At 70.6% G+C, this 101,373-nt stretch carries 89 protein-coding genes and 1 tRNA gene (1 of these 90 only partly in view); 55 read left to right on the top strand and 35 right to left on the bottom strand.

The window, feature by feature from the left end; translation table 11 throughout:
• Together ACGFIK_RS07540 and ACGFIK_RS07535 are read right to left on the bottom strand one after the other, a co-directional pair.
• On the bottom strand, nucleotides 1–870 hold an 870-nt coding region (locus ACGFIK_RS07540; RefSeq protein ID WP_393338278.1), incomplete at its 3' end, for a hypothetical protein.
• Nucleotides 871–902: 32 nt separating this feature from the next.
• A tRNA-Leu gene (locus ACGFIK_RS07535) sits at nucleotides 903–979 on the bottom strand.
• 105 nt (nucleotides 980–1,084) lie between these two features.
• On the opposite strand from ACGFIK_RS07535, the gene ACGFIK_RS07530 reads away from it, so the two are divergent.
• The 11 genes from ACGFIK_RS07530 (at nucleotide 1,085) to polA (ending at nucleotide 13,656) form a co-directional block, all read left to right on the top strand.
• A complete protein-coding gene (locus ACGFIK_RS07530; RefSeq protein ID WP_327024931.1) occupies nucleotides 1,085–1,705 on the top strand; it encodes a response regulator in 621 nt (206 codons plus the stop codon).
• Between the two features lie 53 nt (nucleotides 1,706–1,758).
• Nucleotides 1,759–2,910, top strand: coding sequence for a hypothetical protein (locus tag ACGFIK_RS07525; protein ID WP_327024932.1), 1,152 nt, complete (start codon nucleotides 1,759–1,761; stop codon nucleotides 2,908–2,910).
• A gap of 273 nt (nucleotides 2,911–3,183) precedes the next feature.
• Complete coding sequence (locus ACGFIK_RS07520; protein ID WP_327024933.1) at nucleotides 3,184–4,347, top strand: branched-chain amino acid ABC transporter substrate-binding protein; 1,164 nt, start codon at nucleotides 3,184–3,186, stop codon at nucleotides 4,345–4,347.
• Nucleotides 4,348–4,449: 102 nt separating this feature from the next.
• A complete protein-coding gene (locus ACGFIK_RS07515) occupies nucleotides 4,450–5,403 on the top strand; it encodes a branched-chain amino acid ABC transporter permease (protein ID WP_327024934.1) in 954 nt (317 codons plus the stop codon).
• On the top strand, nucleotides 5,400–6,509 hold the full coding sequence (locus tag ACGFIK_RS07510) for a branched-chain amino acid ABC transporter permease (RefSeq protein ID WP_327024935.1): 1,110 nt from the start codon (nucleotides 5,400–5,402) through the stop codon (nucleotides 6,507–6,509). Before ACGFIK_RS07515 ends, ACGFIK_RS07510 begins: the two co-directional genes overlap by 4 nt.
• Nucleotides 6,502–7,350, top strand: a complete 849-nt coding sequence (locus ACGFIK_RS07505; RefSeq protein ID WP_393338275.1) for an ABC transporter ATP-binding protein — start codon at nucleotides 6,502–6,504, stop codon at nucleotides 7,348–7,350. Before ACGFIK_RS07510 ends, ACGFIK_RS07505 begins: the two co-directional genes overlap by 8 nt.
• On the top strand, nucleotides 7,334–8,050 hold the full coding sequence (locus ACGFIK_RS07500; RefSeq protein ID WP_327024936.1) for an ABC transporter ATP-binding protein: 717 nt from the start codon (nucleotides 7,334–7,336) through the stop codon (nucleotides 8,048–8,050). Before ACGFIK_RS07505 ends, ACGFIK_RS07500 begins: the two co-directional genes overlap by 17 nt.
• 33 nt (nucleotides 8,051–8,083) lie before the next feature.
• Complete coding sequence (locus ACGFIK_RS07495; protein ID WP_357529799.1) at nucleotides 8,084–8,995, top strand: ABC transporter substrate-binding protein; 912 nt, start codon at nucleotides 8,084–8,086, stop codon at nucleotides 8,993–8,995.
• Nucleotide 8,996: 1 nt separating this feature from the next.
• A complete protein-coding gene (locus ACGFIK_RS07490) occupies nucleotides 8,997–9,977 on the top strand; it encodes an amino acid ABC transporter permease (protein WP_327024938.1) in 981 nt (326 codons plus the stop codon).
• 53 nt (nucleotides 9,978–10,030) lie between these two features.
• On the top strand, nucleotides 10,031–10,783 hold the full coding sequence (locus ACGFIK_RS07485) for an amino acid ABC transporter ATP-binding protein (protein WP_393338554.1): 753 nt from the start codon (nucleotides 10,031–10,033) through the stop codon (nucleotides 10,781–10,783).
• Between the two features lie 173 nt (nucleotides 10,784–10,956).
• A complete protein-coding gene (gene polA / locus ACGFIK_RS07480; RefSeq protein ID WP_327024940.1) occupies nucleotides 10,957–13,656 on the top strand; it encodes a DNA polymerase I in 2,700 nt (899 codons plus the stop codon).
• A gap of 140 nt (nucleotides 13,657–13,796) precedes the next feature.
• On the opposite strand, the gene ACGFIK_RS07475 is transcribed toward polA, so the two are convergent.
• A complete protein-coding gene (locus ACGFIK_RS07475; RefSeq protein WP_327024941.1) occupies nucleotides 13,797–14,144 on the bottom strand; it encodes a MerR family transcriptional regulator in 348 nt (115 codons plus the stop codon).
• A 267-nt stretch (nucleotides 14,145–14,411) separates the two neighbouring features.
• On the opposite strand from ACGFIK_RS07475, the gene ACGFIK_RS07470 reads away from it, so the two are divergent.
• Entirely contained in the window at nucleotides 14,412–15,002 is a 591-nt protein-coding gene (locus ACGFIK_RS07470) for a hypothetical protein (protein ID WP_327024942.1), read from the top strand.
• Nucleotides 15,003–15,026: 24 nt separating this feature from the next.
• Here the strand turns inward: ACGFIK_RS07470 and ACGFIK_RS07465 are convergent, their stop codons facing one another.
• The 5 genes from ACGFIK_RS07465 to ACGFIK_RS07445 form a co-directional block, all read right to left on the bottom strand.
• A complete protein-coding gene (locus ACGFIK_RS07465; protein WP_327024943.1) occupies nucleotides 15,027–15,776 on the bottom strand; it encodes an SDR family oxidoreductase in 750 nt (249 codons plus the stop codon).
• 124 nt (nucleotides 15,777–15,900) lie between these two features.
• Complete coding sequence (locus tag ACGFIK_RS07460; RefSeq protein ID WP_327024944.1) at nucleotides 15,901–16,323, bottom strand: DUF3140 domain-containing protein; 423 nt, start codon at nucleotides 16,321–16,323, stop codon at nucleotides 15,901–15,903.
• The gene (locus ACGFIK_RS07455) at nucleotides 16,310–16,528 is read right to left on the bottom strand and encodes a DUF2945 domain-containing protein (protein WP_327024945.1); all 219 of its coding nucleotides are present in this window, start codon (nucleotides 16,526–16,528) and stop codon (nucleotides 16,310–16,312) included. The genes ACGFIK_RS07460 and ACGFIK_RS07455 overlap by 14 nt, the downstream gene beginning before the upstream one ends.
• Nucleotides 16,529–16,578: 50 nt before the next feature.
• Nucleotides 16,579–17,181, bottom strand: a complete 603-nt coding sequence (locus ACGFIK_RS07450; protein ID WP_327024946.1) for a Uma2 family endonuclease — start codon at nucleotides 17,179–17,181, stop codon at nucleotides 16,579–16,581.
• Between the two features lie 61 nt (nucleotides 17,182–17,242).
• The gene (locus ACGFIK_RS07445) at nucleotides 17,243–18,049 is read right to left on the bottom strand and encodes a class I SAM-dependent methyltransferase (RefSeq protein WP_327024947.1); all 807 of its coding nucleotides are present in this window, start codon (nucleotides 18,047–18,049) and stop codon (nucleotides 17,243–17,245) included.
• A gap of 324 nt (nucleotides 18,050–18,373) precedes the next feature.
• Between ACGFIK_RS07445 and rpsA the strand changes: the two genes are divergently transcribed.
• Together rpsA and coaE are read left to right on the top strand one after the other, a co-directional pair.
• Entirely contained in the window at nucleotides 18,374–19,861 is a 1,488-nt protein-coding gene (rpsA, locus tag ACGFIK_RS07440) for a 30S ribosomal protein S1 (protein ID WP_327024948.1), read from the top strand.
• Between the two features lie 126 nt (nucleotides 19,862–19,987).
• Nucleotides 19,988–21,166, top strand: a complete 1,179-nt coding sequence (coaE, locus tag ACGFIK_RS07435; RefSeq protein WP_393338551.1) for a dephospho-CoA kinase — start codon at nucleotides 19,988–19,990, stop codon at nucleotides 21,164–21,166.
• Between the two features lie 16 nt (nucleotides 21,167–21,182).
• Here coaE and ACGFIK_RS07430 read toward each other — a convergent pair whose 3' ends face one another.
• Nucleotides 21,183–22,781 (bottom strand): hypothetical protein, encoded by a 1,599-nt coding sequence (locus ACGFIK_RS07430; protein WP_393338266.1) that lies wholly within the window; start codon nucleotides 22,779–22,781, stop codon nucleotides 21,183–21,185.
• Between the two features lie 302 nt (nucleotides 22,782–23,083).
• Between ACGFIK_RS07430 and uvrB the strand changes: the two genes are divergently transcribed.
• A complete protein-coding gene (gene uvrB / locus ACGFIK_RS07425; protein ID WP_393338264.1) occupies nucleotides 23,084–25,192 on the top strand; it encodes an excinuclease ABC subunit UvrB in 2,109 nt (702 codons plus the stop codon).
• Nucleotides 25,193–25,306: 114 nt separating this feature from the next.
• Nucleotides 25,307–26,161, top strand: coding sequence for a helix-turn-helix domain-containing protein (locus tag ACGFIK_RS07420; protein WP_393338261.1), 855 nt, complete (start codon nucleotides 25,307–25,309; stop codon nucleotides 26,159–26,161).
• A gap of 185 nt (nucleotides 26,162–26,346) precedes the next feature.
• Here the strand turns inward: ACGFIK_RS07420 and ACGFIK_RS07415 are convergent, their stop codons facing one another.
• Entirely contained in the window at nucleotides 26,347–26,640 is a 294-nt protein-coding gene (locus ACGFIK_RS07415) for an antibiotic biosynthesis monooxygenase family protein (RefSeq protein WP_327024952.1), read from the bottom strand.
• Nucleotides 26,641–26,880: 240 nt separating this feature from the next.
• Between ACGFIK_RS07415 and ACGFIK_RS07410 the strand changes: the two genes are divergently transcribed.
• The gene (locus ACGFIK_RS07410) at nucleotides 26,881–27,879 is read left to right on the top strand and encodes a TerC family protein (protein WP_327024953.1); all 999 of its coding nucleotides are present in this window, start codon (nucleotides 26,881–26,883) and stop codon (nucleotides 27,877–27,879) included.
• A 4-nt stretch (nucleotides 27,880–27,883) separates the two neighbouring features.
• Here the strand turns inward: ACGFIK_RS07410 and ACGFIK_RS07405 are convergent, their stop codons facing one another.
• Nucleotides 27,884–28,759 (bottom strand): serine hydrolase, encoded by an 876-nt coding sequence (locus tag ACGFIK_RS07405; RefSeq protein ID WP_327024954.1) that lies wholly within the window; start codon nucleotides 28,757–28,759, stop codon nucleotides 27,884–27,886.
• Between the two features lie 77 nt (nucleotides 28,760–28,836).
• Complete coding sequence (typA, locus tag ACGFIK_RS07400) at nucleotides 28,837–30,705, bottom strand: translational GTPase TypA (RefSeq protein WP_327024955.1); 1,869 nt, start codon at nucleotides 30,703–30,705, stop codon at nucleotides 28,837–28,839.
• Nucleotides 30,706–30,835: 130 nt separating this feature from the next.
• Between typA and ACGFIK_RS07395 the strand changes: the two genes are divergently transcribed.
• Nucleotides 30,836–32,230 (top strand): VTT domain-containing protein, encoded by a 1,395-nt coding sequence (locus ACGFIK_RS07395; protein ID WP_327024956.1) that lies wholly within the window; start codon nucleotides 30,836–30,838, stop codon nucleotides 32,228–32,230.
• Nucleotides 32,231–32,268: 38 nt separating this feature from the next.
• Complete coding sequence (locus ACGFIK_RS07390) at nucleotides 32,269–33,165, top strand: transglycosylase SLT domain-containing protein (protein WP_327024957.1); 897 nt, start codon at nucleotides 32,269–32,271, stop codon at nucleotides 33,163–33,165.
• Here the strand turns inward: ACGFIK_RS07390 and ACGFIK_RS07385 are convergent.
• On the bottom strand, nucleotides 33,159–35,246 hold the full coding sequence (locus ACGFIK_RS07385) for an MMPL family transporter (protein WP_327024958.1): 2,088 nt from the start codon (nucleotides 35,244–35,246) through the stop codon (nucleotides 33,159–33,161). The two genes, ACGFIK_RS07390 and ACGFIK_RS07385, sit on opposite strands and share 7 nt — an antisense overlap.
• Before the next feature lie 205 nt (nucleotides 35,247–35,451).
• Here ACGFIK_RS07385 and ACGFIK_RS07380 point away from each other — a divergent pair, with 205 nt between their 5' ends.
• Both ACGFIK_RS07380 and ACGFIK_RS07375 read left to right on the top strand, forming a co-directional pair.
• On the top strand, nucleotides 35,452–35,970 hold the full coding sequence (locus ACGFIK_RS07380) for a MarR family transcriptional regulator (protein WP_327024959.1): 519 nt from the start codon (nucleotides 35,452–35,454) through the stop codon (nucleotides 35,968–35,970).
• Between the two features lie 6 nt (nucleotides 35,971–35,976).
• The gene (locus tag ACGFIK_RS07375) at nucleotides 35,977–37,659 is read left to right on the top strand and encodes a CocE/NonD family hydrolase (RefSeq protein ID WP_393338255.1); all 1,683 of its coding nucleotides are present in this window, start codon (nucleotides 35,977–35,979) and stop codon (nucleotides 37,657–37,659) included.
• A gap of 73 nt (nucleotides 37,660–37,732) precedes the next feature.
• On the opposite strand, the gene ACGFIK_RS07370 is transcribed toward ACGFIK_RS07375, so the two are convergent.
• The gene (locus ACGFIK_RS07370; protein ID WP_327024961.1) at nucleotides 37,733–37,936 is read right to left on the bottom strand and encodes a cold-shock protein; all 204 of its coding nucleotides are present in this window, start codon (nucleotides 37,934–37,936) and stop codon (nucleotides 37,733–37,735) included.
• Nucleotides 37,937–38,175: 239 nt separating this feature from the next.
• Here ACGFIK_RS07370 and ACGFIK_RS07365 point away from each other — a divergent pair, with 239 nt between their 5' ends.
• The gene (locus ACGFIK_RS07365; RefSeq protein WP_393338253.1) at nucleotides 38,176–38,784 is read left to right on the top strand and encodes a DedA family protein; all 609 of its coding nucleotides are present in this window, start codon (nucleotides 38,176–38,178) and stop codon (nucleotides 38,782–38,784) included.
• Nucleotides 38,785–38,803: 19 nt separating this feature from the next.
• On the opposite strand, the gene ACGFIK_RS07360 is transcribed toward ACGFIK_RS07365, so the two are convergent.
• Nucleotides 38,804–39,457: an MBL fold metallo-hydrolase gene (locus ACGFIK_RS07360; protein ID WP_393338250.1), complete on the bottom strand. Its 654-nt coding sequence runs from the start codon at nucleotides 39,455–39,457 to the stop codon at nucleotides 38,804–38,806.
• 6 nt (nucleotides 39,458–39,463) lie between these two features.
• A complete protein-coding gene (locus tag ACGFIK_RS07355) occupies nucleotides 39,464–40,180 on the bottom strand; it encodes a maleylpyruvate isomerase family mycothiol-dependent enzyme (RefSeq protein ID WP_357529784.1) in 717 nt (238 codons plus the stop codon).
• Nucleotides 40,181–40,347: 167 nt separating this feature from the next.
• Here ACGFIK_RS07355 and rsgA point away from each other — a divergent pair, with 167 nt between their 5' ends.
• From rsgA to ACGFIK_RS07340, 3 genes are all read left to right on the top strand, one after another.
• On the top strand, nucleotides 40,348–41,361 hold the full coding sequence (gene rsgA, locus ACGFIK_RS07350; protein ID WP_357529783.1) for a ribosome small subunit-dependent GTPase A: 1,014 nt from the start codon (nucleotides 40,348–40,350) through the stop codon (nucleotides 41,359–41,361).
• Between the two features lie 376 nt (nucleotides 41,362–41,737).
• On the top strand, nucleotides 41,738–44,752 hold the full coding sequence (gene uvrA / locus ACGFIK_RS07345; RefSeq protein ID WP_393338247.1) for an excinuclease ABC subunit UvrA: 3,015 nt from the start codon (nucleotides 41,738–41,740) through the stop codon (nucleotides 44,750–44,752).
• A gap of 119 nt (nucleotides 44,753–44,871) precedes the next feature.
• Nucleotides 44,872–45,348: a Rieske (2Fe-2S) protein gene (locus tag ACGFIK_RS07340; protein WP_327024967.1), complete on the top strand. Its 477-nt coding sequence runs from the start codon at nucleotides 44,872–44,874 to the stop codon at nucleotides 45,346–45,348.
• A gap of 100 nt (nucleotides 45,349–45,448) precedes the next feature.
• Here the strand turns inward: ACGFIK_RS07340 and ACGFIK_RS07335 are convergent, their stop codons facing one another.
• A complete protein-coding gene (locus tag ACGFIK_RS07335) occupies nucleotides 45,449–48,712 on the bottom strand; it encodes a penicillin acylase family protein (protein ID WP_393338244.1) in 3,264 nt (1,087 codons plus the stop codon).
• Nucleotides 48,713–48,904: 192 nt separating this feature from the next.
• On the opposite strand from ACGFIK_RS07335, the gene uvrC reads away from it, so the two are divergent.
• Nucleotides 48,905–50,950 carry an excinuclease ABC subunit UvrC gene (gene uvrC, locus ACGFIK_RS07330; protein WP_393338241.1) on the top strand — a complete coding sequence of 682 codons (2,046 nt, stop codon included), beginning with the start codon at nucleotides 48,905–48,907 and terminating at the stop codon, nucleotides 50,948–50,950.
• 17 nt (nucleotides 50,951–50,967) lie between these two features.
• On the opposite strand, the gene recQ is transcribed toward uvrC, so the two are convergent.
• Nucleotides 50,968–52,869, bottom strand: a complete 1,902-nt coding sequence (gene recQ, locus ACGFIK_RS07325; RefSeq protein WP_393338240.1) for a DNA helicase RecQ — start codon at nucleotides 52,867–52,869, stop codon at nucleotides 50,968–50,970.
• 34 nt (nucleotides 52,870–52,903) lie between these two features.
• Nucleotides 52,904–53,398, bottom strand: a complete 495-nt coding sequence (locus ACGFIK_RS07320; RefSeq protein WP_393338237.1) for a GyrI-like domain-containing protein — start codon at nucleotides 53,396–53,398, stop codon at nucleotides 52,904–52,906.
• A 180-nt stretch (nucleotides 53,399–53,578) separates the two neighbouring features.
• Between ACGFIK_RS07320 and ACGFIK_RS07315 the strand changes: the two genes are divergently transcribed.
• Both ACGFIK_RS07315 and ACGFIK_RS07310 read left to right on the top strand, forming a co-directional pair.
• Nucleotides 53,579–54,391 carry a phytanoyl-CoA dioxygenase family protein gene (locus ACGFIK_RS07315; protein WP_327024973.1) on the top strand — a complete coding sequence of 271 codons (813 nt, stop codon included), beginning with the start codon at nucleotides 53,579–53,581 and terminating at the stop codon, nucleotides 54,389–54,391.
• Between the two features lie 54 nt (nucleotides 54,392–54,445).
• A complete protein-coding gene (locus ACGFIK_RS07310) occupies nucleotides 54,446–55,264 on the top strand; it encodes a TrmH family RNA methyltransferase (protein WP_327027042.1) in 819 nt (272 codons plus the stop codon).
• 51 nt (nucleotides 55,265–55,315) lie between these two features.
• Here the strand turns inward: ACGFIK_RS07310 and ACGFIK_RS07305 are convergent, their stop codons facing one another.
• Complete coding sequence (locus ACGFIK_RS07305; protein WP_393338235.1) at nucleotides 55,316–55,960, bottom strand: hypothetical protein; 645 nt, start codon at nucleotides 55,958–55,960, stop codon at nucleotides 55,316–55,318.
• A 262-nt stretch (nucleotides 55,961–56,222) separates the two neighbouring features.
• Here ACGFIK_RS07305 and rapZ point away from each other — a divergent pair, with 262 nt between their 5' ends.
• From rapZ to ACGFIK_RS07265, 8 genes are all read left to right on the top strand, one after another.
• Nucleotides 56,223–57,137 carry an RNase adapter RapZ gene (gene rapZ / locus ACGFIK_RS07300; protein ID WP_393338233.1) on the top strand — a complete coding sequence of 305 codons (915 nt, stop codon included), beginning with the start codon at nucleotides 56,223–56,225 and terminating at the stop codon, nucleotides 57,135–57,137.
• Nucleotides 57,134–58,108 (top strand): uridine diphosphate-N-acetylglucosamine-binding protein YvcK, encoded by a 975-nt coding sequence (yvcK, locus tag ACGFIK_RS07295; RefSeq protein WP_327024976.1) that lies wholly within the window; start codon nucleotides 57,134–57,136, stop codon nucleotides 58,106–58,108. The genes rapZ and yvcK overlap by 4 nt, the downstream gene beginning before the upstream one ends.
• A gap of 54 nt (nucleotides 58,109–58,162) precedes the next feature.
• Nucleotides 58,163–59,143 carry a DNA-binding protein WhiA gene (whiA, locus tag ACGFIK_RS07290; protein ID WP_357529762.1) on the top strand — a complete coding sequence of 327 codons (981 nt, stop codon included), beginning with the start codon at nucleotides 58,163–58,165 and terminating at the stop codon, nucleotides 59,141–59,143.
• A gap of 322 nt (nucleotides 59,144–59,465) precedes the next feature.
• Nucleotides 59,466–60,470, top strand: coding sequence for a type I glyceraldehyde-3-phosphate dehydrogenase (gene gap / locus ACGFIK_RS07285; protein WP_327024978.1), 1,005 nt, complete (start codon nucleotides 59,466–59,468; stop codon nucleotides 60,468–60,470).
• Between the two features lie 52 nt (nucleotides 60,471–60,522).
• Complete coding sequence (locus ACGFIK_RS07280) at nucleotides 60,523–61,746, top strand: phosphoglycerate kinase (protein WP_393338229.1); 1,224 nt, start codon at nucleotides 60,523–60,525, stop codon at nucleotides 61,744–61,746.
• On the top strand, nucleotides 61,746–62,537 hold the full coding sequence (gene tpiA, locus ACGFIK_RS07275; protein ID WP_327024980.1) for a triose-phosphate isomerase: 792 nt from the start codon (nucleotides 61,746–61,748) through the stop codon (nucleotides 62,535–62,537). Before ACGFIK_RS07280 ends, tpiA begins: the two co-directional genes overlap by 1 nt.
• Nucleotides 62,538–62,632: 95 nt before the next feature.
• On the top strand, nucleotides 62,633–62,887 hold the full coding sequence (gene secG, locus ACGFIK_RS07270; RefSeq protein WP_327024981.1) for a preprotein translocase subunit SecG: 255 nt from the start codon (nucleotides 62,633–62,635) through the stop codon (nucleotides 62,885–62,887).
• Between the two features lie 137 nt (nucleotides 62,888–63,024).
• The gene (locus ACGFIK_RS07265; protein WP_357529761.1) at nucleotides 63,025–63,369 is read left to right on the top strand and encodes an RNA polymerase-binding protein RbpA; all 345 of its coding nucleotides are present in this window, start codon (nucleotides 63,025–63,027) and stop codon (nucleotides 63,367–63,369) included.
• A 90-nt stretch (nucleotides 63,370–63,459) separates the two neighbouring features.
• Here ACGFIK_RS07265 and pgl read toward each other — a convergent pair whose 3' ends face one another.
• From pgl to tkt, 5 genes are all read right to left on the bottom strand, one after another.
• The gene (gene pgl, locus ACGFIK_RS07260) at nucleotides 63,460–64,224 is read right to left on the bottom strand and encodes a 6-phosphogluconolactonase (RefSeq protein ID WP_327024983.1); all 765 of its coding nucleotides are present in this window, start codon (nucleotides 64,222–64,224) and stop codon (nucleotides 63,460–63,462) included.
• Between the two features lie 58 nt (nucleotides 64,225–64,282).
• Nucleotides 64,283–65,299 carry a glucose-6-phosphate dehydrogenase assembly protein OpcA gene (locus ACGFIK_RS07255; RefSeq protein ID WP_327024984.1) on the bottom strand — a complete coding sequence of 339 codons (1,017 nt, stop codon included), beginning with the start codon at nucleotides 65,297–65,299 and terminating at the stop codon, nucleotides 64,283–64,285.
• Nucleotides 65,300–65,330: 31 nt separating this feature from the next.
• The gene (gene zwf / locus ACGFIK_RS07250) at nucleotides 65,331–66,845 is read right to left on the bottom strand and encodes a glucose-6-phosphate dehydrogenase (RefSeq protein WP_327024985.1); all 1,515 of its coding nucleotides are present in this window, start codon (nucleotides 66,843–66,845) and stop codon (nucleotides 65,331–65,333) included.
• A 224-nt stretch (nucleotides 66,846–67,069) separates the two neighbouring features.
• On the bottom strand, nucleotides 67,070–68,215 hold the full coding sequence (gene tal, locus ACGFIK_RS07245) for a transaldolase (protein ID WP_327024986.1): 1,146 nt from the start codon (nucleotides 68,213–68,215) through the stop codon (nucleotides 67,070–67,072).
• Nucleotides 68,216–68,232: 17 nt separating this feature from the next.
• A complete protein-coding gene (gene tkt / locus ACGFIK_RS07240; RefSeq protein ID WP_327024987.1) occupies nucleotides 68,233–70,371 on the bottom strand; it encodes a transketolase in 2,139 nt (712 codons plus the stop codon).
• Between the two features lie 280 nt (nucleotides 70,372–70,651).
• Here tkt and ACGFIK_RS07235 point away from each other — a divergent pair, with 280 nt between their 5' ends.
• The 3 genes from ACGFIK_RS07235 to ACGFIK_RS07225 all read left to right on the top strand — a co-directional run bounded on the left by ACGFIK_RS07235 (nucleotide 70,652) and on the right by ACGFIK_RS07225 (nucleotide 73,134).
• Nucleotides 70,652–71,608 carry a heme o synthase gene (locus ACGFIK_RS07235; RefSeq protein ID WP_327024988.1) on the top strand — a complete coding sequence of 319 codons (957 nt, stop codon included), beginning with the start codon at nucleotides 70,652–70,654 and terminating at the stop codon, nucleotides 71,606–71,608.
• 263 nt (nucleotides 71,609–71,871) lie between these two features.
• Complete coding sequence (locus ACGFIK_RS07230) at nucleotides 71,872–72,207, top strand: hypothetical protein (RefSeq protein ID WP_327024989.1); 336 nt, start codon at nucleotides 71,872–71,874, stop codon at nucleotides 72,205–72,207.
• A 6-nt stretch (nucleotides 72,208–72,213) separates the two neighbouring features.
• On the top strand, nucleotides 72,214–73,134 hold the full coding sequence (locus tag ACGFIK_RS07225; RefSeq protein WP_357529758.1) for a hypothetical protein: 921 nt from the start codon (nucleotides 72,214–72,216) through the stop codon (nucleotides 73,132–73,134).
• Nucleotides 73,135–73,271: 137 nt separating this feature from the next.
• Here ACGFIK_RS07225 and ACGFIK_RS07220 read toward each other — a convergent pair whose 3' ends face one another.
• Entirely contained in the window at nucleotides 73,272–74,252 is a 981-nt protein-coding gene (locus tag ACGFIK_RS07220) for a heme A synthase (RefSeq protein ID WP_393338221.1), read from the bottom strand.
• Between the two features lie 97 nt (nucleotides 74,253–74,349).
• On the opposite strand from ACGFIK_RS07220, the gene ACGFIK_RS07215 reads away from it, so the two are divergent.
• The 8 genes from ACGFIK_RS07215 to ACGFIK_RS07180 all read left to right on the top strand — a co-directional run bounded on the left by ACGFIK_RS07215 (nucleotide 74,350) and on the right by ACGFIK_RS07180 (nucleotide 81,131).
• Nucleotides 74,350–75,141, top strand: coding sequence for a helix-turn-helix transcriptional regulator (locus ACGFIK_RS07215; protein ID WP_393338218.1), 792 nt, complete (start codon nucleotides 74,350–74,352; stop codon nucleotides 75,139–75,141).
• Complete coding sequence (gene sufB / locus ACGFIK_RS07210) at nucleotides 75,138–76,568, top strand: Fe-S cluster assembly protein SufB (RefSeq protein WP_357529756.1); 1,431 nt, start codon at nucleotides 75,138–75,140, stop codon at nucleotides 76,566–76,568. The genes ACGFIK_RS07215 and sufB overlap by 4 nt, the downstream gene beginning before the upstream one ends.
• A 77-nt stretch (nucleotides 76,569–76,645) precedes the next feature.
• Nucleotides 76,646–77,788: a Fe-S cluster assembly protein SufD gene (sufD, locus tag ACGFIK_RS07205; protein WP_327024993.1), complete on the top strand. Its 1,143-nt coding sequence runs from the start codon at nucleotides 76,646–76,648 to the stop codon at nucleotides 77,786–77,788.
• On the top strand, nucleotides 77,788–78,132 hold the full coding sequence (locus ACGFIK_RS07200; RefSeq protein ID WP_393338215.1) for a non-heme iron oxygenase ferredoxin subunit: 345 nt from the start codon (nucleotides 77,788–77,790) through the stop codon (nucleotides 78,130–78,132). The genes sufD and ACGFIK_RS07200 overlap by 1 nt, the downstream gene beginning before the upstream one ends.
• Nucleotides 78,132–78,905 carry a Fe-S cluster assembly ATPase SufC gene (gene sufC, locus ACGFIK_RS07195; protein WP_327024995.1) on the top strand — a complete coding sequence of 258 codons (774 nt, stop codon included), beginning with the start codon at nucleotides 78,132–78,134 and terminating at the stop codon, nucleotides 78,903–78,905. The genes ACGFIK_RS07200 and sufC overlap by 1 nt, the downstream gene beginning before the upstream one ends.
• A gap of 26 nt (nucleotides 78,906–78,931) precedes the next feature.
• Nucleotides 78,932–80,236 carry a cysteine desulfurase gene (locus tag ACGFIK_RS07190; RefSeq protein ID WP_327024996.1) on the top strand — a complete coding sequence of 435 codons (1,305 nt, stop codon included), beginning with the start codon at nucleotides 78,932–78,934 and terminating at the stop codon, nucleotides 80,234–80,236.
• Nucleotides 80,236–80,712 (top strand): Fe-S cluster assembly sulfur transfer protein SufU, encoded by a 477-nt coding sequence (gene sufU / locus ACGFIK_RS07185; RefSeq protein ID WP_327024997.1) that lies wholly within the window; start codon nucleotides 80,236–80,238, stop codon nucleotides 80,710–80,712. Before ACGFIK_RS07190 ends, sufU begins: the two co-directional genes overlap by 1 nt.
• Complete coding sequence (locus ACGFIK_RS07180) at nucleotides 80,709–81,131, top strand: metal-sulfur cluster assembly factor (protein ID WP_393338212.1); 423 nt, start codon at nucleotides 80,709–80,711, stop codon at nucleotides 81,129–81,131. Before sufU ends, ACGFIK_RS07180 begins: the two co-directional genes overlap by 4 nt.
• A gap of 95 nt (nucleotides 81,132–81,226) precedes the next feature.
• Here ACGFIK_RS07180 and ACGFIK_RS07175 read toward each other — a convergent pair whose 3' ends face one another.
• Nucleotides 81,227–83,095, bottom strand: a complete 1,869-nt coding sequence (locus tag ACGFIK_RS07175) for a S8 family peptidase (RefSeq protein WP_327024999.1) — start codon at nucleotides 83,093–83,095, stop codon at nucleotides 81,227–81,229.
• Nucleotides 83,096–83,657: 562 nt separating this feature from the next.
• On the opposite strand from ACGFIK_RS07175, the gene ACGFIK_RS07170 reads away from it, so the two are divergent.
• Nucleotides 83,658–87,275, top strand: coding sequence for a M12 family metallo-peptidase (locus tag ACGFIK_RS07170; RefSeq protein WP_393338209.1), 3,618 nt, complete (start codon nucleotides 83,658–83,660; stop codon nucleotides 87,273–87,275).
• A gap of 194 nt (nucleotides 87,276–87,469) precedes the next feature.
• Nucleotides 87,470–88,117, top strand: a complete 648-nt coding sequence (locus tag ACGFIK_RS07165; RefSeq protein WP_327025001.1) for an acVLRF1 family peptidyl-tRNA hydrolase — start codon at nucleotides 87,470–87,472, stop codon at nucleotides 88,115–88,117.
• Nucleotides 88,118–88,664: 547 nt separating this feature from the next.
• Here the strand turns inward: ACGFIK_RS07165 and ACGFIK_RS07160 are convergent.
• The gene (locus ACGFIK_RS07160; RefSeq protein ID WP_327025002.1) at nucleotides 88,665–89,570 is read right to left on the bottom strand and encodes a neutral zinc metallopeptidase; all 906 of its coding nucleotides are present in this window, start codon (nucleotides 89,568–89,570) and stop codon (nucleotides 88,665–88,667) included.
• A 245-nt stretch (nucleotides 89,571–89,815) separates the two neighbouring features.
• On the opposite strand from ACGFIK_RS07160, the gene ACGFIK_RS07155 reads away from it, so the two are divergent.
• From ACGFIK_RS07155 to ACGFIK_RS07140, 4 genes are all read left to right on the top strand, one after another.
• Complete coding sequence (locus ACGFIK_RS07155; RefSeq protein WP_327025003.1) at nucleotides 89,816–91,420, top strand: ABC-F family ATP-binding cassette domain-containing protein; 1,605 nt, start codon at nucleotides 89,816–89,818, stop codon at nucleotides 91,418–91,420.
• Between the two features lie 212 nt (nucleotides 91,421–91,632).
• Nucleotides 91,633–91,860 carry a helix-turn-helix domain-containing protein gene (locus ACGFIK_RS07150; protein ID WP_007072022.1) on the top strand — a complete coding sequence of 76 codons (228 nt, stop codon included), beginning with the start codon at nucleotides 91,633–91,635 and terminating at the stop codon, nucleotides 91,858–91,860.
• A gap of 46 nt (nucleotides 91,861–91,906) precedes the next feature.
• Entirely contained in the window at nucleotides 91,907–92,674 is a 768-nt protein-coding gene (locus ACGFIK_RS07145; RefSeq protein ID WP_327025005.1) for an enoyl-CoA hydratase/isomerase family protein, read from the top strand.
• A gap of 142 nt (nucleotides 92,675–92,816) precedes the next feature.
• On the top strand, nucleotides 92,817–94,784 hold the full coding sequence (locus ACGFIK_RS07140) for an ABC transporter ATP-binding protein (protein ID WP_327027044.1): 1,968 nt from the start codon (nucleotides 92,817–92,819) through the stop codon (nucleotides 94,782–94,784).
• Nucleotides 94,785–94,888: 104 nt separating this feature from the next.
• Here ACGFIK_RS07140 and mug read toward each other — a convergent pair whose 3' ends face one another.
• The 6 genes from mug to ACGFIK_RS07110 form a co-directional block, all read right to left on the bottom strand.
• Complete coding sequence (gene mug, locus ACGFIK_RS07135) at nucleotides 94,889–95,497, bottom strand: G/U mismatch-specific DNA glycosylase (RefSeq protein WP_393338204.1); 609 nt, start codon at nucleotides 95,495–95,497, stop codon at nucleotides 94,889–94,891.
• Entirely contained in the window at nucleotides 95,494–96,255 is a 762-nt protein-coding gene (locus tag ACGFIK_RS07130; RefSeq protein WP_357529746.1) for an SDR family oxidoreductase, read from the bottom strand. Before ACGFIK_RS07130 ends, mug begins: the two co-directional genes overlap by 4 nt.
• 72 nt (nucleotides 96,256–96,327) lie before the next feature.
• Nucleotides 96,328–96,825: a hypothetical protein gene (locus ACGFIK_RS07125; protein ID WP_327025007.1), complete on the bottom strand. Its 498-nt coding sequence runs from the start codon at nucleotides 96,823–96,825 to the stop codon at nucleotides 96,328–96,330.
• On the bottom strand, nucleotides 96,822–97,640 hold the full coding sequence (locus tag ACGFIK_RS07120) for a DUF692 domain-containing protein (RefSeq protein WP_327025008.1): 819 nt from the start codon (nucleotides 97,638–97,640) through the stop codon (nucleotides 96,822–96,824). Before ACGFIK_RS07120 ends, ACGFIK_RS07125 begins: the two co-directional genes overlap by 4 nt.
• Complete coding sequence (locus ACGFIK_RS07115) at nucleotides 97,637–98,557, bottom strand: TIGR04222 domain-containing membrane protein (protein WP_327025009.1); 921 nt, start codon at nucleotides 98,555–98,557, stop codon at nucleotides 97,637–97,639. Before ACGFIK_RS07115 ends, ACGFIK_RS07120 begins: the two co-directional genes overlap by 4 nt.
• Before the next feature lie 91 nt (nucleotides 98,558–98,648).
• On the bottom strand, nucleotides 98,649–99,221 hold the full coding sequence (locus ACGFIK_RS07110; protein ID WP_327025010.1) for a TetR/AcrR family transcriptional regulator: 573 nt from the start codon (nucleotides 99,219–99,221) through the stop codon (nucleotides 98,649–98,651).
• Nucleotides 99,222–99,368: 147 nt separating this feature from the next.
• Between ACGFIK_RS07110 and ACGFIK_RS07105 the strand changes: the two genes are divergently transcribed.
• Both ACGFIK_RS07105 and ACGFIK_RS07100 read left to right on the top strand, forming a co-directional pair.
• Complete coding sequence (locus ACGFIK_RS07105; protein ID WP_327025011.1) at nucleotides 99,369–100,013, top strand: HAD-IA family hydrolase; 645 nt, start codon at nucleotides 99,369–99,371, stop codon at nucleotides 100,011–100,013.
• Between the two features lie 168 nt (nucleotides 100,014–100,181).
• Complete coding sequence (locus ACGFIK_RS07100; protein WP_327025012.1) at nucleotides 100,182–101,120, top strand: RIO1 family regulatory kinase/ATPase; 939 nt, start codon at nucleotides 100,182–100,184, stop codon at nucleotides 101,118–101,120.
• 79 nt (nucleotides 101,121–101,199) lie between these two features.
• Here ACGFIK_RS07100 and ACGFIK_RS07095 read toward each other — a convergent pair whose 3' ends face one another.
• A protein-coding gene (locus tag ACGFIK_RS07095) for a DUF2630 family protein (protein WP_327025013.1) crosses the window boundary here: on the bottom strand, nucleotides 101,200–101,373 show its 3' portion. The gene runs 75 nt beyond the window's last position; 174 of the gene's 249 nt are visible here — the last part of the coding sequence; the start codon falls outside the window, past its right edge; its stop codon occupies nucleotides 101,200–101,202.

The raw sequence follows: 101,373 nt of genomic DNA, 5'->3' as shown, positions 1-101,373 counted from the left end.
CCGGCCGGGGCCCCCGCGGGGGCCCCCCCGCCCCCCCCCCCGCCCCCCGGCCCCCCGGCCCCCCCCCCCCCCCCCCCGCGCGGGGCCCCCCCCCGCCCCCGCCCCGCCGCCCCCCCCCCCCCGGGCCCCCCACGACTTGGGGCCGACATGGCGGTCCAGGGCGGCGACCGCCTCCCGTCGGGCCACCGAGAGGCTGTTGCGGCGGTTCATCCTCCAGGCGATGCCGAGCAGGTCCAGCGCCCACTGGCACAGGCCCATGATGTCGGCGGACTCATTGACGAACATGTAGCGGGGATAGGCGTACCGCCGCCCTCTGACGGTGACCCGGTTCGAGACCCGGCAGCCGTCGGAGTGGAAGAGTCCTCGCAGAAAGTCGCCCGGCATCAGGGTGACGAGGTGCTCCTGCCAGCCGTCGAGAGCGATCATTCGTTCGTGTTTCTTACCGGGGCCGTGCTGCGGCAGCAGACAGGGCCAGTGTGTGCCGTAGCTCTGCACCCTGACGCAGCCCGGCTGCGGCACCCGCTGCACCCTGCTGGCCAGCACCTGGAGCATGGCCGTCTCGCAGGCCTCGATCAGCCCCGGCCAGGCGTTGCTGCACGCGATCCGCAGCACCGGCACGCGTACGGAGGTGGCTAGGTGGCCGTCGCCGAGGTAGAGACCGAGCAGATAGGCGTACGCGGTCGGTATCTCGACCCCGGCCCGGCACCGGAAGCAACGAAAGGCGCTGACCAGTGTCTTTGGTACGGCCTGACTCCGGCACCATTGGCGCACGGTGGCGTAGGGCAGACCGAGCCGGCGGGCGACCTCGGCGACGGTGGCGCCGGCCTGATGCATCGCCCGCGCCTTGGTCTGCAGGTCAGGAGGGTGCACGCCGCCATCATCGGAGGTCCGTGCGACATTTCTGGTGTCCCCGGTGGGATTCGAACCCACACTGTCGGAGGTTTGAGCTCCGTTTCTCTACCGATTGGAATACGGGGACAATCTGCTCAACGCCTGTCGCGTCGACCAACAGGGTACCCACTACGCTAGGGACGGCGACACCCGGTACCGCGGGTGTCAGGGCTCAGACTGGTGGGAGTGGCTCGTGGCCGAGACGCAGACGGATGCCGCGCGCAGGCGGGTACTGATCGCCGAGGACGAGGCACTGATCCGGCTGGACCTGGCCGAGATGCTGGCCGAGGAAGGCTACGAGGTGGTCGGGGAGGCCGGTGACGGCGAGACCGCCGTCCGGCTGGCCGAGGAGCTCAAGCCCGATCTGGTGATCCTCGACATCAAGATGCCGATCATGGATGGGCTGGCCGCCGCCGAGCGGATCGCCGGGGCCCGCATCGCTCCGGTGATCATTCTGACCGCCTTCAGCCAGCGGGATCTGGTCGAGCGGGCGCGGGCCGCCGGTGCGATGGCCTACCTGGTCAAGCCCTTCCAGAAGAGTGACCTGGTGCCCGCGGTGGAGATCGCCCTGTCCCGCTACTCGGAGATCGCCGCCCTGGAGTCCGAGGTCGCCGGGCTGACGGACCGGTTGGAGGTCCGCAAGACCGTCGAGCGGGCCAAGGGCGCGCTGATGACCACCTACAACATGACCGAGCCCCAGGCCTTCAAGTGGATTCAGCGTACGGCGATGGATCACCGGATGACCATGAAGGAGGTCTCCGAGCGGATCCTCGCCGAGACCGCCGGTGGTGAGGTGACCCAGCCGGCTCCCTGAGTCGGTTGCTCGACGGGCACGGCTAGCGGTCGGCGTCGATATAGCATCGGGCCGTGGCGATCCGGCGGTGCAGTGCGGTCGTCGCCGCCGTCGTGGTGGCGGTGGCCGGCTGCTCGCCCTCGGATGCCCCGCCCGCGCCGCCGGAGCCGCTGCGCCCGGCCTGGCAGGCGGTCGTCCTGCCGACGAGTTCCGAAGCCGGCCGGGTGCTGGTGCGGGACGCGACCGTCTGCGGCGGGCGCTGGTACGCCGTCGGTGCGGTCGTCGATGCGGCGGGGCGGAGGGTCCCGGCCGCCTGGACCACGATGGACACCTCGGTCTGGTCACCGGTCCGGCTGGTGTCCTCAAGTGTGTACGGTGCCCGGCACCTGCTCTACGCGGTGGCCTGCCGGGAGGCCCGGTTGGTGGCCCTGGGCGCGGCCAGCGGGGGCGCGCACGGCAATCCGCGGGTGGCCAGTTGGCTCTTGCATCCCGACGGGGTGTTGCGCGAGACGGCGGCGGGGTTCGAGTTGTTCGGCGGGCCTCGGGCGGTGAGTGTCTCCCGGGTGGCGGTCGGGCCGCTGGGTTGGTTGCTGGTGGGAGCCCGGGTGACCGGGGCGGCGGTGTGGAGTTCGCCGGACGGGGAGCGCTTCGCGGTGCACGAGGGGTTGCCGGAGCTGGCCAGTGACGACCGGGGCCGGACGGTGGCGTACGACGCGGTGGCGGTGCCCTCGGGTTGGCTGGCGGTGGGTGCGGTGCTGGTGCCCGGTGCGGTGCCGGTGGCCTGGAGTTCGCCGGACGGGCGGGTGTGGCGGCGGGTGCGACTGCCCGGTGTGGAGGGTCCGGGCCAGGCCCAGCGAGTGGTCACTGTGGGCGGTGCGGCGTTGGCGGTCGGCCCGGTTCGTGATGGCTTCGGGGCATGGGAGTGGGGTTCGGCGGGTTGGCGGTGGGTTGGCGGCTTCGGTGCGGGTGGTCGGGGGGCGGGATCGGTGCGTGCGTTGGTGGCCTCGGCCGACGGGGTGGTGGCGGTGACCATCGACGCTGATGGTCACCGTCTGTGGTGGTCGGACGATGGTGGTGGGTCGTGGGGTCCGGTCGCCCTGCCGATTGCGGTGCCGTCGGGGGAGACGGCGCTGGTGGTGGCGCTGGAACCAGGTCGGCTTATGGTGTTTGCGGACGCGGGAGGCGGGTCACGCGCCTGGTGGGCACACCTTTCGGCGGGCCGCTGAAGGAAGATCACCAAGCAGTGGGTCTTGCCGATAAAACGAAGGTGAAACAGCCTCGGAGCTGATCAATCAACGGTGCCCTCTTACAGCGATCGCACCCTATCCGCCACGGCGTGTAACGGTTCGGTCAACGGCCCCTTCCGGGTCTTACGTCACGCCTGCACGGTGGGATAACGTCCGGCCCCAGACCGGCGACGACGGTCTGGTTCGTCCGCCCCCGCAATGGCCAATTGGTAGCGGGTGGTTCGGGCCATGGGACTGAGGAGGGTTCGGGCCTTGAGGCAGAAGCTCGCACGTTTGGTCGGTGGGGTGGCGATCGCCGCGCTCGCCCTTGGCGGTACGGCCGCCTGCAAGTCTGACAGTGGAACCGACGAGGCCAGCGCCGACGGCTGCGGCAGCAAGATCGCCTTCTTCGGCGCGCTGACCGGCCCGAACGCGGCGCTGGGCATCAACATGAACGGTGGCGTCAAGCTCGCCGTCGACAAGTACAACAAGGAGAACGCGGACTGCCAGGTGACCCTGGTGCCGCTGGACTCTCAGGGTAACCCGGAGCAGGCGCCGGGTCTGGCCCAGCAGGCGATCGACGACACCAAGATCCTCGGTATCGTCGGTCCGGCGTTCTCGGGTGAGTCCGAGGCCGCGAACCCGCTGTTCTCCGAGGCCGAGCTGGTCCACATCACCCCGTCGGCGACCCGGCCGAGCCTGGCCGACCAGGGCTGGAAGACCTTCTTCCGGGCGGTCGGTAGCGACTTCAGCCAGGGCCCGGCCGCCGGTCGGTACATCAAGGACGTGCTGAAGGCCGAGAAGGTCTTCGTCATCGACGACCAGTCCGCGTACGGCGCCGGTCTGGCCGACGAGGTCAAGAAGGTCCTCGGCGCCGCGGTCGTCGACAGCGACAAGGTCCAGGGCGACGGCAAGCAGAACGACTTCTCGGCGACCGTCACCAAGGTCCGGTCCTCGGGCGCGACCGCGATCTTCTACGGCGGCTACTACCAGGAGGCCGGCCTGATCCGCAAGCAGCTCACCGCTGCCGGCGTCAACGCCGTCCTGGTCGCCGGTGACGGCGTCAACGACGCCGCCTACATCGAGGGCGCCGGTGCGGCGGCGGCTGAGGGCACCATCCTCACCTGCCCCTGCCAGCCGGCCACCGAGGCGCGCGGCAGCTTCGTCGAGGACTTCAAGGCCCTCAACGGCAGCGACCCGGGCACCTACAGCGACACCGCCTTCGACGCGGCGAACATCCTGCTCGCCGGTATCAAGGCCGGTAACACCACCCGCACCAAGATGCTGGAGTTCGTGAAGGGCTACAGCGGCGAGGGTGTCGCGGCGAGCTACAAGTTCACCGAGACCGGTGAGCTCGACCCGGCTCAGGTGAAGGTCTGGGCGTACAAGGTCGTGGGCGGCAAGGTTGTTCCGGACCAGGAGGTCCCGAAGGCCTGACCGGTCCCGTAACGGTTCCGCTGTGATCGTGGGGTGCGGCCGGGGAGCACCTTTCCCGGCCGCACCTTCACTGTCTCCCCTTCCTGTACGGAGTGCCCTTCCTTGAACTTCAACGCCCTATTCTCCGATTTCGGGGGATATACGATAACCGGGCTGACGGTGGGCGCCATCTATGCCCTCGTCGCGCTGGGTTACACGCTGGTCTACGGCGTGCTGAGACTCATCAACTTCGCTCACTCCGAGGTCTTCATCGCCGGCGCCTTCGCCGCCATCTGGGGTTGGGCCGCACTCGGTCTGGGTCGTGACTCGGTAGCCACCGGCTTCGGCTCGATCCTGCTTTATCTTCTGGTCGGTGCACTGATAGCGGCGGCGGCGTCCGCTGCTACCGCGACGGTGGTCGAACGGGTGGCGTACCGGCCGTTGCGTAAGCGCAACGCCCCACCGCTGGCCTTCCTGATCACCGCGATCGGCGCCTCGATCGCGATCGCCGAGGCGTTCGGTATCTACACCCGGCGGCTTCCGGTCGGTGCGCCCACGATCGTGCGGCCCGACCTCGTGCTGTTCGAGGTCGCCGGTACGGAAGTGACCATGGTGCAGGTGCTGGTCATCGTCTCGGCGCTGGCGATGATGGTGGCGCTGGACCTGTTCATCAACCGCAGCCGTATCGGTCGGGGCATCCGCGCGGTCGCGCAGGACCAGAACACCGCGGCGCTGATGGGCATCAACAAGGACCGGATCATCCTGGTGGTCTTCATCATCGGTGGTGTGATGGCCGGTGTCGCCGGGATGCTCTACGACATTCGGATCGGCACCCTGACCTACAGCGTCGGCTTCCTGCTCGGGCTGAAGGCGTTCACCGCGGCGGTCCTGGGCGGCATCGGCAACCTGCGCGGTGCGCTGGTCGGCGGACTGCTGCTCGGCCTGGTCGAGAACTACGCGTCGGCCCTGTTCGGCGCGAACTGGAAGGACCTGGTCGCCTTCGTCGTCCTGGTCGTGCTGCTGATGTTCCGGCCGACCGGTCTGCTGGGCGAGTCGTTGGGGAGGGCCCGCGCATGACAAGCGTGAGGGAATGGATCTACTCAGGTCGCCAGGCGGTGGGTGAGCGCTGGCACAACGCGCCCCGCTGGATGCGGTGGGCTGTCATCGCGGCAGTGATCGTCTTCTTCTACGCTCTGCCGAACCGGGAGTTCTACCAGTGGCTCGGGCCGATCCCGACCACCGGGTCGAACTTCGGGCAGGTGCTCTTCACCATCTCCATCTACGTGCTGCTCGCGGTCGGGTTGAACATCGTGGTCGGTTTCGCCGGCCTGCTCGACCTCGGCTACTTCGGCTTCTTCGCCGTCGGCGCGTACACGGTGGCGGTGCTGACCTCGCCGAGCAGTGATCTCAAGAGCCTCTGGCCGTGGCTGTTGGCCCTGCCGGTGGCGCTCGTGCTCACCATGATCTCCGGCGTGATGCTGGGTACCCCGACCCTGCGGCTGCGGGGCGACTACCTGGCCATCGTGACCCTCGGCTTCGCCGAGATGATCCGGGTGGCGGCGACCAGTTCCGAGTTCCTCAAGGGACAGCGGGGCTTCAACCAGATCCCGCACCCGCCGGGCAGCTACTCCGACGGCAAGCCGATCTTCGGTGTGCTGGACCCTCGGCCGTACTACTGGCTGGTGCTCACCCTGATCATCCTGGTGGTCCTCGGGGTGCGGAACCTCAACCGCAGCCGGGTCGGCCGGGCCTGGATCTCGATCCGGGAGGACGAGGACGCGGCGCAGCTGATGGGTGTGCCGACGTTCAAGTTCAAGCTCTGGGCGTTCGCCTCGGGTGCGTTCATCGGTGGTCTGGCGGGGGCGCTCTTCGCCGGCAAGCAGAACTTCGTCAGCTCGCAGAACCTGGAGCTGCTCAACTCGATCATCATCCTGGCCGCGGTCATTCTCGGCGGCTCGGGCAACATCGTCGGCGCGATCGTCGGTGGTGGCCTGGTGGCGTACATGATCGAGCGGTTCCGCGGCATCGAGTTCTTCGGCATCGAGCTGTACGAGTACCGGTTCATGTTCTTCGGCCTGGTGCTGGTGGTCATGATGATCTTCCGGCCGCAGGGACTGATACCGAACCGACGACGGGCGGCGGAGTTCAAGGATCGTCGCAAGGAGGTGATCGTCGGTGGGTGAGACCGTGCAGAAGCCGACCGTTCCTGAGCAGGCCGGCGCCCCGGCGGTGGAGTCCACCGCCAAGCGGGAGCCGTTGCTGGAGGTCGACCACGTCACGCTGCGTTTCGGCGGCGTGGTGGCCCTCAACGACGTGAACTTCACCCTCTACAAGGGTGAGATTCTCGGGCTGATCGGCCCCAACGGTGCCGGCAAGACCACCTGCTTCAACGCGATGACCGGCATCTACCAGCCCTCCGAGGGTGAGATCCGGTTCCGGGGCGAGCGGATCACCGGCAAGAAGAAGCACCAGATCACCAAGATGGGCATGGCGCGGACGTTCCAGAACATTCGCCTGTTCCCGGAGATGACCGCGCTGGAGAACATCCAGGTCGGCGCGGACGCGCACCACAAGACCAGCGTGCTGTCCGCGCTGTTCCGGTTGCCCCGGCACCGCCGGGAGGAACGCGACGGGCTGGAGAAGGCCGAGCGGCTGCTGGACTTCGTCGGTATCCCGCACCGGATGCACGACGCCGCCCGCAACCTGTCGTACGGCGAGCAGCGTCGGCTGGAGATCGCCCGGGCACTGGCCACCGACCCGGTACTGCTCTGCCTGGATGAGCCGGCTGCCGGCTTCAACCCGGCGGAGAAGGAGGAGCTGCTCCAGCTCATCCGCAAGATCCGGGACCAGGGCGTCACCGTGCTGCTCATCGAGCACGACATGCGTCTGGTCATGGGTGTGACCGACCGGATCGTGGTGCTGGAGTTCGGAAAGAAGATCGCTGATGGGCTCCCCGCCGAGGTGCGTGAGGATCACCGGGTGATCGCGGCCTACCTGGGGGTGCCGGATGACGACGCTGCTTGAGATCGAGGACGTCAGTCTGCTCTATGGGCGGATCAAGGCGCTGCACGGCATCAGCCTGACCGTCAACGAGGGCGAGATCGTGGCCCTGATCGGTGCCAACGGCGCCGGCAAGTCCACCACGATGCGGGCCGTCTCCGGCATCCGGCCGATCGCCTCCGGGCGGATCATGTTCAACGGTGAGGACATCAGCAAGCTCCGGGCCGACCTGCGGGTGCGGCGTGGGCTGTGCCAGGCACCCGAGGGCCGGGGCATCTTCCCCGGCATGACGGTGATGGAGAACCTGGACATGGGTGCCTACACCCGCCGGGACCGCAGCGAGGTGGCCAAGGATCTGGCCAAGGTGCTGGAGCTGTTCCCCCGGCTGGCCGAGCGGCGTAAGCAGGTCGGTGGCACCCTCTCCGGGGGTGAGCAGCAGATGCTGGCGGTGGGCCGGGCCCTGATGAGCCGACCCAAGCTGCTGCTGCTCGACGAGCCGTCGATGGGTCTGGCGCCGATGCTGATCCAGCAGATCTTCAGCATCATCACGGAGATCAACCAGCAGGGCACCACGATCCTGCTGGTGGAGCAGAACGCACAACAGGCTCTGGCTCGGGCGCATCGCGCGTACGTGCTGGAGACCGGCCGGATCGTCAAGGAAGGCACCGGCGCCGACCTGCTGCACGACCCGTCGGTCAAAGAGGCCTACCTCGGCGTGGCCTGAACGGCCGTCACCCCTCTTCGCAAGGAGTACGACATGTTCAACCTCAAGGGTCGTCGCCGGGCTGTCATCGGTGTCGCCGGTGCGGCGCTGCTCACCCTCTCGATGGCGGCCTGCGGCGAGCAGGAGAGCTCCGACGAGCCCGGTTCCGGTCCGTCGGTGAGCGCGGCGCCGGACAACGATCTCGCCGCCAAGGTGCCCGACGCGATCAAGGCCGATGGTGTGATCAAGGTCGGCACCGACGCGACGTACGCCCCGGCGGAGTTCCTGGACACCGACGGTCAGACCGTGATCGGCTTCGACGTGGAGCTGTTCAACGCGGTGGCGCAGAAGCTGGGCCTGAAGGCGGAGTACGAGTCGGCGCCGTTCGACGCGATCCTGCCGGGCGTGCAGTCCGGCAAGTACGAGATCGGGGTCTCCTCGTTCACCATCAACGCCGAGCGGTTGCAGTCGGTGAACATGGTGAGCTACTTCTCCGCCGGCACCCAGTGGGCCACCAAGGCCGGTAACCCGGCCCAGGTGGACCCGGACAACGCCTGCGGCAAGAAGATCGCCGTGCAGGTCGGCACCGTGCAGCTCGACGACATCACCGCCCGGTCGAAGGCGTGCACCGACGCCGGGAAGCCGGAGATCACCATCGATCAGTACCAGGCGCAGAGCGATGCGACGGCCGCCGTGGTCAGCGGCAAGAACGACGCCATGCTGGCCGACTCGCCGGTCGGGGCGTACGCGGTGAAGCAGAGCAACGGCCAGCTGGAGGTGCTCGGCGACATCTACGAGTCGGCGCCGTACGGCTACGCGGTCCCCAAGGACCAGGCCGCCTTCGCCGAGGTGCTGAAGGAGGCCGTGCAGGCGGTCATCGCCGACGGCAGCTACAAGGCGGCCCTGGAGAAGTGGGGCGTCGAGGGTGGGGCCATCACCACGTCGGAACTGAACCCCGCCAGCTGACATGTCAGTCGACACCGATTCACCCGAACGGGCACGGCCGGAACCCATCCAGGCCGTGCCCGTGCGGCATCCCGGGCGGTGGGTAGCCGTCGCCGTGATCGGGGTGCTGGTCGCCATGTTCGTGCACCTGCTGGTGACGAACGAGGCGTTCAACTGGTCGTTCATGGTCGACAACATGTTCCGGCCGCCGATCATGGCTGGTGTCCGTGGCAGCCTCGCGCTGCTGGTGACCTCCATGCTGATCGGCATCGTGCTGGGCGTCGTCCTCGCCATCATGCGACTGTCCGGGAATCCGATCCTGCGCGGCGTGGCCTGGGCGTACACCTGGTTCTTCCGGGCGGTGCCCCGGCTGGTGCTGGCGATCCTCTTCGGCAACCTGGGCATCCTCTGGGCCCGGATCGAGTTCGGGTTGCCCTTCGACCGGCAGATCGGCGCGCTGTTCGGGGTGCAGGACTTCGAGGCGCGACTGTTCGGCTTCTCGGCGACGGATCTGCTCACCGGTTTCGTCGCCGGCATGTTGGCGCTCGGCCTGTCCGAGGCCGCCTACATGGCGGAGATCGTCCGGGCCGGCATCCAGTCGGTCGACGAGGGACAGACCGAGGCCGCCCAGGCGCTGGGCATGACCCAGGGGCAGATCCTGCGCCGGATCGTCCTGCCGCAGGCCATGCGGGTGATCGTCCCGCCGACCGGCAACGAGACCATCGCGATGCTCAAGGACACCTCGCTGGTGGCCTTCGTGCCGGTCTCCACCGAACTGTTCTTCCAGCTGAGAGCCGTCGGTAGCCGGACCTTCCAGGTCTTCCCGATGCTGGTCGCGGCGACCCTGTGGTACCTGCTACTGAGCAGTGTGCTGCTGGTCGGGCAGTACTACCTGGAGCGACACTTCGCCAGGGGCAGTGGTCGCGCCGGTCAGGCCAAGGTCCGGCTGCGGGGCATGGCGGTCGGTGGCGGCGGCGCCACCGGAGGGGCAGGGGGCGTATGACGCAGGCGAGCGTGCCGGCCCAGTCCGGCGTCCCGGCCTCCGAGTCCGGGCCGATGGTACGAGCCGAACAGGTGCACAAGTCGTTCGGCTCGATCGAGGTGCTCAAGGGCATCGACCTTGAGGTACGCGCCGGGGAGGTGTGCTGCCTGCTCGGGCCCTCCGGTTCGGGCAAGTCGACCTTCCTGCGCTGCATCAATCACCTGGAAAAGATCAACGCCGGTCGGATCTGGGTGGACGGCGACCTGATCGGCTACCGGCAGCGCGGCGGCAAGCTGCACGAGATGCGGGAGAAGGAGGTCGCCGCCCAGCGCCGCGCCATCGGCATGGTGTTCCAGCGGTTCAACCTGTTCCCGCACAAGACCGCCCTGGAGAACGTCACCGAGGCACCCCTGCTGGTGCGCAAGGAGAAGCGGGCCGAGGTCCGCGACCGGGCGGTGGCACTGCTGGAGCGGGTCGGCCTCGGTGACAAGCTGGGCAACTACCCGAGCCAACTCTCCGGCGGTCAGCAGCAGCGGGTGGCCATCGCCCGCGCCCTGGCCATGCAGCCCAAGCTGATGCTCTTCGACGAGCCGACCAGCGCCCTGGACCCGGAACTGGTGGGCGAGGTCCTGGACGTGATGAAGGACCTGGCCCGCGACGGCATGACGATGATCGTGGTGACCCACGAGATCGGCTTCGCCCGCGAGGTGGGCGACTCCCTGGTCTTCATGGACGGCGGCGTAGTGGTCGAGCAGGGCAACCCCCGCGAAGTAATCGCCAACCCGAAACACGACCGCACCAAAACCTTCCTAGCCAAGGTCCTCTAACCCACCACCCACCCCCCCACCCCCCACCCACCCTCTTGACCTGCGTTGATCATGAGGTTGGCGGCAGTAGTTGATCTCCAAGCTGCCGCTAACCTCATGATCAACCCGGGTCGGACGGGGTGGGGGTGGTGGGGTGGGTGGGGGTGTCGGGGGTGGGGGTTAGAGTCGCTGGCGTGACAGCTACGACGCCGCGCCTGCTTCTCGTCGACGGACACTCCCTGGCATACCGGGCCTTCTTCGCCCTGCCGGTGGAGAACTTCTCCACCACGACGGGGCAGCCGACCAACGCGGTGTACGGCTTCACCTCGATGCTGATCAACGTGCTGCGGGACGAGCAGCCCACCCACATCGTGGTCGCCTTCGACGTGTCCCGCCGCTCCTTCCGCACGGAGAAGTACGCGGAGTACAAGGCCGGCCGCAGCGAGACCCCGACCGACTTCAAGGGCCAGGTCAGCCTGGTCAAGGAGGTTCTCGCGGCGCTGCGGATCCCGGTGGTGGAGAAGGAGGGCTACGAGGCCGACGACATCATCGCCACCCTGGCCTGCCAGGCCCGCGACCAGGGCATCCCGGTGCTGATCTCCACCGGCGACCGGGACGCCTTCCAACTCGTCGACGAGCAGATCACGGTGCTCTACCCCCGCAAGGGCGTCTCCGACCTGGCCCGGATGGATCCGGCCGCGGTCGAGGCGAAGTACGGTGTCGGCCCCGGCCGCTACCGGGATCTGGCCGCCCTGGTCGGGGAGACCAGTGACAACCTGCCGGGGGTGCCCGGTGTCGGCCCGAAGACCGCCGCCAAGTGGATCAACACCTACGGCGGGGTGGAGGGCATCATCGCCCGCGCCGACGAGATCAAGGGCAAGGCCGGTGAGAGCCTGCGGGAGCGGCTCGCCGACGTGATCCGCAACTACGAGATCAACTGCCTGGTCGCCGACCTGGACCTGCCGATCCGCCCCGAGGACGCCCGCTGGCAGGGGTGGGACCGGGAGGCCGTACACCAGGTCTTCGACACCCTTCAGTTCCGCATCCTGCGGGACCGGCTCTACCAGTACCTCGACGCCGTCGAGCCGGAGGCCGAGGCGGGCTTCGACCTGACCGGTGAGGTGCTCGCCGCGCCCGGTGCGCTGACCGGCTGGCTGGAGACCCACGCGTCGCCGGGCACCCCGGTCGGGTTGGCGGTCAAGCTGGACACCGGCCCGAACCGGCGGCACACCGCCACCATCACCGGCCTGGCCCTGGCCACCGCCGACGGCGCGGCGGCCTGGTGCGACCCGAGCACCCTCGACCCTGCCGACGAGGCGGCCCTGGCCGGGTGGCTGGCCGACGAGACCCGCCCCAAGGTGCTGCACGACAGCAAGCCGGCCGTGCTGGCCTTCACCGCGCGCGGCTGGTCCCTGGCCGGCATCGCCCGGGACACCCAGATCGCGGCCTACCTGGCCCGCCCCGACCAGCGCTCCTACGACCTGACCGACCTGGCTCTGCGCTACCTGCACCGCGAGCTGCGGGTCGACGCCCCGGAGGACGGCCAGCTCACCCTCGACGGGCTGGGCCCGAACGGCCAGGCCGAGCAGAACCTCATGCTGCACGCCCGGGCCACCCTGGACCTGGCCGACGCGATCGACACCGAGCTGTCCCGCGACGGGGAGCAGTCCGCCCGGTTGATGGCCGAGGTGGAGCTGCCGTTGATGCGGGTGCTGGCCGGCATGGAGCGCGTCGGCATCGCCGCGGACACCGACTACCTGTCCGAGCTGGAGGCGCACTTCGCCGCCGAGGTGAAGGCCGCCGCCCAGGGGGCGTACGGGGTGATCGATCGGGAGTTCAACCTGGGCTCGCCCAAGCAGCTCCAGGAGATCCTCTTCGGCGAGCTGAACCTGCCCAAGACCAAGAAGATCAAGACGGGTTACACCACCGACGCCGACGCGCTGCAGTGGCTCTACGCCCAGACCGAGCATCCCCTGCTGCACCACCTGCTGCGCCACCGGGACGTGGCCCGACTCAAGTCGACGGTGGACGGTCTACTCAAGTCGGTCTCCGACGACGGGCGCATCCACACCACCTTCAACCAGACGGTGGCCGCCACCGGTCGGCTCTCCTCCACCGAGCCCAACCTGCAGAACATCCCCATCCGCACCGAGGAGGGACGGCGCATTCGCCGCGCCTTCGTGGTGGGGGAGGGGTACGAGTGCCTGCTCACCGCCGACTACAGCCAGATCGAGATGCGGATCATGGCGCATCTCTCCGGTGACGAGGCGCTGATCGAGGCGTTCAACTCCGGGCACGACTTCCACGCGGCCACCGCCTCCTCGGTCTTCGAGGTGGCGGTCGCCGAGGTCACCCCGGACCAGCGGCGCAAGATCAAAGCCATGAACTACGGCCTGGCGTACGGGCTGAGCGCCTTCGGCCTGTCCCAGCAGCTCGGCATCACCGCCGAGGAGGCGCGCGGGCTGATGGAGGTCTACTTCGCCGGGTTCGGTGGGGTCCGCGACTACCTGCAGGAGGTGGTCGCCCGGGCCCGCCAGGACGGCTACACCTCCACCATCCTGGGCCGCCGCCGCTACCTGCCCGACCTGGTCAGCGACAACCGGCAGCGCCGGGAGATGGCCGAGCGGATGGCCCTCAACGCCCCGATCCAGGGCTCGGCGGCCGACATCATCAAGGTCGCCATGCTGCATGTCGACACCGCCCTGCGCGACGCCGGGCTGCGGTCCCGGATGCTGCTCCAGGTGCACGACGAACTGGTCTTCGAGGTGGCGCCGGGGGAGCGGGAGACCCTGGAAGAGCTGGTCCGCCGCGAGATGGGCGGGGCCTACCCGCTCTCCGTACCCCTGGAGGTCTCCGTCGGCGAGGGCCGCGACTGGAACAGCGCCGACCACTGATCCGCTGCGGGCGGGGTGGGGGTTCCGGGCAGCCCGACCCGCTCCGGGCGGTCTGGCTTGATCCCTGCGCGGGCCGGGCTGCCCCGCAACCCCGACCTGGTCACCGGTGGTGGGTCGGTGACGGGGTCACCCGAGAGGGACTATCCGACGTCTTCGAGGGCAGCGGCGAGGCGGTCGCGGATGGTGTGCTGTTTTGCGAGTCGGGCATCGAGGGCGGCGAGCCGGGCCCGGGCCACCTGGAGGCCGGCGGGTGACGGCGGAGCCGTGGTCACGTCCCCGTCCAGACAGGGCAGGAAGAAGTCGACATCCTGGAGGGTCAGCCCGGCGGCGAGCAGGTGCCGGATGTTCCGGACCCGGGTCACGGTGCTCGCGTCGTACCACCGGTAGCCGTTGGCGGAGCGGCGCGATTCGATCAGACCGTGCTGCTCGTAGTGGCGCAACGCCCTAGGGGTGCTGCCGGTGGCCCTGGCCAGTTCCCCGATCCGCATCCGTCGACGCCTTTCGTGCCATCCCGCCGACCTGCCGGCTGAGTCCGCCCCGCTGGCTGAGTCCGCCCCGCTGGCTGAGTCCGCCCCGCTGGCTGAGCCCGCCCCGCTGGCTGAGCCCGCCCCGCTGGCTGAGCCCGCGACGGGCGAAGCCGGCGGAGAAGAGCGAGCCTATCGGGACTGACGTATATCGTCCTCGGTGCCCGAGGCGGGGGAGCACGGGGCGCAATCGGGCACCGTTGCGGGTCCTGTGCGGGAAGGCGAGCTGGCATGGGCACCGATATCGCAGGTGGGGTGGAGGTTCGCCCGTACGGTCCGGGTTCACCATGGCTGCTGACCGACCTCAGTCTGGAGGACCTACCTCGTCACTACGATGCCTTCGGGCTGCTGTTCGGGGTACGGAACCACGCCGGGTTCGAACCCGTTGCCCCCGATAGGGGCCTGCCGGAGGACGCCGGCCCGGACCTGCTTGCTCTCCGGTACGACGGCACGCACGATCACACGTGGGTGACCTGGACCGAGTTGGCCCGCATCGACTGGAATGCCCTGGCGCCCCGCGTTGACGACCGGATCCACGAGTACGAGCTGACCAGCGAAGGTCCGCGGTTCATCGGCAAGGCCGGCCACCACGGGCATGCCTGGCGGGCGGTGGCCGGCGAACACGCCGACCCCAGGGGCAGCAGTTATCCGGAGGGTACGCAGTGGCGCGCCGACGATCGGATGTGGCGGGTGGAGCGGCTCCGGCCGGCAGACGTGTTGCGTGTCGATCCGCAGTTGCGCGCGCTCTTCGACACCATGCGCGATCTCGCCGAACGGCATGGCGGCGACAACGTACGGCTGGTGGTCTGGTTCGACAGCTGAGCAGCCGCCGACCGGGCGGGCCGGTCAGCCGATGACCGCCCCGCCGTCGACCGGCAGCACCACCCCGGTGAGGAAGCCCGCCGCCGGCTCACAGAGTCGCCCGATGGCCCAGGCCACCTCCTCGGGAGTTCCGAGGCGGCCCAGCGGCGTACGGTCGATCTGCCAGCGCCGCAGCGCCGCGCGCTGTTGCGGGGAGAGCCCCTGATGTTCGCCGATGGGCGTGTCGATCGCGCCGGGCGCAACCGCGACCACCCGGATGCCGCGCGGCGCCAGTTCCACCGCCCAACTGCGGGTCAGCGAGTCCAGGGCGGCCTTGCCGGCGGCGTACATCGAAGCACCCGGCCAGGCTCGCTGACCGACCGCCGTGGTGACGTTGACGATCACGCCTCGGCTCGCGGCTAACGCGCCGAGGGCGGCGTGGGTCAGGCGGGCCGGGGCTAGCAGGTTGGTGGCGAACTGGGCGTGGGTCGCTGCCTCGTCCAGTTCCGCTAGCGGGCCGGCAGCGGCGATCCCCGCGTTGTTGACCAGCACGTCCAACCGGCCGTACCGGTCCAGAGCGGCGTCGATCACCCGGCGGGGTGCGTCGGCCGCGGTCACGTCGACGGCCAACGGGGTGATCAGCGGGTGACCGGTAGCGGTGTCGGCGAGCGGCGCGCTTCGGCGGCCGACCGCCAGCACCTGGGCGCCGTCGGCGCTGAACCCTCGGGCGGTGGCGCGGCCGATGCCGGTGCCGGCACCGGTGACGACGACGACTCTGCGCTGCACATCGTTCATGCCGTCGATCCTGCGACCCTGCCGTCAGCGGCAAGGTCAAGTGCGCGTCGGCGACCGGCTCGGTGAGGTCGAGGGATCAGCGGCCGGTGGCGCCGTCGAGGAGTTCCCGCCTGCCCGTCAGTCGTCAGGCCGGTCGGGGCCGGCGGGCCTTCGGCGGAGCCCCGTGCCGTTGGAGGGCCTTGCGGGAGGGGCCGCCGGGCGGCGGCAGTTTGGCCTTGACCGGGTCGTGGCCCCAGTTCATCAGGGAGTAGCGCCACCGGGTCGCCCGTACGTCGCCGCTGGGCCGTTGGGCCATGTGGCGCCGGACGTACCCGACGACCTTGCGCATGTGTTTGTAGTCCGCCTCGGTGAGCTGGTCGCGTTTGCGTCGCAGCAGGTCGATGATCCTCCGGCCGGACTGGTGGCCGACCGACTCGCCGCCGCCCTTGTGCCAACCGACCTGTTTGGACTCCTCGGTCTCCAACCAGGTGGACAGCTCACCGGGCTTCATGTTCACCGCCTCGGTGAACTCCCGGTAGGTCTGGTCGGGATCGTCACGACCGCTCACGACGCAACACCTCCGGCCGGTGGGCGACATCTCTGCCCGAGTCGTCGTTGGTGATCCGGTACTGCGGGTCCTCCGGGGAGGCGTTCACCGGGTGTCCTCGGACGTGGGTGCGTTCGGTGAGCTTCTCCTTGACGACCCCGTACGCCCGGCCGCTGTGGCTGGCCCAGGAGACATGGTCGCCGGTGCGGAACTCCGTGTCGGCCATGCCGCCGGGTTACCCGAGGTCGCCGGAGGAAAACGACCAGATGGTACGGGCTACGGGACGATCTCGGCGATCGGCAGTTTGATGTCGAAGGGCTCGGTCAGCTCGATCAGGTCGGCGCTGTCCGCGGCGAGTTCGTACTGCCGCTCACCGCCCGGCCCGATCCGGTCACCGAGCCGGTACGCGTACAGATGCACCGGGTCCTGCTCGATGCGCCAGTAGAACGGGATGCCGGCGGCGGCGTACTCGCCCGGCTTGGCGAACCGGGCGACCCGCCGGGTGCCCGGCGAGACGATCTCCACGGCCAGGACCACGTCCGCAGGCCGGAGCCGGGACCGCTCAGCTGGCAGTCCGGCGCGGTACAGCACCACGTCCGGTTGCCGGCTGGTGTTGTGGCTGAGAGCTACCCCGACCGCCTGGGTGGCGCGCAACTGGGCCGGAGCGTGGGAGTGCAGCCACGAGGTCAGTAGGAACGAGATGTTCTGGTGGCCCAGGGTGGGGGAGGGTGTCACGTGGATGACTCCGTCGACGAGTTCGACACGGGGGGCGTCGTCCGGCAGGGCGAGCAGGTCCTCCAGCGTGTAGTCGGCACGCTGCTGCCGCATCGGATCCGGACACCAGGGGCCAGGTGATGTCGGGATGGGCTCGGCGCTCATGAGGGGAGCGTACCGCCGCTGAAGGCCCTCCAGGTCGCACCAGGAGTGCGGTCTGGCCCGTTCAGTCGGCGGGTTTCTCGCTGACGAAGATGGCGGTGCCGGGGAAGAGGCGGCCCCGCAGCGGGCTCCACTGCCCCCAGATCCCCTCGTGTCCCTCCGGCCACTCCGGTTCCACCAGGTCCAGCAGCCGGAACCCGGCCCCGACCAGCTCGCGGACCCGGTCGCCGAGAGTGCGGTGCTGCTCCACGTAGCTGGCCGCGCCCTGCTCGTCCTGTTCCACGTACGGGCGGGTGTCGAAGTACGAGTGCACCGCGGTCAGCCCGCCCTCGCCCGGGTCGTCCAGAAAGATCCAGCGCATCGGGTGGGTGACCGAGAAGACCCAACGACCCCCGGGGCGCAGCACCCGGTGCACCTCGCGCATCAGGGCCGCCGAGTCGGCGACGAAGGGCACCGCGCCGAAGGCGGTGCAGGCGAGGTCGAAGCTGGCGTCGCGGAAGGGCAGCGCCATGGCGTCGACCTGGGCCAGGGGTACGCGTACCCCGGTGCGCTCGGCGGCCTGGACGGCGTGGCGCAACATGCCGGCGGAGAGGTCCACGGCTACCGGCCAGGCGCCCTCGGTGGCCAGCCAGCGGGCGCACGAGGCGGCTCCGCAGCCGACCTCCAGCACCCGGCGTCCGGCCACCTCGCCGAGGAGCCGGGCCTCGGCCTCGCGCAGCCCCTCCGGGCACCAGACGAAGTCCACCTCGCCGAGGAAGTGTCCGTGTTCGGCCTGGTAGGCGTCGGCGTCGGCGTCCCACCAGTGGCGGTTGGCGCGGCGCGCCTCGGTGTCGTCCACCCGGCGCCGGGTCACCCGGTTGTCGTCGTCCACCCGTTCACGCTAGGCCCCTGGGGTACGCGGGCTCGGGGCGGCCCGGTGCCGGCTGGGGCCCTCCGGGCGAAATCTCCGCTTTCGCGGGTGGTGCGGTGATGAGGAGACGGGAGGGCTTGCACGCTGTGGTAATGCAGCGGGTAGGGTATTGGATGCGCTCGCGGATCGTGTGCCTCGGCAGGGAGCAGGTGCGCGGTCGACGGAGCCACATCAAGAACTCGTTACGCGATTTTTGGGTGGGCCCGCCGACGGATCCGTTGGCGCGCACAGGTCACCGCGACAACCGCCTGCTGTGACACACATCCGACCGGAGCAACCGCCCACATGACGAGCAGCATCGAGGCCCCCTCGAGCGCCACCAAGGTCACCGTCGACGACCTCGGCTCCGAGGAAGCTTTCCTCGCCGCGATCGACGAGACCATCAAGTACTTCAACGACGGCGACATTGTCGAAGGCACCGTCGTCAAGGTCGACCGGGACGAGGTCCTGCTCGACATCGGCTACAAGACCGAGGGCGTCATCCCCTCTCGTGAGTTGTCGATCAAGCACGATGTGGACCCGGCAGAGGTCGTCACGGTCGGTGACCACATCGAGGCCCTGGTCCTCCAGAAGGAGGACAAGGAGGGGCGGCTGATCCTCTCCAAGAAGCGGGCGCAGTACGAGCGGGCCTGGGGCACGATCGAGAAGATCAAGGACGAGGACGGTGTCGTCCGCGGCTCGGTCATCGAGGTGGTCAAGGGTGGCCTCATCCTCGACATCGGGCTGCGCGGCTTCCTGCCGGCCTCCCTGGTCGAGATGCGGCGGGTGCGCGACCTCCAGCCGTACGTCGGCCGCGAGCTCGAAGCCAAGATCATTGAGCTGGACAAGAACCGCAACAACGTGGTCCTGTCCCGCCGGGCCTGGCTGGAGCAGACGCAGTCCGAGGTGCGCACGGAGTTCCTCAACAAGCTGCAGAAGGGGCAGGTCCGCAAGGGCGTCGTCTCCTCGATCGTCAACTTCGGCGCCTTCGTCGACCTGGGCGGCGTGGACGGCCTGGTGCACGTCTCCGAGCTGTCCTGGAAGCACATCGACCACCCCTCCGAGGTCGTCGAGGTGGGCCAGGAGGTCGAGGTCGAGGTCCTGGACGTCGACCTGGACCGCGAGCGGGTCTCGCTGTCGCTGAAGGCGACCCAGGAGGACCCGTGGCGGCAGTTCGCCCGCACCCACGCGATCCAGCAGATCGTGCCGGGTAAGGTCACCAAGCTGGTGCCGTTCGGCGCCTTCGTCCGGGTGGACGACGGCATCGAGGGCCTGGTCCACATCTCCGAGCTGGCCGAGCGCCACGTGGAGATCCCGGAGCAGGTCGTGCAGGTCGGCTCCGAGGTCATGGTCAAGGTCATCGACATCGACCTGGAGCGCCGCCGGATCTCGCTGTCGCTCAAGCAGGCCAACGAGGGCTTCGTCGAGGGCGAGGAGCACTTCGACCCGACCCTCTACGGCATGGCCGCGACCTACGACGCCGAGGGCAACTACATCTACCCGGAGGGCTTCGACCCGGAGACGGGCGAGTGGCTCGAGGGGTACGACAAGCAGCGCGAGACCTGGGAGAACCAGTACGCCGAGGCGCGGCAGCGCTGGGAGGCGCACCAGAAGCAGGTGCAGACCTCTCGGGCCGCCGAGGCCGAGGCCGCTGCCAACCCGCAGCCCGCCCCCACCGGCACCACCACCACGACCAGCGCGGCCCCCAGCCGCCAGGCCGAGGAGCCGGCCGGCACCCTGGCCACCGACGAGGCCCTCGCCGCTCTGCGGGAGAAGCTCGCCGGCGGTAAGTGACCCGCCAGCCGACAAGGCAGCAGGGCCCCGTCTCGACCCGGATCTCCGGGTTCGAGGCGGGGCCCTCGCCGTTTCCGGGCGCGGGCCCTGTTTGGCGGTAGGGCGATGATCGGGTTGACTGAGGCCGTGCTGAAGGTGGGATTGACCGGCGGAATCGGTTCGGGCAAGAGCGCGGTGGCGCGGCGACTGGTCGAGCGCGGCGCGGTGCTCATCGATGCCGATCAGCTCTCCCGGGAGGTGGTGGCCCCGGGCACCGAGGGACTGGCCGAGGTGGTGGCCGCCTTCTCCGAACGGGTACTCGACCCCGACGGGGCCCTGGACCGGGCCGCCCTGGCCGACCTGGTCTTCACCGACGAGGCTGCCCGCCGCCGGCTGGAGGCCATCGTCCACTCCCGGGTGCGGGCCCGTACGGCCGAACTGGTGGCCGCCGTCCCACCCGATGCGGTGGTGGTCAACGACGTACCCCTGCTGGTGGAGGTGGGGCTGGCTCCCACGTACCACCTGGTGGTGGTCGTGCAGACGGCGCTGGCCACCCGGGTGCAGCGGTTGACCCGCGACCGGGGGATGAGCCGGGCCGATGTCGAGCGGCGGATCGCCGGTCAGGCCGACGACGCCCGCCGGGCGGCGGTCGCGGACGTGCTGCTCAGCAACGACGGCACCCTGGCGCAGCTGCACGCCGCCGTCGACGCCCTGTGGTACGAGCGGCTGGTGCCCTTCGAGGACAACCTGCGCCATCGACGGGCGGTCCGGGCGCACCAGGTGATCCTCACCGAACCGGATCCGACCTGGCCGCAGCAGTACGCCCGGCTGGCCGCCAGGATCCGACAGGCGATCGCCCCGGAGGAACTGCGGATCGATCACATCGGCTCCACCGCGATGCCGGGTCTGGCCGCCAAGGACGTCATCGACATCCAGCTCGGCGTCTCCTCCCTGGCCCAGGCGGACGCCCTGGCGCAGCCCCTGGCCGAGGCCGGCTTTCCCCGGATGCCCGGAGACTGGTGGGACACCCCTCGGGGGGCGGGTTCCGGCCGGTGGGCCAAGCGCCTGCACGGCAGCGCCGACCCGGCCCGTCCGGTGCATCTGCACCTGCGGGTGACCGGGTCACCCGGCTGGCGGTACGCCCTGCTGATGCGGGACCACCTGCTGTCCGATCCGGACCGGCGGGCCGCCTATCTGATGCTCAAGCGGGAACTGGCGGCCTCGGCACCGGACAGCGGGGCGTACGCGACCGCGAAGGACCCCTGGTTCGACGAGGAGCACCTGCGGGCGGAGGAGTGGGCGGCCCGGACCGGATGGCGCCCCTAGCCGGGCCCGGAGGCGGTCAGCGGGCCTTCGTCGGCTTGGGAAGCGACGGGACCCGGCCGGGTTTCAGGTCCAGCTGGGCCCAGGCGCCGCCCGGGGTCGGCAGTTCCAGCCGGCGCAGCAGACCGGACCGGTCCACCCAGTACCGGGTCCTACCCGATCCGCTGCCGACCTCGATGACGTCGACCACGCTGCCGGTCAGGTTGTCGCCGCGTACCCGGCGGGGGGTGCCGGAGGGGCCGCTGCCGCGGGCCGCCCGCAGGGCCCGGGCCACCAGGGGGTCCAGTGCCTGAGCGCGGTGCGCTCCGCCCCGCCAACCGGTGCCCGGTGGTGGCAGGGGCGGTGGGTCCGCCGGGTCCCCCGGCGCCGCAGTGTCGACCCGGGTGACTTTGCCGCCCTCTCGGCGTACCAGGGTGCGGGTGCCCTCGGCGTCCAGGTCGGTGACCCCCAGGTAGGCCGTGTTGGAGGTCCAGCTCAACCAGCCGCGGCCCCGCAGGTTGGTGTCGGCCGAGGCCGGTACGGTCACCGTGAGGGTGGCGCCACCGGCGGCCCGCAACCGGGCGGGCAGCCCCCGCCAGCGGTCCCGCTCGGCCGAGTTGAGGGCGCGGGGCAGGCCGGGGCGGCCCCCCAGCGCGTCGACCGGCCGCAGGGTCGGCCGGTCCACCCGATTCAGGTGTACGGTGACCGGCCCGACCGGGGCGACCGTGGCCTCCAGCCGGAGCAGCCTCCCGTCGGGGTCCAGGAAGTAGCGGGTGGCCTCGGCCGGTTCGGGGCCCGGCCAAGGGGCCTCCAGGATGTCCAGGTTCTCCCCGTGCTGTCGTTCCCGGCCGACCCACCGGCCCGAAGTCTCGTCTACCGGGTCCGGACGGTCGGCGGTCAGCGCGAAGATCATGGCCAGCAGTGGGGTCAGCCGCTGGTCCGGGGCCACCCGCCAGCCGTCGACCGGTGGGATGAGGGGCGGCATCGCCGGTGCCGGCACCGCGGTGGGATCGGGCCGGGACATCAGTACGGTGGGGGTGGCCTGCGCCAGGCCCCGCAGCACCCCCGCCCCGGGTCCGCCCACGTCGACGTAGACCAACCGGCGGGCCCAGTCGACCCAACCGAGCAGGTCGGTGCGGTCGCCGCCACGGCCGATCGTGACCTGCAAGCCGGCCCGCAGGTCGCGCTGGTTGGTCACCCGCATCACCGCCAGCCGGCCCCGTTCGGCCGAGGTCAACGGACGGCTGGCCGGCTCCTGGGGGACCCAGTTGAGCAGGGTCAGCACCAGCAGGACGGCCGAGAGTCCGGCGGTGAGCGCCAGCCCGGTCAGGGTCAGTCGGCGGCGCCGGGCGAACCTCTGCCGGGCCTCCTCGGCCTCCTCGTCGGCACCGGCGAGGTCCTCCTCGGCCACCGGGTCGAGCAGTCGGTCAGACAGCCCCGCCAGGCCCGGCAGCCCTGGCCCGGGTCGGTCTGGCTGGTCGGCATCCGGGCCGGTCTGTTCCGGCTGGCCGGTGTCCAGGCCGGGGCGGTCCAGACCGAGGACGGCCGGTGGTTCGATGCCGGCACGGTGGCGGCGGGAACCGGCGCGATGTCGGCGGTCGGCTCGGCCGCTGGGCAGTGGTCGTGAGCTGTTCTCCACGGAGGATGAACGCCGTGGACCGGGGTGGGGTGACGACATAGGGGCGCTCGCGGCGGCCGGTCAGCGCGTCGTCCGCGCGACCACGTCGGGTGCGCACGCCACAAATCTGGGTGCTGCTACCCACTGCGCCGGGGGCGGCATGACCTGTGTGGCCCGCCACCGACCCCGGACGGCCGCCGCGAGCGGCCTACGCAAAGAAGGGTAGCCGGGTGAGAAGAACCACACAATGCGAATATTGAGGCCGGTCACCTGCGGGGCGTAGTCACCGCGAACTGTCGGGCCCCCCGCGTACCGTGGACGACATGGCGCTCGACATTCCCCGGCTCGACGGCCGGTTTCAGGTCATCAGCGAGTTCCAGCCGGCCGGCGACCAGCCGGCCGCGATCGACGATCTGGAACGGCGGGTGCGCCGGGGCGACCGACACACCGTGCTGCTCGGCGCGACCGGCACCGGCAAGAGCGCCACCACGGCCTGGTTGATCGAGCGGTTGCAGCGTCCCACCCTGGTGCTGGCACCCAACAAGACCCTCTGTGCGCAGCTGGCCAAGGAGTTCAGCGAGCTGCTGCCGGACAACGCGGTGGAATACTTCGTCTCCTACTACGACTACTACCAGCCCGAGGCGTACATTCCGCAGACCGACACCTACATCGAGAAGGACTCCTCGATCAACGAGGAGGTGGAGCGGCTGCGGCACTCGGCGACCATGTCGCTGCTGACCCGCCGCGACGTGGTGGTGGTGGCCACCGTGTCGGCGATCTACGGGCTGGGCACCCCGGAGGAATACCTGGATCGGGCGGTGCGGGTGGCCGTCGGCCAGGAGCTGGATCGCGACCAGTTGCTGCGCCGCCTGGTCGACATCCAGTACACCCGCAACGACATGGCCTTCCAGCGCGGCACCTTCCGGGTGCGCGGCGACACCCTGGAGATCATCCCGGCGTACGAGGAACTGGCCATACGCATCGAGCTGTTCGGTGACGAGGTGGAGAAGCTCTACTACCTCAACCCCCTGACCGGTGACGTGGTGCGCGAGGTGGACCACCTGCTGATCTTCCCGGCGACCCACTACGCGGCCGGGCCGGAGCGGATGGAACGGGCCATCCGCGACATCGAGACCGAGCTGGCCGAGCGGCTGGCCGAGCTGGATCGCCAGGGCAAGCTGCTGGAGGCGCAGCGGCTGCGGATGCGCACCACGTACGACATCGAGATGATGCGGCAGGTCGGCTTCTGCTCCGGCATCGAGAACTACTCGATGCACATCGACGGCCGGTTGCCGGGCAGCCCACCGCACTGCCTGCTCGACTACTTCCCGGACGACTTCCTCACCGTGATCGACGAGTCGCACGTCACAATTCCGCAGATCGGCGGCATGTACGAGGGCGACGCCTCCCGCAAGCGGATGCTGATCGACCACGGTTTCCGGCTGCCCAGCGCGGCGGACAACCGGCCCCTGCGGTTCGACGAGTTTCTGGAGCGGGTCGGGCAGATGGTCTTCCTGTCGGCCACCCCGGGGACCTGGGAGCTGGAACACTCCCAGGGGGAGTTCGTCGAGCAGGTGATCCGGCCGACCGGCCTGGTGGATCCGGAGGTCGTGGTCAAGCCCACCAAGGGCCAGATCGACGACCTGATGCACGAGATCAAGTTGCGGACCGAGCGCGACGAGCGGGTCCTGGTCACCACCCTGACCAAGAAGATGGCCGAGGACCTGTCGGACTACCTCCTGGAGAACGGCATCCGGGTGCGCTACCTGCACTCCGAGGTGGACACCCTGCGCCGGGTGGAGCTGCTGCGTGAGCTGCGCCGGGGCGACTACGACGTGCTGGTCGGCATCAACCTGCTGCGGGAGGGCCTGGACCTGCCGGAGGTCTCCCTGGTGGCCATCCTGGACGCGGACAAGGAGGGCTTCCTGCGCAGCGGCCGATCGCTGATCCAGACCATCGGCCGGGCCGCGCGTAACGTCTCCGGCCAGGTGCACATGTACGCCGACAAGATCACCCCGTCGATGGCGAACGCGATCGACGAGACGAACCGGCGCAGGGCCAAGCAGATCGCGCACAACGAGGCGCACGGCATCAGCCCCGAACCCCTGCGCAAGAAGATCCACGACATCCTCGATGACATCTACCGGGAGGCGGAGGACACCGAGGCCACCCGGGTCGGCGGGGCGGTGCGGCAGCTGTCCCGAGGCAAAGCGCCGGTCAAGGAGACCCGCAGTCGGGGCCGGGCCGGTGCCGCCACCCCCGCCCGGGAGGGCATGGCGCGGGCCGAGTTGGCGCAGCTCATCCAGGAACTCAACGACCAGATGCTGGCCGCCGCGCGAGAGCTTCAGTTCGAGCTGGCCGCCCGGATCCGCGACGAGGTCTCCGAGCTGAAGAAGGAGTTGCGGGGGATGGACGCAGCCGGGGTGCGGTGATCCGGGTGGAGCTTCTCGCGATGAGCTGTTCCAGCCCGGGAGAATAGCGGAATGCGAGCATCCTATTGCGCTGGGTGATCGTCGTGCGTACTCTCCCTCGGTGGGGAGGCGGGGATGCCGTTGCCAACGAGTCCGGTCATTCGACGAGCGCGGCTCGGAGCGGAGCTGCGACAGCTTCGGCGCCGAGAGACACTGACCCTGGAACAGGTGTGTGACCGGCTGGGTTGGGCCTCCACCTCCAAGCTGTCCCGCATCGAGTTGGGGCAGAGTCGTCCCGATCTGGCCGACGTGCTGGATCTGCTCGACGTCTACCAGGTGCCGCCCTCCCAGCGCGACGCCTTGATCGTCATCGCCCGCGACGCCGCCACCAGCCGAGGCTGGTGGAAGGCGCTGGGCGAGATGGGGGTACGGCAGCGCACCTACGCCGAACTCGAAGCCGGGGCGGCGGGCATCGTGGAATACCAGCCCTGCGTAGTGCCGGGCCTGCTGCAAACCTCGGCGTACGCCCGGCTGCGCATCGCCGCCGGTCAGCTCATCGATCCCGAGGTGGATGTGGAGTCCGACCTGCGGGCCCGGTCCGCCCGGCACGCGGTGCTGCGCCGGATCGAGCCGCCGCACTACACGGCGCTGATCACCAGGGCGGCCTGCGAGCGGGCCGGTGACCCGGTCGAGGTCTGGCGGGAACAGGTACGTCACCTGCTGGATCTGACCGAGCTGCCGCATGTGACGGTCCGGTTGCTGCCGAACGGGTCGGAGGTCGGGCCGCTGCCGCTGACCCCGTACTCCTGCTACTCCTTCCCGGATCCGGCGGATCCGCGGACGGTGATGTTGGAGGCGCTGACCACGGACGTGCGGCTGACCACCGCGACGGACGTCGACCGGTACGAGCGGATGACCCATCGGCTGTTGGAGGCGGCGCTGCCCGAACAGGAGACGGCTCAGGTGCTGGCCGGCTGGCTGGACGGGTAGGGGCCGGCGCGTCGGCGCGGTGAGCGTGGGCGCGTCGGCACCGGCCCGGCGCCCCCGTAGCCGTCGGGAAGCGGTGCCGACGCGAGGCGCAGGCTAGAACAGGGGTACGACAAAAAACGACCCCCGGACAGTCCGGCGCCGGTACGCCTGCGTGTGGGCCCGGCGCCGGAGCCGTTCGTGCCCGGCTAGGCCGGCACGTCCACGAAGTGCTCGACCCGGGGCGGGCTGGCGAAGTACGGCCCGATCAACTCCCGCCACCGGAGGAACCGTTCGCTGGCCCGGAAGTTCTGCTCGTGCGCCTCGACGGAGTCCCACTCGACCAGCAGCACGAAGCGGGAGGGCGACTCGATCCCCCGGGTCATCCGTACCGAGCGGCAGCCCGGGGTGCTCGCCAACACCGGATGCCCCTCGGCGTACGCGGCGGCAAAGGTGTCTTCCTGACCCGGCACCACATCGATCAACGCAACCTCAAGAACCATCCCCGCAGCCTGCCACGCCCCACCCCACCCCCTCCACCCACCCCCTTGACCCCGTTGATCATGAGGTTAGCGGCAGTCAGAGTGATCAACTTCGCCGTCAACCTCATGATCAACGGGGCGATCAGGGGGTGCCGGGTGGGTGCGGGGTGGGTGGCGCCTAGCCTCCTAGGAAACCTAGGGTGGGTGAGCTGGGTGGGTGTGCGGTGGTGTGTTGCTGGGGGGTGGGGTGGGGACGAGACTGTGGAGGTGTCCGGACTCGTGTGGGCCGTCACGCTTGTCGTGTTGGCCGGGGTGCTCCTGGTGGACCTGTTCATCATCGGCCGGCGCCCGCATGAGCCGAGCGTGCGTGAGTCCAGTCTCTGGGTGGCCTGCTACGTGGGGCTGGCCCTGCTTTTCGGCGTCGGGCTCTGGGCCACCGCCGGGGGGAGTGTGGCCGGGCAGTTCTACACCGGCTGGCTGACCGAGTACAGCCTCTCGGTCGACAACCTCTTCGTCTTCATGATCATCATGGCGCGCTTCGCGGTGCCCCGGCAGTACCAGCAGAAGGTGCTGCTGGTGGGGATCGTGCTGGCGCTGGTCATGCGGGGTGGCTTCATCGCGGCCGGGGCCGCGCTGATCTCCCAGTTCAGTTGGGTGCTCTACATCTTCGGCGCCTTCCTGATCTACACCGGGATCAACCTGGCCCGGCAGGGCGAGTCGGCGGAGGAGGAGTTCCAGGAGAATGTGCTGATCCGGTGGAGTCGTCGGGCCCTGCCGATCTCCCGGGAGTACCACGGGGCCCGATTGACCGCCCGGGAGCAGGGCCGGTGGAAGGTCACCCCGATGCTCATCGTGATGATCGCGATCGGGACCACCGACCTGATCTTCGCCCTGGACTCCATCCCGGCGATCTTCGGCATCACCCATGAGCCGTACCTGGTCTTCACCGCCAACGTCTTCGCGCTGATGGGGCTGCGGCAGCTGTACTTCCTGCTCGGTGGCCTGCTGAACCGGCTGATCTACCTGAGCTACGGCCTGGCCGTGGTGCTCGGATTCATCGGGGTCAAGCTGGTCCTGGAGGCGTTGGCGGAGAACCGGCTGTTCTTCCTCAACGGGGGCGAGCCGGTGGGCTGGGCGCCGCACATTCCTACCTGGCTGTCCCTGCTGGTGATCGTGGTGACCCTGGCGGTGGCGACCGTGGTCAGCCTGGCCAAGTCCTCCCGGGACCGACGACGGGAACCGGCGAAAACAAAGAGCTGAGGACTCAGCGCGGGTCGGTGGCGGTCAGGTCGTGGCGGGCCTGCCAGACCCCGGCCGAGATGTCGGCGATCAGGCGGCGCGCCTCGATGTCGGCCTCCGTGCTGCGCTGGTGCTCGCCGAGCGGGGTGGTGGTGCAGACCACCAGCAGGTACGGGGCGGCGTCATCGGGAAAGACCACGGCCGCGCCGTGCCGGACCCCGCGTACCCAGCCGTTCTTGTGGGCCAGGCGGGTGCCGGCGGGAAGTCCCTCGGCGATGTCCTGCCGGATCTGCTGGGCGCAGAGCACCTCCAGCATCGCCGCGCAGCCGGCCGGCGAGGCCAGTGGTCCGGCCCGGGTGGCCCCGGTGGCGATGGCGTCGAGCAGGGCGGCCAGGTCTGCGGCCGTGACCAGGTTGCTGATCCCGGCCTCCCGGGCGGCGAAGTCCTCGATGCCGCGTCCGGTGACACTGTGCCGGGCACCGACACACGCCCAGACCTCCGCCACGGCGGCCAGCCCGACCTGCTCGATGAGCAGGTTCGTGGCGAGATTGCTGGACCGTACGATCATCCGCTCGGCCAGCCACCGGGGTGACACCCGCCGGCCGAGTCGCTCCCAGACCAGGCTGTCGTTGTCGTACTCCCGGGCGCAGGAGAAGCCGGCGGCGTCCGGTGCGGCCGAGGTGAACCGGTCGGTCACCTCGATGGGGGTGTCCAGGTCGGGTCCACCGTTCTCCGCGACCCGGTGCAGTGCGGCGAGCACGGCCAGTTTCATCGTGCTCGCCGCGTAGTGGGTGGCCTCGGGGTGGCGGGTCCAGGCGGGCGGGGCGTCCAGGGCACCGGCGTACACCGAGATGGTCCCCGGCACCGCGTCGAGCCGCGCCGCCCACCCCTCGAAGATCACCCGCCGAGGGTAACGGAAAGGAAGGGCCCCTTCTCCACCTCTGGTGAGGTGAAGGGGCCCTTCCTGAAACGGGCGGGTCAGCCGGCGTGCTTGCGGCGGGCGGTGGCGCGGGCCCGCTGGGTCTGGTCCAGGGTCACCTTGCGGATGCGTACGGCGGCCGGGGTGACCTCGACGCACTCGTCCTCGCGGCAGAACTCCAGGGCCTGCTCCAGCGACAGCTTGCGCGGCGGGATCAGCTTCTCGGTCTCGTCGGCGGTCGACGAGCGCATGTTGGTGAGCTTCTTCTCCTTGGTGATGTTGACGTCCATGTCGTCCGAGCGGGAGTTCTCCCCGACGATCATGCCCTCGTACACCTCGGTGCCGGGCTCGACGAAGAGCTGGCCGCGTTCCTGGAGGTTGGTCATCGCGAACGCGGTGACGCTGCCGGAGCGGTCGGCGACCAGCGAGCCGTTGTTGCGGGTACGCAGCTCGCCGAACCAGGGCTCGTAGGACTCGAAGACGTGGTGCAGGATGCCGGTGCCCCGGGTCTCGGTGAGGAACTCGGTGCGGAAGCCGATCAGGCCGCGCGCCGGGACCAGCCACTCCATCCGGATCCAGCCGGTGCCGTGGTTGACCAGTTGCTCCATCCGGCCCTTGCGGGTGGCCAGCAGCTGGGTGATCGCGCCCAGGTACTCGTCCGGGGCGTCGATGGTCAGCCGCTCCACCGGCTCACAGGTCTTGCCGTCGATCTCCCGGGTCACCACCTGGGGCTTGCCGACGGTCAGTTCGAAGGACTCGCGGCGCATCTGCTCGACCAGGATGGCCAGCGCCAGCTCACCTCGGCCCTGCACCTCCCAGGCGTCCGGGCGTTCGGTGGGCAGCACCCGCAGTGAGACGTTGCCGACGAGTTCCTTGTCCAGGCGGTCCTTGACCATCCGGGCGGTGACCTTGGCGCCCTTGACCCGACCGACCAGCGGCGAGTTGTTGGTGCCGATGGTCATCGAGATGGCCGGCTCGTCGACCGTGATCAGGGGCAGCGGCTGGGGGTTCTCCGCGTCGGCCAGGGTCTCGCCGATCATGATCTCCGGAATGCCGGCGACCGCGATGATGTCGCCCGGCCCGGCCGAGTCGGCGGGCTTGCGCTCCAGGCCCTCGGTCATCAGCAGTTCGGAGATGCGTACCCGCTGGGTGCTGCCGTCGGTGCGGCACCAGGCCACGGTCTGCCCCTTGGCGATGGTGCCCTGCCGGACCCGGCACAGGGCCAGCCGGCCGAGGAAGGGGGAGGCGTCGAGGTTGGTGACGTGGGCCTGAAGGGGCGCCTGCTCGTCGTAGGCGGGCGGCGGGATGGTGTCCAGCAGGGTCCGGAACAGGGGTTCCAGGCTGGTGCTGTCCTGCGGCACGGAGCCGTCGGCGGGCTGGGTCAGGGAGGCGATGCCGTCACGGGCGCAGGCGTAGACGATCGGGAAGTCGATCTGCGACTCGTCGGCGTCCAGGTCGAGGAAGAGTTCGTACGCCTCGTCGACGACCTCCTTGATCCGGGCGTCCGGACGGTCCACCTTGTTGATCACCAAGATGATCGGCATCCGGGCCTTGAGGGCCTTACGGAGCACGAACCGGGTCTGCGGTAGCGGGCCCTCGCTGGCGTCGACCAGCAGCACCACCCCGTCGACCATGGTCAGCCCACGCTCCACCTCGCCGCCGAAGTCGGCGTGGCCCGGGGTGTCGATGATGTTGATGGTGACCGGGTCGGAGCCGTCCGCGGGCAGGTAGCGCACGCCGGTGTTCTTGGCCAGGATGGTGATGCCTTTTTCCCGTTCGAGGTCCATCGAGTCCATCACCCGCTCGGTCACCTCGCCCCGGGCGCCGTAGGCGCCGGACTGCCGCAACATGGCGTCGACCAGGGTGGTCTTGCCGTGGTCGACGTGAGCGATGATGGCGACGTTGCGGAGGTCGGTGCGAAGCTGCATGAGTTCCATCCTCCCGCCTGTGCCGAGCCTATGCCGCGTCGGGGTCGCCGGTGGCGTAGTGCGCTGCGCCACATGTCGGCGCTGTCACACTTACGGGGCAGCCTTGCTGAGGTGACCCCGGGGGGCCGGCGTGCATGAACTGCTGAGTTCGCTGCAACACCTACCATCCTGGTTGATCTACGTGGTGGCGGCGCTGGTGGTGGCCGCGGAGACCGGGGTGATCATCGGCCTGGTCGCGCCGGGGGAGGCCACTCTGCTGCTGGTCGGTTTCCTCACCTACACCGGCACCCTCCGACTCGGACCGGCCCTGCTGGTGATGATTCTGGCGGCCGTCGCGGGAGACGCGGTGGCGTTCCGCGCCGGTCGGCGTTACGGGCCACGGCTGCGGGCCAGTCGGTGGGGCGCCCGGGTGGGGGCGCACCGGTGGGCCCGAGCCGACGCGATGGTCGTACGGATGGGGGGTCGGGGGGTCTTCACCGCCCGCTGGGTGGCCTTCGCCCGTACCCTGGTGCCCCGGCTGGCCGGGGCGGCCGGTATGCCGTACCGGCGGTTCGCGCCGTGGAACCTGGCCGGGGTGATCACCTGGGTGGGTGGCTCGGTCCTGGTGGGACATCTGGCGGGTGAGTCGTACCACACGGTGTCCCGGTTGCTGGGTCGGGCGACCGGGGCGGTGCTGGTCCTGGTGGCCGCGCTGGTGGCGGTGGTGCTGGGCGGCCGGTGGCTGGGCCGCAACCCCGATCCGGTACGGGCGTTGCTGGTGCGGGCCGCCCGACTGCCCCCGGTGCGCTGGTTGTCGGCCCGGTACGGGTTGCTGTTCTTCCTGCTCAGTATGCGTTTCGGGCCGACCTGGGCGTTGCTGGCCAATCTGACCGCCGGGGTGGGACTGCTGTTCGTGGTCGCGTTGGCGATCACCGGGACGATGCGGGCGGCGGTACGGCACAGTGGGTTGGCCCTCATCGACGGTGCGATCGGGAGCTGGTTCGCCGCCCGGCGTACCCCCGGGGCGGTCGAGGTGGCCCAGCTCGGCGTGACCGTGCTGCGGGGGTCGGCGTTGATCGTGCTGGTGGCGGTGGTGGCCGGGGTGCAGGCCTTTCGGCATCGGCCCTGGCGGGGTGACCTGCTCAGTGTGGTCGGCACGGTCGGCGCCTTCGTACCCCTGGTGGTCCTGGCGGTGGTGACCGAGTTGGTGGCCGAGGGCCCGGTGGCGCAGATCTGGACCCAGAACGCCGTGGTGGCGGCCAGTCTGTGCATGTTGGCCTGGCTGCTGTCCCGCCAGGCGAGGTGGCCGGTGGCGGTGGCGCTGTGGACGGCAGCCGTGGCCGGAGTGGTCGGCATCGGTGGCGCCCGCCTGTACCTGGGATTGAGTACGGCCAGCGGCACCCTGGCCGCGGTGTCGCTGGGTGCGGCGTGGACGGCGGTCTTCATGGTCGCCTGGGCCACCCGGGACCGCGCCGTGGCCACCGGTAACCCACCTGAGCAGCGCAGGGGTCCGCACGGGACCACCGCGCCGGTCGATAGTTGTTAGGGTGCGGCGGCGGTTCGTGACTGCCGAAGGGGGCCCGGATGGGGCGCAAGGTCAGCCGGTTGACGGCGGCACTGGTGGTGGGTGCGCTACTGGTCGCCGGGGTCGGATGCGCCAGGGTGGACCCTCCGGCCGGCGAGTTGCCCGCCCCGGTGGCCCTGCCCGAGGAGGAGCCGGAGTCCGTGGTGGAGCCGAGCACTTCGGCCACCCCAGGCGAGCCGAGCCCGACACCGGAGGCGGTGGAGTCGCTGGGTGCCGCGCCGAAGGCCAGCACCCGGCCCAGTGCGAAGGCGACGACGAAGGCGCCGCCGAAGCCCCGGCGTACCAGCACGGCTCCCCGCGCGGTGCCGGAGCCGCCGACGGAGACGAAGGTACCGCCGGCGCCGCCGAAGCCCGCCCCGAGCGGCTGCAAACCCAGCTACAAGGGCGAGGAGGCCAGCCGGGCGCAGGTCAAGGCCGCCTTGACCGAGGCCGCGGGCCGCACCTACTGGCCTACCTCGGCGCCGGACATCCGGATCCCGGCCAATCTGATCAAGGCGACCGCCTGGCAGGAGAGCGGTTGGCAGTCCCACATCGTCGCCTGTGACGGCGGCATCGGCCTGATGCAGGTCATGCCGGACACGGCTACCTGGATGAACCAGCGGTTCGGCCAGAACCACGACGTGTGGGACCACCGGGACAACGCCTACCTGGGGGCCACCTACCTGGCCTGGCTCACCAAGTACATCGGCGACATGTACTTCGACGCCGACTACCGCCTGGACACCGATCTGTGCAGCAGTGAGCTGAACTCCTGCCTGCTCAACGCGATCATCGCCGCCTACAACTACGGTCACCACGCGGTAGCTCGGGAGGGGCGGCCGTTGGCCATCCCCAACCCGAGCTACGTGCGTAACGTGCGCGCCCTGATGACGGAGTGCGTCTGCCTGGGCTACTGAGTCGGCTTGGGGGCGATCCGACCCGGCCACCAGAACCGCTCACCGAGCAGGAAGGCCAGGGCCGGCACGACGACCGTACGGACCAGCAGGGTGTCCAGCAGGACCCCGAGGCAGACGATGATCCCGATCTGGGTCAGGGTGATCAGCGGCAGGACCCCGAGCACGGCGAAGACCGCCGCGAGCAGGATGCCGGCGCTGGTGATCACCCCGCCGGTGACCCGGAGGGCGGAGAGCATGCCCTGGCGGGTGTCGGTGCTGCGGGCGTCCTCCCGGGCCCGGGTGACCAGGAAGATGTTGTAGTCGACCCCGAGGGCTACCAGGAACACGAAGGCCAGCAGCGGCACCCCGGTGTCCATCGCCGGGAAGTCGAACACGTACTCGAAGATCAACCAGGCTCCGCCGAGGCTGGCGAAGTACGAGGCGACGACCGTGGCCACCAGCAGCACCGGGGCCAGCAGGCCGCGCAGCAGCAGGACCAGCACGGCCCCGACCAGCAGCAGGATCAGCGGCAGGATGAGCCGCAGGTCCTTGGCGTCGGCGGCGGCGGAGTCGTACCGGCCCGCGACCGTGCCCCCGACGACCGCTCCGGAGGGCTGCTCGATCCCGGCTACGGCCGGTGGTGCCGAGTTGTCCACGGCGCCGACGGTGTCCCGCAGCCGCTCCAGGGTCTGGTTGGCGGCCTCGGTGCCCGGCTCGGCTTCGAGGACCACATCGACCTGGGCCACCTCGGCACCGGCCGGGCCGGGTCGGGCGGAGGCCACCCCGGGCACCTCGGCGGCGGCTGCGGTGACCGCCGGCACGGCGGCCGGGTTGGTCATCACCGCCAGCGGCTGGGTGGTGCCGGCCGGGAAGGCGCGGGCCAGGGTCTGCGCCCCGGCGACGGCCTCCGGCTTCACCCGGAACTGCTCGGTCTCCGACAGCCCGGTGCGGATGCCGAGGCCACCGAGGGCCAGCCCGGCGAGCAGCAGGGTGGCCAGCACCGCCACCGGGATCGGGCGACGGATCACGGCGGAGCCGAGGGCCCCCCAGATCCGGCCCTCGCGGCCGACACTGCCGGCGGTGGGCACGAAGGGCCAGAACAGCCGGCGTCCCAGCAGGACCAGGGCGGCGGGCAGGACGAACAGGGCCGAGGCCATGGCGAGCAGGATGCCGGTGGCGCAGGCCACGGCCAGGGCACGGTTGGTCTCCTGCTCGCTCAGCAGCAGGGTGAGTACGCCGAGCATGACCGTGCTGCCGCTGGCCAGGATCGGCTCGGCGGTACGCCGCAGGGCGGCCCGCATCGCGGTGAAGCGGTCCTCCTCGCGGCGTAGTTCCTCCCGGTAGCGGGCGATCAGCAGCAGGGCGTAGTTGGTGGCCGCGCCGAAGACCAGCACGCTGGCGATGCCGGTGACGGCGCCGCCGGCGAAGTTGATGCCGACCGCCGGAATGATCGTTTCCAGGGCCCGCAGGGTGATCTGTTCGGTGGCGGCCACGACGGCCAGGGGCACCAGCCACAGCACCGGGCTGCGGTAGGTGACCAGCAGCAGCACGGCCACGACGGCGGCGGTGAAGAGCAGCAGGGTGACGTCCGCGCCCTCGAAGACCTTGGTCAGGTCAGCGGTGAAGGCCGGTGGGCCGGTCACCTCGACCGTCAGGTCCCCGGGGAAGCCGCTGAGGGCGGAGCGCACCTCGGCCACCCGGTCGGCGACGACCTCCTGGCCGCCGGTGCTGTCCAGGGGTACGGCCACCAGGGCCACGGTGTCGTCCGGGGACAGCTGCGGCGGGGCCACCTGCCCGCCGACGGCCAACTGGCGCAGCCCGCCGGTGCCCTCGGTGATCGCCGCCCGGTCGGCCTCGGTCAGCGGGGCGCCGTCGTCGCGGCTGACCACCACGACGGCCGGCTGGACGCCGCTGGCGGGTAGTTCCCGCTGGAGGCGTTCCACCTGGGTGGACTGCCACTGCTCGGACAGGCCGGTGGCGGAGACCGGTGCCGGGTTGCTGGGTATGGGTAGCCCGAAGACGGCCACGCCGACGAGGACGGCCACGGCGACGGTGAGCCATGCGGCCCGACGGCTGCGGGCGACACGGGTGAACAGAGACATGCTCGGCGCTCCGGTCGTTGGATTCGGTCCGGCTCCCGCCGAGGGAGCCGATATTTTGATTGTCGAGATTCTTGCTTATCAAGAAACGACGCGCAACAGCTCTCGTCCTTCGAGTATCTTGGCTGTCGAGAGATGTCGCGGTCTGGGCTATGCTGCGCATCCGGAGGCCTCGGGAGGGAAGCGGCGCGACGTGGCAGGGCACGGGATGTACCGGCGGCGTGAAACCCGGCGGGAGATGTTGGTCGCGGAGATCACCGCCGAGTTGCGGCGCTACTGCGTGGAGGCCCAGCACGTCGGGCACGCCTTCGCCGGTCAACACGGCCTCAACGGCACCGACCTGCAAGCGTTGATCGCCGTGATGGACGCCGAGCTGTCCGGCGAGCCGATCACCCCCGGTCGACTGGCCGAGCACCTGGACCTCTCCTCGGGCTCCGTCACCGCCCTGATCGACCGGCTGGAACGCGCCGGGCACCTGCGGCGCGACCGGGACACCACCGATCGGCGCAAGGTGCTGCTGCACTACGCGGAGCAGGGGGCCACGGTCGCCCGGGACTTCTTCCGCCCCCTCGGTCAGCGCACCGATGTGGTGATGGACGAGTTCCAGGACGAGGAGTTGGAAGTCGTGTACCGGTTCATCACCGCCATGGGGGTGTCCCTGCGGGAACACCGCGACGCGGTGCGCGACGCCCGGCCCACCCCACCCCCACGGCATCGGGCGGGTTGAGGGCCCGTGCTGGAACGGCTGGCCTCCCGACTCGCCGGGGTCGCGTTGCGGCTGCCCCGGGCCCGTACCCGAAGGATCACCGTCACCCGGGACATCCCGGTCCGGGCCAGGGACGGGGTGATCCTGCGCACCGACCACTACGCCCCCGCCCTGGCCCAGGCCCCCACCGTGCTGATCCGGACCCCGTACGGCCGGGGCGGGCCGATGCGGCTGCTCTGCCGGATCGCCGCCGAGCAGGGATTCCATGTGGTCATCCAGTCCTGTCGGGGCACCGGTGGCTCCGGCGGGGTCTTCGATCCCTTCGTCCACGAGCGCGAGGACGGGCTGGACACCCTCGACTGGATGCGCCGGCAACGGTGGTGGTGCGGCGCCTTCGGCATGTTCGGCGCCAGCTATCAGGGCTTCGTGCAGTGGGCCCTGGCCGCCGACGCGGGGGAGGAGATGCGGGCCATGGTGGCGGTGGCCACCGCCTCCTCCACCCGTGACTCCACCTACGCCGGGGAGTCCTTCGCCCTGGACACCGTCCTGACCTGGGTGGAGTTGCTGCAGGCGCAGACCGTGCCGTGGCTGGCCCGGCAGTGGGAACTCAAACGGGGCCAGCCCCGACTGCTCGCCGCCCTGTCCCACCTGCCGCTGGTGGAGGCCGACCGGGTGGCCACCGGGGTCACCGTCCCGTTCTTCCAGCAGTGGCTGCGCCACCACACCCCGCAGGCGGACTACTGGCGTGCCCGGGTCTTCGACGACCGGCTGGACCTGGTGCGGGCGCCGGTGGCGATGGTCAGCGGCTGGCACGACATCTTCCTGCCGGCCCAGTTGAGCGACTACACCGCGTTGCGGGCCCGGGGCGCCCAGCCCCGGCTGATCATCGGGCCGTGGACCCACGGCAGCCCCGGACTGTACGTCGCGGCCCTGCGCGAGGGCCTGGGCTGGCTCGGCACCCACCTGCCGACCGACGACACCGACCGAGGCGCCACGCAGCCGACGGACGGCCCGGTGCGGGTACACGTCGGTGGGGTCGGCGGCGGCTGGCGTGACCTGCCGGACTGGCCGCCCTCGGCGCAGACCACCGACTGGTATCTGCATCCGCACTCGGCCCTGCGTACCTGCCCGCCGGTGCCGTCCTCGCCGGACGGATTCTTCTACGACCCGGCGGATCCGACCCCCTCCCTGGGGGGTGCGCTGCTGGTGGCTCAGCGGGCCGGAGCGGTCGACAACCGGCCCGTGGAGGCCCGGCCCGACGTGCTGACCTGGACCAGCGAGCCGTTGACCAGCCCGCTGGAGGTGATCGGGCCGGTACGCGCACAGATTCATGTACGCAGTGAACTCGACTACTTCGATGTGTTCGTGCGACTGTGCGACGTGGACCGGCAGGGGCGATCCTGGAACATCTGCGACGGCCTGGTCCGGGTCGATCCGCAGCGGTTGCCGGCCGACGGCTCCGGCACGGTGGCGGTCACGGTGCAGATGTGGCCGGTGGCCCACCGGTTCGCCGTCGGGCACCGGCTGCGGCTCCAGGTCTCCGGCGGGGCCCATCCTCGGTACGCCCGCAACCCGGGCACCGGGGAACCCCTCGGGGCGGCCGTGACCTTGCGGGGTGGCTATCGGGAGATCCTGCACGATCCGGAGCGTCCCTCCGCAGTGGTCCTCCCGATCGTCGGGTCCGCCGCACAGCCTTCGACCGACGGATAAGGGCATCCGGCGGTCCGGAAAGCTCGGGTTACGGGTGGCGGCGGTCGGTCCCGACCGCCGCCACCGACACCGGTTACAGCGGACGGACGTTGTCCGCCTGCGGACCCTTCTGTCCCTGGGTCACGTCGAACTCGACCTTCTGACCCTCGTTCAGCTCCCGGTAGCCACTGCTGGCGATCGCCGAGTAATGGACGAACACGTCGGGTCCGCCGCCGTCCTGCTCGATGAATCCGAAGCCTTTTTCCGAGTTGAACCACTTCACGGTGCCGGTTGCCATGCGTTCTCTCTCCCTGTCCAGCAGACGACCCCCGGTCACATGCCGGTGATCGTCCGATACTTTCCCGACATTAGCCGGTGAAATGCAGATTTGCCGGGTGAAGCGCCTGAGGTGTCGGCGAGGCGTCGACACAATCCGCTCCCCGAGGGGGGTTCAGGGAGGCCCCGGAGGTGAATCCGGGGCAATGTCGGGTGGAAATCTGATGTCCGTGGTGGTGATCAGGCCATAGCGTACGGGGTATGGCAGACGAGCTGGCCCAGGTTGGAGAGTTACCCATCGCCGGCCTGATGGCCCTGCTCGGGGTGGTCATGCTCTTCGACGCGGTGCCACTGTTCGGGGTCCTGGTCCCCGGTGACGTGGCCGTGCTCGCCGCGGTGGCCGTCGGAACGCCCGGCACCGGCCTGGCGACCTTCGTCGCCGTGGTCACCGGATGCCTGGTGGGCTGGTCCATGACCTTCCTCGTCGGCCGACACTGGGGCGAGCGGCTGCGGCACAGCCGGTTCGGTGCCTGGGTCGGCGAGCCCCGCTGGGTGGCGGCCGAACGCATCCTGCGCCGCAACGGCGGTCGACTCGTGCTGGTAGCGCCCTTCCTGCCGGTGTTCAACGCGCTGCTGCCGCTGGCGGCGGGCGGCCTGCGCATGTCGTACCCACGGTTTCTCGGGTTCGCTGCCCTCGGCGCGGGCGCCTGGGCCGGTCTCTACCTGGCGGTGGGCACCGCCTCGCGGTCCCTGGCCGGGCTGCTGCCCAGCGGTACGAGCCCGCTGCTGGTCACGATGGTCGGAGGTCTGGTGCTGGCCGCCGTGGTGCTGCTCGGCACCCGACGCCGGCTGCGTGCGGTGACCGGCTGACCTCCGACCATCCCCCGGGTCACCAGCCCCGGGCCCGCCATTCACCCAGCTGGGGGCGCTCCGCACCCAGGGTGGAGTCCCGCCCGTGGCCCGGGTAGAACCAGGTCTCGTCCGGCAGCCGGTCGAACAGCTTGTGCTCCACATCGTCGATGAGGGCGGCGAAGCGCTCCGGATCCTGGTCGGTGTTGCCAATCCCACCCGGGAAGAGACTGTCCCCGGTGAAAAGGTGAGGGACGCCGGCCGGGTCGCGGTAGAGCAGCGCCACCGAACCCGGGGTGTGCCCCTTGATGTGGATGACCTCCAGGGCACAGTCGCCGACCGGCACGGTGTCGCCCTCGGCCAGGGTCTGCGCCTCGATCGGCAGCCCGGCCGCGTCGTCGGCGTGCACCAGCGCGCGGGCACCGGTCTTGGCGACGACCTCCTCCAGCCCCACCCAGTGGTCCATGTGCTGGTGGGTGGTGACCACCGCGGTCAGCCCGGCGTCACCGATCAGTTCCAGCAGCCGGGGTGCCTCGTTGGCCGCGTCGATCAGCACCTGCTCGCCGGTGTCACGGCAGCGCAGCAGGTACGCGTTGTTGTCCATCGGCCCGACCGACACCTTGGTGATGGTCAGCCGGTCGAGTTCGCGTACCGCTGGTGGGCCGCCGGGGGTGACTGCTCCGTCGTAGGTCATCTCTGGCTAGATCCATTCCGGTGGGTCGGGTAGCTGACCATCGGGGGTGACGGTCAGGGTGGTACCTGGGCTGCGGCCGGTCAACCACGCGGCGACCTCGACCGTCGGACCGGAGACGACCGGCGCCTGGGCCCGGTCACCGATGACGAGTTCGTGACTGCCGCCGTCGAAGTGCAGCACCAGCGGCGGCACCCGATCGCGCTCGCCGAGATCGGTGACCACCTCGTGCAGCAGCCGGTGCGCGAAGCTCGGTGACCAGTCCTGTGGGCGGTAACCGGCGGCCAGGTCGACATGGTGGACCTCCAGTTCCCGCAGCCGACGCCAGACCAGCACGGCGGCCGGCAGGGGACCACGCCGGGTCTGCACGGTGGCCGACCAGGCCGGCACCGGCATCGCGGCGACCGCCTCGGCGTACCGGTCGGCGCTGCGGCGCAGATCGTCCAGGTGCTCCTGAGGCGAGCGGAAGGCCCCGGCCTCGATGCCGGCGGCCCGGGCCTCCTCACTGGGGTACATCGGGACCAGGTCGCCGGTGCGGGCCGAGGTGAGGGCGTTGACCAGGGCGTCGGCGTTGCGGGACAGGTGGGCCAGCAGGTGCCCGCGGGTCCACCCCGGCAGCAGGCAGTCCTGCGCCAGATCGGTGGCGTCGAAGCGTGCCGCCGTGCGCAGCAGGCGGGTCGTGGCGTCGTCCACATCACCGCTCAACAGCAGGGGGTCCCGGGTCACGGTTCGACCCTAGCCCGCCGTGCCGGTCGAGTCGCCGGGGAATTCGCTACCGGCTCGGCGCCACCCCTCCTACCGTGAGGAGGTTCGCGGCGCCGGAGCGGAGGAGGTGGTGGTCATGCCGGTCACCGCACCCCTGTATCACCCGCAGCGACCCTGAACGAGGAGACGTGAACATCACCCTTACCGCCCTGGGTTGGGACACCGACCGAGCGGCGTACCTGAGTCGTATCCACACCCCGTACCGTCCCGGCCGGGTGGCCCGGGTCGACCGGGGATTCTGCATCGTACTCACCGAGCAGGGGCCGACCCGCGCCTCCTGCTCCGGTGCCGTCCTGGCCGCCGCCGTCGGCGACCCCACCCGACTGCCCGGGGTGGGCGACTGGGTGCTGCTGGGCACCTGGCCCGACGCGCGGGTGACCGTGGAGGGGGTGCTGCCCCGGCGTACCGCCCTGATCCGGCGCACCGCCGGCAAGGACGCCAGCGGTCAACTGCTGGCCGCCAACCTGGACATCGCCGCCGTGGTGGAGCCGGTGCACCCCACGCCGAACGCCGCCCGCATCGAGCGGCTGCTCTCCCTGGTGCACGAGTCGGGCGCCCGGCCCCTGGTCGTACTCACCAAGACCGACCTGGCCGCCGACCCGGCGGCGGTGGCCGATCAGTTGGCGGCCCTGGCCCCCGGGGTGCCGGTGCTGCCGGTCAGCGCCGAGACGGGCAGCGGCCTGGCACGGTTGCGCGCCGAGGTGGCCCCGGGTGCGACCCTGGGCCTGCTGGGGCCCTCCGGCTCCGGCAAGTCGAGCCTGGTCAACGCGCTGGTCGGGGCTGTGGTCATGCCGATCCAGTCGATCCGTGGGGTGGACGGCAAGGGCCGGCACACCACCACCTGGCGGGCCCTGGTGCCGCTGCCGGGTGGCGGCACCGTGCTGGACACCCCCGGGGTGCGGGCGGTCGGTCTGCTCGACGGCGCCGCCGGCCTGGATCGGGCCTTCAGCGACATCGCCGACCTCGCCACCGGCTGTCGGTACGGCGACTGCGGCCACGACGCCGAGCCCGGGTGCGCCGTGCAGGCCGCCCTGGCCAGCGGCGACCTCTCCACCCGCCGCTGGCAGAACTGGCGCCGCCTGCACCGCGAGATGACCCACGAAACCCACCGCCGCACCACCCGCCCCCGCCGCCCCCACTGACCCACCCCACCCTCGCCCCTCCCACCCCTCCGTGCCTCCCACCCCTCCGTGCCTCTCGCCTCTCGCCCGCACGCCCCGCGCCCTCTAGCCCCGTCGACCTTGCACTTTTGGTCGCCTTAATGCGGCTTATAGGCAGTTATGCCCCGACGGAAAGTGCAAGATCGACGGGCTGGAGGGCGGGGCGGAGGCGGGGCTGAGGGTGCGGGGGGTGGGGAGTGGGGGGTGGGGAGTGGGGGGTGGGGTTGTGTGGCGGGGGGTGGTTGTCGTAGGGCGGGTCTACAGTTGCCGGGGCGCCTTTCCGCGCCGGCACAACCGCTGGGACCACCCTGAAGCGGACAGATCCTCCTCGTCATCCTCACCCGGGAGCACATCGACCGTGGCCGACCGTCTGATCATTCGTGGCGCACGCGAGCACAACCTGCGTGACGTCAGCCTCGACCTCCCTCGGGACGCCCTGATCGTGTTCACCGGGCTGTCCGGGTCGGGCAAGTCGAGCCTGGCCTTCGACACGATCTTCGCAGAAGGGCAGCGCCGGTACGTCGAGTCGCTGTCGTCGTACGCCCGGCAGTTCCTCGGCCAGATGGACAAACCGGATGTCGACTTCATCGAGGGACTGAGCCCGGCGGTGTCGATCGACCAGAAGTCGACCTCGCGCAACCCCCGCTCCACGGTCGGCACCATCACCGAGGTCTACGACTACCTGCGGTTGCTGTTCGCCCGGATCGGGGAGCCGCACTGTCCGGTCTGCGGTGAGCGGATCTCCAAGCAGAGCCCGCAGCAGATCGTCGACCGGGTCCTGGCGATGGCCGAGGGCACCCGGTTCATGGTGCTGGCTCCGGTGGTACGCGGACGCAAGGGCGAGTATGTCGACCTGTTCGGCGAACTCCAGGCCAAGGGGTACGCGCGGGCCCGGGTCGACGGGGTGGTGCACCAGCTCACCGACCCGCCGAAGCTGAAGAAGCAGGAGAAGCACACCATCGAGGTGGTGATCGACCGGCTCAGCGTCAAGCCCAGCGCCAAGCAGCGGCTGACCGACTCCGTCGAGGCGGCGCTGGGGCTCTCCGGCGGTCTGGTCCTGCTCGACTTCGTCGACGTGCCCGAGGACGACCCGGAGCGGGAACGCCGCTACTCCGAGCACCTGGCCTGCCCCAACGACCACCCCCTGGCGATCGAGGACCTGGAGCCCCGGGTCTTCTCCTTCAACGCCCCGTACGGTGCCTGCCCGGAGTGCACCGGCCTGGGCACCAAGAAGGAGGTCGACCCGGAGCTGCTCATCCCCGACCCGGAACGCACCCTGCGGGAGGGGGCGATCCAGCCCTGGGCCACCGGGCACAACCTGGAGTACTTCCTGCGCCTGCTGGAGGCCCTCGGCGAGACCGAGCACTTCGACATCGACACCCCCTGGCGGGCCTTGCCGTCGCGGGCGCAGAAGACCATCCTGCACGGCTCCGGCGACCAGGTGCATGTGCGCTACCGCAACAAGTACGGCCGGGAGCGCTCGTACTACACCGGCTTCGAGGGGGTGGTGCAGTGGATCGAGCGCCGGCACTCCGACACCGAGAGCGAGTGGTCCCGGGAGAAGTACGAGGGCTACATGCGCGACGTGCCGTGTGCCGCCTGTGGCGGGGCCCGGCTCAAGCCCGAGGTGCTCGCCGTCACCCTGGCCGGGCGCAGCATCGCCGAGGTGTGCAACCTGTCCGTGGGTGAGTGTGCCGACCTGCTGGCCGGCATCGAGTTGACCGACCGGCAGAAGTTGATCGCCGAGCGGGTGCTCAAGGAGATCAACGCCCGGTTGCGGTTCCTGCTCGACGTCGGTCTGGACTACCTCTCCCTGGACCGTCCCGCCGGCACCCTGTCCGGTGGTGAGGCGCAGCGCATCCGGCTGGCCACCCAGATCGGTTCCGGGCTGGTCGGCGTGCTGTACGTGCTGGACGAGCCCTCCATCGGGCTGCATCAGCGCGACAACCACCGGCTGATCGAGACCCTGGTCCGGCTGCGCGGGCTGGGCAACACCCTGATCGTGGTGGAGCACGACGAGGACACCATCCGTACCGCCGACTGGATCGTCGACATCGGGCCGGGCGCGGGGGAGCACGGTGGGCGGATCGTGCACAGCGGCTCGGTGCCGGCCCTGCTGGAGAACTCGGAGTCGATCACCGGGGCCTACCTGTCCGGTCGGCGGGAGATTCCGACCCCGAAGGGTCGGCGGCCGCAGACCCCGGGCCGGGAGCTGGTGGTGCACGGTGCCCGGGAGCACAACCTGCGCAACCTGACGGTCAGCTTCCCGCTGGGCCAGCTGATCGCGGTGACCGGGGTCAGCGGCTCCGGCAAGTCGACCCTGGTCAACGACATCCTGTACGCCGTACTGGCCAACCAGATCAACGGCGCCCGGCTGGTGCCCGGCCGCCACACCCGGGTCTCCGGGCTGGAGAACGTGGACAAGGTCGTCGGCGTCGACCAGTCCCCGATCGGGCGTACCCCCCGGTCCAACCCGGCCACCTACACCGGGGTCTGGGACCACGTCCGCAAGCTGTTCGCCGAGACCACCGAGGCCAAGGTGCGGGGGTACGGGCCGGGCCGGTTCTCCTTCAACGTCAAGGGTGGCCGCTGTGAGGCCTGCTCCGGCGACGGCACCATCAAGATCGAGATGAACTTCCTGCCGGACGTGTACGTGCCGTGCGAGGTCTGCAAGGGGGCCCGGTACAACCGGGAGACCCTGGAGGTGCACTACAAGGGCAAGACCGTCTCGGACGTACTGGAGATGCCGATCGAGGAGGCGGCGGAGTTCTTCTCCGCCATCCCGGCCATCCACCGGCACCTCAAGACCCTGGTCGATGTGGGCCTGGGCTACGTGCGGCTGGGCCAGCCCGCGCCGACCCTGTCCGGGGGTGAGGCGCAGCGGGTCAAGCTCGCCTCCGAGTTGCAGAAGCGCTCCACCGGACGGACGGTGTACGTGCTCGACGAGCCGACCACCGGCCTGCACTTCGAGGACATCCGCAAGCTGCTGATGGTGCTGGAGGGGCTGGTCGACAAGGGCAACACGGTGATCACCATCGAGCACAACCTGGATGTGATCAAGAGCGCCGACTGGTTGATCGACATGGGCCCCGAGGGTGGTCACCGGGGCGGCACCGTGCTGGCCACCGGCACCCCGGAGGAGGTCGCCGAGGTCACCGAGAGCCACACCGGGCAGTTCCTGCGTACCGTGCTCAAGCTCGACGGCACGGCCCAGGGCGCGGCGGCGGCCACCGCCCGCGCGGCCAAGGCCAACGGCACCAAGACCACCGGAACCAAGTCGACCGGCACCAAGACCACCGGAACCAAGTCGACCGGGACCAAGACGACCGGGACCAAGGCGCGGGCCGGACGAAAGAGCGTCGCGGCCGGCTGACCGGATGCTCCGCGTAGACACCGCCGGGTGGTCGATCGGGTGAACCGCCAGGCAGAGTGGTGCGGGTTGAGAAAACCTGAGCACGAATCATGCACGGTGGTAGCCGAGGAGGGTGCGGGATGACTGACGACCAGGTGGCGGCCAGGCCGGTACGGACACGGCGGGCCCTGCTGGCCGGTGCGGGTGCGGCTGGCGCGGCGGCGATGTTGGCCGCCTGCGGCGGCGGGGACGACGAGGGCGCGACCACCACCAGCCCGGGTCCGCAGGTGACGAACACCGGCGATGCGGGCGGGGGTGGCCGGCAGGACAGCCAGTCCCTGGCCCGGACCAGCGACATCCCGGTCGGTGGGGGTGCGATCCTGTCCGCCCCGGGGATCGTGATCACCCAGCCCTCGCCGGGGGAGTTCCGTGGGTTCGACCCCAAGTGCCCCCACCAGGGGTGCAACGTGACGACGGTCGAGGGCGGCACGATCAACTGTGTCTGCCACAACAGCCGGTTCTCGATCGAGGACGGCTCGGTCAAGTCCGGTCCCGCCCAGGCCCCGCTGGCCGCCAAGGAGGTCAAGGTCTCCGGCGACCAGATCTCCCTGGCCTGAAACGCCGGCCGGTGGGCCGTCGACGAGACGACCCACCGGCTTCAGAGTGCGGATCCAGCGCGGCCGTGGTCGGGGTTGTCCCCGGCCACGCCGGTAGCGCTCAGTGGGCGTACATGGACAGCTCCCACAGGGAGAAGCCGTAGGAGGTGGCCCGGGTCAGGCCGGTCATCCGTACGTAGCGGGCCTGCTGGGGGGTGAAGGCCACCACATCGGTGCCGCCGTCGCCCGCAGTGGTCGACCAGACCGACCGCCAGGTGTTGCCGTCGGCGGAGACCTCGACCCGGTACGACCGGGCGTATGCTGCCTCCCAGGCCAGCACCACCCGGCCGACCTGCCGCACGCTGCCCAGGTCCACCCGGATCCACTGGTTGTCCGACCAGGAACTGGCCCAGCGGGTACCCAGGTTCCCGTCCACGGCGCGGGCGGCACCGTTGCCGAGTTGGCTGCTGGAGGCGCTGACCGGCCGCCCGGCGGCCAGGTTGGTCAGGTCGTCGCCGCGGCGGGCCGGGAAGGAGACCACCTGCTGGTAGGTGGGTCGGTTCTGCCAGGCGATGGTGGCGTGCTTGATGCCGCCCAGCGGGGACTGGATGATCGCGTCCGCGCACCACTGCTCCCCGGCGGCGCAACTGGCGTCACCCGGGTAGGTGGTGGTGGCCGGGGTGGCCGCCGCCGTGCGCAGGGTGTCCAGCAGAACCTGCCGGCAGGAACCCAGGTTGCCGTTGCCGCAGAAGGTACGCCCCAGACCACCGGCGACCGGGTCACCCAGGACCGTACGCAGGTCCTTGTCGACGTAGCCCCACCAGCCGTACTGGAAGGCCGAGCCCTTGTGGGTCTGTGCCCCGTTGGCCGAGGAGGGCAGGTTCGACACGTCACCCTGTTGCAGGCCGGAGGGTGACTCGTTGATCGGCAGGGTGTTGATCAGGGACTGGTAGAGGTCCGGGCCGAGCTGGTCCCGGAACATCCCCCGGACCAGCAGGGGCCACCAGGCGTCGAAGGTGCGGATCGCCTCGGCGTGCTGGTACACCTTGCTGCCCTTGGCGGTCTCCACCCGCAGCGCCCCGGCCTGCCGCCACGCCTTCAGCCGGCTGATCTCGGCCGCCAGGGCGGTGTCGGTGACCGGCTGGCTCTCCAGCACCCGGATCAGCTCGTCGAGCACCTCCGCACCGCGCAGGTCGGTCAGCCCGGCCCGCTGCACCAACTCGGTGAGGGAGCCTCGGTCGAACTTGCGGCCGGCCGCGATGGCCGCCTTCACCGGCTTGTCCAGCAGGTCACCCCGGTGCACGGCACCGAAGCTGAAGTTGCCGTCGGCCGCCCCGAAGTCCTTGGCCTGCTTGTTGTTCCAACTGATGTAGTAGTCCTGGTCGATCGACTGGGGGTGGGCCGAGCGCGGGGCGTACCGGGCGGTGCGGGTGTCCGGGTTGAAGTCCTGCCACTCGTAGGCCCGCTCGGCCTTCATCGGCAGGTTCGGGTTACTGCCGACGGCCCGCACCGGGTTGAGCCCGGAGTTGAAGTACGCCGACTGGGTGGAGTTGACGTAGAACCAGTTGAAGGCGTACTCGACGTTGTGGGCCGACTCGATGAACGCCGAGGCGGTGCCCATCTGGGTCGGGTCGTTGAACATCTGGAACCCGATCGCCGAGTCGGCCTCCCGCCCGTAGGTGGAACGCAACTGGGTGAAGGCGTGCGGGACCCCGCCGACGGTGCCGCGCCAGGCCACCAGGCCCAGCTTGGTCCGCCAGGCCACCAGCTTGTACGACCCGGCCGGGGTGCTGTCGGCCACGGTGGGGCTCCACCGGTTGACGTGGGACAGCTCCTCCATCGCCAGACACTGGCCCCGGAACAGGTAGTGGGTGCCGGCCAGGGTGGGCGTACCGCCGCCGGGCACGCAGAGCGGCACCGCGTACGTGTCGGTGATGTCGTGGATGGCGGAGGTGGCGCTCCAGGCGTAGTCCTGACCCCGGCCGAGCAGCACGTACAGGTTCAGCCCGGCGAAGGCGGCCCCCCGGGCACTGATGCCGGGGCCCTGCAACTCCTGGACCATCAGCAGTTGCGGGGAGAAGTAGCCGGTCTGCGGCCCGAACACCGCGATCGGGTGGCCGGTGGCGGAGTGCTCGGCGGAGATCACGGCCGCGTTGGACATGCCCCGGTTGGCCGGGGTGATGGTAAGCCCGGACAGCGCAGCGGCCAGTTCGGAGGAGCTGTTGGTGCCGGCGGTGGTGGCGGAGCCGGTGGGGTCGGTGACGACCGGCTCGACCCGGGCGGAGCCCGCGTCGGGCAGCACCACGCTGGGGGCGTCGGGGGAGGCGGCACCGTACGGGAAGCTCTGACCGTCGTGCAGGGTCAGCACGGTCTCGGGATCGTTCTGGCCCCGGAAGCCGTTCCACACCCGGTCGCCCTCGACCGGGCCGTACTTGGCGCGGGCGGCGATGCGGACCAGGGCGGACTGCATCTCGTTGCCGCCTCCGCCGCCGAACAGGCCGCCGACCACCCCGGCGATGGCGATCAGGTCGGTCATGGTGAACGGCTTCGGTCCACCGGCGTTGGTGATCGCATCCATATGACCGGTCAGCACGTACTCGCCGGGGCAGTTGCGGCCGGACATGCAGGTGCCGATGTAGGCGTTGATGCCGGCGATGTACTCCTGCACGTCGGTGTAGAGCTGCTCGCCGCGGGCCCCACCCTTGCGGCGCAGCGCCTCGACCTGGGCGGCCAGGTCGGCCTCGGTGTAGGGGGAGGTACGCCAGACGCTCTGTTCCAGGGCGCGGTTGCCCGGGGCGCCACCGGCGAAGGAGGTCAGGGTGCCCCGGCCGACGTGGCGGAGCAGGTCCATGGTGAACAGCCGGTCCTCGGCTCCGGCGTACCCGGCGCCGTACATGGTGCCGGCCCGGGTGGTGCCGGTGATGTGTGGTACCCCGGTGGCCTTGTCCCGCACGATGCGCACGTCCGAGCGGGGGGAGTAGTCGCGTTCGACCTGGTTGGGGGCGACCCCGAAGGCGGCGTCGTGGAAGAACTCGCCGATCTTGTCCTCGCGCAGTCCGGCGTAGCCGTAGACCAGGTTGGCGTACTTGTCGAGTTGGTCGGCGGAATGCCGGGGCAGGGTGCCGAAGGCCTGGTTGCCGAGGATCTCGACCAGGGTGGCGTTGCCGTTCTGGCCCGGCGGCAGGATCTCGGAGCATTCGCCGAGGCAGTAGTCGTTGCCGGCGAAGGCGCTGGCGACATTCACCGCGAGGGTGCTGGTCGCCGGCGCGGCGGTGGTGGGGGCGGTGGCGGTGGCGCTGGTCGGGACGGCGACCAGCAGGGCGGCGACGGCGATGGCGCCGGTCGCCCCGGCGAACAGCCGGCGGGTGGCGGTGTGACCAGTCATGGCGATCCTCTGTGGACGGGGGCCATCGGACGGGATCATTACGTGAAGAACATTCGGCTACTGGATGGTAGGACGGGCCGGTCAATATTGGAAGACGTCAATCGGGAGGGTCGTCGTATCGGGCCCGCTCGGGCAGGAAGGCGTCGACCAGGGACGATTCGGGCTGTCGGGGGCGGCGACTAGGCTCGAAGGGTGGCTGATCCGTCGACCTACCGCCCCGCCCCCGGCACCATCCCGGAGTCCCCGGGGGTCTACCGGTTCCGTGACGGCACCGGTCGGGTGATCTACGTCGGCAAGGCGAAGAATCTGCGCAGCCGCCTCAACTCCTACTTCGCCGACCTGCTGGGGCTGCACGAGCGGACCCGACAGATGGTCACCACGGCCGAATCGGTCGACTGGGTCACGGTCGGCACGGAGGTCGAGGCCCTCCAGCTCGAATACACCTGGATCAAGCAGTACGACCCGAGGTTCAACGTCCGCTATCGCGACGACAAGTCCTACCCCTACCTGGCGGTCACCCTCGACGAGGAATATCCGAGGTTGCAGGTGATGCGCGGGGCCAAACGCAAGGGGGTGCGCTACTTCGGGCCGTACTCCCATGCCTGGGCGATCCGCGAGACCCTGGACCTGCTGCTGCGGGTCTTCCCGGCGCGGACCTGCTCCGCCGGGGTGTTCAAGCGGGCCGGTCAGGTCGGCCGACCCTGCCTGCTCGGCTACATCGGCAAGTGCTCCGCCCCCTGCGTCGGAAGCGTCAGCGCCGAGCAGCACCGCGAGATCGTCGAGGGGTTCTGCGACTTCATGGCCGGGCGCACGGACACCATGGTGCGCCGGCTGGAACGCGAGATGGCCCAGGCCAGCGCGGAGCTGGAGTTCGAGCGGGCGGCCCGACTCCGCGACGACGTCGCCGCGCTGCGTCGGGCGATGGAGAAGCAGACCGTGGTGCTCGGCGACGGTACGGACGCCGACGTGGTCGCCTTCGCCGACGACCCCCTGGAGGCCGCCGTGCAGGTCTTCCATGTGCGGGGCGGTCGGGTGCGGGGCCAGCGCGGCTGGGTGGTGGAGAAGACCGAGGACCTCACCATGGGTGACCTGGTGCACCATTTCTGCACCCAGGTCTACGGCGGTGAGCACGGCGAGGCCGATGTGCCGCGCGAGCTGCTGGTGCCGGAGCTGCCGGCCGACGCCGAGGCCCTGACCGACTGGCTGTCCACCCACCGGGGCAGCCGGGTCAGTCTGCGGGTGCCCCAGCGTGGTGACAAGCGTGCCCTGCTGGAGACGGTGGAGCGCAACGCCAAGGACGCCCTGGCCCGGCACAAGCTCAAGCGGGCCGGTGACCTGACCACCCGCAGCAAGGCCCTGGACGAGATCGGCGAGGCGCTCGGGATGCGGACGGCACCCCTGCGCATCGAGTGCTTCGACATCTCCCAGATCCAGGGCAGCGACGTGGTGGCCAGCATGGTCGTCTTCGAGGACGGCCTACCCCGCAAGAGCGAGTACCGCCGCTTCATCATCCGAGGGGCCACGGACGACCTGTCCGCGATGTCCGAGGTGCTGCGCCGCCGCTTCGCCCGCTACCTGGACGTGCGCGCCGAGACCGGCGAGATCGGTGAGGAGACCGCCGCCGACCCGAACCGCCCCGGAGTCGACCCGACCACCGGCCGCCCGCGCAAGTTCGCCTACCCCCCGCAACTGGTGGTGGTCGACGGCGGGGCTCCCCAGGTGGCCGCCGCCGCCCAGGCCCTGGCCGAGCTGGGCATCGACGACGTGGCCCTGTGCGGCCTGGCCAAGCGGCTGGAGGAGGTGTGGCTGCCCGACGACGACTTCCCGGTCATCCTGCCGCGCACCTCCGAGGGGCTCTACCTGCTGCAACGGGTACGCGACGAGGCGCACCGCTTCGCCATCACCTTCCACCGCCAACGCCGCTCCAAGCGGATGACCGCCTCCGCCCTGGACAACATCCCCGGCCTGGGCGAAGTCCGCCGCAAAGCCCTCCTACACCACTTCGGCTCCCTGAAACGCCTGGCAACGGCCACCGTCGAGGAGATCACCCAAGTCCCCGGCATAGGCCCCCGCACCGCCCAGACCATCCTCACCACCCTCAACCCACCCCCACCCCCTACCGAGGCCCCCGCCGAGGCCCCCGCCGAGGCCCCCGCCGAGGCCCCCGCCGAGGCCCCCGCCGAGGCCCCCGTTGATCATGAGGTTAGCGGCAGTGATGGAGATCAACTCCGCCGCTAACCTCATGATCAACGATGTCAGGGTTCGGTGAGGACGGTGAGGATCTGGTCGCCGTATTTGGCCAGTTTGGTTTCGCCTACGCCGTTGATCTGGGACAAGGCGGCCAGGGTGGTGGGGAGGGTGGCGGCGATCTGGCGCAGGGTGGCGTCGTGGAAGATGACGTAGGCGGGGACGCCCTGTTCCTTGGCGGTGGCGGCTCGCCAGGCGCGGAGGCGTTCGAAGGTGCCGGTCGCCTCCGCCGGCAACTCGGCGATCACGGTGGCTGCGCCTCGGGGTTTGGGGGTACGGGCTGCGCGGGCGGGGCGGGGCGCTTCGCGGCGCAGCATGACCGTACGGCGTCGGCCCAGCACCTCGGCGCTGGCCTCGGTTAGGGCCAGGGTGCCGTAGTCCCCTTCGACGGTCAGCAGGCCCTCGGCCAGCAGTTGGCGCACAACCCCCCGCCATTCCGCCTCGCTGAGGTCGTCACCGATGCCGAAGACGGTGAGCGAGTCGTGCCGGTACTGGGTGATCTTGTCGGTGTTGCGGCCCAGCAGGATGTCGATGCAGTGCCCGGCCCCGAAACGCTGGTTGCGTTCCCGGTCCAGCCGGAAGACCGTGGAGAGCAGCTTCTGCGCGGCGACCGTGCCGTCCCACGACTCCGGCGGCTCCAGGCAGGTGTCACAGTTGCCGCAGTCGCCGGTGGCCGACTCGCCGAAGTACTCCAGCAACTGCACCCGGCGACAACGGACCGTCTCGCAGAGCGCCAGCATCGCGTCGAGGTGGGCGGCCAGGTTGCGCCGGTGCGCCAGATCCCCCTCGGAGGTGTCGATCATCTTGCGCTGCTGCACGACGTCCTGGAGCCCGTACGCCAGCCAGGCCGTCGACGGCAGGCCGTCCCGCCCGGCCCGGCCGGTCTCCTGGTAGTAGCCCTCGACCGACTTGGGCAGGTCGAGGTGGGCGACGAACCGGACGTCCGGCTTGTCGATGCCCATCCCGAAGGCGATGGTCGCCACCATCACCACCCCGTCGGCGCGCAGGAACCGCTGCTGGTTCGCCGCGCGGGTCCGCGCGTCCAGACCGGCGTGGTACGGCAGGGCGTCGATGCCGTTGGCGACCAGGAACTCCGCCGTCTTCTCCACCGAGGCGCGGGACAGGCAGTAGACGATTCCGGCGTCCCCGGGATGCTCGTCGCGCAGCAGGGCCAGCAGTTGCTTACGCGGCTCCCGCTTCGGCACGATCCGGTACTGGATGTTGGGCCGGTCGAAACTGGCCACGAAGTGCCGGGCCTCGGTCAGGTTGAGCCGGGTGGCGATCTCGGACCGGGTGGTGTTGGTCGCGGTCGCGGTCAACGCGATGCGGGGCACCCCCGGCCAGCGCTCGTGCAGCATCGACAGGTTCAGGTAGTCCGGCCGGAAGTCGTGCCCCCACTGCGACACGCAGTGGGCCTCGTCGATGGCGAACAGGCTGATCCGGCCCCGGTCCAGCAGACTCAGGGTGGCCCGGCTGGCCAACGCCTCCGGAGCCAGGTAGAGCAGGTCGATCTCCCCGGCCACGAACTCCGCCTCGACCAGCCGGCGGGTGTCCAGATCGAGGGTGGAGTTGAGGAAACCGGCCTTCACCCCGACCGCGGTCAACGCGTCCACCTGGTCCTGCATCAAGGCGATCAGCGGCGAGATCACCACCGCCACCCCGTCGCGGACCAGGGCCGGGATCTGGTAGCACAGCGACTTGCCGCCCCCGGTCGGCATCAGCACCAGGGCGTCCCCGCCGGCCACCACGTGGTCGATGACCTCGCGCTGGAAACCCCGGAAGGCGTCGTACCCGAAGACCCGCCGCAGCACCTCCAGCGCCGCTGTCACCTTCTCCCCGGCGGGCGCGTCGCCGCTGGTCACCTCAGCGATGCTCAAGTCACTGGTGCTCATGTCGGCGGGAGAGGCCATCCGAGGATTCTATGAGCAGCTACTCGCCGGGCCGCTACGCCGGTTCGATGGGCAGCCAGAGCTCGCAGGTCGCGGTGCTGAAATCGTTCGCCGGATCGGGCACCGCGACGATCTCCGGGCCAGGCCGCAGCCGCCACGGATTGAAGGGAAACCATTCGGCTGCGGCCGTGGTCCAGGCATTCTGAAGGGTCTGCGGATGCGGCCCCGCCGTCCGGATGACCACCCAAGTGCCGGCCGGGACCTCGATGATGTCGAGGCCGCCCGGGATCGGCGTGCTCGGGGACACGGCGACCCCATGCAGGTAGGTCAGCTCGCTGCCCTCGCCGTAGTCGGCGTCAAGGTCGTCGCTGACCGCGAGCAGGCCGCTCGGCTCAGCGTTGCCGAGTGCCTTCAAACGCAGGTGCTCCTCGGCCGGCAGCGCGGCGATGTGCTGCTGGATGTACGGGTTGATGCCTCGGTGGATCAGCGGAACGCGAGCAGCGTGCCCCACGAGCCGGAACGCGGGATGGTCGACGATGCGAGTATCCATGTGTTCGCTTCCTTCGACAGGTAGGCGGAACCTGAGCTGGGGGTGACCGACGGCGTACCGGTCGCGGCTGATCGTCGTTCCTCCGATCCGATCGTGCGGCAGCGCTGCTGCGACACACCCGATAGAAGCCGCGCGGGAAGTGTCGGGTGAGCGGGATCGATGTCGCCGCATGGTGGGGCCATGGATGACACAACATTGGTGTCCCGCTTTCTTCGCGAGGGCTTCGTCAAGTTGGCCGGTGCCGTCGCGCCGCGGGTGGCTGCGGACTGCGCGCGGCTGCTGTGGCGAGAGACGGGCTGCGACCCGGACGACCCAGCGACATGGAGACAGCCCGTGCACTGGGTGGAGGGCATGGCGCAGGGGCCGTTCGCCGCCGCACCCAATTCCCCGTTCCTCCATCACGCGTACGACCTGCTGGTCGGCGCGGGACGCTGGGAGCCGCGCTACTCCCTGGGCACGTTCCCGCTGCGCTTCCCGCACGAAGAGGAGCCGAACGACGCGGGCTGGCACATCGAGGGCAGCTATCTGCCGGAGGGCGAGAGTTGGTACTTCACGAATGTGCGTTCCCGTGGCCGGGCGCTGCTGATGCTGTTCCTGTTCAGCGAGGTCGGTGAGGAGGACGCCCCGACCCGGATCCGGGTTGGCTCACACCTCGACGTGCCGAGGGTGCTGGAGAAGTACGGGGAGAACGGGGCGAGCGGGCTGGAACTTGCGCCCGACCTGGTGGCGGAGTCCAGCCACCGGCCACTCGCCCTCGCCACCGGGTCCCCGGGCGACGTCTTTCTGTGCCATCCGTTCCTGGTGCACGCGGCGCAACCGCACCACGGGACACGGCCGCGCTTCATGGCCCAGCCGCCGCTGATGCCGGCCGCGCCGTACGAATTGGAGCGGGCCGACGGTGCCTACTCACCCGTGGAGATCGCGATCCGTCGGGGTCTTGGACAGGACACCCCCGATCTGGACGGGGTAGGCATCGACGACAATGCCGGGTAGGCGTGCCAGGCGTGGCATGGGTGATGTACGACGGAGGCGGGGACAAGGGTGGTTCTGCGGGTGAGTGGTCGCAACGCGCGCTTCCAGCAGTGGGAGGCTCTCCTGCATAATCGGACCAAGCGGCAACGTCGCGGCGAATTCCTCGTGCAGGGCGTGCGTCCGATTGCCATGGCCGTCGAACACGGTTGGCAGATCCGAGAGCTGCTGTACAACACAAGCGTTGCGCTGTCCGGCTGGGCACGCGACCTGCTGGAAACGGTCCGGGCCGAGAAGATCGCCGTCTCCCGTGAACTGATGCACGAGCTGGGAGGTAAGGCGGACGACGTACCAGAGTTGCTGGCCGTGGTCGCGCTGCCGGAGGACGACCTGTGCCGAATCCCGACCGGACCGACCATGCTCACGGTCGTGTTCGATCGGCCGACCAGCCCCGGCAACATCGGGACCCTCGTCCGGTCCGCAGACGCCTTCGGCGTCTCCGGCGTCATCATCACGGGCCACGCCGCCGACGTGTACGACCCGAAGGCAGTCCGGGCGAGCACCGGCTCGCTGTTCGCTCTGCCAGTGGTTCGAGTGCCCGCCCGTCAGGCCGTGCTGTCCTGGGGCGTCGACGTCCGTGCGGGCGGCATCGGCATGAGCGTCGTGGGAACCGATGAGCTGGGCGCGTTGGATGTCGCCGATTACGACTTCAGGCAACCAACGCTGATCGTGATCGGCAATGAAACCACCGGTCTCAGCTCCGGCTGGCGTGAGGCCTGCGACCAGGTTGTCCGGATCCCGATGTCCGGGGCAGCCAGCTCCCTGAACGCGGCGACCGCCGCGACCGTCGTGCTGTACGAATCGGCACGGCAGCGGACTGCTGCCGCCCGACGGTAGCGCACTGGTCGCCGCGAATCGCCTCAAGGCTCTCCACTGCTGCTGACCGGCTCAGGAAGGCACGGGGACGGGTTTGGCCCAGCGGGGGGTGCCGGTGGGGTCTACGTAGCAGAGGGCTACCAGCAGGTCGGCGGGGTCGGTGAGGGGGGCGGCGCCGGCCCCCATCCGGAACAGGGCCACCAGGTCGCCCTCGGCGACCGCCCGGGTGCTGACCGCGCCGAGGTTGTCCGGGGTACGCAGTGAGTCGCTCGACTCCGGACGGGAGACGGCACCGGCCAGGAAGTCGTACCGTCCGGCGAGGGGCTCGTACGAACCGGCCCAGTTGAACCCGGTGCTGCCGGTGGCGTCCCAGCCACCGGTCGGAGGCACCACCCGGGGTGGATCCAGCCGGTTGTCCAGCAGGATCACCTGATAGGTGCCGGGCTGGCCCGGGCCGGACCACCGCAACCGCAGCAGCACGGACTGATTCTCGGGGTCACCGACCGGGGCGGAGCCGTCGCGCCAGCCGTACGCGGCGGCCAGGTCGGCCACCTGGTCCGGCTGCGGCAACATCGCCTCGACGGTGACGGTGACCGCCTCGGGGCTGGCATTGTGCTCACGTTGGCGTTGCCGCGCGTGGTCGATCGTGGCCAGTACGGCGACGGTGACCGAGACCAGGGCCACCACCCAGCGCAGTCGCGCTCCGTGTCTGCCCATGGCCGGAGGATAACGCCGTGGCCGGCCCCTCGCCGTCAGTCAGCCGACAGCCGAGGAAGTCTCAGCGCTCCGAGTCGGTCCGCCAGGCGGGCACCCAGCGCTCAGTCAGCCGACAGAGCGGTCGACCGGCGGGTCTACCGGCGCTGGCGGGCTGGCCGGGGAGGTCGGGGCGTCGGTGGCAAGGGTCCGGCGGGCGGCACTAGAGTCGCTCTGACCATGCCCGGTCGGCCTGACCGGAGCGCCACAGCTTGGGGGTTGATGGGTGGGCGAGGCGCACACGAACGGTCATCACACCGGCGGTTCCGGGGAGGCGGAGGCGGACACCACCCTGGTCGTGGTCACCGGACTGTCCGGCGGTGGGCGCAGCACGGTGGCCCGGGCTCTGGAGAACGTCGGCTTCTACGTCGTGGACAACCTTCCCCAGGCCCTGTTGCTGGAGATGGCCGAGCTGGCCGTCAAGGCCGGCGGGGCGGCCCGGCGTACCGCGATGGTGCTGGACGTCCGCTCCCGGGCCTTCTCCACGGACCTTGCCGAGGCGATCCGGGAGCTCAAGGAGCGGGGCTACGCGCCCCGGGTGGTCTTCGTCGACGCCGACGACGAGGTGTTGATCCGCCGGTTCGAGAGTGTGCGCCGTTCCCACCCCCTGCAGGGTGACGGGCGGCTGGCCGACGGCATCGCGGTCGAGCGGGGGCTGTTGGAGGAGGCCCGCGACCAGGCCGACGTGATCATCGACACCAGCCACCTGAACGTCAACCAACTGCGTCGGCGTATCGAGGAGCTGTTCGGTGGGGAGGACGCCCGCAAGCTGCGGGTGACGGTGATCTCCTTCGGCTTCAAGTACGGCCTGCCGCCGGACGCCGATTTCGTGCTGGATGCCCGGTTCCTGCCCAACCCGTACTGGGTGCCGGAACTTCGGGAGCACACCGGCCGGGAGGAGGCCGTCAGCGCGTACGTGCTGGGGCAGGAGGGGGCGGACGGTTTCGTCTCGGCGTACACCGATCTCGTCGGCGCCACCACGGCGGGCTTCGAGCGGGAGGGCAAGCGGTACCTGACGGTCGCGGTGGGCTGCACCGGCGGCAAGCACCGCAGTGTGGCCATCGCCGAGGAACTGGCCGCCCGGTTGCGCCGGGCCGGCCTGGCCGCCAACGCGCAGCACCGGGACCTGGGGCGGGAATGACCATCCGGGTGGTGACCTTCGGGGGTGGGCACGGCCTGTCGGCCGCGCTGCGGGCCCTGCGCCGCTGCGCACCCGAGTTGGATCTGGACATCACCGCCGTGGTGACCGTCGGGGACGACGGTGGCTCCAGCGGGCGGTTACGCGCCGAGCGGGGTGGCCTGCCCCCCGGGGACCTGCGGCAGGCACTTGTCGCGTTGGCCGGGGATCATCCGGCCACCCGCCGCAGCGCCGGGCTGTTCCAGCACCGGTTCGCCGCGGTGGCCGCCGACAGCGGGCGCCGGGACGCCCTGGCCGGTCATGCCGTCGGCAACCTGGTGCTCTGTGGGCTGATGGAGTTGCTGGGTGACCCGGTGGCCGCCCTGGAGCACGCCGGGGCGATGCTCGGCGCGGTCGGTAGGGTGCTGCCGATGTCCTGCCAGCCGGTGGACATCGAGGCGCAGGTACGCGGCACCGATCCGGACCGGCCGGACGAGGTGCGCACCGTACGCGGCCAACACCAGGTGGCGGTGAGTACGGGTCGGGTGGAGTCCCTGCGGCTGACCCCGCAGGCCCCGGAGGCCTGTCCGGAGGCCGTCGCCGCGACGGCTGCCGCCGACTGGTTGATCTTCGGGCCGGGCAGCTGGTACACCAGCGTCCTGCCGCACCTGCTGGTACCCCAGCTGGCCGCGGCCATCCTGGCCAGTCCCGCTCGTCGGCTGGTCACCCTGAACCTGGCCGCCGAGCAGGAGACCCTCGGGTTGTCCGTCGCCGACCACCTGGCGGCCCTGCGCTGGTACCTGCCGGAGTTGACGGTCGACTACGTGCTCGCCGACTCCAAGGCCGTCGGGGATCCGGCCCCGGTCTACCGTGCGGCAGAATCCCTGGGGGCCCGACTGGTCCTCGCTCCCGTCGCGGTCGACGACGGTACTCCCCGTCATGATCCGGCCGCACTGGCCGCCGCCCTGGTGCCCGTACTGGGCGCCGATCGTTAGACACGTACGTAATCTCCGGCGACACGCCGGAACCGGTCCGTGAGGGGACGCACAATGGCGATGACGGCTGCGGTCAAGGACGAGCTGAGTCGGGTCGACGTGCCCAAGCCCTGCTGCCGGCGGGCGGAGATGGCCGCGCTGCTGCGGTTCGCCGGTGGGCTGCACATCGTCTCCGGACGGGTGGTGGTGGAGGCGGAACTGGACACCGGCGCGGTGGCGCGTCGGCTGCGCCGGGAGGTCGCCGAGGTCTACGGCTACCCGAGTGAGATTCATGTGCTGGCCTCCGGTGGGCTGCGCAAGGGCAGCCACTTCATCGTCCGGGTGGTCAAGGACGGCGAGGCGCTGGCCCGGCAGACCGGCCTGCTGGACGTGCGGGGTCGGCCGGTGCGGGGACTGCCGCCGCACGTGGTGGCCGCCAACGTCTGCTGTGCGGTCTCCGCCTGGCGGGGGGCCTTCATGGCGCACGGTTCGCTGACCGAGCCGGGCCGCTCCAGCGCCCTGGAGATCACCTGCCCGGGGCCGGAGTCGGCCCTGGCCCTGGTCGGGGCGGCCCGCCGCATCGGCATCACCGCCAAGAACCGTGAGGTGCGGGGGGTGGACCGGGTGGTGGTCAAGGACGGCGACGCGATCGCCGCCCTGCTCACCCGCATAGGAGCCCACGCCAGCGTGCTGGCCTGGGAGGAACGTCGGGTACGCCGGGAGGTACGCGCCACCGCCAACCGGCTGGCGAACTTCGACGACGCCAACCTGCGCCGCTCGGCGCGGGCGGCCGTGGCCGCGGCGGCCCGGGTGACCCGGGCGCTGGAGATCCTCGCCGACGATGCGCCGGAGCACCTGACCTCGGCCGGTCGGCTGCGGCTGGAGCACCGGCAGGCCTCCCTGGAGGAGTTGGGTGCCCTGGCCGACCCGCCGTTGACCAAGGACGCCATCGCCGGTCGGATCCGCCGGCTGCTGGCCCTGGCCGACAAGCGGGCCCGGGACCTGGGCATCCCGGATACCGAAGCGGCAGTCACGCCGGACATGCTCGTGGTCTGATAGGACGGTGGGTCGTCCGGCGGGCGGGTCGGTGTCGGGCCGACACGCGCCGTCGGCGCGGTGCGGTGTCCCGTGTGGTGTGGGGTGGACAACCACCCGACGCAGCGCGGCTCGACGCGCTCGGATAGGGTCGCTTGCGTACGGCAAGGGGGCCGGAACCGGTGCACCCGCCGTACCCACCGCCTCGGGCGGTCAGGTCCCTCGGACCGCGGCGGGGTGGCCGAGATGAATCGTCAACGGCCGGCTCCAACGGTCGGCGCACACCGCTTCGCCGGCCGAGGGTCTCCACGCCGGCGAACCAGAACGCGAGGAGATGGGACCTGTGACCATCCGGGTTGGCATCAACGGCTTCGGCCGCATCGGCCGTAACTTCTTCCGGGCAGTGCTGGCGTCCGGCGCTGACGTGGAGGTCGTTGCGGTCAACGACCTCACCGACAACGCCACGCTCGCCCACCTTGTCAAGTACGACAGCATCCTGGGCCGCCTGCCGCACGAGGTGAAGGCCACCGCCGACGAGATCACCATCGGTGGCAAGAGCATCAAGGCGTACGCCGAGAAGGACCCGGCGGCGCTGCCGTGGGGCGACCTCGGTGTGGACGTGGTGATCGAGTCCACCGGCTTCTTCACGGACGGCACCAAGGCCAAGGCGCACCTCGACGGTGGGGCCAAGAAGGTCATCATCTCGGCGCCGGCCAAGAACGAGGACGTCACCGTCGTGATGGGGGTCAACGAGGGCTCCTACGACCCGGCCAAGCACAACATCATCTCGAACGCCTCCTGCACCACCAACTGCCTGGCCCCGATGGCCAAGGTGCTGCACGACACCTTCGGCATCGAGGGTGGTCTGATGACCACCATCCACGCGTACACCCAGGACCAGAACCTCCAGGACGCGCCGCACAAGGACCTGCGTCGGGCCCGGGCCGCCGCGCTGAACATCGTGCCGACCTCGACCGGTGCGGCCAAGGCCATCGGCCTGGTGCTGCCGGACCTCAAGGGCAAGCTGGACGGGTACGCCCTGCGGGTGCCGATCCCCACCGGCTCGGCCACCGACCTCACCGTCACGGTCGGTCGGGCGACCACGGTGGACGAGGTCAACGCCGCGATCAAGGCCGCCGCCGAGGGTCCGCTGCGGGGCATCCTCACCTACAACGAGGACCCGATCGTCTCCGCCGACATCGTCACCGACCCGGCGTCGTGCATCTTCGACGCGCCGCTGACCAAGGTCATCGGCAACCAGGTCAAGGTCGTCGGCTGGTACGACAACGAGTGGGGCTACTCGAACCGCCTGGTCGACCTCGTCAAGCTGGTCGGTCAGTCGCTGTGAGTGCGAGGAGTGAGCTTGCGAGCCCCGCAGTCACGAACGGGAGGCTAGCTCTGTGAGCATCCGTACCCTCGACGATCTGCTCGCCGAGGGGGTGTCGGGTCGGCGCGTGCTGGTGCGCGCCGACCTGAACGTCCCGCTCGACAAGCAGACCGGTGCCATCACGGACGACGGCCGCATCCGCGCGGTCCTGCCCACCCTGGGTGCGCTCACCGAGGCCGGCGCCAAGGTGATCGTCTGCTCGCACCTGGGCCGGCCGAAGGGCAGCCCGGACCCGCAGTTCAGCCTCAGCCCGGTGGCCGGGCGGCTCGGCGAGCTGCTCGGTGCCCCGGTGCACTTCGCCACCGACACGGTCGGCGAGTCCGCCCAGGCGACCGTGGCGGCGCTGGGCGACGGCGAGGTCGCGCTGCTGGAGAACCTCCGCTTCAACAAGGGGGAGACCAGCAAGGACGAGGCCGAGCGGGGTGCCTTCGCCGACCAGTTGGCCGCCTTCGGTGACGCCTACGTCGACGACGCCTTCGGCGCGGTGCACCGCAAGCACGCCAGCGTGTACGACGTACCGGCCCGGCTGCCGCACGTCGCCGGTCGCCTGGTGCTGCGGGAGGTGGAGGTGCTCTCCACCCTCACCGGCAACCCGGAACGGCCGTACGTCGTGGTGCTCGGCGGCTCCAAGGTCTCCGACAAGCTCGCCGTGATCGAGGCGCTGCTACCCACGGTCGACCGGCTGCTCATCGGCGGCGGCATGTGCTTCACCTTCCTCAAGGCGCAGGGCCACGAGATCGGCACCTCGCTGTGCGAGGAGGAGATGGTCGAGACCTGCCGCAATCTGCTGGAGCGCTCCGAAGGCAAGATCATGCTCCCGGTCGACGTGGTGGCCGCGGACGCCTTCGCCCCGGACGCCGCGCACGACGTGGTGCCGGCCGACGGCATCCCCAGCCACCGGGTCGGCCTGGACATCGGGCCGGAGACGGTGGCCGGCTTCGCCGCCGCCCTGCGGGGCTCCTCGGCCGACGGCCCGGCCAACGCCCGGACGATCTTCTGGAACGGCCCGATGGGGGTGTTCGAGATGGCGGCGTTCGCCAACGGCACCCGGGGGGTCGCCGAGGCGATCGCCGCCTCCGACGCCTTCAGTGTCGTCGGTGGCGGTGACTCGGCCGCTGCGGTGCGGGCCCTGGGCCTGGACGAGAAGTCCTTCGGACACATCTCCACCGGCGGCGGCGCCTCCCTGGAGTACCTGGAGGGCAAGACCCTCCCCGGCATCGCGGCTCTGGAGAACTGATGGCGAGCGCCCCTCGCCGGCCCCTGATGGCCGGCAACTGGAAGATGAACCTCAACCACCTGGAAGCCAACCTGCTGGTGCAGAAGTTGGCGGCCAGCCTCACCGAGAAGCAGCTGACCGAGGTGGAGACGGTGGTCCTGCCGCCGTTCACCGACCTGCGTACGGTGCAGACCGTCGTCGAGGGCGACAAGCTGCTGATCGGCTACGGGGCACAGGACCTCTCCGCGCACGCCTCGGGCGCCTACACGGGCGAGATCGCCGGGTCGATGCTGGCCAAGCTGGGCTGCACCTACGTGGTGGTCGGGCACTCCGAGCGGCGGGAGTACCACCGCGAGGACGACGCCCTGGTCGGCGCCAAGGTGCAGGCCGCCCTGGCCAACGGGCTCACCCCGATCCTCTGCGTGGGGGAGGGGCTCGACGTCCGGGAGCAGGGCGGGCAGGTAGCGCACTGCGCCGAGCAGCTCGACGGGGCCCTCAAGGGGCTCTCCGCCGAGCAGGTGACCAAGGTCGTGGTGGCCTACGAGCCGGTCTGGGCGATCGGCACCGGCAAGACGGCCACCCCCCAGGACGCCCAGGAGGTGTGCGGCGCGCTGCGTACCCGGCTCGCCGAGACCTTCGACCAGGGCACCGCGGACCAGGTACGGGTCCTCTACGGCGGCTCGGTGAAGTCGTCGAACGTGGCGTCGATCATGGCCCAGCCGGACGTGGACGGCGCTCTGGTGGGCGGTGCCAGCCTCGACGCCGAGGAGTTCGCGAAGATCTGCCGGTTCCCGGAGCACATCACCGGCTGATCGCTCGCTATCCTTGACTCCGCCCGTCCGCCGGTCGGTGCCGCCGTGCCCGAACTGCCCGGGCGAGGATCGTAACGAGAGGACTGACCCCCGCCATGCCGATCTGGTTCGCCTACACGTTGATCGTGTTGCTGGTCATCACGAGCGTACTGCTCGTCCTGCTTATTCTGCTGCACCGCGGCAAGGGTGGTGGGATGTCCAGCATGTTCGGCGGTGGCGTCAGCTCCAGCCTGGCCGGGTCGTCAGTGGCTGAGAAGAACCTGGACCGCTACACCGTGCTGGTGGGCATCGTCTGGTTCGCCTGCATCGTCGGGCTCGGCCTCTGGCTTCGGTTGCAGGTCGGCGTCTGATCAGGCGCCACTAGTCGTACAATCTGCGCGCGGTCCGTCACCCGACGGGCCGCGCGCACGTCGTTTCACCCGCTGCACCGCGTCGCCCGCCGTCCACCCCTCGACGGCGGTCCCCTCCGACGACAGGAGCGAGCGCCGTGTCGAACGGCAATGTCATCCGAGGCGCCCGAGTCGGGTCCGCGCCGCCCCGCCACCCCGAACGCCACCGGCCGGTGCCGTGCCGCTCGGTCAGCTTCTGGTGCCGCAACGGGCACCGCACCGACATCCGCATCGCTGCCGAGGCGGCGACCCCGCAGCTGTGGGACTGTCCCCGCTGCGGGCTGCCCGCCGGCCCGGACGCCCAGGATCCACCCGGCCGGGTCACCAGCGAGCCGTACAAGACCCATCTGGCGTACGTGAAGGAGCGGCGTACCGACGCCGAGGGGGAGGCGATCCTCGCCGAGGCCCTCGCCGCCCTACGCAACCGGCGTGGCGGGAGCTGAGCGCCGCCTGCACGCCACCGCCTGCCTCAGACCGATGTGTTAAGCGGGGGCCCCTGTACTACGCGAGGCGTTAATAAGGGGCCCCTCCTTTCAGCGGAGGCTGCGGAAGCGGGCGGGGACGTCGGCTGCGGCGGCCCGGTCCAGCAGCCACAGGGTGCGGCTGGTGCCCTGCACCCCGGCGGCCGGGATCTGCACCGGCCCGGCCCCGGCCAGGGCCATCCCGACCGATCGGGCCTTGTCGGCCCCGCTGGCCACCAACCAGACCTCCTCGGCCGTGTTGATCGCCGGCAGGGTCAGGGTGATCCGCACCGGGGGCGGCTTGGGGCTGCCCCGCACCGCGCTGACCGGCCGGCTCTCGTAGTGCACCGGATGCTCCGGGAAGACCGAGGCGACATGTCCGTCCTCGCCCACCCCGAGCATCAGCACGTCGAAGTGGGGGAGTACGGCCGTCCCGGGGCGGGCGGCCCGGGCCAGTTCGGCGGCGTACCGGGCGGCGGCCTCCTCCGGGTCGGCACCGGCGTCCGAGGGCGGCATCGCATGGATCCGCTCCGGTGCCACCGGCACCGCGTCGAGCAGCGCCGCCCGAGCCTGGGTCTCGTTGCGCTCCGGGTCACCGGCGGGCAGGAACCGTTCGTCACCCCACCAGATGTCGACCCGGGACCAGTCCACCGCGTCCTTGGCCGGCAGGGCCGCGACGGCCCGGTAGACCGCGGCGGCTATCCGCCCACCGGTCAGCACCACGGCCGCCTGGCCACGCTCGGCCTGGGCGTCGAGCAACTTCACCACCAACCGCGCCGCGACCGCCTGGGCCAGCAGGTCGGCATCGGCGTGTACGGCGACACTCGCCTCGCTCATGGTGTCCTTCCGCGACCGCCCGGGCGGTCGGTGTAGTGCCCTCTTGCGGGGTGGGCGGTCAGGATTGGGTACTCGTGGAGGCGTGCGCGGTGACCCCGGCCTCGGCCCGCTCCGCGGTGGCCGGGTCCTTCCAGACGTGCACCCGCTGGCTGGGCCGACGGTCCAGGGTGGTCAGTCCGGCGAAGGCACCCAGGGCTTCCGCGTACACCTGGTCGGGGCCGAGTCGGCGCAACTCCTCGGCCAACTCGTCGCCCAAGGGCCGACGGACCAGGGGCAGGATCCGGTCCTCCTGACCGGTACGCCGGAAGATGGCCACGTTGTCGTCCCGGGTCAGGGTCAGCTCGTCGCCGTTGGCGCACCGCAGCTGCACCTCACGCATCCGGGGGAACTCCCTGGTCCGCTCCCAGCGTGGCTTGATGCCCAACCGGCTGCGCAACCAGCCGCGCATCAGGGCGGCCGTGGGGTCGCTCGGCGGCGCGATGACGGCCGCCTCGGTCAGCTGGGCCTCCGTGGTGTCGAAGGCCCCGGCCACCACGGCCCGCCACGGAGTGATCCGGGTCCAGGCCAGATCGGTGTCGCCGGGGGCGTAGTCCCGGGCGCGTTGCCGCAGCGCCTCGATCGGGTCGGCGGCCTGGGCCGAGTCGGTGATCCGCCGGTCGGCCACCACCCCCAGGAAGTCGGTGGCGATCTCCATCGGCGGCTCGCCGTGCCACCAGGTCACCACGGGTACGTCCGGCACCAGCAGCGGCATCACGACCGACTCGGCGTGCAGCGCCAGCCGCCCGTACATCCGCATGACGACGGCCTCGCAGGGGCCCAGTCGCCCGCCGACGACGATCTCCGCGTCCAGCCGGCTGCGGTCCCGTTCCAGGTCGGAGCGGACGACCACCAGCAGTCGGCAGGGGTGCGCGGCGGCGGCGATGGTGGCCGCCGCCTCGGCGTCGCGGACCCGCTTCTCGTCGACCACCACGATCAGGGTCAGGGCCATGCCGCTGGCCACCCCACCGGCGCTGCGCCGCTCCGCGGCGAGCGCCTTGACCACCTCGTTGCCGGTGGTGTCCCACAATCCGATCAACGCAGCCTCCAGGTTCGCTCGGGGTGCCCGGTCACGCCCGCCGCCAGGCCCGACCCTCGCGGGCCAGCATCTCGTCGGCGGCGCGGGGACCCCACTCGCCGGCCCGGTAGGACTCGGGCTTGGTGCCCTCCCAGGCGTGTTCCAGCGGGTCCACCACGGCCCAGCTCTGCTCGACCTCGGCGGCGTCCGGGAACAGGGTCCGGTCACCGACCAGCACGTCCAGCACGAGGCGCTCGTACGCCTCCGGGCTGGACTCGGTGAAGGCCTCGCCGTACTGGAAGTCCATCGCGATGTCCCGGACCTCCATCGTGGTGCCCGGCACCTTGGACCCGAACTTGAGCACCACCCCCTCGTCCGGCTGGACCCGGATGACGAGTTGGTTGTTGCCGAGCATCTCCATGTCGGTCGTGTTGAACGGCAGGTGGGGGGCCCGCTTGAAGATCACCGCCACCTCGGTCACCCGCCGGGGCAGCCGCTTGCCGGCCCGGATGTAGAAGGGCACCTCGGCCCAGCGGCGGTTCTGGATGCCGAGCCGGACGGCCACGTAGGTCTCCGTGGTCGAGGTGGGGGGAACCCCGTCCTCCTCCAGGTAGCCCTTGGCGCGTTGGCCACCGACCCAGCCGGGCAGGTACTGCCCGCGTACGGTGCCCTCGCTGACGTCCTTGGGCAGGGTGATGGCCTTGAGCACCTTGAGCTTCTCGGCCCGGATCTCATCGGCGTCGAAGCTGGTCGGCTCCTCCATCGCCACCAGGGCCAGCAGTTGCAGCAGGTGGTTCTGCAACACGTCCCGGGCGGTGCCGACGGAGTCGTAGAAACCGGCCCGGGAGCCGATACCGACATCCTCGGCCATGGTGATCTGCACCGAGTCGACGTACTGCGAGTTCCACAGCGGCTCGAAGAGGCTGTTGGCGAAGCGCAGGGCGAGGATGTTCTGAACGGTCTCCTTGCCCAGGTAGTGGTCGATGCGGAACACGTCCCGCCGGGTGAACACGTCGTCGACCAGGTCGTTGAGGGCCTTCGCCGACGGCAGGTCGTGCCCGAAGGGCTTCTCGACCACGACCCGACGCCAGCCGCCGCACCGCTCGTTGTCGGCCATGCCGGTACGGGCCAGTTGCTTGAGCACCACCGGGAAGGCGGCCGGCGGGATGGAGAAGTAGAAGGCCGCGTTGCCGTGGATGCCGTGGCTGTCGCGCAGACCGTCCAGGCACTGGTTGAGCCGGTCGAAGGCGGTGTCGTCGTCGAACGAGCCACCGACGAACTTGATGTTGTGTTCCAGGCGCGACCAGACCTCCTCGCGCCAGGGAGTGCGGGCGTGGCTCTTGGCCGCCTCCCGGGCCAGCGAGGCGAAGTCGCCGTCGACCCAGTCACGCCGGGCGAACCCGACGACCACGAAGCCGGGTGGCAGCAGCCCCCGGTTGGCCAGGTCGTAGATGCCCGGCAACAGCTTCTTCTGGGCCAGGTCCCCGGTCACCCCGAAGATCACCAGAGCACAGGGCTCCGGGATCCGGGGTAGTCGCCGGTCCTGCGGGTCGCGCAGCGGGTTCACGCCGCCTCCTCGCTCCGCTCGTCCACATCGTCCATCGTCATGCCCCACAGTGCACCGACCGGCCCGGGCCCGCCGGCAGCACCTCTCAGGAGTACGGCCCACCGGGTACCGGCAGATCAACATCGACCGTACCGGTTGTCTGAAGAACGCTACCCAACCGTGAGCCCTCGGATCACCCGCGCCGCCACCGGTCATCGGCGGCGGCGCGGGGGAGACCGGGGCGCCTACGCCTGGGCGGCGCCGCCCGGGTGGCCGGTGCCCTTGGCGGCGGCGACCAGCGACTTGCGTACCCCGTCGAGCAGTTCCTGCCAGCTGGCCTCGAACTTCTCCACGCCCTCCCGTTCCAGGACCTCGATCACGTCGGCCATGTCGACGCCGACCGCGGCCAGCCGCTCGAAGACCTGCCGGGCGTCGTCGTAGGCGTTGGTGACCGTGTCCGGCTGGGTCTCGCCGTGCTCGGCGTAGGCGTGGATGACCGCCTCCGGCATGGTGTTGACCGTGCCGGGGGCGATCAGCTCCTCGACGTAGATGACGTCCCGGTAGTCCGGGTTCTTCGTCGAGGTGGAGGCCCACAGCGGGCGCTGGGGGTGCGCCCCGGCCGCCGCCAGGGCCTGCCAGCGGTCGCTGCCGAAGACCTCGCTGTAGCGCTCGTACGCCAGCCGGGCGTTGGCCACGGCGGCCTTGCCGCGCAGGGCCCTGGCCTGCTCCGAGCCGATCTTCTCCAGCCGCTTGTCCACCTCGGTGTCGACCCGGGAGACGAAGAAGGAGGCCACCGAGCCGATCTTGGACAGGTCGTGGCCGTTGGCCCTGGCCTGCTCCATGCCGGCGAGGAAGGCCTCCATCACCTGCGAGTAGCGGTCCAGCCCGAAGATCAGGGTCACGTTGACGCTGATCCCCTCGGCCAGGGTGGCGGTGATCGCCGGCAGGCCGTCCTCGGTCGCCGGGATCTTGATGAACAGGTTCGGCCGGTCGACCAGCCACCACAGCGCCTTGGCCTCGGCCACGGTGCGCTCCGCCTCGTGGGCCAGCCGCGGGTCCACCTCGATGGAGACCCGGCCGTCGACCCCGCCGCTGGCGTCGTAGGCCGGGCGCATCACGTCGCAGGCCCACCGCACGTCGTACGTGGTGAGCATGCGGACCGCCTCCTCGACGTCGACCCCCCGCACGGCCAGGTCCCGCAGCTGCCCGTCGTAGGTGTCGGCGTCGCTCAACGCCTTGGCGAAGATCGTCGGGTTGGTGGTCACCCCGACCACGTGCTTCTCCCGGCGCAGCTGGTCCAGCCCGCCGGAGGACAGTCGTACCCGGGAAAGGTCGTCGAGCCAGACCGCCACCTTCGCGGCGGAAAGCTCACCCAGCCTGTCGGTAGTCATGTGCGCCAACGCTCCCCTCAGTTGCCGGTGGTGAAACCGGTGATGTCCCCGACCCGGGTCAGCGCCGCGTGCGCGGCCGCCACGATCCGGTCGGGGGTGAAGCCGAACTGCTCGAACAGCACCGAGTGCGGGGCGCTGGCGCCGTAGTGCTCCAGGCTGACGCTCTCGCCGCAGTCGCCGACGATCCCGCGCCAGGACATCCCGATGCCCGCCTCCACGCTCACCCGGGCCTTTACCCCGCGCGGCAGCACGGACTCCCGGTAGGCCTCGTCCTGCTCGAAGAACCACTCCTGGCAGGGCATCGACACCACCCGGGTGGGGGTGCCGTCGGCCTCCAGGCGCTCCCGGGCGGTCAGGCAGAGCTGCACCTCGGATCCGGTGCCGATGAGGATCACCTGCGGCTTGCCGTTGGAGGCCTCGGCCAGCACGTAACCGCCCTTGGCGACCCCCTCGGCACCGGCCAGCTGGGAACGGTCCAGGGTCGGCAGCGGCTGACGGCTCAACGCCAGGGCGGTCGGCCGGTCGGTGTGCTCCAGGGCCTGCCGCCACGCCCAGGTGGTCTCGTTGGCGTCGGCCGGGCGGACCACGTCCAGACCGGGGATGGCGCGCAGCGCGGTCAGGTGCTCCACCGGCTGGTGGGTCGGGCCGTCCTCGCCGAGACCGATAGAGTCGTGGGTCCAGACGTAGACCACCGGCAGCTTCATCAGCGCTGCCAGCCGCACCGAGGGCCGCATGTAGTCGCTGAACACCAGGAAGGTGCCGCCGTACGGGCGGGTGCCGCCGTGCAGGGCGATGCCGTTGAGGATCGCGCCCATGGCGTGCTCACGGATGCCGAAGTGCAGGGTGCGGCCGTACTCGTGGCCGGGGAACTCCTTGGTGGCGTACTGGCTGGGTACGAAGGAGGGCTCGCCCTTCATCGTGGTGTTGTTGCTCTCCGCCAGGTCGGCGGAGCCGCCCCACAGCTCGGGCAGCACCGGGGCCAGGGCGCCCAGCACCTTGCCGGAGGCGGCCCGGGTGGCCACCCCCTTGGGGTCGGCCGGGAACTCCGGCAGGACCTCCGTCCAGCCCTCCGGCAGGGCCCGGGCGGCCAGTCGGTCGTACAGGGCCCGGCGCTCGGGGTTGGCCTCGGACCAGGCGCCGAAGGCGGTGGACCACTCCTGCTGGGCGGCCTCGCCGCGGCGCAGGGCGCCCCGGGCGTGGGCCAGCACCTCCTCGGCCACCTCGAACGAGACAGCCGGGTCGAAGCCGAGGATCTCCTTGGTGGCGGCCACCTCGTCGGCACCCAGCGCCGAGCCGTGGATCTTGCCGGTGTTCTGCTTGTTCGGCGCCGGCCAACCGATGATGGTGCGCAGGGCGATGAACGAGGGGCGGCTGGTCTCCGCCTTGGCGGCCAGCAGCGCCGCGTACAGCGCCTCGACGTTCTCGTGGTAGTCGCCCTGGTCGGCGTCACCGCTGCGCCAGTCGACCGTCTGCACGTGCCAGCCGTACGCCGCGTAGCGGGCCGCCACGTCCTCGCTCATCGCGATGCGGGTGTCGTCCTCGATCGAGATCTCGTTGTCGTCGTAGATCACGCAGAGGTTGCCCAGCTGCTGGTGCCCGGCCAGGGCGCTGGCCTCGTGGCTGATGCCCTCCTCGATGTCGCCGTCGGAGGCGATGCACCAGATGTGGTGGTCGAACACGGAGTCACCGGGCTCGGTCTCGGGGTCGAACAGACCGCGCTCGCGGCGGGCCGCCATGGCCATGCCGACGGCGTTGCCCATGCCCTGCCCGAGCGGGCCGGTGGTGGTCTCCACACCCGGGGTGTGCCCGTGCTCGGGGTGCCCCGGGGTGAGCGAGCCCCACTGCCGCAGCGACTTCAGGTCGTCCAGGCTCAGCGGGTAGCCGGCCAGGAAGAGCTGGATGTACAGCGTCAGGCTGGAGTGGCCGGCGGACAGCACGAAGCGGTCCCGGCCGGGCCACGACGGGTCGGCCGGGTTGTGCCGCATGACCCGGTTGAACAACAGGTATGCCGCGGGGGCGAGACTCATCGCCGTACCGGGGTGGCCGTTGCCGGATTTCTCCACGGCGTCCATGGCCAGCACGCGGACGGTGTCCACGGCGCGGCGGTCGAGGTCGGACCAGTCAAGTGCGGGGTGCTCGGGTCGTTTGGCAGCCACGGTGGTTAGTGCTCCTCGGCGAGTTGGGCGGAACCCTCACTGGTGACCCTATCGAGCGTGTCTGAACGTGCGCCCGAGGATCTCAACATGCTGGTCTGTACGGTTCCGGTCGGTTGTCGGGTTCAGCTGCGCGGATCCACCGTCGGTGTGACGGTTGGCACCGTTGCCGGGTCGCCCGGGCAGCCAAAACGACAGCGCGTAGTGTGTGGGGCGGTTGTGTGTCGATCCGCTGGGTCCGACCGTCCCGACCTCCCCTGCCCACGCTGGAAGGTGGCAATCCGTGAGCATGATCACCGAGCGCCCGGTCAGTAACCCTGACGGGGAGTCGCCGGTGCGCTCGGCGGAGGAGTCGCCGGCCCGCTCCCGCGAGGTGCGGGCGGTGGTGGCCGCGTACGTGTCGCTGACCAAGCCGCGCATCGTCGAGCTGCTGCTGGTGACCACCGTGCCGGCGATGATGCTCGCGCACGGCGGCCTGCCCTCGCTGTGGCTGATGGCGGTGGTGCTCGTCGGTGGCTCGCTCGCCGCCGGGGCGGCCAGCGTGCTCAACTGCTACATCGACCGCGACATCGACCAGGTGATGCGGCGGACCAAGCGTCGTCCGCTGCCCGCCCACACGGTGACGCCGCGTAACGCCCTGATCTTCGGTCTGGTGCTGGCGGTGGTCTCGATCGTCTTGATGGCGGCCTTCACCAACCTGCTGGCCGCCGGGCTGACCCTGGCCGCGATCGTCTACTACGACCTGGTCTACACCCTGTGGCTCAAGCGGACCACGGCGGCGAACACCTTCTGGGGCGGAGCGTGTGGAGCCGCCCCGGTGCTGATCGGCTGGGCGGCCGTGACCGGCACCCTGTCCCCGGTGGCCTGGGGGCTGTTCGCGGTGGTCTTCTTCTGGCAGATGCCGCACTTCTATCCCCTGGCGATGAAGTACAGGGACGACTACGCCCGCGCCGGCATCCCGATGCTGCCGGTGGTGGCCTCCGTCCGCCGGGTGAACGCCGAGATCATCCTCTTCGCCTGGCTGACGGTGCTCTCCTCGCTGGCCGTCTGGGCCCTGGGCCTGAGCCCGGTGTACGGGGTGCCGACCGCCGTGGTGGGCGCGATCTTCATCATCGAGGCGCACAAGCTTGCCGGCCGGGCCCGGCGGGGCGAGGCGGTCAAGCCGATGCGGCTGTTCCACTGGTCCACGACCTACCTGACCATCGTCTTCGCCGCCGCCGCCCTCGACGCCCTCCTCTGAGGCGTCAGCCGGGCTCTCGATCAACGCCAGGCTTCTTCTGTGATGCGGTGTTTGGTTGTCTGAATTGTCGGCCAATCAGGATTATCGACTAACTCGGGTGATCCGGGTCGTTCGCCCCGGTCTAGCCGGTCGTTGTGGCCGCTTTGGTCCGGGTAAATACGGGCAAAAATCCTCCCGGCCTGCTTAAACCTCGACGTTATCGGTATCACAAAACGCTTACGGTTCTCCTGCGTACGGCCCCATGTCTGCTTAGGCTTCGCGTTATGGCAGATGGTTCCGATACGACGCTGACGGCTGATCAGACCGCCTCCGGGTCGGCCCCCAACGGGCTGGTCGCGGGCATCAAGTCGTTCGCCGCCGGACACGGCGGGGCGAAGGCGGTCATCGAGTACGTCGGCAAGCGCGGCGCACGGATCGTCCTGGTGGGTTCGGACGGTGCGTGGGGCGACCAGTTCGCACAGGACACGGTCGTCGCCCGGGAGGCCTGCGCGCAGGCTGGAGTAGCCGTGGAGAACGCCTGGGAGCGGGAACTGATGGACCAGATGCGCCCGAGCAACGACCTCTGGCGATCGATGGCCCGACGCACGATGGCCCGTTGAGATAAATTGACCGACCACCACCAGTCGACCCGGGGGGAACCCCGGGTCGCTCTCGTCACCTGCACCGAATTCACCGACCTCGAAGCGGACGATCGCCTGGTGATCGCCCCGCTGGCCGAGCGCGGCATCACCGCCGAACCAGCCGTCTGGGACGACCCGGCCGTCGACTGGGCCGGATACGACCTGGTCGTGCTCCGCTCACCCTGGGACTACATGTCCCGCCATGCCGAGTTCGTCGCCTGGGCCGCCGGGGTACCCCGACTGGCCAACCCGGCCGATGTGGTGCGGTGGAACACCGACAAGCGCTACCTGGACGAGCTCTCCGCCGCCGGGGTGCCCACCGTGCCCACCGGTTGGGTGCTGCCCGGCGAGGACTGGCAACCCCCCGCCGACGACGGCGAGTACGTCATCAAGCCCTCGGTCAGCGCCGGTAGCCAGGACACCGGCCGCTACGACCTGGCCGATCCGGAGCACCGGGAACTGGCCGTTGCCCACGTCCGTCGGCTCGGCGCTGCGGGCCGGATCACCATGATCCAGCCGTACCTGAGTGCGGTGGACACCGTGGGGGAGACCGCCCTGCTCTACTTCGCCGGCCCGCAAGGGCTGGCGTTCAGCCACGCCATCCGCAAGGGGCCGATGCTCACCGGCCCCGACCTGGGTACGGAGGGGCTGTACAAGGCCGAGGAGATCGACCCGCGAACCGCCACCGGGGATCAGCTGGCGGTGGCGGAGCAGACCCTGGCCGCGCTGCCCGGCGGGTCGGACCGACTGCTCTACGCCCGGGTGGACCTGATCCCCGGCCCGGAGGGTGACCCCGTGCTGGTGGAGCTGGAGCTGACCGAGCCCTCCCTGTTCCTCGGCTACGCCGAGGGCGCCCCGGACCGCCTCGCCGAGGCCATCCGCCTCCACCTGACCCGCACCGCCTAGCAGAGGGCGGGCGGCGGAGCCGCGCTGACACGATCCCGGATCGAGTGGCCTTCCTCGCGACCGAAGCCACTCGATCCGGCATCGAGCGTGATCTTGCGCGGTTCCAGCGCTGGGCCGAGGCTCGGCGCTGGGGCGGGTCAGGCGCTCGCGGCCACCGGCTCCTGGGTCGGTGTGCCGGTCCGGGTGTGGGCGGTGGGGTCGGGGGCGACCGGGCGACGTTCCCGGATCGACCAGAGCACCGACAGGGTGGCCAGCCAGACCAGGCAGGAGCCGAGCATGTGGGCGCCGACCAGCAGCACCGGCAGGTTGGTGAAGTACTGCACGAAGCCGATCACGCCCTGGGCCAGCTCGACCAGCAGCAGGGTGCGGGCGGCCCGTACCGCCCCGGCCGGGGCGCCGAGGGCGCGCAGCGCCAGCCACAGGCCGACGGTCAGGCCGATCAGCAGGAAGACCAGGTCGGCGTGCACCTGGGAGATGGCCTGCGGGTCCAGGCCGTTGCGGACCGCGTCGGCGTCACCGGCGTGCGGGCCGCTGCCGGTGACCAGCACCCCGACGATGATCACCGCCGCGCTGACCACGACCGTGATCCAGGTCAGGGTCCGCAGCGCCGGGGGGACCAGGGCGACCTTCGGGCCCTCGGGTTCGCGTACCTGCCGCCACAGGGCGTACGAGACGAGCAGCAGCAGCATCGAGACCACGAAGTGGATGCCGACGACCGAGGGGTGCAGCTGGGTGCGTACGGTGATGCCGCCGATCACGGCCTGCGCCACGATGCCCAGCACGACGCCCAGCGCGAGGGATAGCGCGCCCCTTCGACGCGGGCGGTGCGCCAGGACGGCCAGCAGGGTGGCACCGGCGATCGCTACCAGGACGAAGGTGAGCAGCCGGTTGCCGAATTCGATCACCCCGTGCATGCCCATCTCGGCGGTCGTGGTGTACGAATCATCGGTGCACCTGGGCCAGGTGGGGCAGCCGAGGCCCGAGGCGGTCAGCCGGACCGCCCCGCCGGTGACGACGATCACCACGTTGGCGACGATGTTGGCGAACGCCAGGCGGCGGAGCAGCGTGGTGGAGACCGAGAACCGGGCAGGTGGCTTCACGGAGGGAATCCTACGCACCGTAGTTGTTCCCGATCGGGTGACTCCGCCCGATCGGTGGTTCGGATCACCGGTACCCCGTTTGCAGGGCCTGGTTGAATTACGTAACGTGGGCGTTGTGAAAAAGGCGGCAGGGCTCCCTGAGCACCAGCCGGCGGGCGATTCGGCCGCCGGTCGTACGGTGCCGCCCGCCTCCGCCCGCCCGGCCGGCGAGGGTGCTTCCAGCGCCGACCTGTCGACCCGCGACCGGGTCACCCAACTGCTGCTGGAGCGCCGTGCCGCCACCGCGGCCCAACTGGGCGGCGCGCTGGGGCTCAGCCCGGCGGCGATCCGCCGGCACCTCGACGCGATGCTCGCCGACGGCGACGTGATCGCCCGCGAGCAGACCGTACGCGGTCACCGGGGACGGGGCCGACCGGCCAAGGTCTTCCTGCTGACGGACGCCGCCCGTAGCCGCTGTGGCACCCACCACTACGACAACATGGCCACCGCCGCGCTGCGCTGGATCGCGCGCACCGGGGGACCGGAGGCGGTGGAGCAGTTCGCCGCCGAGCAGGTGGCCGCCCTGGAGGCCCGCTGCCGGGCGGCCCTGGCCGACGCCGGGGACGACCCGATGGCCCGCGCGGAGGCACTCGCCGCCGCGCTGACGGCCGAGGGTTACGCTGCCAGTGCGTCCACGATCGCCTCCGGTGGCCAGCTCTGCCAGCACCACTGCCCGGTGGCACACGTGGCCGCCGAGTTTCCCGCGCTGTGCGAGGTCGAGACCACGGTGATCTCCCGCCTGGTCGGCACGCACGTGCAGCGCCTGGCCACCATCGCGCACGGTGACGGGGTGTGCACCACGCACATTCCCGGTTCGCCGCCTGCCCAGTCCGGTATGACCGTCACCACTGTGAGGACAGATAGATGACCGAGCAGATCGTCCAGCCCCTGACCCAGGAGGAGCAGCTAGCCGCCCTGGGCAACTACGAATACGGCTGGGCCGACCCGGACGTCGCCGGGGCTGCGGCCCAGCGTGGCCTCAACGAGGCGGTGGTGCGGGACATCTCGGCCAAGAAGAACGAGCCGGCCTGGATGCTCGACCTGCGGCTGAAGGGCCTGCGGCTGTTCGAGCGCAAGCCGATGCCGGCCTGGGGCGCCGACCTCACCGGGATCGACTTCGACAACATCAAGTACTTCGTCCGGTCCACCGAGAAGCAGGCCACCAGCTGGGAGGACCTGCCCGAGGACATCAAGAACACCTACGACAAGCTGGGCATCCCGGAGGCGGAGAAGCAGCGGCTGGTCGCCGGGGTCGCGGCGCAGTACGAGTCCGAGGTGGTCTACCACAAGATCCGCGAGGACCTGGAGGAGCAGGGTGTCGTCTTCCTGGACACCGACACCGCCCTCAAGGAGCACGAGGACATCTTCAAGGAGTACTTCGGCACGGTGATCCCGGTCGGCGACAACAAGTTCGCCGCCCTGAACACCTCCGTGTGGTCCGGCGGCTCGTTCATCTACGTGCCGAAGGGCGTGCACGTGGAGATCCCGCTGCAGGCCTACTTCCGGATCAACACCGAGAACATGGGCCAGTTCGAGCGGACCCTGATCATCGTCGACGAGGGTGCCTACGTGCACTACGTCGAGGGCTGCACCGCCCCGATCTACTCCTCGGACTCCCTGCACAGCGCGGTCGTCGAGATCATCGTCAAGAAGAACGCCCGCTGCCGCTACACCACCATCCAGAACTGGTCGAACAATGTCTACAACCTGGTCACCAAGCGCGCGGTGTGCCACGAGGGCGCGACCATGGAGTGGATCGACGGCAACATCGGCTCCAAGGTGACCATGAAGTACCCGGCGGTCTACATGACCGGCGAGCACGCCAAGGGCGAGGTGCTCTCGGTGGCCATGGCCGGCGAGGGGCAGCACCAGGACGCCGGCGCCAAGATGGTGCACGCGGCGCCGCACACCAGCAGCACCATCGTGTCCAAGTCGATCGCCCGGGGCGGCGGCCGGACCTCGTACCGGGGCCTGGTGCAGGTGCTGGAGGGTTCGCACAGCAGCGCCAGCACGGTCAAGTGCGACGCCCTGCTGGTGGACACCATCTCCCGCTCGGACACCTACCCGTACGTCGACATCCGTGAGGACGACGTCTCGATGGGGCACGAGGCCACCGTCTCCAAGGTCAGCGAGGACCAGCTCTTCTACCTGATGAGCCGGGGCCTGAGCGAGGACGAGGCGATGGCGATGATCGTGCGTGGCTTCATCGAGCCGATCGCCAAGGAACTGCCGATGGAGTACGCCCTGGAGCTCAACCGCCTGATCGAGCTGCAGATGGAGGGCGCGGTCGGCTGACCCGCCCGGCGGGCCGGTACCTCCGGCCCGCCATCCCAGCACCTTCACCGTCGTCGCAAGAACAGACCAAGGACGAGATGACTATCCAGGCTTCCGCGCCGCCGACCACCAAGTCGCAGGCGCTGCGCTCGTACGACGTCGCCGACTTCCCGGCCCTGACCGGCCTGGAGGAGGAGTGGCGTTTCACCCCGCTCAAGCGGCTGCGCGCTCTGGTCGGTGACGACCGGGTCGCCACCGGCACGGTCCGGCACGAGTACGCCGACCTGCCCGAGGGCGTGACGGTGGAGCGGATCAGCCGCGACGACCAGCGGGTCGGTAGCGTGCTGACCCCCGTCGACCGGGTCAGCGCGCTGGCCTATGGCGGCTTCGAGCAGGCTCTGCTGGTGCGGGTGGCCCAGGACGCGGTGATCAGCGGTCCGGCCCTGCTGCGGGTGGTCGGCGAGGGCAGCGAGGGGGTGGCCTTCGGGCACACCTTCGTCGAGGTGGGCCGGTTCGCCGAGGCGATCCTGGTGCTGGAGCACGTGGGCTCGGCGACCCTGGCCGACAATGTCGAGGTGACCGTCGGGGACGGGGCGAAGCTGACCCTGGTCACGGTCGCCGACTGGGCCGACGACGCCGTGCAGGCCCAGCACCTGAAGGTGAAGCTGGGCCGCGACGCCCGGGTGCTGCACGTGCAGGTGACCCTCGGCGGTGACCTGGTCCGGCAGTACACCACGGTGGAGTACACCGACCGGGGTGGCGAGGCCGAGCTGTACGGGGTCTACTTCGCCGACTCCGGCCAGCACCTGGAGCACCGTCAGCTGGTCGACCACACCGTGCCGGACTGCCGCAGCTACGTCGGCTACCGGGGCGCGTTGCAGGGTGACAGCGCCCGTACGGTCTGGGTGGGTGACGTGCTGATCCGGGCCGAGGCCACCGGCACCGACACATACGAGATCAACCGGAACCTGCTGCTCAGCGACGGTGCCCGGGCGGACTCCGTACCGAACCTGGAGATCGAGACCGGCGAGATCGCCGGCGCCGGCCACGCCAGCGCCACCGGCCGTTTCGACGACGAGCAGCTGTTCTACCTGATGGCCCGGGGCATCCCGGAGGCCGAGGCCCGCCGCCTGGTGGTGCGGGGCTTCTTCGCCGAGCTGCTGAACAAGATCCCGGTCGAGGAGCTGCGCGAGCGGCTGGGGGAGGCCATCGAGGCGCGGCTGGCCAAGGCGGGCGCCTGATGATCCGGATCTGTGCGGTCGAGGATCTGCCGAAGGGCACCGCGATCAGCGCCGACGTCGAGGGCACCCAGATCGCTCTGGTGCACGGTGAGGACGACCGGTTCTACGCCGTGCACGACGAGTGCTCGCACGCCGCCGTGGCCCTCTCCGAGGGCGAGGTGTCCGGCTGCACGCTGGAGTGCTGGCTGCACGGCTCCCGCTTCGATCTGCGTACCGGCGAGCCGACCGGCCTGCCCGCGACCGAACCCGTTCCTGTCTACTCCGTCGAAGTCCGCGACGGCGACATCTACCTTCCCGTGGGCGACGACGGCCGCCCGCAGCCGAGCAATGGAGTGACCCGATAATGAGCACCCTGGAGATCCGTGACCTGCAGGTGTCGGTCAAGCTGCCCGAGGGTGAGCTCAAGCCGATCCTGGCCGGTGTCGACCTGACCGTCCGCTCCGGCGAGACCCACGCCATCATGGGCCCGAACGGCTCCGGCAAGTCGACCCTGGCGTACTCGATCGCCGGGCACCCGAAGTACGAGATCACCGGCGGTTCGGTGACCCTCGACGGTGTCGACGTGCTGGAACTCTCCGTCGACGAGCGGGCCCGGGCCGGTCTCTTCCTGGCCATGCAGTACCCGGTGGAGGTGCCGGGCGTCTCCGTGGCCAACTTCCTGCGTACCGCCAAGACCGCGATCGACGGCGAGGCGCCGAAGCTGCGTACCTGGGGTGCCGAGCTGCGCGGCGCGATGGAGCGGCTGCACATGGACACGGCCTTCGCCCAGCGCAACGTCAACGAGGGCTTCTCCGGCGGCGAGAAGAAGCGGCACGAGATCGTGCAGCTGGAGCTGCTCAAGCCGAAGATCGCCATCCTCGACGAGACCGACTCCGGCCTGGACGTGGACGCCCTGCGGGTGGTCAGCGAGGGGGTGAACCGGGTGCGTGACACCGGTGACACCGGCCTGCTGCTGATCACCCACTACACCCGGATCCTGCGCTACATCAAGCCGGACTTCGTGCACGTCTTCGTGGCCGGCCGGATCGTCGAGCAGGGTGGCCCGGAGCTGGCCGACAAGCTCGAGGAAGAAGGCTACGAGCGGTACGCGGCCGGGGCCGGTTCGGCGCGGGCCTGAGTCCCAAGGAAAGGCTGGTCACGACGATGACCACCATCGCGATCCCGCCGGGGATGCCGCAGTACGACGACCTGCCGCGCTACGACGTGGCGGCGGTACGCGCCGACTTCCCGATCCTGGGGCGGCAGGTCAACGGCCACCCGCTGGTCTACCTGGACAGCGCCAACACCTCGCACAAGCCCCGCCAGGTGCTCGATGCCCTGCGTGAGCACTACGAGCGGCACAACGCCAACGTGTCCCGGTCGGTGCACACCCTGGGCACCGAGGCAACCGAGGGGTACGAGGCGGCGCGGGCGAAGGTGGCCGGCTTCATCAACGCGCCGAGCGTCGACGAGGTGGTGTTCACCAAGAACTCCACCGAGGCGATCAACATCGTGGCGTACGCCTTCTCCAACGCCTCGCTGCGCGCGGACGCGGACGAGCGGTTCCGGCTCGGACCCGGTGACGAGATCGTCATCTCCGAGATGGAGCACCACTCGAACATCGTGCCGTGGCAGTTGCTGGCCGAGCGCACCGGCGCGACCCTGCGCTGGTTCCCGGTCACCGAGCAGGGCCGGCTGGACGAGTCGGGGTTGACGGAGCTGGTCACCGAGCGGACGAAGATCGTCTCGCTGGTGCACATGTCCAACATCCTCGGCACGGTCAACGCCACCGCGCGGATCACCGCCCGGGTGCGTGAGGTCGGCGCGCTGCTGCTGTGGGACTGCTCGCAGTCCGTGCCGCACATGCCGATCGACGTGGTCGACCTGGACGCGGACTTCATCGTCTTCACCGGGCACAAGATGTGCGGTCCGACCGGCATCGGGGTGCTGTGGGGGCGGGGGGAACTGCTCGCCGCGATGCCGCCGGTGCTCGGCGGCGGCTCGATGATCGAGACGGTGAGCCTGGCCGGTTCGACCTTCGCCGCGCCGCCGACCCGGTTCGAGGCGGGCACCCCGCCGATCGCCGAGGCGGTCGCCCTGGGCGCGGCCGTGGACTACCTCACCGCGCTGGACATGCGGGCCATCCAGTGGCACGAGAAGCAGTTGACCGCGTACGCCCTGGATGCTCTGGGTAGCGTGCCCGGCCTGCGGATCTTCGGCCCGGAGGTGCCGGTGGGCCGGGGTGGCACGATCTCCTTCGCCCTCGGCGACGTGCATCCGCACGACGTGGGGCAGGTGCTCGACTCCCTGGGGGTGCAGGTGCGGGTGGGGCACCACTGTGCCCGGCCGGTCTGCACCCGGTTCGGGGTGCCGGCGATGACCCGGGCCTCGTTCTACCTCTACACCACCACGGAGGAGATCGACGCCCTGGTGGCGGGCCTGGAGCAGGTGCGGAAGGTATTCGGCTGATGCAGCTTGAATCGCTCTACCAGGAGATCATCCTGGATCACTACAAGCACCCGCAGGGGCGGGGGCTGCGCGATGCCGCCGACCCGACCGACCGGGTGGCCGAGGCGCACCACGTCAACCCCACCTGTGGTGACGAGGTGACCGTCCGGGTGGCCACCGACGGCGAGGTGCTGCACGACGTGTCGTACGACGGGATGGGCTGTTCGATCAGCCAGGCGTCCGCGAGCGTGCTGCACGAGTTGCTGACCGGCCGGGAGGCGGGGGCGGCGTTCCAGGTGCACGAGGCGTTCGTGGCGCTGATGTCCGGCCGTGGCCAGGTCACGCCGGACGAGGAGGTGCTCGGCGACGGGGTGGCGTTCGAGGGCGTAGCCCGCTATCCCGCCCGGGTCAAGTGCGCGTTGTTGCCGTGGATGGCGTTCAAGGACGCCGCGGCACGCGCCGGTGTGGGCGCGAGCCCGACGGAGGTGAAGGCATGACCGAGGAAACCAGCACGCCGGAGTCGGGCGCCGTGGCGACCGACGCCGCCGCGACGCCCGCCGCCGACGGTGCGGCGACGCCGGCAGCGCGCGGCAAGGCCGCCGTCGCCGACGTCGAGGAGGCCATGAAGGACGTCGTCGACCCGGAGTTGGGCATCAACGTGGTCGACCTCGGCCTGGTGTACGGGGTGCATGTCGACGACGAGAACGTGGCCACCCTGGACATGACCCTGACCTCGGCGGCCTGCCCGCTGACCGATGTGATCGAGGACCAGGCCCGCCAGGCGCTGACCACCGGCCCGGGTGGGGGTCTGGTCAACGACATCCGGATCAACTGGGTCTGGCTGCCGCCGTGGGGACCGGACAAGATCACCGACGAGGGTCGGGACCAGCTCCGTTCCCTCGGCTTCAACGTCTGACGCGTACGCACCAGCGCCCGGAGAGCCGGCTGATGGCCGGATTTCCGGGCGCTGTGCTGTCCGCAGGTCAGTCGCGGACACGGCGTCGGGTCAGGTCACAGGGTCAACCCCCAGCTGTCCAGGTAGCCGGTGTCCAGGGAGGCGGAATCCTGGACCCGCAGCTTCCAGGCACCGTTGGCGGCCTTGCCGGACAGGTTCCGGGTGTAGGTCTGGAAGATGTTGTCGGCGCTGCTGCCGGTGCGGTTGTGCAGCACGTACGCGGTGCCGTCCGGGGCGATGAGCGACACGGTCAGGTCACCGATCCAGGTGTGGTAGATGCGTACCTCGACGATGCTGGTGGCGCTGGCGTTGCGTCCGCATCCGTGGATCACGACGGTGCTCTCGATTGTGGCGTTGTCGTTGATCGGGTGGTCGGTGGCATTGGTCTGGGTGCAGCCGGGCGGACCGTTCACGGTGAGGGCGAAGGTGGCGCCCTGCGAGGTCTCCGGTCCGGTGCCGACCACGGTCAGCGTGTAGAGACCGGGCACGGTCGTGGCGGCGGTGCTCAGGGTCAGCGTGGCGGTGCCACCGGAGGTGACGGCGGCTGGGCTGAAGCCGGCGGTCACCCCGGCCGGCAGGCCGCTGACGCTCAGCGCGACGCTGTGCGGCGTACCGACCGTGGTGGTGGTGTTGACCGTGACCGTGGTCGACCCGCCCGGGGCGACGGCGCCGGCACCCGGGGTGAGCGTGAGGCCGAAGTCCTGGGTGGGCGGCACGATGTTGCCGGTGTAGAGCAGCTTGTTCGGTGAGCCGGTGCCGGGGTTGGTCACCACGTTGTTGGTGGCGTCGTTGACCAGCAGGTCGCGGATCTGCTGCGGGGTGTAGCCGGGGTTGGCGGCCAACGCCAGGGCCGCCGCCCCGGCGACGTGTGGGGCCGCCATCGAGGTGCCGTTGATGGTGTTGGTCGCGGTGTCGCTGCCGATCCAGGCCGAGGTGATGCTGCTGCCCGGGGCGAAGATGTCCAGGCAGGTGCCGAAGTTGGAGTAGCTGGCGCGGGCGTCGGTGTTTGTGGTGGCGCCGACGGTGATCGCGGCCGGGGTGCTGGCCGGCGAGTAGTTGCAGGCGTTGGCGCTGCTGTTGCCGGCCGCGATGGAGTAGACCACGCCGTCGGCGATGGAACGGTTGACCGCGTCGTTGGTGGCCTGGTCGTAGCCGCCGCCGAGGCTCATGTTGGCCACCGCGGGCTCGCCCGGCTGGTGGTCTGCGGTGACCCAGTCGATGCCGGCGATCACCTGCGCGTAGGTGCCGCCGCCGCTGTTGTCCAGGACGCGTACGCCGACCAGGGTGACTCCCTTGGCCACTCCGTACGCGGTGCCGCCGACCGTGCCGGCCACGTGGGTGCCGTGCCCGTTGCCGTCGTCGGCACTGCCGCCGTCGATGGCGTCGAATCCGGTGACCGCCCGCCCGCCGAAGTCGGAGTGGGAGAACCGGATTCCGGTGTCGATGATGTACGCGGTGACACCGGTGCCGTCGTTGGGGTAGGTGAAGCTGTTGTTCAGCGGCAGGGCCCGTTGGTCGACGCGGTCCAGACCCCAGGAGGGGGTGGGGGACTGGGTGCCGGCGATCGATACGGTGCGGTTCTGCTGGACGTACTCGACGGAGGGGTTGGCGGCCAGCCGCTTGGCGGCCCGCTCGGACAGCCGCACCTCGAAGCCGCGCAGCGCGTCGCGGTAGGTGCGGGCGACGCTGCCGCCGTGCTTGTCTGCGAGGGACTTTGCGGTCACCCCGACCTGTGCCCGGCTGACCGCACTGTCCTTCAGCACGACGATGTACGAGCCGGCGACGGCGCTTCGGTCGTCGGCGTGCATGATCCGACCCTGTGCCGGTTCGGCGTTCGCTGGTGCGGCGAACGCCAGGGTGGTGAGCGCCGCGGTAGCGGTGAGTCCGAGGCGCCCGAGGCGCCGTGGTGGCCGGGAGAAGATCATCTCCCGCCTCCTTTCCGATGCACGGCCAGCCTGTTTGTGACAGGCCCACCGGTGACTGTGGAACTGGCTGACATGGATGCTAAGGCCAAAACATCTAGAGATTTAGATATGTGATTTAGCTTGCCTATCCCGTACTCTGGGTCGGTTGTCATCCAGGATCTCCGGTAGGCAGCCGTTAACACGATAGAAATCACGGCGATTTCCATCGCCGTCCGAAAGGTTTACGCGATGCAAGCGTTTTGGTCTTGCGTCGAAGCTGGTCGACGCGGAGGCTCCACATAGGGTGGTCCGCTCCCGATGCTGCGGCCCGGCGGGTAGCAGGTGGACTGGCGGCCAGTTTCTGCCCTGTTCAGGGGATGTTTGACTCTCGCTGTCCGCTTAGGGTGCTGTCAGATCCGTAGATCATTCATGCCTGTCCCGTGGACCCGGGCGGGCGTGACCGGTCTCACCCCTCCATCAACAGGGAGCTGACTTGAGGACCCTCCTCACCCACCCAACGGGTGGTCGGTCGACCCACGGCCGGCCACGTCGTGGTCGCCTGGCCGCATTCCTGGCAACCGTGATGACCGCGGCGTTGCTGCCGGTCCTGGCGGCACCGGCGCCCGCTTCCGCAGCACCCTCTGCCGAGGGACCGTGGCGGAAGGTCGACGGCAAGCCCGCGGCCACCAAGTCCGGCCGGGCGGCCGCGATCAAGGCGAACCGGCTCAGTGCCTACACTCTCGACCGTGCCGGCATCAAGGGCGTGCTGGACCAGGCCCCGACGGAGAACCGCCGGGCGTTGCGCCAGCTCAAGAAGGTGGTGTCACTGCCCGCGCCGGATGGCACCTTCCAGCGCTTCGAGCTGGTCAAGTCGCCGGTGATGGAGGCCGGCCTGGCCGCCAAGCATCCGGAGATCACCACGTACGCGGGTAAGGGCCTGGACGACCCGACCGCGACGATCCGGGCGGACCTCACCCCGCTCGGCTTCCACGCCTCGATCCGCTCGGCCGAAGGCGCCTGGTACATCGACCCCCTCTACGAGCGCGACCAGAGCCTGTACGCGAGCTACTTCGCCCGGGACCTGGAGGACCGGCACGGCGACTTCGTCGAGCGGGAGGACGTCGAGACGGCGGCCCACGCCCTGCACGACGAGATCCACGAGGCGCTCGACGAGCCGGTGGCCGGCCCGCGAGTGAACCTGCGCACCTACCGCCTCGCGTTCGTCACCGACCCGACGTACGCCAACTACTTCGGTGCGGAGAACGTGACCGCGGCGAAGGTGACGTTGATCAACCGGGTGAACCAGATCTACGAGGACGAGACCGCCATCCGGCTCGTCCTGGTCAACGACACTGACAAGACCAACCTGAACACCCCGGCCCTGGCCACCGAGCCGAACGGCCCGTGCGGCTCGGCGCCGTGCTACACCCCGGCCCAGGTCGCCGGGTGCAGCGGCGGCCTGCTGAACCGCAACCGGATCGTGCTCGGCCAGATCATCGGCGCCAGTAATTACGACGTCGGCCACATCGGCCTCGGCCTCAGCGGCGGCGGCATCGCCGGTCTCGGCGTGGTCGGCGGCGACGGCAAGGCCCGTGGCTGCACCGGTCTGCCGAACCCGGTCGGTGACTACTTCGCGGTCGACTACGTGGCACACGAGATCGGTCACCAGTTCGCCGGCAACCACACCTTCAACGGAAACCAGCACAACTGCTCCGGCGGCAACCGCAGCGCGGCCAACTCGTACGAGCCGGGCAGCGGTTCGTCGATCATGGCGTACGCCGGCATCTGCCGGCAGGACAACCTCCAGCCGCACACCGACCCGTACTGGTCGCACCGCACCTTCACCGAGATCACGAACTTCGTGACCGCGAACCGGCCGGCCATCAACGAGGTGCAGACGGTGTCGTTGGTCGACTTCGACACCAACGGCGACTCGTTCACCGTCAACTACGGTGGCGTCGACTCGGCGCCGATCGTGCGCGGGGTCAACTACACCACCGCCGGGATCAAGGCGGCGATCGAGTCCATCGCCGGTTGGCCGGCGGGGGCCACGGTCAACGTGGCCGCCTTCGGTGGCAGCGGCACGCTCAACGACACCGGCTTCCAGGTCACCTTCACCGGCGCCCTGGCCGCCACCAACGTCGCCCCGCTCACCCTGACCAACCTCAACGAGGTCACCGGCTTCGTCGGCGAGACCGCCAAGGGTGGTGCCATCGACAACGGTGGGTACCTGGTCGAGCAGACCGCCAACCACGCTCCCGTGGTCACCGTGCCGGCCAACGTCACCATCCCGGTGCGTACCCCGTTCGCCCTCACCGGCAGCGCCACCGACGTCGACGGTGACACACTCACCTACCTGTGGGAGCAGAACGACCGGGGCGGCAGCGCCGGTACCGCGCTGATGAACAACACCAAGACCAACGGCCCGCTGTTCCGGGTCTTCGGCGAGCCGGCGTGGGTGTCCCCGGAGGACGCGCTGAAGTACCACTCGCCGGGCCAGAACGCGGTGACCACGAACTCCACCCGGGTCTTCCCGGACATGTTGCAGATCCTGGTGGGCAACACCAACGCCAAGACTGGTGCCTGCCCGACCGCTCCGGCCCCGCCGACCAGCGGTAGCGCCTCGAACGTCCCGCCGGAGATCCTGGACTGCTACTCGGAGTTCCTGCCCACCCGCGACTGGGTCGGCTTCAACAACGACCGTACGCTGAACTTCAAGCTCACCGCCCGCGACGGTCGCCTCGGCGGTGGCGGCGTCGGCAGCGCCAACGTCGCGCTGACCCTGGCGCCGGACGCCGGGCCGTTCCTGGTCACCTCGCAGGCCGCCGCCACCACCGTCGACGGTGGCTCGGCGCAGGCCGTGACCTGGGACGTCGCCGGCACCGACGCGGCACCGGTGAACACCGGCAACGTGAAGATCACGCTGTCGGTCAACGGTGGCGAGACGTTCCCGTACGTGCTGGCCGAGAGCACCCCGAACACCGGTACCGCGACGGTGAACCTGCCGAACGTGGCCACCGACAAGGCCCGGATCAAGATCGAGGCGGTCGGCAACGTCTTCTTCGCCGTCAACGACGCCGAGTTCACCATCCGGTCTGCGCCCGAGGTGTCCCACGACGCCCCGGCCGGCGGGGTCAGCGTGCAGTACAGCGACGCGCTCGCGCCGACGGTGACGATCCGGGCGACCGACGGCGACACCGCCGGTTCGGCGCTCACCGCCTCCGCCACCGGCCTGCCGGCCGGTCTGGTGCTGACCGTGGGCGCCACCTCCGGTGCGGACACCCGACCCGGCACCCGCACCTGGACGGTCACCGGCACCACTGCGGCGGCACCGGGTGACTACCCGGTCACCGTCACCGTGACCGACGGCTCCGGCCTGGTCGGCAACACCGCGTTCACCATCCGGGTGACCCCGGAGAACGCGGCGGCCACCTGGGCCGGGGACACCCTGGTGAGCACCGTGACCAACGGTGCCGCCGGCAGCGCGCTGCTGCGGACCGTCCTGCGGGACAGCTCGGTGCTCCCGTCGACGACCGACACCACCGCCGGCGACCTGCGCAACGCCACGGTCACCTTCACCGCGAGCGGTGCGACCCTCTGCACCGCTGCGGTGCAGTTGCTCGGCACGGCCACCACCACCGGCTCGGCGGCCTGCACGGCCACCCTGCCGGCGGGCACCCACACCGTCACCGCGACGGTCGGCGGCCACTACACCGGCAGCACCACCGCCACGGTGCGGGTGGCCGTCTCCGACGGCGGCTTCCTCACCGGTGGTGGCCACTTCACCGCCGGTCGGTCCGCCGGGGCCTACCCGGCCGACCGGAACTCGAAGGTCTCGGTGGAGCTGAACGCCAAGCCGGCCACGAGCAAGAAGGCCGCCTCCGGCAAGGCCGACATCGAGTTCCGCTCCGGTGGCAAGACCTACACGATCAAGGCCACCACGGTCGCCGGCGGTGGGATCACCTCCGCCGGTAAGCGGGCCGACCTGCGCTACCAGGCCAGCCTGTACGACAGCAAGGGCAAGCTGGTCGCCAGCGGCCTGACGCTGGCGGTGACGGTGACCGACCGGGGCGCCCCCGGGCGCAACGACTCCGTCGGGCTCACCCTGTGGCAGGGCGGTGTCCTGCTCTCCTCGTCCGACTGGACGGGCACGGGGACCGGCGAGGTCAACCTGACCGGCGGCAACCTCACGGTGCACTGACCGACGGTTGACTGACGCGGGAGGACACCACCTCAGGTGTCCTCCCGCTTTCCGTTTCCCGGTCGGCGTCCCCGGCCCGTCCGGCAGGAGACCAGGGCTGTCACGCCGGCACCCCGGCGCGGAGTTCGGCGTGCCTCAGCGGCCGAGGCCGTCCCGCCTGCCGGGGCCGCCGCGCGGTGTCGTACGGTCGAGGCATGAGCAGCCGACCCGCCGCCGGAGGTGGCCGGTGGGTCGAGGTCGACCCGGCCCGCGTCGCGCGCTGGGTCGCCGGCTTCGCCGAGCGACACGGCCAGCCGACCATCGGAATCGAGGAGTACGGCCTGCTGCTGTCGGCGCCGGACGGCGCCACCGCCGAACTGCACACCCCACCGGGAGCACCCGCCACCGAGGACCTGGAGGCCTTCGTCGCCCAGGCCGTGGCGTCCCGCCGGATCGGCTTGCTGCTGGCCCGCAAGAGCGCGGTCGCGGTCGGCATCGCCGAGGGGGAGCGGCTACCGGTGCACAAGGTGGACACCCGGTACGTGCAGGGGCGTACCGCCGCCGGCGGCTGGTCGCAGCAGCGGTTCGCCCGCCGCCGGGACAACCAGGCGAAGGCGGCCCTGGCCGAGGCGGCGGATCTGGCGGTGCGGCTGCTGCTGCCGGAGGCCGACCGCCTGGCCGCCCTGGTCGTCGGCGGTGACCGGCGGACGGTGGACGGGATCCTCGCCGACCGCAGACTGGCCCCGCTGGCCGCGTTACGCGCCGAGCGGCTGCTCGACGTTCCCGAGCCCCGATACGCGGTACTCCAGGACGCGGCTACCGCCGCCCGTGCAGTCCGCATCCTCGTCCGCGACCCCGCCTGACCGCACAACGACGGCGGCGATTCTGCTGAACGGCGGAAGATGAGGGTGGCCTCGCTGGTACCCGTGACGGCTGGCTTGCCATGATCGAACCGGGGGGTTGAGGCGTGCCACGAAACTGGACGGCGGCTACGGCAGACGCGCATCGAGAAATGACGGGCCTTCCTGGCTGCTCCGTTGGCTCTGCTGATCCTCGCGGTGTCCGGCGGGTGCCAGTGGCCACCCTCGATCGTGTACGTCACGGTTACCGATCCGGTCTGGTCGAGCGACGGGTGGGTGTACTTCCTGCGGGAAGAGGCATCCAACGGCAGGCAGTGTGGCGGCAGCAGTCGACACAGCTGTCCGGGGAACGTGTTCTGGATCAAGCTGCTCCCACGTCGGTCTGCGGCGGCGGATGGTGAGGAGGCGTACCATCCCAGTTCGTCACCGGATGGCAAGAGCTTCGTCTATGTCGAAGACCTTCGTCGGCTGAAGTTCGGCTCACTTCCTGCCGTCGCATAGCTGGTTCAGTGGGGGTGTCGGACACCGTTCGACACCCCCACCCCAGATGTCAGACCGCGCCGCTGAAGGTGTCGCAGGTGGCCGGGTCGCCGCTTTCGTAGCCCCGGTTGAACCAGCGCTTGCGGTCGGCCGAGGAGCCGTGGGTGAACTCGTCCGGGTTCACCGGCCGGTTGGCCCGCTCGGAGATGGCGTCGTCGCCGATCGCCTCGGCGGTGTCGATGGCCTCGGCGATGTCCCGCTCGGTGATGCTGGTGAAGATCTTCTGACCCTGCTCGTCGGCGGTGCCGGTGGCGTTCTTGGCCCAGGCGCCCGCGAAACAGTCGGCCTGCAACTCCAGCCGTACGGACAGCTCGTTGGCCGCTCCCGGGTCGCGCTGCTGGGCGCGGCGGACCTGCTCGTTGGTGCCGAGCAGGTTCTGCACGTGGTGGCCGTACTCGTGGGCCAGCACGTACGGCTGGGCGAACTCGCCGGTGGCGCCGAGTTGCCCGGCCAGCACCTCGTAGAAGCTCAGGTCGATGTAGACCAGGGAGTCGGCCGGGCAGTAGAAGGGTCCGACCCCGGAGTCGGCCGAGCCGCAGGCGGTGTTGACGGCCTGGTCGAAGAAGACCGTACGGGTGGGCCGGTACTGCTCACCGAAGGCCTCCGGCAGGGCGGTACGCCAGTACGCCTGGATCGAGTTGACGTACAGGTTGTTGCGGCAGTCCAGGTGCTCCAACGCGTCCGGGGCCTCGCAGCGCTGCTCCAGCGCGGTGTTGTCGCCCTCCTCGCCGGTCATCGCGTTCAGGCCGAAACCGCCGCCGACCAGGGCCACCAGGACGGCGATGACGATCCCGACGATGCCGCCGCGCCCGCCGCCGGTCGGGAGGGGGATGCCCATCCCTCCGCCTCCGCCTCCGCTGCCCCGCCGGTCGTCGATCTGGCTGGTGTCGATGCGGGCGTTCTCGTTCAGCTCCATGATGACCCCGATCGGTCGGTGATCAGTTTGATGGTCGCGGTGCCGGAGACAGGCCCCGGTGGGCGATCCGGTACCCGACGATCTTGGTTGATAATCCCCGGTGCCCATCCAGCGGGGCCCGGTACACTTGTCGCCGTGCTGCTCTGCGAAGGCTGAACGCCCCGCGCCGACGGGTCACCGAGATCCGCCGGCGCTTTCGTGTGCCCTGAGTCAGCCCTTCGGATCCCGAGAGCGAGTACCCCGACATGATCACTGCCAGCGGCCTGGAACTGCGCGCCGGCGCCCGGATCCTGCTGTCCGACACCACCCTGCGGGTGCAGCCCGGTGACCGGATCGGCCTGGTCGGCCGCAACGGCGCCGGCAAGACCACCACGCTGAAGGTGCTGGCCGGTGAGGGCCAGCCGTACGCCGGGCAGGTCGACCGGCGCAGCCCGGTCGGCTATCTGCCGCAGGATCCGCGTACCGGCGATCTGGAGGTCACCGGCCGCGACCGGGTGCTCTCCGCGCGGGGCCTGGACGTCCTGATGGCCGGCATGCAGGAGCTGGAGGCCAAGCTCGCCGACGGCGGCGACGAGAAGCTGGTCCGCCGCTACGGCGCGCTGGAGGACCAGTTCGCCGCCCTGGGTGGGTACGCCGCCGAGGCCGAGGCGGCCCGGATCTGCGCCAACCTCGGGTTGCCCGACCGGGCCCTGGCACAGACCATCGGCACCCTCTCCGGCGGTCAGCGCCGCCGCATCGAGCTGGCCCGGATCCTGTTCCGTGACGCCGGCGACAACGGCGGCGGCATCCTGCTGCTCGACGAGCCCACCAATCACCTCGACGCCGACTCGATCACCTGGCTGCGCGGCTTCCTCGCCAACCACAAGGGCGGGCTGGTGGTCATCTCCCACGATGGTGACCTGCTGGAATCGGTCGTCAACAAGGTCTGGTTCCTCGACGCCACCCGGTCCGTGGTCGACGTCTACAACCTGGGCTGGAAGGCGTACCTGGAGGCGCGGGAGACCGACGAGCGGCGTCGCCGCCGGGAGCGGGCCAACGCCGAGAAGAAGGCCGGGGCGCTGATGGCCCAGGCGGACAAGATGCGGGCCAAGGCCACCAAGACCGTCGCCGCGCAGAACATGGCCCGCCGGGCCGAGCGGCTGATGTCCGGCCTGGAGGAGGTACGCGTCTCCGACAAGGTGGCCAAGGTGCGCTTCCCCGCCCCGGCCCCCTGCGGCAAGACCCCGCTGACCGCGACCGGCCTGTCCAAGTCGTACGGGTCCCTGGAGATCTTCACCGACGTCAACGTGGCGGTGGACCGGGGTTCCCGGGTGGCCATCCTCGGGCTCAACGGCGCCGGCAAGACGACCCTGCTGCGGATGCTCGGGGGTCTGCTGGAGCCGGACACCGGCGAGGTGCACCCCGGGCACGGGCTGCGGCTGGGCTACTACGCCCAGGAGCACGAGACCCTGGACGTGACCCGGACCGTACTGGAGAACATGCGGGCCGCGTCGATCGAGCAGACCGACACCGAGCTGCGCAAGATCCTCGGGGCCTTCCTCTTCTCCGGCGAGGACGTGGACAAGCCCGCCGGGGTGCTCTCCGGCGGGGAGAAGACCCGACTGGCCCTGGCCACCCTGGTCTGCTCCGGCGCCAACGTGCTGCTGCTCGACGAGCCGACCAACAACCTGGACCCGGTCAGCCGGGAACAGGTCCTCGACGCCATCGCCCGCTATCCCGGCGCGATCGTCCTGGTCACCCACGACCCGGGCGCCGTGCTGGCGCTCAAGCCGGACCGCGCCATCCTGCTGCCGGACGGCGACGAGGACGCCTGGAGCGACGACCTCCTGGAACTCGTCGAACTGGCGTAGCGTAACTGGATCACTGCGGCAGGTGATTGTCGGAGTTCGCGGCCGAGGGGCGGGTGAGCTGGTGCTGCCCTGGCTGGCGTCACCTATCGGGAAGCTGACATTGCATAGCGTGTCGGTTGGCGAATAGTTGATATCTGGCGCATGATCGTTCGAGACGGTCTAATAGGTGGGACCGTATCCGAACCGCACAGTCTGGGACGTGAGGACACAGCATGGCAGCCACGGGCACAGCCACCAGCACTGAGAAGGGTCGCCGGATCGTCGGAGCCGAGCGTCAGACGCTCGCCAAGGACCTCGTCAAGCGGTACACCGGGGGAGAGAGCATTCGTGCTCTCGCGGCCTCAACCGGCCGTTCCTACGGATTCATCCACCGGGTACTCACCGAGTCCGGGGTGCAGCTGCGGCAGCGCGGCGGCGCTCGGCGCCGGAAGAAGGCGTGACGCGCCGGTCCACGGCGCCCACCATCGCCGTGACCCGGGCCGCCCGGTGACCGCCGAGGCGACCGGGGTCCGGCTGGAATGCGACGGGCCGGTGGCCACAGTCACCCTGTGCCGGCCCGACGTGCTCAACGCGCAGACCCCGGCGATGTGGCGCGCGATGAGCGAATTCTCCCGGGTCCTGCCCGGCGATGTACGCGTCGTGATCCTCCGTGGGGAGGGGCGGGCGTTCTCGGCGGGACTGGACCTGTCGACAGCCGGCGCCTCCGGCCCGGACTCCTTCGCCGAGCTGGCCGCCCTGCCGGAGTCGGAGTGCGCCGACCAGATCGCCGGTTACCAGGCCGCTTTCACCTGGCTGCACCGGCCGGACATCATCTCCATCGCCGCCGTGCAGGGGCACGCCATCGGTGCCGGCTTCCAGCTGGCCCTCGCCTGCGACCTGCGGGTACTGGCCACGGACGCCAAGCTGTCCATGGCCGAGGCGACCATCGGGCTGGTGCCGGACCTGGCCGGCACCAAACGCCTGGTCGAGTTGGTCGGCTACAGCCGGGCGCTGGAGATCTGCGCCACCGGCCGGCGGATGGACGCCGCCGAGGCGGACCGTATCGGCCTGGCCACCCTGGTGGTGCCCAACGACGAGCTTGACGGCGCGGTACGCGACCTCGCCGCGGGCCTGCTCGCCAACGACCGTAACGCGGTCGTGGAGATCAAGGCCCTGCTCGCCGGGGCGGGCGGCCGAAGCCACGCCGAGCAGCAGCGGGCCGAGCGGGAGGCGCAGACCCGACGGTTGCGTGATCTCACCGGGCGCGGCGAATAGTCGGCGAGAATAGTAAGGACCGATCGGGAAGTACCGGGTTACTTACGAGGTTGTCGTAGGCATCGGGAGAATTGACCCGACGGCAGATCGACTGACGATTCGATCGCCAGTGACGACCCGGAGGTGACGCTTGTCCAACCACATGGCCAGCGGCGGTTGGGGCATGCTCCGGTCGATGCGCAGTCGCGACGAGATCTCCACCCACCGCCTCAAGCGGGGGGTGGCCCGGCGGATCGTCGCGTTCGCCCAGCCCTACCGCCGCGACATCATCGTGTTCCTGCTGACGGTGATCGTCGCAGCGGTGATCGGGGTGGCCACCCCGCTGCTGGCCGGTGACGTGATCGACGCCATCACCCGGGGCGGCCCCGAGGGTGGGTCCGTGGTGATCCGGCTGGCCCTGTTCATCGCCGGGCTGGCCGTCGCCGACGCGTTGCTCTCGCTGGCCCAACGGTGGTATTCGGCGCGCATCGGCGAGGGCATCATCCTGGACCTGCGTACCCGGGTCTACGACCACGTGCAGCGGATGCCGCTGCAGTTCTTCACCCGCACCCAGACCGGTGCCCTGGTCAGCCGGCTCAACAACGACGTGCTGGGCGCCCAGCGGGCCTTCACCTCGACCCTGTCCGGGGTGGTCAGCAACGTGATCCAGTTGCTGCTCACCGCCGCGGTGATGTTCACCCTGTCCTGGCAGATCACCGCGCTGTCGCTGGTGCTGCTGCCGGTGTTCATCATCCCCGCCCGCCGGGTCGGGCGGCGGCTGGCCGAGATCACCCGCGAGTCGTACAACCTGGACGCCAAGATGAACGCCACCATGACCGAGCGGTTCGGGGTGTCGGGCGCACTGCTGGTCAAGCTGTTCGGCCGGCCGGAGGCCGAGGCCGACCGGTTCGCCCGCCGCGCCGAGCGGGTACGCGACATCGGCATCCAGTCGGCGATGTACTCCCGGACCTTCTTCGTGGCGATGATGCTGGTGGCCTCGTTGGCCCAGGCGCTCACCTACGGCCTGGGTGGCTGGCTGGCGGTCCGGGGTGACGTCAGCGCCGGCACGGTGGTCACCCTCGCGCTGCTGCTCACCCGGCTCTACGGTCCGCTGACCGCGCTGAGCAACGTCCGGGTTGACGTGATGAGCGCCCTGGTCTCCTTCGACCGGGTCTTCGAGGTGCTCGACCTGAAGCCGGCGATCACCGAACGACCCGACGCGGTGCCGGTGCCCAAGGGCGCGGGCAAGGTGGAGTTCCGCGACGTGCGGTTCCGCTACCCGAGCGCGGCGGAGATCTCGCTGGCCTCCCTGGAGGAGGTCGCCACCCTGGACCGGACGATCAACGACCCGGTGCTCAAGGGCGTCTCGTTCACGGTCGAGCCGGGCCAGATGGTGGCCCTGGTCGGCCCCTCCGGTGCCGGCAAGTCCACCCTGTCCATGCTGATCTCCCGCATCTACGACGTCACCGACGGGCAGGTGCTGGTCGGTGGGGTGGACGTGCGGGACGCCACCCTGCCCTCCCTGCGCGACGAGATCGGCGTGGTCACCCAGGATTCCCACCTGTTCCACGAGACCATCGCGGAGAACCTGCGGTACGCCAAGCCCGACGCCACCGACGAGGAACTGTGGGCCGCCCTGGCCGGCGCCCAGGTGGCCGACCTGGTCCGGTCCCTGCCCGACGGGCTGGACACCACGGTGGGGGAGCGGGGCTACCGCTTCTCCGGCGGGGAGAAGCAGCGCATCGCCATCGCCCGGCTGCTGCTCAAGGCACCCTCGATCGTCATCCTCGACGAGGCCACCGCCCACCTGGACTCCGAGAGCGAGGCGGCCGTGCAGCGGGCGCTGTCGGTGGCGCTGACCGGACGCACCGCCCTGGTGATCGCCCACCGGCTCTCCACCGTCCGCGACGCGGACCAGATCCTGGTTCTGGACGGGGGGCGGATCGTCGAGCGGGGCCGGCACGAGGAACTGGTCGCGGTCGGCGGCCTCTACGCCGAGCTGTACCGCACCCAGTTCGCGCTGGCCGACTCGCCCAGCCCGTACGCCGATGCCGCCCACCCGGAGCCGGTCGTCATCCCCACCCGCGAGTACCTGGCCGACGAAGCCCTGCCGCCCGCCGCCGCCAACTGACCACCCCGGCGGGCTACCACCCCGATCGCCCGCCGCCAACCGAGCCCCGCCTGGCTGTCCGTCGGCCGCCGCCAGCGGATCCGCCGGGCTACCGGCCCGGCGGGTTACTCGGTGGCCGCTTCGCGGAGGGCGGCGAAGGCGGCGGCCAGGGTCTGCGGGGTGTAGTGGGCGTTCAGGCCGCTAGGGTTGGGCAACACCCAGAGCCGGGCGTCGGCCAGCGGCTCGGGCTGCCGACCGAAGGTCGCCCTGGGTCGGGCGAACCCCACCCGGTAGGCGGTCACCCCGACCACGGCCACCCAGCGGGGCCGGTACCGGGCCACCTTCTCGGTCAACTCCCGGGCCCCGGCCACCAGTTCGGCTGCGGTCAGCTCGTCGGCCCGGGCGCTGGCCCGGGCGACGATGTTGGTGATGCCCAGCCCCAGTGCGGGCAGGGTGTCCTGCTCGCTGGGGTGCAGCAGGCGGGGGGTGAACCCGCTGCGGTGCAGGGCCGGCCAGAACCGGTTGCCCGGGCGGGCGAAGTGCCAACCGGTGGCCGCCGACCACAGCCCCGGGTTGATGCCGACGAACAGCACCTCCAGGCCGGGGCGGATGACATCCGGCAGGGTCTTGTCCACGGCCGCGGCCAGTTCCTCCCGGCTGGGGCGCGGATTCGGGCGGGGGGCCACCGCCGCACCCGGCTCGGTGACCCCCTCGGCGGGCGGTTCGACGGTCACAGGCCGCGCAGCGCGCCGCCGTCGACCGGGAGGGTGATCCCGGTGAGGTAGCTGGCCGCGGGGGAGAGCACGAAGGCGGCGACCCGCCCGAACTCGACCGGGTCGCCGATGCGCCGCAGCGGGATGCCGGCCTCCGCTTCGGCGCGGGCCCGCTCCGGGTCGCCACTGGCGGCGAAGAGTTCCCGGTTGCGGTCGGTGAGGATGCGCCCCGGCAGCAGGCCGACCACCCGTACCCCACGCGGGCCGTACTCGTCGGCGACATCCTTGGCCACCCCGGCCAGGCCGGGTCGCAGGCCGTTGGAGATGCCCAGGCCGGGCACCGGCCCCCGGGCCGAGGTGGAGAGCACCAGAGCGATCGCACCCCCCTCGGGCAGCGCGGTGGCCACCGTCCGCACCATCCGTACGCTGCCCAGAAAGACCGTCTCGAAGGCGTGTCGCCACTGGTCGTCCTCGATGGAGGCGGCGCTGCCCGGGGTGGGCCCGCCCACCGACACCAGGGCCCCGTCCAGCCGGCCGAAGTGCTGGTGCGCGGCCTCCACCAGCCGGCCGGGGGTGGTCGGGTCGGCCAGATCGGCGGTGATGCCGACCGCCCGGTCCGGCCCGCCCAGGGCGGCGGTCGCCGCGGCCACCTCGTCGGCACGCCGGGCCGAGATCACCACCCGGGCACCGTCGGCGACCAGGCACTGCGCGGTGGCGTAGCCGAGGCCGCGGGAGGCGCCGGTGAGCACGTACACCCGGTCGGTCAATCCCAGATCCATACCGCCGATCCTGCCGCAGCGGGTCCCCGGCAAGCATCCGGGGTTGGGTCGCCCGGCCGGGCGTCGATGCTGCTACCGGGCCGAGCGGAGCAGGCGTACCCGGCCGGCCAGCTGCACCGCGACGGCCCGGTCGGCCCGGCCGATGGCGGGCCACCGGCGGTGGCGGGGGGCGGTCGTGCCGTCGTAGCGGTGGGTGGCCTCCCGGGCGGCCAGTTCCTCGGCCCCGAGCGCCGGCAGGGCATGGCGGGTGTGCAACGCGCGGGCCAGTTCCCAGCCGTCGCGTAGACCACCGAGGTTCGGCCGGTCCGCCGCCCACTCGACGAAGGCGGCCGGCCATCGCGGGCCCAGCCCTGCGGCCAGCAGGGGCCAGTGGCGTGCCACCTCCCCGGCGCGTTTGCGCAGCAAGGCGGCTCGGGCGGCGGCCAGCGGGGCCGGTGCGAAGCCCGGCGGTGGGGGCCCACCGGCCACCAGGGCCGCGACGAGTTCCGCCTGCCGTGCCGCCAGCGACCCGGTGGCCGGAGTCGGTAGCTCGCCGGTGAGGTCCGTGCCGTCGACCGGAGGAGCGCTCATGTCACCAGGGGAAAGCCGGTGGCGGCGGCCACGGCGTCCAGTTCGGCGCGGAGTTCGGCGGCGGGCGGGTAGTGCCCGTCGCGTTCCAGCAACACCGCCGGTGGACGGCGTCGCGCGCACAACTCGGCTAGCAGTTCCAGCACCGGCGGGGGCACCGGATCGGTGTGCGTGTCGTGGTAGAAGCCACCCTGCTCCGCACCGCCGGCCACGTGCAGGTACGCCACCCGTTCCAGGGGCAGCCGATCCAGCAGGGCCAGCGGGTCGGTGCCCCGGTTGCGGGCGTTGGCGTGCACGTTGGCGATGTCGAGCAGCAGCAGCGCGTCCGTACGGGCCAGGATCTCGCTGAGGAAGGCCGCCTCGTCCAGTTCGTCGTCCGGCCAGTCGAACAGCGCCGCGATCGGCTCCAGGGCGATCGGCACCGGCAGTTCGGCCTGGGCCCGCGCGACATTGGCGCAGACCGCGTCGACCGCCTCCCGGGTGCGCGGCAGCGGAAGCAGGTGCCCGGCCTCCATTCCGCCGGCCCGGACGAAGGCGATGTGCTCGCTGACCAGCGGCGCGGCCAGCAGTTCGGCGACCGCCGCCAGGTGGGCCACCCGGGCCGGCTCGACCGGCTCGGCCCCGCCGAGGGAGAGCCGCACCCCGTGCGGTACGACCGTCACCCCGCGCTCTCGCAACTCGACCAGGGCCTCAGGTGGCGGCCCGGCGGTGGGCACCGACTCGGCGATCACCTCGACGAACCGTAGGCCGGGCAGCTCGGCGACGAACCCGGCGATTTCGGGCCGCCAGCCGATGCCCACCCCCTGCGGACCGGTCATCCGCCACACCCGCCGCCACCACAGCCGCCGCCACCGCCTCCGCTGTCACTGCTTCCGCTTCCGCCCCCGCAACCGCCACCACCGCAACCCCCCGCCGTACTGCCGCCCCCGGTCGCCATCGCCTGGCGTTGGATGTCGGCCTGTTGGGCGAAGGTCGGGTCCATCAGCCAGAGGGAGCCGGTGCCGTAGAGGGCTACCGCCATCGCCACTCCGGTCGAGCCGTAGACGGTGTACGCCGGTTTCGAGGCGGGTGCGAGGTGGCGGTTTCGGTGCCGGAGGCCGAGCAGGGCCATCTTGGCCGCCCGGGTCTGGCGGGGCACCCGGAAGAACAGGATCATGGTCAACACCGCCAGCGGCCCGACGATGAACACGAGGTACCACACCGGACGGTCGTTGGCGACGCCGGCGGCGATGCGGGCGACCCCGAGCGCCACCAGTGCGGCCAGCAGCAGCGCTCCCAGGCGCAGCCTGGCCCGCCGGTCCGAGCCGACCAACAGGTCGTGGCGGGCCAGTCCGTCGCGCAACTCGTCGAGGGCCCGGCTCACCCACTCGGTAGAGCGCAACTGTCGGGCGGGGACGTGCTGGCTGGCCGCGTAGTGCACCGCGCGGTCGAGGGGAGTGGCCCCCGCCGGTAGCGGGCCTTCGGCGATGAGCGCGCCGCGGTCCTGCACCCCGAGCGCCCGGTGGCTGCGCAGGCTGCTGACCGAGGACCAGATCGCCCGGTCGGGCCCGTCGTTGAGGTACGCGACCTGCTCAGGGGTGAGCTGATCGGCGGAGGGCGCGGAGCGGCCGGCCAGGGTACGCCGCCGGTGGATCAGTACACCGATGACCAGTACGACAGTGGCCAGCAGGTAGAGGATCAGGAAGGTGCGACTGGGAACACCCCAGGTGTCGAACTCTGCGGTGGGCGCCATCATGGCCGGCTCCTGTCGGGCGAGGGGGAACGCGCTTCATTGTGCGGCGGCGGTGCCAGTGGTCGATGGGTGCCGATGCGCAGTTACCCCGTCGTTACCGGCGGCGTACCGCCTCCTCGACCATGTCGAGCACCGGGCCCAGGTCACCGGCCGGTCGCCCCATGGCCAGGTGCAGCACCAGCCCGTCGTAGGCGAGTTCGAGGAAGCGGGCCAGCACCTCGATCGGAATGTCGTCGCGCAGCACCCCGGCGTCGCGTTGGCGTGCCAGACGGTCCCGGGTGGCCTCGGCGATGGCCTCGGACCGTTGCGCCCAGCGCTTGGCGAAGGCCGGGTCGGTACGCAGGCGGCGGGAGACCTCCAGTTGGCTGCCCAGCCAGCCGGTGGTGTCCGGGGAGACCGCCCGGGCCAGCAGGTCCCGCATCACCTGCACCAGGCCGTGCCGGGCGACCGTGGCCACCATCGCCGCCGCGTCGTCCTCGGCCACGGCGAGGAACAGCGAGTCCTTGTCCCGGAAGTGGTGGAAGATGGCGCCCCGGGACAGCCCGGTCGCCTCCTCCAGCCGGCGGACGGTGGCGCCCTCGTAGCCGTGCCGGGCGAAGCAGGGCCGTGCGGCGGCGAGAATCTCCTGCCGGCGGGCGTCGAGCTGATCCTGACTTACTCTGGGCACAGTCCGATCGTGTCAGCCCACCAGAGGGAAGGCAAACCGTACGTACGGCTTGGTTTCCTGGTCGAGGCGGCAAGGCGCCCGGTCCTGACCCGAGTCCGTAACATTGCGACCTGTCGGTCGGGTACCCGATTACCGTAGGGTTCCCGAGTGCCACTGCTCCTGCTGGACCTGGACAACACCCTGCTCGATCGGGCCGGGCCGTTCCGCATCTGGGCAGAGCGTTTCCTCGACGGCATCGGGGCCCCGCCGGGTGACATCGAATGGCTGCTGTCGATCGATGCCGACGGCCTCACCGACCGGTGGGATGTCGCGGACGCCATCCGGGACCGTTACCGACTGCGCATTCCCTCCATCGACCTGGTCGAGGAGTTGCACGACGGGGTCGTCGAGTTCACCCGACTCGATCCCCTGGTCGCCTGCGCGTTGCGCATCGCCGACGGCGCCGGCTGGATGCCGGTGGTGGTCAGCAACGGAGCGGTACGCCAGCAGGACGCCAAGATCCGGCGGACCGGGCTGGACCGGTACGTCGCCGACTGGGTGATCTCGGAGGAGGCCGGGGTCAGCAAGCCCAATCCCCGGATCTTCGCGCTGGCCGCCCAGCGGGTCCGGATGCCACTGCGCGGTGCCTGGGTGATCGGTGACGGCCCCGAGGCGGACATCGGTGGCGCGACCGCCGTCGGCCTGCCCAGCATCTGGCTGCACCGGGGACGACGCTGGAGCGACACCCGCTTCGCCCCGACCGTCACGGTCGACACCGTGATCGCCGCGGTCGCCGCCGTCATGGGGGCCTGAGGACCAGCCGATCCGAAATGCGGTTGACGCGGGGTGCGGGCACCGCGAAACATCGTCTGCGCATCGTGCATCCGGGCGCTCGCCCGGTCGAGGAGAGGGGGTCGGTCATGACCGTATTCGCGGGTCACTTCCTGCCTCCAGTCACCTCGACCAAGGGATTTAAGCGCAGTGCGCGATCACGACTTCTCGGCGCGGGAGCGCCACCCCCGCGGCAAACGCCGCTTCGACGACGATGACGAACCGTACTTCCTGAAGCGCGGGCAGGCCCGCGTCTCCGTACCGGCCGAACCGGCCGACGAACCCGATCCGGAGACCGGTGCCGTCTGGTCCTCCTGGGACGACGCCCTGCACGGCCCGCAACCCCATCCGGCCTGGCTGGTCACCGATCTGGCCGCCAAGGACACCGAGTTGGGGGTGCTCAAGACCGGCAAGGAGGCGGACGTCCACCTGGTCCGCCGGGCGGTGCCGGACACCGACCGTTCCTGCCTGCTGGCGGCCAAGCGGTACCGCGATCCCCGGCACCGGCTGTTCCACCGGGACGCCGGCTACCTGGAGGGCCGCCGGGTCCGCCGGTCCCGGGAGATGCGGGCGATGACCGGCCGGACGGCCTTCGGCCGACAGATGATCGCCGGGCAGTGGGCGGCGGCGGAGTTCGCCGCGCTGGCCCGGCTCTGGGAGATCGACCAGCGGTACGCGACGATCGCGGTGCCGTATCCGGTGCAGTTGCGGGGGACCGAGCTGATGCTGGAGTTCCTCGGCGACCCGGACACCGGCCGGGCCGCTCCCCGGCTGGCCGAACTGCGGCCGGCCGCGGCCGAGCTACGCGGGCTGTGGGAGCAACTGGTCGAGGCCCTGACGGTGCTGGCCCGGGCCGGGTACGCCCACGGCGACCTGTCGCCGTACAACCTGCTGGTGCACGCCGACCGGCTGGTGCTGATCGACCTGCCGCAGGTGGTGGATGTGGTGGCGAACCCGCAGGGACGCGACTTCCTGGCCCGGGACGTCCGGGTGGTCGCCACCTGGTTCGTGGCCCGGGGGCTGCCGGCGGGCCTGGCCGACCCGGTCGTGCTCACCGAGGCGCTGGCCCGCGAGGCGGGCCTGCGCTGAACCCCCGGCCGCGCTGACCCCTGCGCTGAAACCCCGGCTCCGGGTGGTGGGACGGAAGCCACCCGGAGCCGGGGTGCCGCTACTGGAGGTAGCGTTCGACCTCCTCGGTCGGTCGGGGGCTCTGCGCCTCCGGATCGCCGTGCGCCTGCCGGGCGGCCCGGCGGCGGCGTAGCAGATCCCAGCACTGGTCGAGGGACTCCTCCAGCTCGCGCAGCCGGGTCCGGGTGGTGTCGTCCGTGCCCGCCTCGGTGGC

It is taken from the genome of Micromonospora sp. NPDC048871 (genome assembly GCF_043198155.1).
Lineage (GTDB): Bacteria > Actinomycetota > Actinomycetes > Mycobacteriales > Micromonosporaceae > Micromonospora.
The sequence above is the reverse complement of the archived record's forward strand: the minus strand, read 5'-3'. Positions and strand labels throughout refer to the sequence as shown.

Bases quoted from the DNA above. Each gene is read 5' to 3' on its own strand.
- ACGFIK_RS07510 (WP_327024935.1), top strand. From the start codon at position 5,400: ATGACAAGCGTGAGGGAATGGATCTACTCAGGTCGCCAGGCGGTGGGT.
- ACGFIK_RS07500 (WP_327024936.1), top strand. From the start codon at position 7,334: ATGACGACGCTGCTTGAGATCGAGGACGTCAGTCTGCTCTATGGGCGG.
- ACGFIK_RS07495 (WP_357529799.1), top strand. From the start codon at position 8,084: ATGTTCAACCTCAAGGGTCGTCGCCGGGCTGTCATCGGTGTCGCCGGT.
- ACGFIK_RS07490 (WP_327024938.1), top strand. From the start codon at position 8,997: ATGTCAGTCGACACCGATTCACCCGAACGGGCACGGCCGGAACCCATC.
- ACGFIK_RS07485 (WP_393338554.1), top strand. From the start codon at position 10,031: ATGGTACGAGCCGAACAGGTGCACAAGTCGTTCGGCTCGATCGAGGTG.
- ACGFIK_RS07475 (WP_327024941.1), bottom strand. From the start codon at position 14,144: ATGCGGATCGGGGAACTGGCCAGGGCCACCGGCAGCACCCCTAGGGCG.
- ACGFIK_RS07470 (WP_327024942.1), top strand. From the start codon at position 14,412: ATGGGCACCGATATCGCAGGTGGGGTGGAGGTTCGCCCGTACGGTCCG.
- ACGFIK_RS07465 (WP_327024943.1), bottom strand. From the start codon at position 15,776: ATGAACGATGTGCAGCGCAGAGTCGTCGTCGTCACCGGTGCCGGCACC.
- ACGFIK_RS07455 (WP_327024945.1), bottom strand. From the start codon at position 16,528: ATGGCCGACACGGAGTTCCGCACCGGCGACCATGTCTCCTGGGCCAGC.
- ACGFIK_RS07450 (WP_327024946.1), bottom strand. From the start codon at position 17,181: ATGAGCGCCGAGCCCATCCCGACATCACCTGGCCCCTGGTGTCCGGAT.
- rpsA (WP_327024948.1), top strand. From the start codon at position 18,374: ATGACGAGCAGCATCGAGGCCCCCTCGAGCGCCACCAAGGTCACCGTC.
- uvrB (WP_393338264.1), top strand. From the start codon at position 23,084: ATGGCGCTCGACATTCCCCGGCTCGACGGCCGGTTTCAGGTCATCAGC.
- ACGFIK_RS07420 (WP_393338261.1), top strand. From the start codon at position 25,307: ATGCCGTTGCCAACGAGTCCGGTCATTCGACGAGCGCGGCTCGGAGCG.
- ACGFIK_RS07415 (WP_327024952.1), bottom strand. From the start codon at position 26,640: ATGGTTCTTGAGGTTGCGTTGATCGATGTGGTGCCGGGTCAGGAAGAC.
- typA (WP_327024955.1), bottom strand. From the start codon at position 30,705: ATGCAGCTTCGCACCGACCTCCGCAACGTCGCCATCATCGCTCACGTC.
- ACGFIK_RS07390 (WP_327024957.1), top strand. From the start codon at position 32,269: ATGGGGCGCAAGGTCAGCCGGTTGACGGCGGCACTGGTGGTGGGTGCG.
- ACGFIK_RS07385 (WP_327024958.1), bottom strand. From the start codon at position 35,246: ATGTCTCTGTTCACCCGTGTCGCCCGCAGCCGTCGGGCCGCATGGCTC.
- ACGFIK_RS07380 (WP_327024959.1), top strand. From the start codon at position 35,452: ATGTACCGGCGGCGTGAAACCCGGCGGGAGATGTTGGTCGCGGAGATC.
- ACGFIK_RS07370 (WP_327024961.1), bottom strand. From the start codon at position 37,936: ATGGCAACCGGCACCGTGAAGTGGTTCAACTCGGAAAAAGGCTTCGGA.
- ACGFIK_RS07365 (WP_393338253.1), top strand. From the start codon at position 38,176: ATGGCAGACGAGCTGGCCCAGGTTGGAGAGTTACCCATCGCCGGCCTG.
- ACGFIK_RS07360 (WP_393338250.1), bottom strand. From the start codon at position 39,457: ATGACCTACGACGGAGCAGTCACCCCCGGCGGCCCACCAGCGGTACGC.
- ACGFIK_RS07340 (WP_327024967.1), top strand. From the start codon at position 44,872: ATGACTGACGACCAGGTGGCGGCCAGGCCGGTACGGACACGGCGGGCC.
- ACGFIK_RS07335 (WP_393338244.1), bottom strand. From the start codon at position 48,712: ATGACTGGTCACACCGCCACCCGCCGGCTGTTCGCCGGGGCGACCGGC.
- recQ (WP_393338240.1), bottom strand. From the start codon at position 52,869: ATGGCCTCTCCCGCCGACATGAGCACCAGTGACTTGAGCATCGCTGAG.
- ACGFIK_RS07320 (WP_393338237.1), bottom strand. From the start codon at position 53,398: ATGGATACTCGCATCGTCGACCATCCCGCGTTCCGGCTCGTGGGGCAC.
- ACGFIK_RS07315 (WP_327024973.1), top strand. From the start codon at position 53,579: ATGGATGACACAACATTGGTGTCCCGCTTTCTTCGCGAGGGCTTCGTC.
- ACGFIK_RS07305 (WP_393338235.1), bottom strand. From the start codon at position 55,960: ATGGGCAGACACGGAGCGCGACTGCGCTGGGTGGTGGCCCTGGTCTCG.
- yvcK (WP_327024976.1), top strand. From the start codon at position 57,134: ATGACCATCCGGGTGGTGACCTTCGGGGGTGGGCACGGCCTGTCGGCC.
- whiA (WP_357529762.1), top strand. From the start codon at position 58,163: ATGGCGATGACGGCTGCGGTCAAGGACGAGCTGAGTCGGGTCGACGTG.
- tpiA (WP_327024980.1), top strand. From the start codon at position 61,746: ATGGCGAGCGCCCCTCGCCGGCCCCTGATGGCCGGCAACTGGAAGATG.
- secG (WP_327024981.1), top strand. From the start codon at position 62,633: ATGCCGATCTGGTTCGCCTACACGTTGATCGTGTTGCTGGTCATCACG.
- pgl (WP_327024983.1), bottom strand. From the start codon at position 64,224: ATGAGCGAGGCGAGTGTCGCCGTACACGCCGATGCCGACCTGCTGGCC.
- tal (WP_327024986.1), bottom strand. From the start codon at position 68,215: ATGACTACCGACAGGCTGGGTGAGCTTTCCGCCGCGAAGGTGGCGGTC.
- ACGFIK_RS07230 (WP_327024989.1), top strand. From the start codon at position 71,872: ATGGCAGATGGTTCCGATACGACGCTGACGGCTGATCAGACCGCCTCC.
- sufB (WP_357529756.1), top strand. From the start codon at position 75,138: ATGACCGAGCAGATCGTCCAGCCCCTGACCCAGGAGGAGCAGCTAGCC.
- sufD (WP_327024993.1), top strand. From the start codon at position 76,646: ATGACTATCCAGGCTTCCGCGCCGCCGACCACCAAGTCGCAGGCGCTG.
- ACGFIK_RS07200 (WP_393338215.1), top strand. From the start codon at position 77,788: ATGATCCGGATCTGTGCGGTCGAGGATCTGCCGAAGGGCACCGCGATC.
- sufC (WP_327024995.1), top strand. From the start codon at position 78,132: ATGAGCACCCTGGAGATCCGTGACCTGCAGGTGTCGGTCAAGCTGCCC.
- ACGFIK_RS07190 (WP_327024996.1), top strand. From the start codon at position 78,932: ATGACCACCATCGCGATCCCGCCGGGGATGCCGCAGTACGACGACCTG.
- sufU (WP_327024997.1), top strand. From the start codon at position 80,236: ATGCAGCTTGAATCGCTCTACCAGGAGATCATCCTGGATCACTACAAG.
- ACGFIK_RS07180 (WP_393338212.1), top strand. From the start codon at position 80,709: ATGACCGAGGAAACCAGCACGCCGGAGTCGGGCGCCGTGGCGACCGAC.
- ACGFIK_RS07175 (WP_327024999.1), bottom strand. From the start codon at position 83,095: ATGATCTTCTCCCGGCCACCACGGCGCCTCGGGCGCCTCGGACTCACC.
- ACGFIK_RS07170 (WP_393338209.1), top strand. From the start codon at position 83,658: ATGACCGCGGCGTTGCTGCCGGTCCTGGCGGCACCGGCGCCCGCTTCC.
- ACGFIK_RS07165 (WP_327025001.1), top strand. From the start codon at position 87,470: ATGAGCAGCCGACCCGCCGCCGGAGGTGGCCGGTGGGTCGAGGTCGAC.
- ACGFIK_RS07160 (WP_327025002.1), bottom strand. From the start codon at position 89,570: ATGGAGCTGAACGAGAACGCCCGCATCGACACCAGCCAGATCGACGAC.
- ACGFIK_RS07155 (WP_327025003.1), top strand. From the start codon at position 89,816: ATGATCACTGCCAGCGGCCTGGAACTGCGCGCCGGCGCCCGGATCCTG.
- ACGFIK_RS07150 (WP_007072022.1), top strand. From the start codon at position 91,633: ATGGCAGCCACGGGCACAGCCACCAGCACTGAGAAGGGTCGCCGGATC.
- ACGFIK_RS07140 (WP_327027044.1), top strand. From the start codon at position 92,817: ATGGCCAGCGGCGGTTGGGGCATGCTCCGGTCGATGCGCAGTCGCGAC.
- ACGFIK_RS07130 (WP_357529746.1), bottom strand. From the start codon at position 96,255: ATGGATCTGGGATTGACCGACCGGGTGTACGTGCTCACCGGCGCCTCC.
- ACGFIK_RS07125 (WP_327025007.1), bottom strand. From the start codon at position 96,825: ATGAGCGCTCCTCCGGTCGACGGCACGGACCTCACCGGCGAGCTACCG.
- ACGFIK_RS07120 (WP_327025008.1), bottom strand. From the start codon at position 97,640: ATGACCGGTCCGCAGGGGGTGGGCATCGGCTGGCGGCCCGAAATCGCC.
- ACGFIK_RS07115 (WP_327025009.1), bottom strand. From the start codon at position 98,557: ATGATGGCGCCCACCGCAGAGTTCGACACCTGGGGTGTTCCCAGTCGC.